The organism is Rahnella sp. CG8 (genome assembly GCF_023701875.1).
In the GTDB taxonomy this organism is placed as follows: Bacteria; Pseudomonadota; Gammaproteobacteria; order Enterobacterales; family Enterobacteriaceae; genus Rahnella; species Rahnella aceris.
In genome coordinates this window covers 1-90,207 of the sequence record NZ_JABAED010000022.1, presented here as the reverse complement: position 1 = coordinate 90,207, position 90,207 = coordinate 1, and the positions used below count along the sequence as shown (strand labels likewise).

65 protein-coding genes are annotated in these 90,207 nt (G+C 53.0%); 36 read left to right on the top strand and 29 right to left on the bottom strand.

What is annotated here, in order from left to right; genetic code table 11:
* The first annotated feature begins 27 nt into the window (after positions 1 to 27).
* Positions 28 to 627, top strand: a complete 600-nt coding sequence (gene wrbA / locus HGO41_RS19115) for an NAD(P)H:quinone oxidoreductase (RefSeq protein ID WP_165497931.1) — start codon at positions 28 to 30, stop codon at positions 625 to 627.
* Between the two features lie 55 nt (positions 628 to 682).
* Here wrbA and HGO41_RS19110 read toward each other — a convergent pair whose 3' ends face one another.
* Both HGO41_RS19110 and fusA read right to left on the bottom strand, forming a co-directional pair.
* Positions 683 to 871 (bottom strand): type II toxin-antitoxin system CcdA family antitoxin, encoded by a 189-nt coding sequence (locus HGO41_RS19110; protein WP_013575291.1) that lies wholly within the window; start codon positions 869 to 871, stop codon positions 683 to 685.
* Between the two features lie 98 nt (positions 872 to 969).
* The gene (fusA, locus tag HGO41_RS19105) at positions 970 to 3,075 is read right to left on the bottom strand and encodes an elongation factor G (protein WP_250981315.1); all 2,106 of its coding nucleotides are present in this window, start codon (positions 3,073 to 3,075) and stop codon (positions 970 to 972) included.
* Between the two features lie 237 nt (positions 3,076 to 3,312).
* On the opposite strand from fusA, the gene HGO41_RS19100 reads away from it, so the two are divergent.
* Positions 3,313 to 3,666 (top strand): ArsR/SmtB family transcription factor, encoded by a 354-nt coding sequence (locus HGO41_RS19100; protein ID WP_013575288.1) that lies wholly within the window; start codon positions 3,313 to 3,315, stop codon positions 3,664 to 3,666.
* Here the strand turns inward: HGO41_RS19100 and HGO41_RS19095 are convergent.
* Positions 3,663 to 4,580 carry a LysR family transcriptional regulator gene (locus HGO41_RS19095; RefSeq protein WP_198670086.1) on the bottom strand — a complete coding sequence of 306 codons (918 nt, stop codon included), beginning with the start codon at positions 4,578 to 4,580 and terminating at the stop codon, positions 3,663 to 3,665. The two genes, HGO41_RS19100 and HGO41_RS19095, sit on opposite strands and share 4 nt — an antisense overlap.
* 150 nt (positions 4,581 to 4,730) lie before the next feature.
* Here HGO41_RS19095 and HGO41_RS19090 point away from each other — a divergent pair, with 150 nt between their 5' ends.
* The 3 genes from HGO41_RS19090 (at position 4,731) to HGO41_RS19080 (ending at position 7,862) form a co-directional block, all read left to right on the top strand.
* Positions 4,731 to 5,288, top strand: a complete 558-nt coding sequence (locus HGO41_RS19090; protein WP_173362069.1) for a chromate transporter — start codon at positions 4,731 to 4,733, stop codon at positions 5,286 to 5,288.
* Positions 5,288 to 5,806 carry a chromate transporter gene (locus tag HGO41_RS19085; protein WP_126124835.1) on the top strand — a complete coding sequence of 173 codons (519 nt, stop codon included), beginning with the start codon at positions 5,288 to 5,290 and terminating at the stop codon, positions 5,804 to 5,806. The genes HGO41_RS19090 and HGO41_RS19085 overlap by 1 nt, the downstream gene beginning before the upstream one ends.
* A 94-nt stretch (positions 5,807 to 5,900) precedes the next feature.
* Positions 5,901 to 7,862 (top strand): glycoside hydrolase family 3 protein, encoded by a 1,962-nt coding sequence (locus tag HGO41_RS19080; protein WP_121019394.1) that lies wholly within the window; start codon positions 5,901 to 5,903, stop codon positions 7,860 to 7,862.
* 6 nt (positions 7,863 to 7,868) lie between these two features.
* Here the strand turns inward: HGO41_RS19080 and HGO41_RS19075 are convergent, their stop codons facing one another.
* Complete coding sequence (locus HGO41_RS19075; protein ID WP_250981314.1) at positions 7,869 to 8,552, bottom strand: O-methyltransferase; 684 nt, start codon at positions 8,550 to 8,552, stop codon at positions 7,869 to 7,871.
* A gap of 351 nt (positions 8,553 to 8,903) precedes the next feature.
* Here HGO41_RS19075 and HGO41_RS19070 point away from each other — a divergent pair, with 351 nt between their 5' ends.
* A complete protein-coding gene (locus tag HGO41_RS19070; protein WP_119262236.1) occupies positions 8,904 to 11,015 on the top strand; it encodes a TonB-dependent siderophore receptor in 2,112 nt (703 codons plus the stop codon).
* Between the two features lie 59 nt (positions 11,016 to 11,074).
* Here the strand turns inward: HGO41_RS19070 and HGO41_RS19065 are convergent, their stop codons facing one another.
* Together HGO41_RS19065 and HGO41_RS19060 are read right to left on the bottom strand one after the other, a co-directional pair.
* Positions 11,075 to 11,665 (bottom strand): TetR/AcrR family transcriptional regulator, encoded by a 591-nt coding sequence (locus HGO41_RS19065; protein ID WP_250981313.1) that lies wholly within the window; start codon positions 11,663 to 11,665, stop codon positions 11,075 to 11,077.
* Between the two features lie 37 nt (positions 11,666 to 11,702).
* On the bottom strand, positions 11,703 to 12,827 hold the full coding sequence (locus HGO41_RS19060; protein WP_250981312.1) for an HlyD family secretion protein: 1,125 nt from the start codon (positions 12,825 to 12,827) through the stop codon (positions 11,703 to 11,705).
* Between the two features lie 81 nt (positions 12,828 to 12,908).
* Here HGO41_RS19060 and HGO41_RS19055 point away from each other — a divergent pair, with 81 nt between their 5' ends.
* The 3 genes from HGO41_RS19055 (at position 12,909) to phoA (ending at position 17,865) form a co-directional block, all read left to right on the top strand.
* Positions 12,909 to 14,462 carry a DHA2 family efflux MFS transporter permease subunit gene (locus HGO41_RS19055; RefSeq protein WP_013575279.1) on the top strand — a complete coding sequence of 518 codons (1,554 nt, stop codon included), beginning with the start codon at positions 12,909 to 12,911 and terminating at the stop codon, positions 14,460 to 14,462.
* A 261-nt stretch (positions 14,463 to 14,723) separates the two neighbouring features.
* The gene (locus HGO41_RS19050; protein ID WP_015689872.1) at positions 14,724 to 15,644 is read left to right on the top strand and encodes a L,D-transpeptidase family protein; all 921 of its coding nucleotides are present in this window, start codon (positions 14,724 to 14,726) and stop codon (positions 15,642 to 15,644) included.
* A 790-nt stretch (positions 15,645 to 16,434) separates the two neighbouring features.
* Positions 16,435 to 17,865 (top strand): alkaline phosphatase, encoded by a 1,431-nt coding sequence (gene phoA / locus HGO41_RS19045; RefSeq protein ID WP_015689871.1) that lies wholly within the window; start codon positions 16,435 to 16,437, stop codon positions 17,863 to 17,865.
* Between the two features lie 170 nt (positions 17,866 to 18,035).
* Here phoA and HGO41_RS19040 read toward each other — a convergent pair whose 3' ends face one another.
* On the bottom strand, positions 18,036 to 18,947 hold the full coding sequence (locus tag HGO41_RS19040; RefSeq protein WP_013575276.1) for a cation diffusion facilitator family transporter: 912 nt from the start codon (positions 18,945 to 18,947) through the stop codon (positions 18,036 to 18,038).
* Between the two features lie 279 nt (positions 18,948 to 19,226).
* Here HGO41_RS19040 and HGO41_RS19035 point away from each other — a divergent pair, with 279 nt between their 5' ends.
* The 3 genes from HGO41_RS19035 to HGO41_RS19025 are packed head-to-tail and all read left to right on the top strand — an operon-like array spanning position 19,227 to position 23,648.
* Positions 19,227 to 20,417: an HlyD family secretion protein gene (locus tag HGO41_RS19035; protein WP_013575275.1), complete on the top strand. Its 1,191-nt coding sequence runs from the start codon at positions 19,227 to 19,229 to the stop codon at positions 20,415 to 20,417.
* Positions 20,414 to 21,982, top strand: a complete 1,569-nt coding sequence (locus HGO41_RS19030; RefSeq protein ID WP_013575274.1) for a DHA2 family efflux MFS transporter permease subunit — start codon at positions 20,414 to 20,416, stop codon at positions 21,980 to 21,982. Before HGO41_RS19035 ends, HGO41_RS19030 begins: the two co-directional genes overlap by 4 nt.
* A complete protein-coding gene (locus HGO41_RS19025; RefSeq protein WP_250981311.1) occupies positions 21,966 to 23,648 on the top strand; it encodes an efflux transporter outer membrane subunit in 1,683 nt (560 codons plus the stop codon). Before HGO41_RS19030 ends, HGO41_RS19025 begins: the two co-directional genes overlap by 17 nt.
* A gap of 7 nt (positions 23,649 to 23,655) precedes the next feature.
* On the opposite strand, the gene HGO41_RS19020 is transcribed toward HGO41_RS19025, so the two are convergent.
* Positions 23,656 to 24,597, bottom strand: a complete 942-nt coding sequence (locus HGO41_RS19020) for an AraC family transcriptional regulator (protein WP_119261567.1) — start codon at positions 24,595 to 24,597, stop codon at positions 23,656 to 23,658.
* 163 nt (positions 24,598 to 24,760) lie between these two features.
* Here HGO41_RS19020 and HGO41_RS19015 point away from each other — a divergent pair, with 163 nt between their 5' ends.
* The 7 genes from HGO41_RS19015 (at position 24,761) to HGO41_RS18985 (ending at position 33,395) form a co-directional block, all read left to right on the top strand.
* Positions 24,761 to 25,594, top strand: coding sequence for an oxidoreductase (locus HGO41_RS19015; RefSeq protein WP_013575271.1), 834 nt, complete (start codon positions 24,761 to 24,763; stop codon positions 25,592 to 25,594).
* 118 nt (positions 25,595 to 25,712) lie between these two features.
* Positions 25,713 to 26,720, top strand: coding sequence for a magnesium/cobalt transporter CorA (corA, locus tag HGO41_RS19010; RefSeq protein ID WP_013575270.1), 1,008 nt, complete (start codon positions 25,713 to 25,715; stop codon positions 26,718 to 26,720).
* A 177-nt stretch (positions 26,721 to 26,897) separates the two neighbouring features.
* Complete coding sequence (locus HGO41_RS19005) at positions 26,898 to 27,317, top strand: hypothetical protein (protein WP_015689866.1); 420 nt, start codon at positions 26,898 to 26,900, stop codon at positions 27,315 to 27,317.
* 102 nt (positions 27,318 to 27,419) lie between these two features.
* Positions 27,420 to 27,755: a copper-binding protein gene (locus HGO41_RS19000; protein ID WP_112151882.1), complete on the top strand. Its 336-nt coding sequence runs from the start codon at positions 27,420 to 27,422 to the stop codon at positions 27,753 to 27,755.
* A gap of 14 nt (positions 27,756 to 27,769) precedes the next feature.
* The gene (locus tag HGO41_RS18995) at positions 27,770 to 29,023 is read left to right on the top strand and encodes a TolC family protein (RefSeq protein ID WP_119261566.1); all 1,254 of its coding nucleotides are present in this window, start codon (positions 27,770 to 27,772) and stop codon (positions 29,021 to 29,023) included.
* Positions 29,023 to 30,267, top strand: coding sequence for an efflux RND transporter periplasmic adaptor subunit (locus HGO41_RS18990; RefSeq protein ID WP_250981310.1), 1,245 nt, complete (start codon positions 29,023 to 29,025; stop codon positions 30,265 to 30,267). Before HGO41_RS18995 ends, HGO41_RS18990 begins: the two co-directional genes overlap by 1 nt.
* The gene (locus tag HGO41_RS18985; protein WP_134707037.1) at positions 30,264 to 33,395 is read left to right on the top strand and encodes an efflux RND transporter permease subunit; all 3,132 of its coding nucleotides are present in this window, start codon (positions 30,264 to 30,266) and stop codon (positions 33,393 to 33,395) included. The genes HGO41_RS18990 and HGO41_RS18985 overlap by 4 nt, the downstream gene beginning before the upstream one ends.
* A 212-nt stretch (positions 33,396 to 33,607) precedes the next feature.
* Here the strand turns inward: HGO41_RS18985 and HGO41_RS18980 are convergent, their stop codons facing one another.
* The 4 genes from HGO41_RS18980 to HGO41_RS18965 all read right to left on the bottom strand — a co-directional run bounded on the left by HGO41_RS18980 (position 33,608) and on the right by HGO41_RS18965 (position 39,128).
* Positions 33,608 to 36,034: a DUF3772 domain-containing protein gene (locus tag HGO41_RS18980; RefSeq protein ID WP_013575264.1), complete on the bottom strand. Its 2,427-nt coding sequence runs from the start codon at positions 36,032 to 36,034 to the stop codon at positions 33,608 to 33,610.
* A gap of 222 nt (positions 36,035 to 36,256) precedes the next feature.
* On the bottom strand, positions 36,257 to 37,072 hold the full coding sequence (locus HGO41_RS18975; RefSeq protein WP_037034743.1) for a hypothetical protein: 816 nt from the start codon (positions 37,070 to 37,072) through the stop codon (positions 36,257 to 36,259).
* Positions 37,073 to 37,096: 24 nt separating this feature from the next.
* On the bottom strand, positions 37,097 to 38,758 hold the full coding sequence (locus HGO41_RS18970) for a multidrug ABC transporter permease/ATP-binding protein (RefSeq protein WP_250981309.1): 1,662 nt from the start codon (positions 38,756 to 38,758) through the stop codon (positions 37,097 to 37,099).
* A gap of 79 nt (positions 38,759 to 38,837) precedes the next feature.
* Positions 38,838 to 39,128, bottom strand: a complete 291-nt coding sequence (locus HGO41_RS18965; RefSeq protein WP_112151879.1) for an MFS transporter — start codon at positions 39,126 to 39,128, stop codon at positions 38,838 to 38,840.
* A gap of 2 nt (positions 39,129 to 39,130) precedes the next feature.
* Here HGO41_RS18965 and HGO41_RS18960 point away from each other — a divergent pair, with 2 nt between their 5' ends.
* Positions 39,131 to 39,673 (top strand): LysR substrate-binding domain-containing protein, encoded by a 543-nt coding sequence (locus HGO41_RS18960; RefSeq protein WP_250981308.1) that lies wholly within the window; start codon positions 39,131 to 39,133, stop codon positions 39,671 to 39,673.
* Entirely contained in the window at positions 39,673 to 40,959 is a 1,287-nt protein-coding gene (locus tag HGO41_RS18955; protein ID WP_112197693.1) for a DUF445 domain-containing protein, read from the top strand. The genes HGO41_RS18960 and HGO41_RS18955 overlap by 1 nt, the downstream gene beginning before the upstream one ends.
* Before the next feature lie 226 nt (positions 40,960 to 41,185).
* Here HGO41_RS18955 and HGO41_RS18950 read toward each other — a convergent pair whose 3' ends face one another.
* The gene (locus tag HGO41_RS18950; RefSeq protein WP_250981307.1) at positions 41,186 to 42,283 is read right to left on the bottom strand and encodes a glycerol dehydrogenase; all 1,098 of its coding nucleotides are present in this window, start codon (positions 42,281 to 42,283) and stop codon (positions 41,186 to 41,188) included.
* A 390-nt stretch (positions 42,284 to 42,673) separates the two neighbouring features.
* Here HGO41_RS18950 and HGO41_RS18945 point away from each other — a divergent pair, with 390 nt between their 5' ends.
* On the top strand, positions 42,674 to 42,856 hold the full coding sequence (locus tag HGO41_RS18945; protein WP_013575257.1) for a hypothetical protein: 183 nt from the start codon (positions 42,674 to 42,676) through the stop codon (positions 42,854 to 42,856).
* A gap of 283 nt (positions 42,857 to 43,139) precedes the next feature.
* Here the strand turns inward: HGO41_RS18945 and HGO41_RS18940 are convergent, their stop codons facing one another.
* Positions 43,140 to 44,798 carry a glucan biosynthesis protein D gene (locus HGO41_RS18940; protein WP_013575256.1) on the bottom strand — a complete coding sequence of 553 codons (1,659 nt, stop codon included), beginning with the start codon at positions 44,796 to 44,798 and terminating at the stop codon, positions 43,140 to 43,142.
* Between the two features lie 418 nt (positions 44,799 to 45,216).
* Between HGO41_RS18940 and HGO41_RS18935 the strand changes: the two genes are divergently transcribed.
* Complete coding sequence (locus HGO41_RS18935; protein WP_126124823.1) at positions 45,217 to 46,599, top strand: CoA transferase; 1,383 nt, start codon at positions 45,217 to 45,219, stop codon at positions 46,597 to 46,599.
* Here HGO41_RS18935 and HGO41_RS18930 read toward each other — a convergent pair.
* Complete coding sequence (locus tag HGO41_RS18930) at positions 46,596 to 47,447, bottom strand: AraC family transcriptional regulator (RefSeq protein WP_112151875.1); 852 nt, start codon at positions 47,445 to 47,447, stop codon at positions 46,596 to 46,598. The two genes, HGO41_RS18935 and HGO41_RS18930, sit on opposite strands and share 4 nt — an antisense overlap.
* A gap of 260 nt (positions 47,448 to 47,707) precedes the next feature.
* On the opposite strand from HGO41_RS18930, the gene HGO41_RS18925 reads away from it, so the two are divergent.
* The 5 genes from HGO41_RS18925 (at position 47,708) to HGO41_RS18905 (ending at position 55,004) form a co-directional block, all read left to right on the top strand.
* Entirely contained in the window at positions 47,708 to 49,546 is a 1,839-nt protein-coding gene (locus tag HGO41_RS18925) for a DUF2264 domain-containing protein (RefSeq protein ID WP_250981306.1), read from the top strand.
* 27 nt (positions 49,547 to 49,573) lie between these two features.
* Complete coding sequence (locus HGO41_RS18920; RefSeq protein WP_013575252.1) at positions 49,574 to 50,863, top strand: oligosaccharide MFS transporter; 1,290 nt, start codon at positions 49,574 to 49,576, stop codon at positions 50,861 to 50,863.
* A complete protein-coding gene (locus HGO41_RS18915) occupies positions 50,860 to 52,050 on the top strand; it encodes a glycoside hydrolase family 88 protein (protein ID WP_015689857.1) in 1,191 nt (396 codons plus the stop codon). The genes HGO41_RS18920 and HGO41_RS18915 overlap by 4 nt, the downstream gene beginning before the upstream one ends.
* A gap of 389 nt (positions 52,051 to 52,439) precedes the next feature.
* The gene (gene rcsA, locus HGO41_RS18910) at positions 52,440 to 53,054 is read left to right on the top strand and encodes a transcriptional regulator RcsA (RefSeq protein ID WP_015689856.1); all 615 of its coding nucleotides are present in this window, start codon (positions 52,440 to 52,442) and stop codon (positions 53,052 to 53,054) included.
* A 249-nt stretch (positions 53,055 to 53,303) separates the two neighbouring features.
* Entirely contained in the window at positions 53,304 to 55,004 is a 1,701-nt protein-coding gene (locus HGO41_RS18905) for a methyl-accepting chemotaxis protein (protein ID WP_112151872.1), read from the top strand.
* A gap of 103 nt (positions 55,005 to 55,107) precedes the next feature.
* On the opposite strand, the gene dsrB is transcribed toward HGO41_RS18905, so the two are convergent.
* The 6 genes from dsrB to HGO41_RS18875 all read right to left on the bottom strand — a co-directional run bounded on the left by dsrB (position 55,108) and on the right by HGO41_RS18875 (position 60,076).
* Positions 55,108 to 55,305 carry a protein DsrB gene (dsrB, locus tag HGO41_RS18900; protein WP_013575248.1) on the bottom strand — a complete coding sequence of 66 codons (198 nt, stop codon included), beginning with the start codon at positions 55,303 to 55,305 and terminating at the stop codon, positions 55,108 to 55,110.
* Positions 55,306 to 55,730: 425 nt separating this feature from the next.
* Entirely contained in the window at positions 55,731 to 55,940 is a 210-nt protein-coding gene (gene cspE, locus HGO41_RS18895; protein WP_013575246.1) for a transcription antiterminator/RNA stability regulator CspE, read from the bottom strand.
* Between the two features lie 298 nt (positions 55,941 to 56,238).
* Positions 56,239 to 57,162: a potassium channel family protein gene (locus tag HGO41_RS18890; protein ID WP_013575245.1), complete on the bottom strand. Its 924-nt coding sequence runs from the start codon at positions 57,160 to 57,162 to the stop codon at positions 56,239 to 56,241.
* 99 nt (positions 57,163 to 57,261) lie between these two features.
* On the bottom strand, positions 57,262 to 57,600 hold the full coding sequence (locus HGO41_RS18885; protein ID WP_013575244.1) for a hypothetical protein: 339 nt from the start codon (positions 57,598 to 57,600) through the stop codon (positions 57,262 to 57,264).
* A gap of 200 nt (positions 57,601 to 57,800) precedes the next feature.
* Entirely contained in the window at positions 57,801 to 58,859 is a 1,059-nt protein-coding gene (locus HGO41_RS18880; RefSeq protein WP_131638896.1) for an NAD(P)-dependent alcohol dehydrogenase, read from the bottom strand.
* 206 nt (positions 58,860 to 59,065) lie between these two features.
* Positions 59,066 to 60,076: an AI-2E family transporter gene (locus HGO41_RS18875; RefSeq protein WP_013575242.1), complete on the bottom strand. Its 1,011-nt coding sequence runs from the start codon at positions 60,074 to 60,076 to the stop codon at positions 59,066 to 59,068.
* A 183-nt stretch (positions 60,077 to 60,259) separates the two neighbouring features.
* Here HGO41_RS18875 and HGO41_RS18870 point away from each other — a divergent pair, with 183 nt between their 5' ends.
* From HGO41_RS18870 to HGO41_RS18855, 4 genes are all read left to right on the top strand, one after another.
* The gene (locus tag HGO41_RS18870) at positions 60,260 to 60,919 is read left to right on the top strand and encodes an epoxyqueuosine reductase QueH (protein ID WP_112197698.1); all 660 of its coding nucleotides are present in this window, start codon (positions 60,260 to 60,262) and stop codon (positions 60,917 to 60,919) included.
* A gap of 335 nt (positions 60,920 to 61,254) precedes the next feature.
* Positions 61,255 to 61,944 carry a DUF969 domain-containing protein gene (locus tag HGO41_RS18865; protein ID WP_013575240.1) on the top strand — a complete coding sequence of 230 codons (690 nt, stop codon included), beginning with the start codon at positions 61,255 to 61,257 and terminating at the stop codon, positions 61,942 to 61,944.
* Positions 61,944 to 62,891, top strand: a complete 948-nt coding sequence (locus tag HGO41_RS18860) for a DUF979 domain-containing protein (RefSeq protein WP_373689693.1) — start codon at positions 61,944 to 61,946, stop codon at positions 62,889 to 62,891. The genes HGO41_RS18865 and HGO41_RS18860 overlap by 1 nt, the downstream gene beginning before the upstream one ends.
* A 12-nt stretch (positions 62,892 to 62,903) precedes the next feature.
* Positions 62,904 to 63,926: a DUF2891 domain-containing protein gene (locus HGO41_RS18855; RefSeq protein WP_131638894.1), complete on the top strand. Its 1,023-nt coding sequence runs from the start codon at positions 62,904 to 62,906 to the stop codon at positions 63,924 to 63,926.
* Between the two features lie 43 nt (positions 63,927 to 63,969).
* On the opposite strand, the gene lpxA is transcribed toward HGO41_RS18855, so the two are convergent.
* Complete coding sequence (gene lpxA, locus HGO41_RS18850) at positions 63,970 to 64,758, bottom strand: acyl-ACP--UDP-N-acetylglucosamine O-acyltransferase (RefSeq protein ID WP_041673215.1); 789 nt, start codon at positions 64,756 to 64,758, stop codon at positions 63,970 to 63,972.
* A 361-nt stretch (positions 64,759 to 65,119) separates the two neighbouring features.
* Here lpxA and HGO41_RS18845 point away from each other — a divergent pair, with 361 nt between their 5' ends.
* Positions 65,120 to 66,754 (top strand): phosphoethanolamine transferase, encoded by a 1,635-nt coding sequence (locus HGO41_RS18845; protein WP_121019404.1) that lies wholly within the window; start codon positions 65,120 to 65,122, stop codon positions 66,752 to 66,754.
* A 35-nt stretch (positions 66,755 to 66,789) separates the two neighbouring features.
* Here HGO41_RS18845 and HGO41_RS18840 read toward each other — a convergent pair whose 3' ends face one another.
* A complete protein-coding gene (locus HGO41_RS18840; RefSeq protein ID WP_013575235.1) occupies positions 66,790 to 67,686 on the bottom strand; it encodes a LysR family transcriptional regulator in 897 nt (298 codons plus the stop codon).
* Positions 67,687 to 67,832: 146 nt separating this feature from the next.
* Between HGO41_RS18840 and HGO41_RS18835 the strand changes: the two genes are divergently transcribed.
* Positions 67,833 to 68,339: a phenolic acid decarboxylase gene (locus HGO41_RS18835; RefSeq protein ID WP_013575234.1), complete on the top strand. Its 507-nt coding sequence runs from the start codon at positions 67,833 to 67,835 to the stop codon at positions 68,337 to 68,339.
* An 84-nt stretch (positions 68,340 to 68,423) separates the two neighbouring features.
* Here the strand turns inward: HGO41_RS18835 and HGO41_RS18830 are convergent, their stop codons facing one another.
* The 6 genes from HGO41_RS18830 to HGO41_RS18805 all read right to left on the bottom strand — a co-directional run bounded on the left by HGO41_RS18830 (position 68,424) and on the right by HGO41_RS18805 (position 87,052).
* Positions 68,424 to 69,437 carry an alpha/beta fold hydrolase gene (locus HGO41_RS18830; RefSeq protein WP_153375860.1) on the bottom strand — a complete coding sequence of 338 codons (1,014 nt, stop codon included), beginning with the start codon at positions 69,435 to 69,437 and terminating at the stop codon, positions 68,424 to 68,426.
* Between the two features lie 93 nt (positions 69,438 to 69,530).
* The gene (gene aqpZ / locus HGO41_RS18825) at positions 69,531 to 70,226 is read right to left on the bottom strand and encodes an aquaporin Z (protein WP_112151867.1); all 696 of its coding nucleotides are present in this window, start codon (positions 70,224 to 70,226) and stop codon (positions 69,531 to 69,533) included.
* A gap of 183 nt (positions 70,227 to 70,409) precedes the next feature.
* Positions 70,410 to 73,415: an RHS repeat-associated core domain-containing protein gene (locus tag HGO41_RS18820; RefSeq protein WP_250981305.1), complete on the bottom strand. Its 3,006-nt coding sequence runs from the start codon at positions 73,413 to 73,415 to the stop codon at positions 70,410 to 70,412.
* Positions 73,416 to 73,834: 419 nt separating this feature from the next.
* A complete protein-coding gene (locus HGO41_RS18815) occupies positions 73,835 to 78,229 on the bottom strand; it encodes a SpvB/TcaC N-terminal domain-containing protein (RefSeq protein ID WP_250981304.1) in 4,395 nt (1,464 codons plus the stop codon).
* Positions 78,230 to 78,278: 49 nt separating this feature from the next.
* Complete coding sequence (locus tag HGO41_RS18810; RefSeq protein ID WP_250981303.1) at positions 78,279 to 82,736, bottom strand: Tc toxin subunit A-related protein; 4,458 nt, start codon at positions 82,734 to 82,736, stop codon at positions 78,279 to 78,281.
* 41 nt (positions 82,737 to 82,777) lie between these two features.
* Positions 82,778 to 87,052 carry a Tc toxin subunit A gene (locus HGO41_RS18805; RefSeq protein WP_250981302.1) on the bottom strand — a complete coding sequence of 1,425 codons (4,275 nt, stop codon included), beginning with the start codon at positions 87,050 to 87,052 and terminating at the stop codon, positions 82,778 to 82,780.
* Positions 87,053 to 87,456: 404 nt separating this feature from the next.
* Between HGO41_RS18805 and HGO41_RS18800 the strand changes: the two genes are divergently transcribed.
* Both HGO41_RS18800 and mtfA read left to right on the top strand, forming a co-directional pair.
* Entirely contained in the window at positions 87,457 to 88,980 is a 1,524-nt protein-coding gene (locus tag HGO41_RS18800; protein WP_112151862.1) for an EAL domain-containing protein, read from the top strand.
* A gap of 247 nt (positions 88,981 to 89,227) precedes the next feature.
* The gene (gene mtfA / locus HGO41_RS18795) at positions 89,228 to 90,004 is read left to right on the top strand and encodes a DgsA anti-repressor MtfA (RefSeq protein ID WP_013575231.1); all 777 of its coding nucleotides are present in this window, start codon (positions 89,228 to 89,230) and stop codon (positions 90,002 to 90,004) included.
* Positions 90,005 to 90,207: the final 203 nt, after the last annotated feature.

Below are 90,207 nucleotides of genomic sequence, written 5' to 3'. Positions count from 1 at the left end.
AAAACATCACCTCAACAGGAGTTAAAGATGGCAAAAGTACTGGTTCTCTATCATTCCATGTATGGTCATATTGAAACGATGGCGCAAAGTGTTGCAGAAGGCGCACGCAGCGTTCCAGGTGTTGAAGTCACAATAAAACGCGTCCCTGAAACCATGCCTGAAGAAGCCTTTAAGGCTGCCGGTGGTAAAACCGGTCAGACGGCAGAAGTCGCTTCCCCCGCAGAACTCGCTGATTACGATGCCATCATCTTCGGCACACCGACCCGATTCGGTAACATGACTGGCCAGATGCGCACTTTCCTTGATCAGACCGGCGGCCTGTGGGCCAAAGGCGCACTGGCAGGCAAAGTCGCCAGTGTATTCAGCTCGACCGGCACCGGCGGCGGTCAGGAAATGACCATTACGTCAACCTGGACCACCCTCGCCCACCACGGCATGATTATCGTTCCAATCGGTTACACCACACCTGAACTGTTCGATATTTCTCAGGTTCGCGGCGGTACACCTTATGGTGCCACCACCATCGCCGGTGGCGACGGCTCGCGCCAGCCGAGCGCAGAAGAACTACGGATTGCCGTACATCAGGGCAAACATGTGGCGACCATCGTCAGTAAACTGGTCAGCTAAATAACCGCGTAAAATAAGGCGCAGAATTCTGCGCCTTAAATTCCTTACAGGCCTGTTAAAGCACGCCACGCCCCTCTGAAAACAGCCCTGCTCTACTTGTAAATTCATTACATGTATCAATAGCTTCTGCGTTTTCTGATTGTTCCCAGGAATCAGTTTGGAGACTTTGGTTTGTTTCTAAACTGTTAGCGTCTTTTACAAAAATCGCCGGGTTTTCTTTAATTCCTTTTACTAAGCACGTCATCACAAGTTCCTTTAGTAATTTCAGCTGTCTTTTCTACGACTAAAAAAAACGGCCCTTGCGGACCGTTTTGTCTCTGACGGAGATTACGCCGGTTTTGCTTATTTACCACGCGACGCAATAATGTTTTCGGCCACATTGCGCGGTGCCTCGGCATAGTGATTGAACTCCATGCTGTAGGTTGCACGACCTTGCGACATCGACCGCAAAACGGTGGAATAACCGAACATTTCAGACAGCGGCACTTCGGCTTTGATAATTTTACCGCCACCGCCCGCGATTTCTTCCATGCCCTGCACCGTACCGCGACGCGACGATAAATCGCCCATCACGCCACCGGCATACTCTTCCGGCGTTTCCACTTCCACTTTCATCATCGGTTCCAGAATCACCGGATCGGCACGTTTCGCCGCTTCTTTGAAACCAAAGATCGCCGCCATTTTGAACGCCATTTCCGAGGAATCGACCTCGTGATAGGAACCAAAGGTCAGCGTCACTTTCACATCGACCACCGGATAACCGGCCAGAATGCCGTTGTTCAGCGCTTCCGTGACCCCTTTTTCAACCGCAGGGATATAGTCGCGCGGCACCACGCCACCTTTGGTCGCATCCACAAACTCAAAACCTGTGCCTGCCGGCAATGGTTCGAGCGTGAAGACCACGTGGCCGTACTGACCTTTACCACCGGACTGACGCACAAACTTCCCTTCGACATCTTTCACCGTTTTGCGCACCGTTTCACGGTACGTTACCTGCGGTTTGCCGATGTTGGCTTCCACGCCGAACTCCCGTTTCATACGGTCGACGATGATTTCCAGATGCAATTCGCCCATACCGGAAATGATCGTCTGGCCGGATTCCTCATCGGTGCGGATACGGAACGACGGGTCTTCTGACGCCAGCCGTGACAGCGCGATGCCCATTTTCTCCTGATCGGCTTTAGTCTTCGGCTCGATGGCCTGCGAAATCACCGGATCCGGGAACTCCATGCGCACCAGCGTAATGATGTCCGAAGGATCACACAGTGTTTCACCCGTCGTCACATCTTTCAGCCCCACACAGGCGGCGATATCACCAGCACGAATTTCGTCAATCTCGATACGGTCATTGGCATGCATCTGCACGATACGGCCAATACGTTCCTTCTTGCCGCGCACCGGGTTATACACGCTGTCGCCTTTTTTCAGCACGCCGGAATAAACACGGACAAACGTCAGCTGGCCGACATACGGGTCAGTCATCAGTTTGAATGCCAGCGCCGAAAACTTCTCGTTGTCATCAGAGTGACGGAAAACGTCGTTACCGTCTTCGTCTGTACCCGCCACCGGTGGAATATCCAGCGGAGAAGGCATCAGTTCGATCACGGCATCGAGCATGCGCTGCACGCCTTTATTCTTGAACGCACTGCCGCACAGCATCGGCTGGATTTCACCGGCGATAGTGCGCAGACGCAGCCCTTCGGTAATTTCATCCTCAGTCAGCGTGCCTTCTTCGAGATATTTATCCATCAGCGCGTCATTAGCTTCAGCGGCTGCCGACACCATTTTCTCGCGCCATTCTTCTGCCAGAGCCTGCAATTCTGCCGGGATCGCTTCATAGGTAAAGGTCATACCTTGTGTCGCGTCATCCCATAAAATGGCGCGCATTTTGCGCAAATCCACCACGCCGGTGAAATGCTCTTCTATACCGATCGGAATGACAATCGGCACCGGATTGGCTTTCAGCCGGTCCACCATCATCTGGCGGACACGGAAGAAATCTGCGCCCTGACGGTCCATTTTGTTGACGAACGCCAGACGCGGCACTTTGTATTTATTGGCCTGACGCCAGACGGTTTCAGACTGTGGCTGCACGCCGCCCACGGCGTCGTACACCATCACCGCACCGTCGAGAACGCGCATGGAACGCTCCACCTCAATGGTGAAATCCACGTGCCCCGGGGTGTCGATAATGTTAATGCGGTGCTCATCGAAGGAGTGATCCATCCCGCGCCAGAAACAGGTCACGGCGGCTGACGTAATGGTAATGCCGCGTTCCTGTTCCTGAGCCATCCAGTCTGTGGTCGCACCGCCGTCATGCACTTCTCCCAGCTTATGATTCATGCCGGTATAGAAAAGAATACGCTCGGTGGTGGTGGTTTTACCTGCGTCGATGTGTGCTGAGATACCGATATTGCGGTAGCGCTCGATTGGCGTTTTGCGAGCCATATAACGTCCTTACTGGTTGATGGCTAAGTTGGCGGAGAGTGGTTTTCACGTCCCGTCACAAAGTAATGAGTACTAAACTTCTTAATGCGGAGAGTATACTACAATTGTACGTGTATATTCGTACAATAAATTTATTCTATCGATGAAATTGGTCAGAGGCCGTCGCGTTGTACAGCAGCAGAGGGATAGGCTATATTGCGCGGCCGCCGATGAGCGTCGTTAAAGTAAAGGAACAATATGATAGCCAACCATCCTGAGCGCGAGCAGATCCGCCTCGAAAATGTTCTGACTGCGCTGGGTAATCCGTTACGTCTGGCCGTGGTGCGCACCCTGGCAAAAGGTGGCGAGCATCCTTGCGGAACCTTATTACAGGGCCTGTCAAAATCGACGCTGACGCACCACTGGCGCGTATTGCGTGACAGCGGCGTTATCTGGCAGCGCCCTGACGGTCGTGCCAATTTGCTTTCGCTGCGCCGCGAAGATCTGGATGCCCGCTTCCCCGGCCTGCTCGATTCCCTGCTCAGCGCCATCGAATCCGACGGCATTACACTGGAATCCACCCAGAAACACATTTCCGAGCAGCACCTTTAATGAGCCGTCAGTTGCGATTTTACAAGATCGCAAAACGTATTGATTATAGCCGATGAATGGCTGTCTTCGCGCCGCGCGAGATATAACGGTGCGCTGAGTTGTGTCGCGGCGTCCAGCGGCAAAAATATCACCCCGTCCCCGCCCAGCCGGGTCATGGATTCCGGCACAATAGAAATCCCCAGTCCGGCGCCGACCAGGCTCAGACAAGAGGTTAAACGTGGCGCTTCCTGCACGATATGCGGACTGAAACCGGCACGCACATACGCCGCCAGTATGGCATCGTACAATCCCTGACCGGCGCGACGGCGGTATAATACAAAAGGCTCGTTACTCAGATCTTCGAGTCTGAGTGGCTGACTGGCTGGTTGCGACGCCAGTTTGTGTCCGGCCGGAACCGCCACCCACATCGGTTCCTCCAGTACCTTTTCCATCTCTAACTCCGGCATATCTTTGACCCGCATGCGCACAAAAGCGACATCCAGCTCGCCCGCCACCACGGCGGCCAGCAATTCGCCACTGCCACTTTCCTCAAGCTGAGTGCTGACGGCCGGATAAATTTCCCGATAACGGCGCAACAGCGCGGGCACAAAAGTATGCAGCGCGGCCGAGCTGGTGAAACCGATGCGGATCCGACCCTGTTCGCCCTGCGCGGCACGGTGCATGGCAGCGCTGAGCTGAGCGGCACGTGCCAGCACGGCACGGGCTTCCTGCACTAACACTTCACCCGCTTCGGTCGGGATCACCCCACGCGGCAAGCGTTGTAATAAAGGGATGCCAAATTCCTGCTCCAGTCCCTGTAACAGGCGCGTCAGCGGCGGCTGTTGAATAAACAGCAATTCTGCGGCGCGGGTAATGCTGCCCGCTTCCACCACGGTAACAAACGCATTCAGACGTTTCAGTTCAATCATAACCATACCTTCAGGGTATCTTTAGCCATTAATAAATGCATTAGACATCATGGCACATCCACGCGCATGATCCTTAACAGAATTTACGCCTCTGGCGGCTTTGGATTACTTTTGAGGGAGAGTGTGAAAATGTCAGCGCAAACGCAGGAAAAATTAATGCCTGAGACAGAAGAAAATACCGCGCCACAACCCGATTGCAGGCAACTGTTTATGGGCTTTTTCGTCCTTGGCCTGACCGGTTTCGGTGGCGTGCTGCCGATGGCGCGACACATGCTGGTGGATAAACGCCACTGGCTGACCGCCGCTCAGTTCACCGAGTTGCTCGGGTTGTGCCAGTTTTTACCCGGCGGCAACATCATTAACCTGTCGGTCGCGCTGGGGATGGAGTTCCGCGGATTACGCGGCGCATTATCGGCGCTACTCGGGCTTATTCTCGCGCCGACGATTTGTGTGGTGCTGCTCGGCCTTGTGTATGCACGTTATCAGAATGAACCGCTGGTGGAACATCTGTTCGCCGGGATGGCGGCGGCGGCGGCCGGTTTACTGCTCTCGACCGGCATCAAAATGCTCGCTCCTTTGCGGGGGAAATGGCTGCAACTTTTGCTGGTTGCCGTCGGCGTAATGGCAATTGCCGTGTTCCGGATCCCGATGCTGCCGGTCATGCTGGTGCTGGCCCCGGTCAGTATTTTCATCTGTGCGAGGAGTAAATTCTGATGCCAGTTTTACTTTCTCTTGCCCTGTTATTTACCGAACTTTCCGTGCTGGCATTTGGTGGCGGAAATACCGTTCTGCCCGAGATGCAACGTGCAGTGGTGCAGGTGCATCACTGGATGAGTGCGCAGGAGTTCAGTGCGCTGTTCGCCCTGGCACAGGCCGCTCCCGGCCCGAATATGATGATCGTGCCGCTGATTGGCTGGCAGGTTGCCGGATGGTCAGGATTGCTGGTGTCTTCTCTGGCAAAATTTGGTCCGTCGTCAATCATTACACTTGTCGTGATGGGCGGCTGGAAACGTTACAAAGACCGTCCGTGGCGGCAGATAGTGCAACGCGGGCTGGTGCCGGTGACTGTCGGGCTGGTGGTGTCGAGCGGATTACTGATCGCCAAAGCCTCAGCCACCACGCTGACGCTTGCGGGGGTGATCGCCTTGTGTACCCTGCTGGCGCTCAGTAAGCGTATCCACCCGTTATGGGTACTGGCCGTTGGCGCGGTGCTCGGACTGGCATTCGGCTGACATCATTGCGAAGCAGATCGCAACATTCAGCTGGCAAATAGGTTATTGATTGGGAATTGAGTTCTTCTATAGTTATCAACCATTAAGGACGATGATGAAAATCAAACCTCTGAGCCTTGCTGTCGCTGCCCTGCTGCTTTCCTCACCTTCTGTTTTTGCCGCCGATAATCAACCGGAACTTAGCCAGCGCGAAGTGACGCTGCTGACTGTCGACGGCTTACAGTTCAAAGATCTCGATCATTCCGGGAAACTGGAACCTTATGAAGACTGGCGACTGACGCCGGAAGAACGAGCAGCGGATCTGGTGAAACGCATGACGCTGGAGGAAAAAGCCGGGGTGATGATGCATGGCTCGGCACCGACGGCCAACAGCCCGATCGGCGCAGGCACGCATTATGACATGGCAGCGGCGGAAAAGATGATTGCCGGCGCGAAGGTCAACAGCCTGATCACCCGGCTTTCGGCGAACGACCCCGCCATGATGGCGGAAGAAAACAATAAACTGCAGCAGATTGCCGAAAAGACGCGCCTGGGTATTCCGGTCACCGTCAGCAGCGACCCGCGTAACTCATTCGAGTATCTGGTCGGTGCGAGTACCTCTTCCGGTAAATTCACCCAGTGGCCGGAAACCTTAGGACTGGCGGCGATTGGCAATGAGAAACTCACCCGCCGTTACGCCGATATCGTCCGTCAGGAATATCTGGCCGTCGGTATCCGTGAGGCACTTTCACCGCAAGCCGATCTGGCAACAGAGCCGCGCTGGGCGCGTATCAGTGGCACCTTCGGCGAAGATCCGACACGGGTGCATAACATGGTGCGGGGTTATATCGAAGGGATGCAAAACGGTCCTGACGGACTAAATCAGGGCAGCGTGATTTCCGTGGTCAAACACTGGGTCGGCTATGGCGCGGCTGAGAACGGTTTTGACAGCCATAACGTCTACGGCAAAAACGCCGTCTTCCCCGGCAATAATCTCAAAGAACACATCTATCCGTTTACCGGCGCGTTTGAAGCCAAGGTCGCCAGCGTCATGCCGACATATTCAATCCTGAAAAATGTTTCCGTGGACGGCAAACCGCTCGAACAGGTCGGTGCCGGATTCAGTCATCAGTTGCTGACCGACATTCTGCGCGGACAATACGGTTTCAAAGGCGTCATTCTCAGCGACTGGCTGATCACCAGCAATTGCGAAAACGAATGCCTGAACGGTTCGCCGGAAGGTAAAGAACCGGTGCCCGGTGGCATGTCGTGGGGTGTCGAGAATCTGACGCCGCAGCAGCGTTTCGTGAAGGCGGTGCTGGCGGGTGTCGATCAGTTTGGCGGCGTGACCGACTCACAGTTGCTGGTCAGCGCAGTGCATGAAAAGCAACTGACTGAACAGCGCCTGGATGAATCTGTTGTGCGTATTCTTGAGCAAAAATTCCAGACCGGACTGTTTGAAAATCCGTATGTCGATGTGCAGAAAGCCACCCAAACCGTCGGGCGCGCTGACTGGCAAAAAGAAGCCAATTCGGCGCAGGGACATTCACTGGTATTGCTGCAAAACACCGATGATGTGTTACCGCTGAAAAAAGGCAAAAAGATCTGGCTGTACGGCATAGCACCGCAGGCCGCGACGGCAGCCGGTTTTACCGTGGTGGATGCGCCGGAGAAAGCCGATATTGCGCTGATCCGCGCCCATGCCCCGTACGAGCAACCGCATAAAGCCTGGTTCTTTGGCAAGCGCCATCACGAAGGCTCGCTGGCCTTTACCGGTGACAACGCGGATTATCAGGCGATCGTGAAAGCCAGCAAAGCAGTGCCGACAATCGTCACCGTTTATCTCGACCGTCCGGCGATCCTGACCAACGTGAAGGACAAAGCGAAAGTGATTATCGGCAATTTCGGTGTCAGCGATACCGTTTTGTTTACGCGCCTGACCAGCACCGAAGCCTATACCGGTAAGCTGCCGTTTGAACTGCCATCGTCTGAAGAAGCCGTGCTCAGACAACAGTCCGATATGCCACATGACAGCGAAAATCCGCTGTTTGATATTGGCTTTGGTCTGGCGCGTTAAGCCCTGTTAACCGGTGACCCGCGCCAGCACAAAACCGTCCCAGCCTTTGCTGCCGACGGTTTGCAGCGCGGTCGCTGATAAACGCGGTTCCTGTTCAATCATCTCAATAAAGCGACGCACACCCTGCACCCGGGCGTCGTCGCTGTGCGGATCCACCACCGCGCCGTCCCGCACCACATTATCGCCAATAATTAATGTCCCCGGTTTCGACAATTTCAGTGCCCATTCCAGATAAAGCGGATTGCTGGGTTTATCGGCATCAATAAAAATCAGGTCAAACGGCGCTTCCGCCGCGAGCGTGGGCAAGGTTTCTGACGCAGGCCCGGTGTGTAAGGTAATTTTATCCTGCAAACCGGCCAGCTCAATGTTGGTTTGTGCGATGCGCGCATGATGCGGATCGGCTTCCAGCGTCACGACTTTTCCGAGCGCCGGTAACGCCCGCGCCAGCCAGATAGTGCTGTAAGCGCCGAGCGTGCCGATTTCTAAGACTTTCTGTGCGCTGATGATTTGGGCGAACAGCGCCAGTAATTTTCCCTGATTGGGTGCTACATCGTGTGCGGGTAAACCGGCCTGATGATTGTTTTTCAGTACCTGATCCAGAACCGGATCGCCGTCCACTAAATGACTCACCAGATAGTTGTCAACCGCTGCCCATTTCCTGCTGTATTCCTCCGGACTCCCCTGACCCATTTTCGCCTCCCGGCCGTGAATTTTACATAGAGAACATGATTAAAAAACTCACTATTAACCCTAATCACTTCCGGCCATTTTGCTCAGATTTTTATTACTGTGATTAAAAAACCCTCGTTTTCATCAGGTTAAAAATGCGTCACTTCACATTTTTGGCGTAAAGTTCCCTTGAATTTGTAAAATAATAATGATAACAATTATCATTAAGTTTAACATCCGTCACGTTTCGGTTAAGTGACTGCCCTTCGCACGTCACGCTTTTGTGCGGAACACATGTTGGCTTTTGGGTTTATTACACACGCATCAATTAATCACTCAATCATTATTGAGTTATTTATAGGGATTATGAATATGTTGTTGGCTTTCCCCCTCAAACGCTCGGTGCTTATGTGCGCGCTGGCAATGCCGGTTGCCTCAATGGCTGCTGAAGACACCGTCATTGTCAAAGCCGCGCCTGCGGATACCGCCGATGCTCCGACGCAGGGTTACAGCGCGAAAACCAGTAAAAGTGCGACCAAAACGGATCAGCCGCTGATCACCACCGGTCAGGCCGTTTCTGTTGTGACCCGTCAGCAAATGACTGACCAGAACGCCACCACGGTTAACGCTGCACTGAACTACACGCCAGGCGTATTCACCAACTTTGCCGGCGGCGCAACGCGTTATGACACCATTTCCCTGCGCGGTTTCCACGGCGGTGACGTCAACAACACCTTCCTCGATGGCCTGCGGATCCTGAGCGATGGCTCGACCTATAACTCCATTCAGGTTGATCCGTGGTTCCTGGAACGTATTGATGTGGTGAAAGGACCGTCTTCTGCGCTTTACGGCCAGAGCATTCCCGGCGGTGTGGTGGTGGAATCCACCAAGCGCCCGCAGTTTGCTGAAGAAGGTCACTTCCAGCTTTCCGGTGGCACGCAAAACACCAAAGGCGGCGCGTTCGATTACACCAACGCCATCAACGATCAGCTGGCATTCCGTCTGACCGGGATGACCCGCAGCAGCGATACGCAATACGATCACCAGCGTGAAGAGCGTTACGCGATTTCGCCACAGTTGCTGTGGACGCCGGATGAAAATACCTCGCTTTTACTGCGCGCATATCTGCAAAAAGATCCGTCCGGTGGCTACCACGCCGCGGTTCCGGCTGACGGCAGCCTCTACGGGCAGAAACTGAGCCGGGGTTTCTTCGATGGCGAAAGCACCCGCAACCAGTTCAAACGCTGGGAGCAAATCTACAGCTACGAATTCCAGCACGCGTTTAACGACGTCTGGTCATTCCGCCAGAATGCCAACTACACCCATTCCAACACCGAACTGGATCAGGTGTATCAGGCGGGCTGGAATGCAGATCGTACTGAGATGAGTCGTTATTATTCCGGTGAGAAGTCCTCGCTGGATACTTTTGCGATTGATAACCAGCTCGAAGCGGATTTCGCGACCGGCGAACTGGCACATAAAGTGGTGATCGGTTTCGATTACTCCCACTTTATCAATGATGTGAAATCTGACGCTGCTTACGCTGAAAACCTCAACCCGTACACTGGCGTTGGCGGTGATGCACTGGATTATTACAGTCATAAACGCGGTAAAAACCGTTATGAGCAGATGGGTACCTATCTGCAAGATGAGATGAACTGGAACAAATGGTATCTGACCCTGTCAGGCCGTTACGACACGCTAAAAACCTCCAGCCGCAGTTACGAAAGCATCTACGGCACCACCAGCAACAGCGAACGTAAAGACAGTCATTTCAACAGCCGCGCTTCCCTGCTGTACGCCTTTGACAGCGGCATTTCACCGTACGTCAGCTACAGCCAGGCGATGACGCCATCTGCCCTGCCAGGCGCTGACGGCACGCTGCTGAAACCGATGCAGAGTGAGCAATACGAAGCCGGGATCAAATACCAGCCGGTCGGCACTTCCGATATGTACACCGCGGCGCTGTATGATCTGACGCAAAAAGACGTGGGTAACCGCGTGGTAGTCGGCAGCTACTACGAGCCGGCAGGTAAAATCCGCTCACAGGGTCTGGAGCTGGAAGCTAAGAAACAGGTTACCGAACGCTTTAACGTGATGGCCGGTTACACCTACAACAAAGTGCGTATCCGTGATGCGGCTGAGAACAACGGCAACACGCCGTATGTGACGCCAAAACAAATGGCTTCCATCTGGGGTCAGTACAACACGCCGATTGGTGTGGATATGGGTGCAGGTGTGCGTTACATCGGCACACAATGGGCGGATAACGAAAACACCCGCCACATGCCTTCTGCCACGCTGGTTGATGCGTCACTGCGTATGAATCTGGTGCAGTTCAATCCGCAACTGAAAGGCGCGTATGTGCAGCTGAATGCTAACAACCTGTTCGACAAGAAATATGTCGCAGCCTGTTACGGCACCAGCTACTGCTACTGGGGTCAGGAACGTACCGTGGTTGCTACGGTAGGGTATGATTTCTGATAGATTTTTCAGCGCCTCCCCCTGCGAAGGGGGAGGTCTGTGAATCGCCCGGATACGGTTTATTCTTCTGCAAGATTCAGCCGCGCCTTCAGCGCTTTCTTCGCACTTTCCAGCAACGCATCTGAAACCTCACGATCAGGCTCACAACGTGCCAGCGACAAACTGCCCATCAGTTCCGCACTGACCGATATCGCCTGCGTTTGCGGGTCGTCCACGCCCATCTCTGTCAGCTGGCGGATAATCATCCCACGGATACGTTCGATGCCGCGCGCGAACTCTGCCTGACAGGGCGCGGACAAGCGTGGCGTTTCAGAGGCCAGCGCCGACACCGGACAGCCCTGCGCCCGGTTATCGCGGTGCCCGGGCGACAGGTAGAAATCGATATACCCTGCCAGTTGCTGCTGCGCCGTCAGCCCCTGATTTTCTTTATCCCAGCGGACCATAACCTGATTAAACATCTGCCCGATGGCGGCCTCAATCAGTGCCTCTTTTGAGGCAAAGTGCGCATAAAACCCACCGTGCGTCAGGCCAGCTTTGCTCATTACACCTGCCACGCTGACCTGCAACGGCCCTTTGGTACGGATGTCTTTCGCCGCCTCCTTCAGGATCCGCTCGCGGATTTTAGGTTTATGTTCACTCTCATAGCGCATAATAACACCCTGATAATCAGAAAATTGCTGTCATAGCTTACCTGACCGCATCGGTTAACGAAACGCGCGCATCCACGGATAATCCGGGGCGCAGCGCCGCTAAATCTGGCTGACCAGCGTCAAGCCGGATCCGCACCGGCACCCGCTGAACAATTTTGGTGAAATTACCCGTGCCCGGCTCAAATGGCAGCAATGCAAACGTCGAACCTGATCCCGGCGCAAGGCTGTCGACTTCACCGCGAAACGTCACGCCCGGCAGCGCATCCACATGCACGTCCGCACGTTGTCCCGGCTGCATTCTGCCGGTCTGCGTCTCTTTGAAGTTGGCCGTCACATAAATGCCCTGTTCGGGTACCAGCGTCATCAGCCGCTGACCGGGTGTAACGTAATCGCCAACCTGTACCTGCCGGTTTCCCGCTATGCCATCGATGGCAGCAACAATAGTGGTGTGATTGAGATCCTGCTGTGCCAGCGCTTGTGCCGCCTGCGCTTTCACCACAGCGGCCTTCGCCAGTGCCAGCGCCGCCTGAATTTCTGCCCGCCGGGCGTGTGTCACCGCCGCCTGATTTTGGGCAACATCCAGCATCGCCGCGGCGTGCGCCGAGGTTTGTTCTGCCGTCACCGCCACCGTTTTATACCGGTCGGCATCATTACGTGATGTGGCACCGCTGACCGCCAGCGACTGATAACGCTGCTGCTCGGCTTCAGCATGTTGCTGTTCCGCACGCGACGAACGGATCGCCGTGCGCGCGGCTTCGATTTGGGTGAGTGCCAGTTGTTCCTGCGCCTGCTGGCTCAGCAACGCCGCTTCCTGTTGCGCCACCTGCGCGCGGGCATCTTCAAGTTCTCCCTGCGCAGACGCCAGACGAGCCGTAAACTCTTCGCTGTCGATCAGCACCAGTTTATCGCCGGCATGTACCCGCTGGTTATGACGCACCAGCACCGTCGAAACGAAGCCTTTTACTTTTGGCGCAACGCTGGTGGTGTCTGCCGTCAGATAGGCATCATCCGTGGATTCCGACGCGGGCGCAGCCAGTAACCATGCCGCGCCACTCAGGGCTACCATCAGCGCAATACCGCTGACCACAAAGATCCGCTTTGACCGTTTAGCGGCTTTTACTGCCGGGGACGGGCTCCCTTCATCTGCTGTTACTTCGCTCATTTTTAATTTCACTCATTGTATGATGGTCATCATATTAATATGATGACCATCATATAAACAAGTCCCCGGGATCTCATAGCCATGTCTGTCACCCTGACTCCAGCCGCGACGCTTTCGCCTGCGGATTATCCGACATCACGTAAGTTTTTGATTTTCAGCATTATGGCGTTCGGTATGTTTCTGGCGCTGATCGATATTCAGATTGTCGCCGCCTCGTTAAACGATGTGCAGGCCGGGCTTTCCGCCGGACCGGATGAAATCAGCTGGGTGCAAACCTCGTATCTGATCGCCGAACTGGTGATGATCCCGTTCTCGGCTTTTCTGACGCAGGCACTTTCCACCCGCTGGCTGTTCAGCGCATCGGCGGCGCTGTTCACCCTCAGCAGCATCGGGTGCGGATTGTCGTGGAATATCGAGTCGATGATCTTCTTTCGCGCGTTGCAGGGTTTTACCGGCGGCGCGATGGTACCGACAGTATTCGCGACCGGCTTCGCCATGTTTCAGGGCAAACAGCAGGCGCTGATCCCGGCGATCCTCGGCATGGTCAGCGTGCTGGCCCCCACACTTGGGCCGACTGTGGGTGGCATAGTCACGCAGTTACTCGACTGGCGCTGGATTTTCTTCATCAACATTCTGCCCGGCGCTCTGGTTGCCACCGGTGCCGTGCTGTTTATTCATGTGGATAAAGCGGATTATCCGATGCTTAAACGTATCGACTGGATACATTTATTGTCGATGGCGATAGCGCTCGGTTGTCTGGAATATGTGCTGGAAGAAGGCCCGCGCAAGAACTGGTTCAGCGATCCGCAAATCCAGATTTCGGCGTGGTTCTCACTGGTGGCCTTTGTGCTGTTTCTCGAACGATCCTTTTATTCGAAAAACCCGATCGTACGCCTGACGCCCTTCCGTGACCCGACATTCACCTTCGCCTGCCTGTTCAATCTGGTGGTTGGATTTGGTCTTTATGCCTCTACATATCTGACGCCGGTTTTCCTCGGCCGCATCCGCGATTTCAACAGCCTGCAAATCGGTACAACGGTGTTTGTGGTGGGTGTCGGGCAATTCTTCAGCACGATTATTGCCGCCAGATTAATCAGCCGCGTTGACCGGCGGATACTGATCACCGTGGGTTTATCCGGTTTCGCACTGAGTTTATGGCTGACGACCGCCGTGACCCCTTACTGGGGAGCAGAACAGTTTTTCTGGCCGCAGGTGGTGCGCGGCCTGTTCATTATGTTGTGCATCGTGCCGAGTGTGAACATGGCGCTGACCGCGTTTCAGGGGCCGGAACTGCGCTACGCCTCCGGGCTGTTTAACCTGATGCGTAATCTCGGCGGCGCGATTGGCATTGCCACGGTGAATACCTGGTTGCAGGACTGGACCCGCGTTCATGCGGCACGTTTCGGCGAATCGCTGGGGCAATACGGGGATCATGCGCAGGAGGTGATGGGATCGCTGGCACAAAAAATCGGCCATCTGACACCTGATACCGCTCAGGCATTGCTGATGGCGAAAGGCGTGTTTGGGGCGAAAGTCGCCGCGCAATCGCTGACGCTGGCGTTCAACGACATCTTTCAGGTCATGGCCTGGATGTTTATTGCCGCACTGGTTATGGTGCCGTTTTGCCGTAAATAAGGTCAGGAATGTGAAGGAAATGTGCAGGCTGCCGCAAAAAATGCGGTTGTGGCAGGGAACTTTTCTAACAAGGTGAGAAAGCTTTGGCCTGTTTGAAATAAATCCTTATAATTAGCGGCCCTGAAATGCGATTCGTTACACATACCGGATCCCTTTCAAGTGCTATGTGCAAGTACACTATTCCTCCGGCCGGTTTCTATCGGATCGGGGGGAATCAACATCCTGACAACTGCCAGTGTGGCATTAACGACCAACGAAAATATGAAAATGAGCATTCGCGCAATCCTTACCCTGGTTTTGGCAGTTGCTGCATATAGCCAGGCGTCTTTTGCTGTGGTCTACCCTCTTCCGGCCAATAATGGTCGTCTGGTCGGTGAAAACATCACAGTTACTGTTCCGCAGGGCAGCAGCCTGCCACTGGAACATTTTGCAGCGCAATACCAGATGGGTTTGAGCAACATGCTCGAAGCTAACCCTGGCGTTGACCCGTACCTGCCAACCCCGGGCACCGTGCTGACCATTCCTCAGCAGTTGATCCTGCCGGAAACCCCGCACGAAGGCATCGTGATCAACAGCGCTGAAATGCGTCTGTATTACTACCCGAAAGGCACCAATACTGTGGTCGTGCTGCCGATCGGTATCGGTGAGCTGGGCAAAGACACCCCGATGAACTGGGTCACTACCGTTCAGCGTAAAAAAGCCGGTCCGACCTGGACCCCGACGGCGAAAATGCATGAAGAATATGCTTCTCGTGGCGAATTCCTGCCAGCCGTCTTCCCTGCGGGTCCGGACAACCCGATGGGGCTGTACGCGCTGTATGTCGGGCGTCTGTATGCAGTCCACGGCACCAACGCCAATTTCGGTATCGGTTTGCGTGTGAGCCACGGTTGTGTGCGTCTGCGTGATGCTGACATCAAATGGTTGTTCGACAACGTCCCGCAAGGCACCCGCGTTCAGTTCATCAACGAGCCGGTGAAAGCCACCGTGGAACCAGACGGCAAACGTTATATTGAGATCCACAACCCGCTGTCCTCTAACCAGGAAGAGTTTGATTCTCAGCAGCCACTGCCAATCACTCTGGCAGGCAGCGCAAGCAGCGTATCGATGGATCCGGCGGTCAACCAGACTGTTGTTCAGCGCGCTATCGAGATGCGTTCCGGTATGCCGGTACAGATCAACTAATTACGTCTTTGACGTTGTTGTGAAAAAGCCCCGTTCATCGGGGCTTTTTTTTGCATAGTGCCGATGCAAAGGCGGCTTCTCAGTTGCACTGAAAAGCTGACCGAGAAAGTTTCGGTTTCTCAATTGTGGTGATCACTTATCGGGCAGCGCCGAAACCGCCCAAGAGGGAAACGTGCTTTTTCCCTCTTGGATCTCCCTTCGCTTTTTCAACAAGCGCTTCCGCTCGCTGGCTATGTTTCATCAGCCGCAGTGATAGCCGCAAAATCCCGCCGCTGCACGGTTCCCTTCGTTCGGGTTACAACCCGCGCAAAAAGACGCGCGGTTTTCCACCTCTCCTCAGGCGATATTTTGGAACCGGCCTCAGGCTTTTACTTCACAACCTCACTTACTTCATTCTTTAAAAAGTCGCGGGCGATTCAGAAAGCTTGCTGAACGGAGCGGCCTGGAGACCAAAGGCTCTAGGACCGAGTGAAGGAACCGCAAAGCGGCAAGATTTCCAGCCTGTCGCCGTGCTACCTGAAACATAGCCAGCGAGCGGAGCGCGCAGTAAAAGAGCCGGAGATTCTTAAGAGGCGCGGCGATAGGCGCCTCTTAAGGCCAGTTTGGGTGGCAACCCAAGGTCTTGACCTTGAAGTTGAAGTTGAAGTTAAAGTTAAAGTTAAACCCCAGTCTCACGGCCAGTCCGGCGCCTGTCATTAAAATGTCACAAGTCTCCCTTAACCTTCCGGTAACAAAAAATATCGATATGTATATTTTTATTTCCAATGGTTTATAAAAAGGAGTTTTGATAATGCAACAATCCGTATCTCTGGTCGCCCGCGCAGTCACTGCCGCCCTGCTGCTTTCCGCTTCTGCCTCCACCCTCGCCGCTGACACCGACACGCTGACCGACCGGGCGGCAAAAGGCGTGCTGACGGAACCGGGCGGTGCCCGCCGTCTGAGCGGTGATCAGACAGCAGCGCTGAAAGCCTCGTTGTCAGACAAAACGGTGAAAAACGTGATTTTGCTGATTGGCGACGGCATGGGTGATTCTGAAATCACGTCTGCACGTAACTATGCAGAAGGCGCAGGCGGCTATTTCAAAGGCATTGATGCCCTGCCGCTGACCGGCCAGTACACGCATTATTCTCTGGATAAGAAAACGCAAAAACCAAGTTACGTGACCGATTCCGCCGCATCAGCCACCGCCTGGGCGACCGGTGTTAAAAGCTATAATGGCGCGATTGGCGTGGATGTAAACGGCAAAGATCACCAGACCATTCTTGAGATCGCCAAAGCCGCAGGCAAGGCCACCGGCAACGTCTCCACCGCAGAATTGCAGGATGCAACGCCGGCCGCACAGATTGCCCATGTGACCTCACGCAAGTGCTACGGCCCGCAAGAAACCGCAGAGAAATGCGCCAGCAACGCGCTGGAAAATGGCGGACGCGGTTCGATCACAGAACAGTTGTTGCAGGCTCGCGCTGATGTCACGCTGGGCGGCGGCAGAAAATCGTTCAGCCAGCTGGCGAAAGCCGGTGAATTTAAGGATAAATCCCTCAAAGAACAGGCGCTGACACAGGGTTATGTCTGGGTGGAAAACGCAGAACAGCTCAGTGCCATCACGCAGGCAGACCAGAAGAAACCGGTTCTTGGCCTGTTCTCCGAAGGCAACATGCCGGTGCGCTGGCAGGGTCCGAAAGCCACTTATCACGGCAACATTGATAAACCGGCTGTCACCTGTGAAGCCAATCCGCAGCGCACCGCTGACATCCCGACGCTTGCCGCCATGACTGAAAAAGCCATCGACTTGCTGAAAGCTAATCAGAACGGTTTCTTCCTGCAGGTTGAAGGCGCATCGATTGATAAACAGGATCACGCCGCTAATCCGTGCGGACAATTCGGTGAAACGGTGGATCTGGATGAGGCCGTGCAAAAAGCGCTGGAGTTCGCCCGTCAGGACGGCAACACGCTGGTTATCGTCACCGCCGACCACGCCCATTCCAGCCAGATTATCGAATCCGATGCCAAAGCCCCCGGTCTGACCCAGACGCTGACCACCAGGGACGGTGCACCGATGACCATCAGCTACGGCAACTCAGAAGATGATTCACAGGGACACACCGGGACGCAACTGCGTATTGCCGCGTTTGGCCCGCATGCGGCGAATGTGGTGGGTCTGACGGATCAGACGGATTTGTTCTATACCATGCGGGATGCCATGGCGATTAAAGCGCAATAGTTTTGAAAATGAGGGTTTCGCTTTGCTCCTCCCCCGGCGAAGGGGGAGGACGGGAGGGAGTTTTAAGGGTAAATACTGACACTAAAAAAATTTAACTCTTTGATTTTTATTTAATACCCCACCCCAACCCTCCCCTTCGCAGAGGAGGGAGCAAACCCACAACCTTGACCTTAGTGCAATAAATTATCCAGTCTGTCGTCATCAATCCCGTCCGGCTCCAGATGAGCCGTCACATCCGCAGACTTAAACAACTTGCTCACCGCCATTTCAGCCGCATCACCGATATCGTGCCCGACATCCACCGTCAGATTGCCATCAACCTCGACGTGAAACTCGACAAATACGCGGTCGCCGCCGTTGCGGGTGCGAATGTCATGTACACCGCGCACGCCTTCAACACTTAATACTGCCGCTTTCACGCGCTTGCGGTCATCTGCACTCAGTTCGCGATCAAGCAACTGGGTCAGTGCATCTGCCGCCATACCGCGCGCATTCCAGATCATATAGAAGGAAATCAACAGCGCGCCGATGGAGTCGGAACGCGTCCAGCCGAAGTAACGCTCGAAAATCAGCGCCAGCAGTACGGCAATATTCACCGCGACGTCCGTAATGTAGTGCGCGCGGTCAGCCGCGATGGCCGTTGATCCGGTACGTTTCACCACATAGGTTTGCATCAGCACCAGCCCGGTGGCGGCCAGCGAACTGCCGATGATCACCCAGATACCAAGACCGAGCTGCGCCAGGGGTTCCGGATTAATGATGCGCCCGATGGATTCACCGCCGAGCACCAGCCCCGCGCCGCCCAGTAACAGCGCCTGTACAAACGCGGCCACAGCTTCGGCTTTGCCGTGGCCGTAACGGTGGCCTTTGTCTGCCGGACGGATGGCATAACGCACGCCGATCAGCGTCACCATCGAGGCCAGCACATCGACCAGACCGTCGGCAGCAGAGGTCAGCAGCGCAATCGAACCGGTGGCGGTCCATGCCCAGACTTTGACGCAAACCAGGATCAGCGCGACGCACAGCGACACCAGCGAGGCAATACGTGTCAGGCCTTTATAGGAAGGCGCGGGACGGGTCATGGGTTGACCCACAAGAATGGTTGTTGTTGGGAATGTTTCACAAAAATGTCCTGAAGCAGAGAATCAACTTTATTTGAAAAATACAAATACCAGCCCGGCATTATAACCCATTTCCAACTTTTAAGACGTTCCCTATGGTTTGGATCTTTGTGCTTTCCCTAAGGTTAATTGACATGGATTTACTTGCATTTACATCAATACGTTCTAGCTTAAAACAAGATTTCTTTGTTCCGGCGCGTGGCGGCCGATAATCAGAAGAGCACTATTCAGAAGAGCATTATGACAAACGATAACAAGACACAGCCCTCCGCGTCCGGCGACGCCAATACTGAACTCGATTCCAGCCAGGTAAAATCAGGAGGAGGTCACACTCAGGATCCCAAAGACCAGAAAAATCCCGACGACAGTAAGCAGGATAACGATGAAAAGCGTAAAGGCCCCGGCAAGAAACCCCTGATCATCCTCGGGATTGTGGTAGTGGTGATGGTGGTCGTGGCACTGGTCTGGTGGCTGATGACCAAAGATCAGGTCAGCACCGATGACGCCTTTACCGAAGGTGATGCCGTCACCATCGCGCCGAAAATTGCCGGTTATGTCACTCATCTTGCGGTGAAAGATAACCAGTTCGTGAAGAAAGGCGACTTACTGGTGGAAATCGATCCGCGTGACGCGACCGCGCAGCGCGATCAGGCACAGGCTCAGCTCGGTCTGGCGGTCGCGCAGTTGCATCAGGCGCAGGCGCAATACGATCTGGCGAAAGTACAATATCCGGCGCAGCTTGCTCAGGCGAAAGCCCAGCAGACGCGGGCGGAAGCCAATTTGCTGAATGCCACTGCCGATTTCCGTCGTCAGCGCGGCGTAGACCCGCGTGCCACCACGCAACAAAATATTGATACGTCCAACGCGCAGGTGCGTTCTGCAGCCGCTGATCTGGAAAATGCCAAAGCGCAGGTGCAGGTTGCCGCGCAGGTACAGCTGAATATCCGTCAGGCTGAAACCAACGTCGAAGCTCGTCAGCAACAGGTTGAACAGGCGAAAGCTCAGCTGGAAACGGCGACGCTCAACCTCTCCTATGCGCAGGTGCGCGCACCGTTCGACGGCTACGTCACCAAGCGTAATGTGCAGCTCGGTACGCTGGTTCAGGCTGGCACCTCGCTGTTCTCAGTGGTTTCGAAAGATATCTGGATCGCCGCAAACTACAAAGAATCGCAGCTCGAACGCATGCGCCCCGGCAACAAGGTAGAAATTACCGTCGATGCCTTCCCGGACATCAAACTTCACGGCCACGTTGACAGTATTCAACAAGGTACCGGTTCGCGCTTCTCGGCCTTCCCGGCTGAAAACGCCACCGGCAACTACGTGAAAATCGTTCAGCGCGTGCCGGTGAAAATCGTCATCGACAGCGGTCTTGATGAGAATCACCCTCTGCCGCTGGGTCTGTCTGTCGAACCGACGGTGACCGTCGAATGAATGAAGATCGCAGCTACTGGAAACCCAAGGCCAATCCGTGGGCAGTTGCCGCCGTCGTGACCATTGCGGTGTTCATGGAAATCCTGGACACCACTATCGTTAACGTGGCGCTGCCGCACGTCGCCGGTTCATTATCTTCCAGTTATGACGAATCGACCTGGGTGCTGACGTCCTATCTGGTGGCGAACGGTATCGTGCTGCCGATTTCGGCGTTTCTCAGCCGCGTGATGGGCCGCAAAACTTACTTCCTGATCTGTATCGGCATGTTCACCGTTTGCTCCTTCCTGTGCGGCATCGCCACCGAACTGTGGCAGATGATCTTATTCCGCATCCTGCAGGGCTTTTTCGGCGGCGGTTTGCAGCCGATCCAGCAATCGGTTTTGCTGGATTACTTTAAACCGGAAGATCGCGGCAAAGCGTTTGGCCTTTCATCGATTGCCATTATTGTCGCGCCGGTCGTCGGCCCGACACTTGGCGGTTACATCACGGATAACTTCAGCTGGCGCTGGGTATTCCTGATCAATATTCCGGTCGGGATTATTGCCCTGCTGGCGATTTATCAGCTGCTGGAAGATCCGCCGTGGGAGCGCAAGGCCAAAGGCAAACTCAGTATTGATTACATCGGTATCGGGCTGATTGCACTGGGTCTGGGCTGCTTACAGGTGATGATGGATCGCGGCGAAGACGATGACTGGTTCCAGTCCGGCTTTATTGTCACCTTTGCTGTGCTGGCGGCCACCGGGATTGTCGGCGCGGTTTACTGGTTGCTGTACGCCAAAAAACCGGTGGTCGATCTGCGCTGTCTGAAGGATAAAAACTTTGCTGTCGCCGGTTTACTGATGGCCGGTATGGCGATGATTCTGTATGGCAGTTCGGTGGTCATTCCGCAACTGGCGCAGCAGCAACTGGGTTACACCGCCACACTCTCGGGGCTGGTGATGTCGCCGGGCGCGGTGCTGATCGTGCTGTCGATCCCGCTGGTGCTGAAGCTGATGCCCGTTGTACAAACGCGTTACATCATTGCCTTCGGTTTCTTCCTGCTGGCGGCCTCGTTTATCTATTCGGCAACGCTGACACCTGATGTCGATTTTGAAACGCTGGTGCTGTACCGCAGCGCGCAGTCTATAGGGCTCGGTTTCCTGTTTGTGCCGCTGACCACTATCGCATTTATTACCATCCCGCAAAAAATGAACGCCGACGCTGCCGCGCTGTTTACCATGTTCCGTAACGTCGCGGGGTCGATTGGTATTTCGCTGGCGACAGCCGGTGTCACCGAGCGAACGCAGGCACACAGTGCGCATATGGCGCACAACATGTCGCCGCTCAATGAACAGTTTAATCAGGCGGTGAGCAAAAGCGCTGAGGCGATCCGTGATTTTGCCCACGTGGTCGGCGACCCGATGCAACTGGCGACCGTGCGCATGTATCAGGAGATGATTTCGCAATCGCGCATTCTGGCCTACATCGACGTATTCGGTTATTGCGCCATCGTCGCCGTTATTTTGATCCCGTTTTGTTTCCTGCTTTCGCCAGTTAAGAGCGAAGGTAATGCCGGAGCACATTAAGTTGAACAAGAAAAGCTCTACTCTGAGAAATCAGCCATCCGTGATGCCGTCCTGCTCCACCCTCTGCGAAGGCCGGGGCCGGAAGGGGGTTTTACATTCAGGCACCCGTTTTCTGACTCTCTCGACATTAACGCTGGTATTAGCAGCGTGCTCCGTTGGCCCGGATTATCAGAAGCCGAATCCGGTGACACCCTCGGCCTATAACGATATGACCCAGCCGAAAGACAAAGACGGCGCATCGATTGCCCTGCCCTCGGAGCCAAATCCGCTGTGGTGGAAAGCCTTTAATGACCCGCAACTCGACAGCCTGATCACCCGTGCGATTGCCGGGAATATTTCCCTGCAACAGGCAGTACTGCGTATCGCCGGTGCCCGCGAGCAGGTGAAACAGGCCGAAGGCGCCTGGCTGCCATCGGTGCAGGGCAGCGCGAAAATGACCCGTCAGCAGCTCGGTCTGAAAGGTATTCTCGATTCCAGCGGCGCCTCGCAACAACTTGACGATCTCGGACCGGAAGCCTCCGGCGCGATCAACACGGCTACGCGGCCGGTGAATTTGTATCAGGGCAATTTCGATGCCAGCTGGGAGCTGGATTTGTTCGGCGGCACACGACGTCAGGTCGAAGCCGCCAATGCCCAGACGCAATCGTCCATAGAACAACGCAACGATGCATTAGTTTCGCTGGAAGCTGAGGTCGCCCGTGCCTATCTGCAACTGCGTGGCGCGCAAAGCGTAACGGCGGCGATACAGACGCAAATCGATGTCGCGCAGCAAACCTTAGATCTGACACAAAACCGTCAGCAAAACGGGCTGTCACCGCAGCTTGATGTCGAAAATGCCCGCGCACAGTTGGGTTCCCTGCGCGCCCAGTTGCCGCAATATCAGGCGCAGGAACGTCAGGCGATGAACGGACTGGCCGTGTTGCTCGGTCAGACGCCTGGCTCGCTGGATGCTGAACTTTCTGCCCCTAAACCGATGCCTGCCCTGCCCGCTGCCGTGCCGGTCGGTGTGCCTTCACAGCTGGCACGCCGTCGTCCGGACGTACGCAAAGCCGAGGCTGATCTCCACGCGGCAACCGCCAATATTGGCGTATCCGTCGCGCAGATGTTCCCGAGTATTTCGCTCACCGGCCAGTTCGGTATGCGTAACACAGACGTCAGTTATCTCGATAACTGGAGCAGCCATTTCTACTCCTTTGGCCCGCAGATTTCCCTGCCGATTTTTCAGGGCGGACGTCTGGTCTCCAGCGTGCATCTTTCCCGTGCGCAACAGGCGAATGCGGCGCTGAATTATCGCCAGACCGTGCTGACTGCGTTGCAGGATGTCGATAATGCGCTGGTGAATTACCGCACCGATCAGGATCAGGTCAGCGGTTTAGACCAGACGACCGAAGCGCTACAGACCGCGTTTGATCTGGCGAGCGACAGCTACCGCCAGGGGCTTTCTACCTTTATCAACGTGCTTGATGCCCAGCGCCAGCTGGCACAGGCGCATCAGCAATCCGCTGAAGCGAAAGTGAAAACCAGCACCGATCTGGTCTCGCTGTATAAAGCGTTAGGCGGCGGCTGGGAGCCGTATCAGAACGTCGATTTGCCGACCTACACCGTCTTTGGTCCGGCAGCCACGCCGGATGTGAAGGTACAAACCACGTCTGGCGTGACACCGTAACGCCTTATTAATGTGAAGAGATAAAATCCGACGGCGTGGACGGGGCAGGCAATGAAAAATTCTGCCTCATCCGCGCCACTTCTCTCACCGGCGTCAGCCCGAATAAGCGTTTAAATTCGCGGCTGAACTGCGACACACTTTCATAGCCCACCTGCGCGCTGGCCGCCGAGGCGGTCAGGTTATTGCGCAACATCAGTAATCTGGCCTGATGCAAACGGGTGGACTTGAGATACTGCATCGGCGACGTATCAGTGACGGTTTTAAAGTGACTGTGAAACGTCGGCAGGCTCATCCCCGCTTCTTTTGCCAGCGCATTCACATCCAGATGCGAGTGGTATTCTGCGTGCAGTTTTCGCAGGGCTTTTACCACTTTGCCAAATTGCCCTTGCAGGGTCAGTGCGCTGCGCAGCGTGCCGCCCTGAGCACCGGTCAGAACGCGGTAATACAACTCACGCATCATCGCCCTGCCCAGAATTTTTGCATCCAGCGGAGATGCCATCACCTGCAAAAAACGTAATACGCAAGCCCGCATCGCGTCATCCATCAGGCTCGACACCATACTTTTCGGCGATTCCGGCTGCGGGGCGTCATAAGCATCGAGCTGCAACATCAGTTCAGCCGCCAGACTGAAATCGAGCCGCAGGTAAATTGCCAGCATCGGTTCACTGGCGGTGGCGTCAGTTTCCATGGTGAAAGGCACCGGCACCGATACGGTCAGATAATGCTGTGCATCATACAAATAGACATCATTACCTAAGAATCCGCGTTTTCTCCCCTGCACCACAATCACGATCCCCGGCTCATACAAAACCGGCGTGCGCAGCAGCGGACGGTTTGAACGTAAAAAACGCACATCTGCCAGCGTCGTCAGGTTGTAGCCTTCATGGGGCGTAAGCTGGTCCAAAAGCACGATCATTTGCTCAGTCACTGTCAAAGATGGAAACGTCATATGAACCTGAAAATATGCAGCGGAAAGTGAATGAAGTGTCGCACCGGGAATCAGTCGCGTCCAGACGCCTCAGAGGAACAGGCAAACATCAGAGAGGATCGGGGCTACGGATTTGCTGTTGTCCCCCCTATTCTGCAAGTCCGCTTTTTACTGAGGAGTTTGTATGAGTCAGTCAAAATTACTATTCATCACCGGCGTCAGCAGCGGATTTGGCCGTGCGCTGGCAGAAGAAGCCCTGAAAGCAGGACATCGCGTGGTCGGCACGCTGCGTAATGCACAAGCCTGCGCAGAATTTGACGCGCTGGTCCCCGGCCGAAGTTTTGGTCGCATGCTGGATGTCACTGATTTCGAGGCCATCGCCCCGCTTGCGGCTGCCGTGGAACAGGAAATCGGCGCCGTTGACGTGCTGGTCAACAATGCCGGTTACGGGCATGAAGGTATTATGGAAGAGTCGCCGTTAAGCGAGGCGCTGCATCAGTTTGACGTCAATGTTTTTGGCGCGGTTGCGGTCATCAAAGCCTTCCTGCCGTATTTTCGTCAGCGCCGCGGTGGACATATTCTTAACATCACGTCGATGGGAGGCTTTATTACAATGCCGGGCATCAGCTATTACTGCGGCAGTAAATTCGCCTTGCAGGGGATCTCTGAAACACTGACCAAAGAACTCAAACCGTTCAATATTGCCGTCACGGCCATTCAGCCCGGGTCTTTTCGTACCGACTGGGCGGGACGTTCGATGGTGCGCTCACCGCGTGCCATCAGTGATTACGATGCCAGTTTCGACCCCGTGCGGGAAACGCGGGAAAAACGCAGCGGTCATCAGCCGGGCGACCCGCTAAAAGCCGCACAAGCGATGTTGCAGTTGCTCGATGCGCCTGAGCCGCCAGCCTCGCTGTTACTCGGCAGTGACGCCGTTAAATTTGTCAGGGAAAAGATGCAACAAATGCGTGAGGATATCGATATCTGGGAAACGGTCAGCCGGTCTGCCGATGGCTGAAACATTCTTTTAAAGATCCCGTCAGCGCATTTCCCGGAGACTGCGCTATTCTGTTCAGACACTGAAATCGTCCTGCCTGCGGGCAGGATTTTCGTCTGAATAACAATCGGGTAAAACAATGAATTCCATTTCCAACGAAGATAAAAAACCCAGCTGTGATTCAGTGATTAACAGCGTGGCTTACCGCGACGGTAAACGATTGCAGGATGTGACGGTCGAAGACATCAGCGAAGTCCTGAAAGAGCCCGATACCTTTGTCTGGCTCGGACTGTGGCAGCCGGAAGATGCCTATATGCGCAGCATTCAGGAAGAATTCGGTCTGCATGACCTGGCGATTGAAGATGCACTGACCGCCCATCAGCGACCGAAAATTGAGCAGTACGGCGAATCGCTGTTTATCGTTACGCACACTGCGCAGAAAGTGAATGAAACCATCGAGTACGGCGAAACACACCTGTTTCTCGGCAAAAACTTTCTGATCACCGTGCGTCACGGTGCGTCATCCAGCTATAAAGAAATCCGTAAACACGCCGAAGAACGCCCGGAAATGTTGAGTAAAGGGCCAGCTTATGCACTGTATTGCGTACTCGATTCCATCGTGGATAACTATCTGGAAATCCTGCATCAGTACACCGAACAGTTTGATGCCATCGAAAAACTGATGTTCCGCAACACCTTTAATCAGCAGGCGGTGCAGCAGGTTTATAGTCTGCGGCGGGATCTGCTCTCGCTGCGCAACGCCGCGGTACCGATGGAAGATATCTGTAATCAGCTCAGCCATCACTACGAAGAACTGATGCCTAAGAGCCTGCGGGCTTATGTGCGTGATGTGCAGGACCACGCTAATCAGGTGATCCGCACGACGGACGATGTGCGCGAAATGCTGTCGAACGCCATGCATGTGAATCTGGCGCTGGTGTCGGTGCATCAGAACGAAGTGGTACAGCGACTGGCGGGCTGGGGCGCGATTCTGGCGATCCCGACAGTGATTTTCAGTCTGTACGGCATGAACTTCAAAAACATGCCGGAGCTGGATGACTGGTGGGGATATCCGGTAACGCTGGGCGTCACTGTCGCCGGTTGTGTGTGGTTATACTGGAAGCTTAAAAAATCAGGCTGGCTGTAAGTTAATTATCACCTGAAAACACACGTTAATTAACATGCGAATAACAGAAACCGCTGTTATTCGCGTTCTTTAATTATCCTGACAATTTTAATCCTGACTTATTCTGTTTGTCCTTTCCTCTTCGCCTTATTTCCTTATATACTCGGTCGCATCTTCCTTACGGAAATAATATTCATCATGTCAGTTCGTTTCGCGATTTCACAGTTCATGCATTCGCTGCGCTTGCCCGGCAAGCGGGTCAGTGTGTTGCTGTTCGCGTTATGCTGGCTTGTCCTGAATGCCCAACTGGCGCTCGCCAGCCATCAGTGCGATATGCGCCCGCCGGTGGAAAACACCGCCATGGCACATAACATCACCATGCAAATGCCTGATTCTCCAGAGCACATGCAGAGTCAGTCGCTGTTGTGTGAGAAGCACTGTGCCCCTGAAAGAACCCAGTCTGACAGTGGTTCCGTGCCACTGGTGGCATTGCCCGTCGCTCCGGCATTAGCCATGCTCACCGTCGATGCCAGCACAGCGGTCACCACCGCGGACTGGATTGCGCCAACCGTCACTCCGCCTCCCGCTGAAGTTCAGTTCTGCCGATACAGAGAATAGCCCCTGCTGTCCTGAGTGTTTTTCCGCACTCAATATTAAATGAAATTGTTTTGCCAGATTAATGGCCAGTTTTTATCTAATGACAGTATTGGAGTATTTCCCATGCGTGCAATTTTAAATGTATTTACCGCAAGTCTTTTCTTTATTTCAGCTTATTCTTTTGCCGATGCTATGCCAATGAATCACGATGCTATGGCGATGCAGCATAATATGCAGGCCTATGAATCCGAAGGCGTGATCACTCAGTGGCAGTCTGATCGCGTGGGGATTTCCCATCACGCCATTCCTGCGCTGAAATGGCCGGCCATGACCATGAATTTCCGTCTGCCGCCGGAGATCGCCGCCAACTCCCTGCCCGCCGGTACGCCGGTCACCTTTAGCTTTGTCAAAACTGAGTCCGCTTATCAGTTACAGACACTGACACCGCTGAAACGCTGACCGGGAGATTCACCATGTTGACTTTACCGCGCCATCACCGGATGACGTGGCAATGGCTGCTGGCTTTTGTGCCAGTCAGCGCGTTTGCCACACCCGTTACCCTGCCGCAGGCGCTGGTCGCTGCACAGGATTATTCCGCCGAGCTTTCTGCCAGTCGTCACCAGATCAATGCGCTGGATAACCGTGCCGATTCGGCCATGCAACTGCCGGATCCGAAGCTGAAATTCGGTATCGAAAACCTGCCGGTCAGCGGCGGCAACACCGACCGGTTTACCCGTGAAGGGATGACGATGGAACGTATCGGCATCATGCAGGATTACATCAGCAGCGATAAGCGCCAGCGCAAAGCCGACACGCTGCGTGCAGAATCCCGGGAAGTGGCGGCTACCCGCCAGAGTATCCGGGCACGTTTGCAACGCGATGCGGCGCTGGCCTGGATGGAACTGGCCATCGGCGGGCAAACCGTCTCGCAATTACAAAAACTGGTGGACGAAAGTCAGCGCCAGATTGGGGTTCAGCGGGGCGGTGTCAGCAGCGGCAGTTCGCTGCCCGCCTCGGTGCTGGACGCGCACCTGACGCTCATCAGCATGCAAGACAAACTGACCGAAGCCGAACGGGATGTTCAACTGGCGCGCACCCGCTTAAGCCAGCTGACCGGCATCGATCAGCCTGAAATTAACGGTGCCATTCCGCCTTTCACCGAACTTCCTCCACAGGCATTACAGGCGACAAGTGTCGAACAACATCCTGAAATTATTCAGGCTCGGCGTGAAGCCGATGTGGCGCAGGCGAAATCTTCCCAGTCGGCCATTGCGGCGCTGCCGGATGTCGGCGTGGAAGTCTATTACGCCCATCGTGCCGACAGTTATGAAGATCTGGCAGGGGTGATGTTTACCGTCGATCTGCCGCTGTTTACCGCTTCGCGTCAGGATAAAGATCACGCCGCCGATCAGTCGATGGCAATGGAAAGCAATGACCGGCTGGCGCAACTGATGCGCGACCATCAGGCGCAACTGACCAGTTTGCTGGCGCAATATCAGGCCGCCACCACGTTATGGCAGCGGCAAAAAAACAACGTTATTCCCCTGCAACAGCAACGCATCAGCGTGATTCAGGCACAGTATCGCGCCGGAAAAAGCAGCCTGAATGACGTTCTCGACGCCCGCCGCAACCTGATCGACAGCCAGATTTCCGAACGCAATGCCGGGCTGGAAGTGGCCCGCTATTGGGTCGCCCTGCGCTATCTGGCCCCCCAGGAGATTCATTAATGACTTCCGCTAAAACTTACAGCCTGCTGGCCGTCGCCATCATGGCCGCACTCGCCGCCGGTTACGTGGCTGGCCGTCACAGCCCTGCGGCGCAAACGCAGGCTTCTGCTGCTCCGGCCGAACGCAAAGTGCTGTACTGGTATGACCCGATGACGCCCGGCCAGCGTTTCGATAAACCGGGCAAATCGCCCTTTATGGATATGGATCTGATGCCGCGTTACGCCGATGAAGCCACGGATGACGGCGGTGTGACGGTCAGCGCCCGTCAGCAGCAAAATCTCGGTATGCGCAGTGAAAAGGTACAGCGACGGATGATTTCCGCACCGCTTAATGTGTATGGCACGGTCAGCGCCGATGAACGCAGCCTGCGCACGGTCGCCGCGCGTGCGAATGGTTTAGTCGAAAAACTTTACGTCGCTGCCAGCCAGCAGTCTGTGAAAAAAGGTCAGAAACTGGCCACACTGTGGATCCCCGACTGGACCGCCGCGCAGCAGGAATATCTGGCCGTGCGTCAGCTTGGCGACCGCAGCCTGACTGCCGCCGCCCGTCAGCGGCTGGCTTTGCAGTTTATGCCGGAAGACATTCTGCGCCGCGTCGATAAAACCGGTCAGCCGCAAACCCGCATCGACGTGGTCGCGCCGGAAGACGGTTATATCAGCCTGCTTTCCGTGCGTGAAGGGGCGCAGGTCAGCGCCACACAGCCGCTGTTCGAACTGACCAGTCTGAAACAGGTTTGGATTGTGATGGATTATCCGCCTTCTGCCGCCAGTCAGATCCAGATCGGCGGCAAAATTACGGCCAGTGCCGACAGTCAGCCGGGCGAGGTATTTCACGGTACGGTCAGCGAATTGCTGCCGGATGTGGATGCCGTCAGCCGTACGCTGAAAGCCCGCGTGGTGATTGATAATCCGCAGGAAAAACTGCGTCCCGGCATGTACCTGAATTTATCGCCAGATGTCAGTGCGCAGACGGCGGTTCTGGCCATTGCGCAGGAAGCGCTGATCCAGACCGGCAGCCGCAATACCGTGCTGCTCGACGACGGCAACGGACATTTCACCCCGCAGAAGGTCACCATCGGCGTAACGCGTGATGGCTGGACGCAGGTACTTTCAGGCCTGGAAGAAGGTCAGTCGGTTGTCACCTCCGGACAATTCCTGATCGACTCCGAAGCCAGCCTGCGCAGCGCACTGCCTGCCACCGACGCCCCCGCGCCGGACGCGCACCAGCACGGAGGTGATTTATGATTGCCGCTGTGATCCGCTGGTCGCTGAAGAACCGGCTGCTGGTGTTACTCGCCGCGCTGATGATGGCGGGCTGGGGCATCTGGTCATTGCAGAAAGCGCCGCTCGACGCCCTGCCGGATCTCTCCGATGTGCAGGTGATCGTGCGCGTGAGTTATCCGGGCAAGGCACCGCAAATCATCGAAGATCAGGTGACCTATCCGCTGACCACCACCCTGCTGTCAGTGCCCGGCGCGAAAACCGTGCGCGGCTTTTCGATGTTCGGTGATGCCTATGTTTATGTGTTGTTCGATGATGGTACCGATCCTTACTGGGCGCGCTCCCGCGTGCTGGAATACCTGAGTCAGGTTCAATCCTCACTGCCCGCCGGAGCCAAAGCCTCGCTGGGACCGGATGCCACCGGCGTCGGCTGGATCTATGAATACGCGCTGATCGACAAAACCGGCAAACACAGCCTCGAACAACTCCGTGCCCTGCAGGACTGGACGCTGCGTTATGACCTGAAAACCGTACCGAATGTCTCTGAGGTCGCCAGCATCGGCGGCATGGTGCGTCAGTATCAGGTGGTGGCCGATCCGCAACGGATGCGCGCCCGGGGCGTGACACATCAGCAACTGGTGACCGCGCTGCAAAACGCTAATCAGGAAAGCAGTGGCTCGCTGCTGGAAATGGGCGAGGCCGAATACATGGTGCGCACCTCCGGCTATCTGAAAAGTCTGGATGATTTCAACAATGTGGTCGTGACAGTCAACAGCGGTATTCCGGTGCTGCTGGCGGATGTCGCCACCGTCCGCACCGGCCCTGAACTGCGGCGCGGCGTGGCGGAACTTAACGGTGAAGGCGAAGTGGCGGGCGGCGTGATTGTTATGCGCTCGGGTAAAAATGCACTGGAAACCCTGAAGGCGGTGAAAGAGCGGCTACATGCCCTCGCCCGCACGCTGCCTGCGGGGGTTGAAATCGTGCCGGTCTACGATCGCCAGCCGCTGATTGAAAACGCCGTCGAAACGCTGTCGCATAAACTGCTGGAGGAATTCGCGGTAGTCGCGGTGGTCTGCGCGCTGTTTCTGTTCCATTTCCGCTCGGCGCTGGTGGCGATCATCACCCTGCCGCTCGGTATTCTCGGCGCGTTTATCGTCATGCATTATCAGGGGGTCAGCGCCAATATTATGTCGCTCGGCGGTATCGCGATTGCCATCGGCGCCATGGTCGATGCGGCGATTGTGATGATCGAGAATATGCATAAGGTGCTGGAGCAATGGCGGCACGATCATCCCGGCCAGCAGCCTGCGTCGGCGGATTACTGGAAGGTGTCTGAGCGTGCCGCCACGGAAGTGGGTCCGGCGCTGTTTTGCAGTTTGCTGATCATCACCCTGTCGTTTATTCCGGTGTTTTCGCTGGAAGCACAGGAAGGCCGGATGTTCTCCCCGCTGGCATTCACCAAAACCTACGCGATGGCGGTGTCTGCCGGGCTGGGCATCACCCTGGTGCCGGTGCTGATGGGCTATTTTATTCGTGGCAAAATTCCTGATGAAAACGCCAGCCCGATCAACCGCTGGTTGATTGCCGCCTACCAGCCGGTGCTTTCTGCCGTGCTGAAACGTCCGAAAACCACGCTGTTATTCAGCGGCCTGTTCCTGCTGGTGTCTCTGTATCCGCTGGCAAAACTGGGCAGTGAATTTATGCCGCCGCTCGATGAAGGCGACCTGCTGTATATGCCGTCGACGCTGCCGGGGATTTCAGCCCGCGAAGCCGCACGGTTGTTGCAGCAGACGGATCGGTTAATCAAAACTGTGCCCGAAGTCGCCAGTGTATTTGGCAAGGCCGGACGCGCCGACAGCGCCACTGACCCGGCGCCGCTGACCATGATCGAAACGACCATCCGCTTTAAACCGAGGGACCAGTGGCGACCGGGCATGACGCCGGACAAACTGGTGACAGAACTCGACAACGCGGTGAAATTGCCCGGCATCGCCAACGTCTGGGTGCCGCCTATCCGCAACCGTCTCGACATGCTGGCCACCGGCATCAAAAGCCCGGTGGGCATCAAGGTGAACGGCAATAACGTTGCACAAATCGAGCAGATCGCCCAGCAGATCGAGCATATCGTGAAACAGGTGCCGGGCGTGACCTCGGCACTGGCCGAAAGGCTGGAAGGTGGTCGTTACGTCGATATTGATATTAACCGGCGTGAAGCGGCACGTTACGGTGTCACGGTGGCTGAATTACAGTCGCTGGTCTCAACGCTGGTCGGCGGGGAAAATATCGGCGAAACGCTGGAAGGCCGCGAGCGTTATCCCATCAACCTGCGTTATCCGCGTGAGCTGCGCGACAACGTGCAGGCGCTGCGGGATTTACCGGTGCTGACCGCCTCCGGCGCACAGGTGCCGCTGTCGGCGCTGGCATCCGTCAACGTCACCGATGGCCCGCCGATGCTGAAAAGTGAGAATGCCCGTCTTTCAGACTGGATCTATGTGGATTTGCGCGGACGAGATTTGAAATCTGCCGTCGAAGACATGCAACAGGCGGTCAGCCAGCAGGTAAAATTGCCGGAAGGGGTGACGGTCAGTTGGTCGGGGCAATTCGAGTATCTTGAACGCGCCACGGCAAAACTGAAAATCGTGCTACCGGTGACACTTTTGATCATCTTCGTCCTGTTATACGTGACGTTCAGCAGCGTGCGCGACGCCCTGCTGATCATGGCGACACTGCCGTTTGCCCTGACCGGTGGCGTCTGGCTGTTGTACCTGCTGAGTTTCAATCTGTCGGTCGCCGCCGCCGTCGGGTTTATCGCCCTGGCCGGGGTTGCCGCCGAGTTCGGGGTGATCATGGTGCTGTATCTGAATCAGGCGGTGCAACGTCAGCAAAAAGCCGGCGGGGATATGAGTGAGGCAGAACTGTGCGACGCCATTCACCACGGTGCGGTGTTGCGCGTCCGGCCAAAAGCCATGACTGTTGCCACCATCATGGCGGGTTTACTGCCGATCATGTGGGGCGGAGGAACCGGTTCAGAAGTGATGCAGCGTATTGCAGCGCCGATGATCGGCGGCATGGTGAGTGCCCCGTTGTTGTCGATGCTGGTGATTCCGGCGGTGTATTTGCTGATGCATCGGAGAAGGAATAAAAAAGTTTAAGGGAAAGCCCCTCCTCTTCGCAGCGGGGAGCCGAACGGATCATTCTTAGGGTTTTGTCCTGGCTCCTCCCCCTGCGAAGGGGGAGGTCGGGAGGGGGTTTTAAGGGCTAACATCTTGTCAAGGTATACTTCAACTTATTGATTTTTCTTTAATACCCCACCCCAACCCTCCCCTTCGCAGGGGAGGGAGTCGACCGGATCATGCTTTGGATTTTACTCCTCAACCGGAACGATCCTCTCTGCCGGTTTCTCCAGAATCATCGTCTGCGTCTGACTCAGACTGATCCCCGCGGCCCGCAGCATCTTCAGGATTTCGTAAAGCAAATCACTGCGCGTACCGCTGACCATGCGCGGGCTGTTCACAAAACCTGTCACACTCAGCACAATCCCGGTCGGTCCCAGTTCTTTAAAGCTGACCGAGGCCGGTGGGTTTTCCAGAATGGATTCGTGCAAGTTGTAGGCTTCCAGCAGTAATGTCTTAACCTGTTCCGGGTCGATATCCAGCGGGAAGGTCAACGTGATAGTCGCCACGCCCTGCGCGTTACCCATGGTGGCGTTACGCACGTTCTGTGAAATCAATTGTGAGTTCGGCACAATCACGGTGGATTTATCGCTTAGCTGAATTTCAGTTGCACGGACATTGATACGGCGGATATCCCCTTCCACACCGCTGATACTGATCAAATCCCCCACTTTCACCGGACGTTCGGTCAGCAGGATCAGACCGGAGATGAAGTTCTTCACAATCTCCTGCAAACCAAAACCGATACCGACCGACAAGGCACTGACGATCCACGCCAGTTTGTTCCATTCGATGCCCAGCGAAGACAGCGTCAGCAGGATGATCAGCACGTAGCCGACGTTGGTGAACAGCGTCACCAGCGAGGCACGCATACCGCGATCCATCATGGTTTTTGGCAGGAAATCGTTATCCAGCCACCTGCGTGCGGAACGCAAAATATACCAGCCGACCACCAGACACAGCACCGCGTTGACCGCGTGCGCCGGAATGATGTTCATGCTTTCGAGACCTTTACCGCCCCAGATATCGACGATTTTTGCCAGCAGCTCCAGCGGCGTCGTCGTGCCGAAAGTACCGTTAAGCAGCGCGACGGCGGCCATCAGCAGCAGTCCGGTTTTACCGATTGCCGAGAATAACGTGGCAGCCAGTGACAGGTGACGGTCATTGACGCTCAGCGTACTTTTGAGGATTTTGCCGCTGTGCGTGGTCGGCGCAAACAGACTCTCACACAGGTCCACGACAAAGTGGATCAGCAGATACAGGCAACTGACTACCAGCCCGATCCACAGCAGTTCGAAGGTCACAAAACGCGCCAGCGGAATATAACCAATCAGCAGCGCCATCAGGATGACAAACGCCGTCAGGCTTATCACCAGATGGATAAGCCCGGCCAGCGTGGAACGTGCTTCGGTCTGTTCCCCTTCGGCCTTCATCTTGCGACGCATACGGTTGATACGCACTGGCGCGATCAGGCAGTTGAGCGCCACGAGTAACGCCGCCAGTCCGTTGCCAAATAACGTTGCTGAGACGCTGGCACCGACCAGGTTATTCAGCTGTTCGATGATACCGAACAGGAAAATAAAGCCCGCCAGCAGAACCGGGAATGATGCCAGTGTTTTTGCCAGCGGATCGGCAATGCCCGGCAGACGCCACGACGGATGGTTATTGGAAAGTAATGCAATCCCCAGACCGGCGATCACGGCGGAGAAATAGGTCAGTTCAACCAGTTGTCCGGCAAATTCCGTCACCCACGGCGAGGTATCCGGCAGACGGGTGAAAATATACCCGAGCAACTGAACGCTGATGCCAAGCGTCAGGGTGGTGCTCAGCGTAGTAAAACAGGCCAGAAAACTGCGACGGAAACGCCCCTGCGGCAACCAGCGCGGCAGGATCCAGTTCATCGGTCTGTCCAGCACGCGGCGACCGGCCAGGCCAATCACCAGCGCCAGTAACAGATAAATTGCGGTGCCGATGCGCCATTCCTCGCTCCACGCCTGCATCCACGCGTCTTTAACCTGCGAACCGAAGTCATCAAAACGCGCCGCATCATCATCGTTTGGCGTAATAAGCGGTGCCCAGAAATTCCCTCCGAGAATGCTGCCGGTATTGAGCGCAATCTGGGTTTTCAGTGCATCACGACGTAATCCGGCGATTTGCGAAGACAGGTTTTGCGCACCAAGGGAGATGGCTTTGGTCTGCTCGATTTGCGTGGTCAGCAGCGTTTTGCTGTTGTTGAGCTTATTACGCTGGCTGATCACTTGCGGCGTTTCCGTGATCGTGCCCGGTGCAGGCGCCGGACCCAGCACGTCGAGCTGTGCCTGCACCTGCGCCAGATCCGGCGTCAGCGCACCCGTCAGCTTGTCGGCATCTTCGGCCAGTTTCTGCGCAGCATCAGTCAGGCCGGTAAATTTCTTGTCGGTTTTCGCCGAAGAGACCTGCTGTTTCAGCTGATCCAGACGCTTTTGTAATGCCGGTAACGCGGTCGTGACGTTCACTTTAACCGGTTGTTCCGCCGTGGCAGGCTGGCCTGTACTTTCGTCAGCCTGACTCAGCACCGGCGTTATCAGCAGACATGACAACAATGCCAGCAACAACGGCACTCTTAACATTTTTTGCATAGAAGGATGATTCCGGGAGTTCGGGAAATTATTGTTTGAAAAATCCGGCTAAGGATACGCTTTCTCGTGCCAAAAGGAGTAGGGATTTTCTGCTTCTCAGGCTGCGGTGCATAACCCTAAATCATTCGGGGTGCATCAGTGCAGCGACTGAGCAAATCCCCGGCAGCATATGACCGGGGTTTGCGAACGAAGCTAACGCAGAGGCAGCCTGAGGGATGACGGTTAGTGCTGACCGAGCATCTGGCGAAGTATAGCCGCAGACTCCGCAGGCTGGAGCGCCAGAATGCCGGAGTACAGGCTGATGGAAATTTCGCACACTTTTTCGCGATCGACATCCGGTTTGGTCAGGTCATTAAACATCTGCAACTGTTCTCCGTACATACTGGCCAGGGCTTCACGCACCGGCACCATCATCTGCACCACTTTTTCCGTGCTCACAGGGGCAGGCATAACCGTTTGCCCGCTGCCGGTCGCCAGCAGTAAATCATTCATGGTGTCGAGATCTTTTCGGAACAGTTCCGGTGGCAGCACCTGTGCGGTATTCACGCCGCCGCTGACCTGCGGATAAAGGAATTTAAAGCAACTGCCGTCTTTGCGTGCCTGCAGCGTCTGCATTTCTTCCAGATTTACCTGCATCGCCTGGTTCACATTGGCGTCCGGTGCGTGGCTGATGCGTTGCGAGAGTAACAATGACACCATCGGTTTGACGGTATCAATGGCTTCCTGCTGCGGTTTACCCTCTTTCTTCATATTCAGGATATTGCTGCGGATCTGCGCATACAGTGCCGGTTCCTGCATTCTGATGGTGTTGTACAGCGGCAATTCGGCCAGCGCCTGATCGATTTTCTGCTCTTCACTGTTACCGGCAAGACGCGGTTTGATGACGCCCCCCCACAGCAGGTTACCGCCGATGATCAACACCAGAAATAAGATCACCGCAGGTACCCGGCCAATTTTGCCTTTTTTGTGTAATGCCCCGATCAGCGAGCCAATGACCGCACCGCTGATGCCCCACACCATCACTTCATTCCAGTTCATTTTCCTTTGCCTTCAGTAAACAATTTAGTGACTTCCAATCTGTGCGACCGCATCGCGGCTGGCGTCAATACGCGCCTGCCCGTGCAGTTCGTGCAATTTGCCCTGTCGCATTTCCAGCAGACGATCGGCGTGTTCAAAATAGTGATCATCATGGCTGATTGCCAGCACGGTTTTACCCATATCACGCAATTGTGGCAACAGCTCGCGGTAGAAGGTACGGCGGAACTGGGGATCCTGATCGGCCGCCCATTCGTCAAGCAGCAGGAAATCACGCCCTTCAGCAGCGGCCAGCAACAGCGCCACCCGTTTACGCTGTCCGGCAGACAGTTGCAGATTGGTCACTTCATTGCCGTTGAACTGGAGTTTGTCTTTCATTTTCAGGCGTTGCAGCCAGTCTTCCACCAGCAGCGGGTCCGGTATCTCGCCTTGCGGACCCATGAGCTGACCGAACAGGTGGAAGTCAGTGAACACCGCCGAGAAAATCTGCCGGTATTGTTCGGCGTTTTCGGCGGTGACCGGCACGCCGTCGAGCAGGATTTGCCCGGAACGCGGCTGATACAGGCCGGTCAGCAACATCGCCATTGTCGATTTTCCGCTGCCGTTGCCGCCAATCAAAAATACCAGCTCGCCACGGGTGATCGTCAGGTTCAGCGGACCGACGCCAAAACCAGCGCCCTCTTCTTTGCCTGCGTAACTGAAGGTCAGGTCGCGCAGTTCAAGGGTTTGCCACTTTTTCGCGACAATGGCGGGGGTAAAGGCTGCGTTATATTCCGCCAGTTTCAATGCTTTCAGTTTGCCAAAAGCCACCTGTGCGCTGAGCAGCGTCGGCAGCGCACCCACAGCCTGTAACATGGGTGTCCGCAGGAACAACAGCGTCAGGGAATAAGTAGCGGCAACATCGGTATCCGACCAGCCAAGCGTATTCGCCATGAAGAACACCAGGCCAATCGCGCCCAGCATCATGATATTCGACCAGTTCACGGCGCTCAGGTGGAAGGTGTCGGCGCGGATGATGTGATGACGATATTCTTCGGCATCTTTACGGTATACATCATCAAACAGATGGCGCGCACGCTCGCGGTTCAGCGCCAGCTCTTTGCGCCCCTCGATCACTTTCTGATAATCGGTTTGCAGTTTGTCTTCCGCATCACGCACTTTCGCCAGATGACGGTAAACATGCGACACCAGTTTGAAACCGCCGAAAATAGTGATCAACAGCCAGATGACCGTCACCAGCAGCATTTCCGGTGACAGCCAGGCCAGATATCCCGCACAACCCAGGGTCAGGATAATCCCCTGCACCAGCTCCGGCAGGCGCACAAACGCCAGTGTGATGTTACGGATGTCGCTGCCCAGGCTGGCAAGCAGTTGCGCATTACCGATTTGCTCGATGCGTTCGATATCGGTATCGAGAATACGTTTAATGAACTGGCCACGCAGACGGTAAATGAAGTGATGACCGAGCACGGTCAGCGCCAGCTGAGAGCCTAACGTGACCGCCATCAGCAACAGAAGTAATCCGAGGAATTGCGGAAGAACCATCAGCGAGCCTTGGGTGGTTTCAATCAGTTTCAGATTGATAAACGCGATCAGCCCGATGCCCAGAACGGCGCTGAGCAGGCTCAGCGCCATCACCCCTAAAAACGGCCAGCGGTATTGCTTAAAGACAACACGTAACAACTCCATGAATTTTTCTCATTCTGAATGCAGGTAAATGATGCTGCACGCAGTTTAATGACACGCATTGTCATATCAAGAACAATTCTCATTTTACCCGCGTATCCTGGCGGATCACCATGCGCTCGAACTTACCGGCGACCACCAGATAGCCAAACATGCCGAGCAAACCGTGTGCGCCGACAAACCACAGCGCGAGGTTAAAGGAGCCGGTTGCCGCGACGATATAACCGATCACTACGGGCGTAATAATCCCCGCAACGTTACCCAGGCAGTTAAACACCCCGCCGCTCAGGCCGATCATTTTCTCCGGCGCGGTATCTGACATCACTGCCCAGCCGATGGCCGATAAACCTTTGCCAAAAAATGCCAGCGTCATCAGTGCAATCACCGCCGCATCAGTGGAAACAAAGTTACTGGCAAATCCCGCAGATTATCGCACTGGCGGCTCAGGAATTGCCGGAAATCACGCTGGTAATGAAGGAAATGGTGTCGTCAGCCCAGCTTCAGGCACTGGCGGCGCGCACGCTGGATATCGGCTTTGTGCGCCAGCCGGTGACGTTATTTCCGCTGGCCTATCACTGCGTACTGCGTGAGCCTTTATGCGTTGCGTTGCCTGCTTCATCCGCGCTGACTGCCAAACCCCGCCTCCGTCTGCGGGACTTTGCCGGACAACCTTTCATCATGTATTCCGCAAGCGAAGGAAAATACTTTTACGACTGTATCGCCGGGCTGTTTGCACAGGCCAACGTCGTGCCGCATTACGTGCAACATTGCAGCCAGACTCACACTATTCTCGGGCTGGTGCGCGCCGGTGTCGGGCTGGCGGCATTCCGGCAACTGGTTATCGCGCACTGCACGGCAAGTGGCGCAATCGCAAGAAAAAAGCTGACAGTCCGCCGCTCGCTTCCTAAACTGAGGTAATGGATAAAGAACAAGAACTTCGCCGAAGTAAACGTAACGCGCTGGGGTTGCTGCTGGTTGCCGCCGCCCTGTTTGTCATCACCCTTTTCCTGCCGCCCAACTTCTGGGTGTCCGGTCTGAAAGCCATTTCCGAGGCCGCGATGGTCGGGGCAATGGCTGACTGGTTTGCCGTCGTGGCACTGTTCCGCCGCGTGCCGGTGCCGTTTGTCGCCTCGCATACGGCGATCATCCCTAAAAACAAAGACAAGATTGCCGATAATCTGGCGGTGTTCGTGCAGGAGAAATTCCTCGCGCCCGCCACACTTATCACACTGATCCGCCAGCATGACCCGGCGCGGATGCTGACAGACTGGCTGAACGCGCCCGACAACGCACAACGGTTTGCCAAATATGCCGTGAAGATGATCCGCGGTTTTCTGGACGTCACTGACGATCAGCGCATCGCCCAGCTTATCCGCCGTGCGCTGTACCGGGTGATCGACAAAATCGACCTGTCGGCGTCGATTGCCACCTTGCTGGAAAGCCTGACCAAAAACGGCCGCCATCAGGAACTGCTGGATCAGGCGATGGATCAGCTGGAAATCCTGCTGGCAAAAGACAGCACGCGGCAGTTTATCTCCGCGCAGATTGTCGGCTGGATGAAACGCGAACATCCGCTGACCGCCAAATTACTGCCCACCGGCTGGCTGGGGCGCAACGGCGCGGATATGGTCTCCAATGCCGTGAATTCCGTGCTCGACGATATGGGCAACGATAAAACCCACGCTTTCCGCAAAGGCTTCGATCGCTCGGTACAAAGCTTTATCTGGAAGCTGCAAAATGACCCGGCGACCGCGCAGAAAGCTGAAGAGATCAAACAGTATCTGAAAGATGACGAAAAGCTGAATACGTATGTTTTGCAGTTGTGGGGCGATATGCGTAACTGGCTGAAAGAAGATTTAGAAAGCGAGGATTCGCGGGTGTTCGCCAAAGTCACCGAATCCGGGCAATGGCTGGGTAATGCGCTGGCGCAGGACGAAAAGCTGCGCCTCTCGCTGAATCAGCAGATGGAAAGTATTGCAGAGAAAGTCGCACCGGAATTCGCCGAATTCCTGACCCGCCACATCAGCGACACAGTGAAAGGCTGGGACGCGCGCGATATGTCGCGGCAAATAGAACTGAATATCGGTAAGGATTTGCAGTTTATCCGCATCAACGGCACGCTGGTCGGTGCCTTTATCGGCCTGGTGCTTTACCTGCTGTCACAACTGCCGGTGGCGATTCCCTGGGTGATGGCGCGGATTTAAGGCGCCTGAACAACCTGTATTTTACCCCGGTTCTGGTCCTTAAAACCTCTTCTCAGACTCCCCCTTTGCAGGGGGAGTAGCAAAAAGCCAGGCCGGAAATAGCTCGACCGGCGCCCTCTCCTGCGAAGGGGAGGGTTGGGGGTATTAAAGACAAATGAATGAGTTAACGTGTGCATTCGCCTTACCACCCGCATGCCTCACTTTTTCCGAAGGCACAAGCCGATAATTACTTCACAGTTTTACTGAACGCATCCACCGCCAGAATGGCATTCGCCACATCTTCGGCAGACAGGTTGTGGTTCAGATTGCCCAGCGTATCGCCCTCGCCGCCTGCCAGCGCACCCACTTTCACCAGATTGGCGAAAGATTCGTTTTCCAGATGCATTCCTTTCAGCGTGGTTGGCATTTTGATGGCGCGGTAGAAGCGCACGTATTTCGCGATTTCTTCGTCCGGACGTTGTTCCAGCACCATCTGCGTCAATGTACCGTATGCCACTTTTTCACCGTGCGTCAGGTGGTGAATATCACCAGAGATCGCAGTAAAACCATTATGGATGGCATGCGCCCCCGCCAGACCGGCATTTTCAAAGCCCAGACCGGACAGCAATGTGTTGGCTTCCACCACGGCTTCAACCGCTGGCGTCACCAGTTTCTGCTCAACTGCGGTGTAAGCACTGTAGCCGTAAGTCAGCAGCGTTTTTTCGCAGGCTTCGGCAATGGCCATCCCGGCGATAGTCGGGTCGCCGCCTACCATAGACTGGGAATGGGAACGCAATACCGCCTGCGCTTCAACAAAGGTCGCCAGGCCGTCAGCGATACCGGAGGCGAACAGGCGTACCGGTGCCTGTGCGCAAACATGGGTATCCACCAGCACCAGATCCGGGTTTTTATTGTAGAAACGGTAGGATTCGAAAACGCCTTCATCGGTGTAGATAACCGACAGCGCGCTGCACGGCGCATCGGTAGAGGCCACGGTCGGCACAATCACTACGTTTTGTTTCAGTTCATCTGCAATGGCTTTAACCGTGTCGAGCGTCTTACCGCCACCGAGCCCAACCACTACCTGTGTTCCCGCATCACGGGCGATACCTGCCAGACGGGTGATTTCGCTGGCAGAGGCTTCACCGTTAAAGCGCTCGTAGTGGAATTCTACGCCCGCTTTTTTCAATGATTTCTGTACGCGGTCACCGATAATTCCCCAAACAACATCATCAGCAATCAGGAATGATTTTCCCCCCAGGTCGGGCAGATAATCCCCTAACTCATCCAGTACACCGCTGCCCTGAACGTATTTTCTTGGCGAAGAGAAGATAAATTTACTCATGATAAAAACCTCTTTTCGTTGATAATGTGAAAGTGAATAACTCTCCGAGGGTAACGCAGCATGACAGGAAGCCCAACCCTTTTAATTCACATTAACAGCATGACTCGCAAAGAATTTCTTCAATTAATGCGGAAGTTTAAAATAATAAGACAATTCATATTTGAACGATTTAATACCTCTTAATGATTATTAAAATCCGCATGATTCATCGCTGATAGATAAAGCGCAGTCTGTTAGCTTTTAACTATTGAATGCATCAATAAAAGCGACTTTCCCTTATCAGTAAACCCCGTAGAATTCATCTCATTGGCAGCACGTCGTAAGCAGTGGTCATTAGCCAGCTCGCTGTTAGCCATTCCATTAATATTTCTGAGATTAATAAGGAACAGCATGTACAACTTTCAGCGCTATAACGCCAAAGAACTGGCGCTTGCCTATATGAGCAGCAAACCACACGACTTTTCGCCGAACGAATTTTTACAACAGTTGAAAGAGATCGAGAAATCTTTCGACATGGCGCTGCGAAATCCGCAGCAGCAGCCACAGAACGGAATGTTGGTGAAGGCGTTTTGATTGCCATCTTGCCCTTCATCAGTTAAGTGTCGTGCGTTACCCTTGCTTTACCCGTGGAAGTATTTTGCACGTGCCTGTATTGGGTTCATCTGCAAAAATAAAATAGAAAAAAAGCAAAAGCCCCGAATAGTCGGGGCTTTTTGTATTTATTAATGACAACTCCCCTAAATCATTCAAGTTGCAGGAAGGCGGCAAACGGACGAATCCCGATGAGCTGACTAAAGTCAGTGATTCGGGTGAGCGAATGCAGCCAACGCACCTGCGGTTTGAAGGATGACGGGGACTACTTCGTCATCTGACGGTCATCAATGTACTTGCGTTTATCCGGCGCTGGCGGGAAATACTGATACAGCCAGGTTTCAGACAGCGCAGTCTGGCCGTTGCGCAGGAACATACGCAGCTCGACCGGCGCGACTGAATCGCTGTCAGGATACCAGTCAAACAGGATGCGGTAACCGTCGAACGGCTGCACATACAAAATTTCGATGTTTTTGATTTTACCCGCCGAGACGTTGATCACCGGCTCGATCCCTTTATCAGCAAAGGCTTTCAGCTCGCCACCAATGAAATCGATAGCAAAACGACGCGCCCAGACTTGCGGATAGTTCTCACCCGGCGCCCACCCTTCCGGGAAACCGCCCATACCGGTACGGGTCGCCAGCACATTCGCCAGCGGGCTGCGGTGAGGAGGTACGGAACTCCAGTACAGCTTATAGCTGAAACTAAATTCAGCACCGGATTTCACCGGTGTTTCCGGTTGCCAGAAGCACACCACGTTATCCAGGGTTTCACCCGTAGTCGGGATTTCCATCAGATTGACGGCGCCCTTCCCCCAGTCCCCGACCGGTTCTACCCACAGGCTCGGACGCTTGTTGTACCAGCCAATCACGTCCTGATAATTATTGAATTCATGGTCAAGTTGCAACAGACCAAAACCTTTCGGGCTGTTGTCGCTGAAGGCGTTGAACTGCAATCGCTGCGGGTTGTTCAACGGGCGACAAATCCACTCACCGGTACCGGTCCACATTTCCAGGCGATCAGAATCGTGGATTTGCGGGTGGATGGTGTCGCAACGGCCACGTTCACTGGTGCCACAACTGAACATGCTGGTCATCGGAGAAATGCCCAGTTGTTTGATATCTTCGCGGGCATGCAGATGGTTTTCAATTTCCATCACCACACGGGTCGGTTCGCAGTGGATCACGAATTTATACGCGCCGGTAATGCTCATGCCGTCCAGCAAGGCGTAAACCGTAAAAGTCGTGTCGCCAGGTTTTGGCGTATCAAACCAGAATGCGGTGAAATCAGGGAATTCTTCCGGCTGATCGGTAAAGGTATCGACCGCCACACCACGGGCTGACAGGCCATATTGGTAGGTATCATCTACTGCACGAAAATAGCTGGCACCGAGGAAGGAAACCACGTCGCGGCGCGTCAGTTCAGGGGCTTTATTGACTTTAAAACCGGCGAAACCAAGATTTGAGAAGCCTTCCAGTTGTTTGGTATCCACACCGGCATCGTGATAGTTAAACAATTCAGGGCGGAAATGGATTTCGCGCGCCATGTGTTTCACCGGATCTACAGAATACATGCGCACGCGGCGTTTGAAGCCCATGCCGACGTGAAACAGTTCCACATCAAGCTGACGGTCAGGCAGACCATTCCACAGCGAATGTGCATGATCATACTGAATCGCGTTGTAGGCCTGTGGCGTGAGTTCAGCCAGCGTCTTCGGCAACGGCTGCGGCGCGCCACCGTAGGGCTTGTCCGCCAAATCTTTCGCCATTTTTTTCAGCGCGTTGAAATCAAACGGCAATTCGCCGCCGTCTGCCACATTCGCCTCTGCCGCTTCTGCGGAACGGGTGAACAGTGTGGACATAGCCGGCACACCACACCAGGCGGCGAATGCCATAGATGCTTTAATAAATGCTCTTCGTTCCATGCCAGAATCGTTTCCTGTACTGGGCAAAAAAATCCGGGGGCTTCGTCACAAAAACGCAGTCCCCGCGTATTCAGAATTTTCGACCCTAAGGCTAACGTAAAATTCACAAGCCGAGTACAAGAAATTGAATGCATTCAGCTAATATTTCACTTGAAAAAGTTAGCGCTTATGACAGTGCTCATCCCCCGTATGACAGGGGATGAGCCGGTTTTCAGAAACGCCGGTTTTAGCCGTAATTCCTGCCCTGTTGAGGTGCGTAATCCCCCGGTGACTTTAGGAACATTCTGTTACCGGAAGGTTACTATCACTCATGATTCAGCGTGTTATCCGCGCCGGGTTAGCACGCCTTTGTGTCCGCCCTGCTATGCTGAAATCTCATCGCTTTGTGATTTTTTGTTTTACTGCAAGAGGTTTCAGCATGTCCGATGAACTGATTCAGGAGAAAGCCCGTGCGCTATACGCGCAGTTAACCGGCAAAATTTCACTCCCCTGCACGCTCCATGTCAGCGGTGCCGGAAATCTTCCCTCTTATTATCCGGTAACCCCGCTGATTGCCGCCTCTGTTGCGCTGGCAGGAATCGCAGTGTCGCAACTGGTCGCCCTCAGAAACGGCAAACACGATGCCGTAACCGTGGATCGCCGTCTGGCCTCGCTGTGGTGTAAAACCAGTATCCGGCCTGACGGCTGGGAAATACCGCCAGCCTGGGACAGTCTGGCGGGTGATTACGCCACGGCAGACGGCTGGATCCGTTTGCATACCAATGCCCCCGCGCACCGTAAGGTAGTTGAAACACTGCTCGGCAAAGCGGAAAACCGCGAGGCGCTGGCGCTGCGGGTGGTGATGTGGAAAAAAGCAGCACTGGAACACGCCGTGGTGCGGGCGGGTGGATGTGCCGCGCAGATGCTCAGCCCGGAAGAATGGCAGCAGCATGTTCAGGGAAAATCGCTGATTGCGGAACCTCTTTTTCAGCATGCGTTGTCCGTTAAAGTGGCACCGCCGCATTGGGAATTATCCCCGCAACAGCCGCTGGCGGGCGTGAAAGTACTCGATCTGACACGGATTATCGCCGGGCCGGTGGCGACGCGTTTTCTCGCAGGACTGGGCGCGGATGTATTACGCATTGATCCCTTTGGCTGGGATGAACCCAGTCAGGAAGCGGATGTCACGCTGGGTAAACACTGTGCGCGGCTGAACCTGCATAACCCGCAGGACCGGCACCGTTTCGAAGAATTACTGCGGGACGCGGATGTGATTGTGCATGGCTATCGCGCAGGCGCGCTGCACAAACTGGGTTACGGCAGTGAACAGCGTCGCGCGATTGCGCCAGGGCTGGTGGATGTGTGCCTGAATGCCTATGGCTGGAGCGGGCCGTGGCGCGAACGGCGCGGGTTTGACAGTCTGGTGCAAATGAGCTGCGGGATCGCTGAACAGGGAATGCAGCGTTCCGGTCGTCACAAGCCTGTTCCGCTGCCGGTTCAGGCGCTGGATCACACTACCGGCTATCTGATGGCTGCGGCAGTGCTGCAGGGTTTGGCGCAACGTATGGAAACCAGTCAGGGCAGCGAATGCCGCCTTTCACTGGCACGTACCGCCCGCGAACTGATGGAAAATGGCACCTTAGCAGAAAGCGGCGAACCACTGATTGAATCCGCGGATCCGGCCGACTTTTTGCCCGAACAGGAACGTACGGTCTGGGGCAATGCCCGGCGTTTGCTTCCTCCTGTTCGTCTGGAAAATACGACATTACACTGGCGCTTCCCGGCTTCACCGCTCGGCTCTGCCCCCGCCAGCTGGCGTTAAGTCGTCAGAGAAAATGCCGCCTTGCGATACTGCAACGGCGTTTTGCCGATCATCTTTTTAAAACGGGTAATAAAATACGGCGCGTCAGTAAATCCGCATTGCAGTCCGATTTCTTCGACCGAACGGTCGGTGGAACGCAGTAATTCACATGCCCTTTTAACCCGCCGGGTGGCAAGGTAATCCTGAATGGAGCCCCCGGTTTCCTGCCCGAAAACCCGCGAGATATAACTTTCTGACAACCCGATGGCCGCTGAGAGCTGCGCCAGAGAAAACTTCTGCACGTAATTTTCTTCAATCCACTGCATCACTTTAGAGGCCGTTGTCCGGCTGATGGTTTTCGGCATTGCGTCCTCTGCGGGCATAAAGGCCATCAGTTGCAAAATCAGTAGGGTAATTTCTTCCCACTGATCGGCCTGCGCTTCAGACAACTGATTGAACTGCTCGAGAATGACTTCTATATGGCTGGCATGTTCGCTGAGATCATAAATGTGTGCCGCGCGGTCGGCATCCCACAAACTTGCGAACCGTGCCCGGCGTTGCGGGAACGATTGCAGGCAGCCATCCAGCAACTGGTGGTCCAGATGAATGGTAGTGCGCAAATACAGGTTCTTTTCACCGGATTCGACAAACACTTTGTGCAGTTTAAAAGGCGGAAAGACAAACAACCGTCCCGGGCGCAACGTGTATTGCTGATTATCCACAATGACAATGCCGTAACCCTGACTGACGAAAAGTAACTCCAGACACTGATGCCAGTGGAAATAATTAGCACTCCCACGGTTCATCCGGTTAAAAGAAACCTGACGTTCATTAAGGGCAATGCGTTCCAGATAATCAGATACCGGCATTCCTGTTTTCCTCAGTTCATTTTTACGTCATTAACGGCAAGGACAACAAAACACAATTTTCAGTCAGCTTTTTATAATTTAAGCCGTTTTAATCGTGGTTTGATAATCACAATTTCAAAATTCACGCCATTCTGTGAAGCACGTAACAATCAGCGATTTTCAGTTCTCTATATTTCACTCGCAGCACAGAGAATTGAAATAATATTTCAAATTAATAAACCCTTATTTTCTGCTTCCCTCACGTCACCGGGAGAGTTTTTATGACGCCGAAAAAAGTGAACATCAATAATCCGTTACAGACCCGCGATGATGTGCAGCATCTGCTGAAAGAATTGCTCGCGGCGGTGTCGCCTTATACGGAAGAAGGCAAAAGCGGAATCAGTCTGGGCAATTCCACCACCCATTACGGCAAAGAGATTGCCAAAATGGAAGCGCTGTCACGCATGTTGTGGGGAATATTCCCGCTGCTGGCGGGTGGCGGTGAATGTGAAGATTTGCCTTTTTATCTGAATGCCATTCGTTTCGGCACCGATCCGCAGCATCCGCAATACTGGGGAAAAATCCGTGATTTTGATCAGCGCTGTGTGGAAATGGCGGCGTTTGGCGTCGGGCTGACGCTGCTGAACAAGCAATTGTTGCAGCATTTCAGCGCGCAGGAGCAACAGAATCTGGCTGACTGGCTGAATCAGGGACGCGATGCCACCATCCCGAATAATAACTGGAATTTCTTCCCGGTCATGGTGCAGATGGGTTTTAAAGTCTCCGGATTACCCTGGGATCAGGAAGCCGTGGCGGCCCGATTTGCGCTGATGGAAGAATATTATCTGGGCGATGGCTGGTATTCCGACGGTCCCGGCAGGCCGCGTGATTACTACATTTCGATGGCGTTTCATTATTACGGGCTGCTGTATGCACAGAATATGGCCGATGTGGATGCGCCGCGTGCGGCCATGTTACGTGAACGCGCACAACGTTTCGCACAGGATTTCATTACGATGTTTTCAGCAGGCGGCGCGGCGGTGCCTTTCGGACGTAGCCTGGCTTATCGTTTTGCCGAAGCGGCGTTCTGGAGTGCGGCGGCGTACAGCAAACTGGAGGTGTTCAGCCCGGGTATTATCAAGGGGCTGATTTTGCGTCATTTGCGTCACTGGCTAAAAGAGCCGATTTTCGACCGCGACGGCGTGCTCAGCATTGGTTACCACACACCGAATCTGGTGATGGCTGAAGACTATAACGCGCCGGGTTCACCTTACTGGGCATGCAAACTGTTCCTGGTGCTGGCATTGCCGCCGGACGATACCTTCTGGCAGGCAGAAGAAGCCCCGCTTCCCGCACTGCCCGCGGCTTACTGTATTCCTCATGCCAGTCAGATCCTGACCCGCGATGCCGAAGGCCAGCATGTCGTGATGCTGACATCCGGGCAGCTTGAGCTGAATAACTTTGTGAATACCGAAGCCAAATACACCAAATTCGCCTATTCCAGCCAGTTCGGATTCACTTTAGATCGTGGCAGGTACGGGCTGAATCATGCCGGTTGCGATTCAATGCTGATGTTCTCGGAAAGTGACGGTTATTTCCGCGGACGTCGGGACTGTGCAGAGACACGGATCACCGGCGAGATGATTTACTCCCGCTGGCTGCCGTGGCACGACGTTGCCGTGCGTACCTGGCTGATCCCCTGCGGCGACTGGCATCTGCGCGTTCATCACATCGAGAATCAGCGTCCGCTGGAGACGGCCGAAGGCGGTTTCGCGGTAATGCAGGAACCTTCAACGCAAACACAGCTGTCAGCAGAAAAACGTGGGGTGACAGTCACGGCACGCAACGGCGTCAGCCGGATTGTCGCACTTGAAGAAAGCGAACCACGCGAAGCCTCCGCCGTTATCACCCCGCCCAACAGCAGCATTATGTTCGCCGAAACCGCCGCCATTCCGGTGCTGAAATCGTCACTGCCTGCCGGTTCTCACTGGCTGATATGCGCCGTATGTGCGTCTGCTACCCGTGATATCAACGCGCTGGCCGGGCCGGAAGTCAGTCGTCAGGGGCAACAATTGCGCTGGCAATATCAGGGTAACAGCGGGCACATCACGTTAGGTTAATCCTCAGGATCCGTTTCAGGAGTCACTATGAAAGCCATAAAAACAGCCAGTAAAACGGCTTACTACAAAATGAGCAGCTTTATATTCCTGTATTTCTTCACCTGGTCTTCAAGCTTCGGGCTATATGCCTTATGGCTGGGGCAAAAAGCCGGACTCGACAGTGTCAGTATCGGTACCGTGTTTGCCGTTAACGGCGTGTTCGCGGTGATCATGAAGCCGGTTTACGGCTATATCATGGACAAAATCGGCATGAGCAAATCTCTGCTGTACTTTGTCGTGCTGGTTTCCGCCCTCATGGCACCGTTCTTTATTTTCGTTTATCAGCCCCTGCTGGACAGCCATCTGATGCTCGGGATTATCGTCGGTGCGCTGTATCTGAGCCTCGGCTGGTACGCCGGTGTCGCAGCATCCGAATCTTACGCCGACCGCTTCAGCCGCCTGTATCACATGGAGTTCGGGCAGGTCCGCATGTGGGGTTCGCTGGGCTGGGCGCTGGCCGCGTCGTTCTCCGGCGTGCTGTTTAATCTCTCCCCGGCCTGGAACTTCGGGCTGAGCAGCGCCACCTCGCTGGTCATGCTGGCGGTGCTGTTGTCGCTGAAAATCGGTGATGAAGAACTCAAAGATAACGACGTGATTTCACAACAAAAGATCGTGTTCAGCGATGTGATTTTACTGCTCAAAAACCGCAAGTTCTGGATGTTCTCGCTCTATGTCGCCGGTGTGGCGTGGATGATGTTTGTCGCCGAACAGCAATTTTCACGTTATTTCGTCACCTTCTTCGACACTAAAGAGCAAGGCAACGCCTGGTACGGTTATCTGAGCACCGTGCAGTCCGGCCTCGAATTCCTGATGATGATGGTGATCCCTTTCCTGGTGAATTATTTCGGCGCCAAGAAAAGCCTGCTGCTGGTCGGTGCACTGGTGGGATTACGCCTGATTGCCTCCGGGCTGACCAACGATCCGCTGCTGATTTCCATTATCAAGCCGTTCTACGGGCTGGAAATCGCGCTGCTGCTGGTGTCAGTGTTTAAGTACATCGCCGAGCATTTCAGCAAACGCGTCAACGCCACCATGTATCTGCTGGGCTATCAGGCCATGATTTATGTCGGCTCGATTGTGGTCGCTCCCCCTGCTGGTTACTTCTACGACCGCATCGGTTTTGAACACACTTATCTGATTATGGGCGGTATCGCACTGTGCTTTACGCTGATTTCCGCCTTCACGTTATCCGCCTGCCACAGCCTGCGCTCAGGCACACCCGTACCGGCTGAACAGGTTGAAGTTGAAACTATTGGAATGGAAAGGGAGAAGGTATGACTATCACCATCGCGAAAGAGACGTTGTTACCCGTGGAACTGAATCAGCTGGATAAGATCGCCTTTGCACAAAAAATGCAGCGCGCGCGCCAGACGGTGCTCAGCAAAATTTCCCGCAATCTGGAGAAGTTCGGCAATAAGTTCCCGGCGGAAACCTGCGAAAACGGCCATTACCCGCTGACAGAGAATGTGGAGTGGACCACCAGTTTCTGGACCGGTCAGCTATGGCTGGCATGGGAAATGACCGGCGATGATCGTTACCGGCTGGCGGCAGAAAAACAGGTCACGTCGTTTGGTAACCGTATCGCCAACCGCATTGATACCGCGACGCATGACCTCGGTTTTCTCTACAGCCTCTCATGCGTCAGCGCGTATAAACTGACCGGCAACCGGCAGGCGCGCGGTTTTGCACTCCTCGCAGCTGAAGCGCTGATGGAGCGTTTTAATACCCAGGCGAAAATCATTCAGGCGTGGGGCGATTTAAATGACCCGGAACAGGCTGGCCGCATGATTATCGACTGCAATATGAATCTGCCTTTATTGTACTGGGCGAGTGAGCAAACCGGTGAACCGCGTTTCGCCGAGGCTGCCCGCGCCCATGCAGAACAGGCGGCGAAATATATTGTCCGCCCGGACGCCTCGACCTATCACACCTATTACATGGATACCGTGACCGGCGAGCCGCGTTTTGGTAATACGCATCAGGGATATGCTGATGACTCCTGCTGGTCACGGGGTCAGGCCTGGGGCATCTACGGTTTTCTGCTCAGCTATCGTTATACCGGCGATGCAGATCAGGTTGAGCTGTCACGGCGTCTTGCGCATTATTTCCTTAACCGCTTACCGGAAGACGATGTCTGCCACTGGGATCTTGCACTGCTTGGCACCAATGCCGTTCGCGACAGTTCGGCTGCGGCTATTGCGGTCTGCGGCCTGCTGAGTCTGGCCACCGCGCTGCCAGCCACCGATGATAAACGTGCGTGCTATGAAGAAATGGCGCTGCGCATGATGGACTCACTGACTGAGAATTATCTTACCGGTGATCAGGAGGATTGTGACGGTTTGCTTAAGCATTCTGTCTATCACATGGCGAGCGGTAAAGGCGTAGATGAGTGTTGCAGCTGGGGGGACTATTTTTATGTCGAAGCGCTGACACGCGTGACGCAATGCTGGCAGTCCTACTGGTAATCTCTGTGACGCAGTGTTTACGCACTGCGTCCGCTTTTCCTGCCATTTTCATTCGTGAATTGTTTTTAAGCATACGCAGGGTTATCAGCATATTGTTATGTCTTCAAGAGTGTTACTGTAACATCATAATCAATTAGCTTTTCTTCTATGTCCTTACATCCATTAAGAATAGTCTTAATTCGAGTCATTTTTTTGTTCAGTCACAAAATAAATTGTGACATAAACCAAATTTACCAAACCCCTTCCTACCTCTTACGGGGTAAAAAAATCACTTCCAACCGGACAGATTTCATGCAAAAAGTAGAGTCAGCATGCAGTTTGTGCCTTTTGTGCTGACACCAAAGAATCCAATCATTATGCAGAACAGGGATGTCCTATGGGGACTTACTATGCAAACGATAATCTTGGATCCATGCCGGTATACGCGTCTCGGATTGCAACAATTTCTCGCCAGTGAACAAGACATCAGTTACGTCAGCCATTTTGAGCAGCTTCTCAATGGTTGCAGCAAACTGAATCCTTCCCTTGTTTTTATTAACGAGGATTGCATATCGCCTCATTCAGGTAATAAAGAGCGTCTGGGAGAACTGATCACCGAATACCCTGATACGCTGTTTTTTATTTTTATGTCCCGTACGCGTATTCATTTTGAAGAGTATATTTTTGTGCGTAAGAACGTGATTATCACGTCGAAATCCATTAAGGCCGATACCCTTAAGCAGTTAATCAATCATCCGTTATTGCCGCAGTCGCAGGATCCTGCCAGCAGCGGAATGCTCGATACCCGGCCCGTGATGCTCAGCCGTTCTGAATCAGCGATGCTCAAGATGTGGATGTCCGGCAACGGTACCATTGAAATATCCGATAAATTACAAATTAAAACCAAAACGGTGTCTTCCTATAAGGGAAATATTAAAAGGAAAATAAAATCACCGAATAAACATATTATTTATCACGTCGTCCGTTTATGTGATCAGCTTACCAACGGCATCTACGTCAATTAACCTCCGCCCTTCTTTTTCGGCCTCCTGCTACAGGCTACGCAACGGTGTGGCCTGTAGAAATCGTCGTTAATCTCTGAAAATGAGATCTCCGCCACAAATATAAACTGAATCCCTGCGCCGGAATGCCGATGACACCCTATGGCGTTTTTTTCGTCAAGGCCGGACTTGCCCGCTGGCAATGCCTTTATCGCTGTCACTGACCGCCCGGAACAGGCGGTATACAGGATCAATTGAGCGGAACAAAATAAAATGGATACTCCTACACAGTTAACGACCAGAACCTCCTTTATCAGCAATATTCGCCTTGTTACCCTGATTAGCCTGATTCTTACCGGGATCCTTTTCCTTTTTGCTGTGTCCATCGGCACCTCCGGTTTCTTTCTGAAGCAAAGTAATGCCGCGCTGGCAAACGCCACCCAGGAGCTGCAAATCCGTCTGGCGCTTTCCAACAGTTCAAACCATCTGCGTACCGCACGTTTGCTGTTGATTCAGGCCGCTGCAGCCGCGCGTATTGGCGATCAGGATGTGTTTAGCCAAAACCTGAAGGACGCTGCCAGCCGCATTAAACAGTCACAAACCTCGTTTGATATGTATATCAACCGGCCAAATAAAACCGATAAAGATCGGGCGCTCGATGAACCGCTGAAAAAAGCCTACGACGCCTATCTGACTCAGGGCATGGCGCCGATGCTGGAATCGGCCAAACAGGCACATTTCGAAGAAGTGATTTCTCAGGAAGCAGAAACAGTACGTGGCCTGGATCTCGCCAATAACGTCCCGCTGCTGGCGGCGATTGCCTATCGCACCCAAACCGCTAACACCATCAATGATAAAGCGCAGCGCAATGCCGTGCTCGGTTATACCCTGATGGGCGGCGGGTTCCTGCTGGCGCTGGTCCTGACCTTCATCACTTATCTGGTCATGCGCAAAGTGATTATTCATCCGCTGAACCGGATGGTGATGCGCATTCAGAAAATTGCCGAGGGAGATCTGACGCAGCCCACCCGGGCACATGGCCGGAATGAAATCGGCGTACTGAGTAACAACGTAGATCAAATGCAACGCTCGCTGGCGTCAACGGTGCTGACCGTACGTGAAGGCGCGGTGTCTATTTATCAGGGGTCGACAGAAATTGCTTCGGGCAATACCGATTTATCATCGCGAACTGAACAACAGGCGGCGGCACTGGAAGAAACGGCTGCCAGCATGGAACAGCTGACGGCGACGGTGAAACAGAACTCCGAAAACGCCCACCACGCCAGCAAACTGGCCGCCGACGCCTCCAATAAAGCGCAAAAAGGCGGGAATATTGTGGCGGAGGTTGTCAGTACCATGGATAAAATTTCCCGCAGTTCGACCAAAATTGCTGAAATCACCAATGTGATCAACAGCATCGCTTTCCAGACAAACATTCTGGCGCTCAATGCCGCCGTGGAAGCGGCACGCGCCGGTGAACAGGGGCGCGGATTTGCGGTGGTGGCCAGCGAAGTGCGCAGCCTGGCACAACGAAGTGCACAGGCAGCGAAAGAAATCGAAGCGCTGATTGAAGAATCCGTCGATTACGTCGGCGAAGGCAGCATTCTGGTGGGCGATGCAGGTGACACGATGTCAGAAATTGTCACCGCGGTCAGCCATGTGACGGACATCATGGGCGAAATCGCTTCCGCATCGGATGAACAAAGTCGTGGGATCAGTCAGGTCAGCCAGGCGGTGTCGGAAATGGATGGTGTCACACAGCAAAACGCCTCACTGGTGCAGGAAGCCTCAGCGGCGGCCGCGTCACTGGAAGAACAGGCCGCGCGCCTGACACAGGCTGTCGCGGTGTTCCGTCTGGATGGCAACACACGCAGTGCGCAGCCACAGTCCCCGGCATCATCCCGCGCCCTGCCCGGCCCGGCTTCCCGTTCGTCAAAAGGGGTGAACGATGAGCCGAACTGGGAAACGTTCTGATAGTCGCGTCAGCGTTATTCCTGACGGGCAATAAATAAAAAAATACCGGTGGCAAACCTTCTGCCCCGGTATTTTTTTATTCGTAGCGGATGTAGCGTAAACGTTATTCAGAACCTTCACGTGGTTCGACAAACGTGCCGTCTTTGGTGTCGCCTTCATTGAAGAACCAGATGCCCGCCGGATATTCCTCCAGCGAAACCAGATACATGACGCCTTCGTAAAATTCCTCTACGGCTAATACTTTACCTTCGCGGCGCGGCCCGCCGTCGGTTTTCACTGTCACAAGATCATTAACTTTCATCAGGTTATCCCATGGTTTTCAATTATGATTATTGTAGTACAGACCACCGCACAAAGGCATGGCATGAAAGGAAAGATAATGCGAAACGGTAAAATACCCCTGCGGGACTCCTTTTCATTTTCTTAACGAATTGAAGCAAGAATCCTGACTTTCATTTTCTCTATACTGGCGGTGTGCTTACCCCCCGAGGAAGTACATAATGAATGTCATAAGAAATATTTTGCCCGCCGTTATGCGGGCTTTTTTTTATCTTTTTGCCAGAGACCGCCGGATAAAACAGCAGACGCTCGCAGAAATGACAAACGGCGTATCAACGATACGGTTAACTGACAAGGGGTTAATGACAAACAACAGACGTAAAAAAACCCGCGCATGCGGGTTTTTGTCATCTGTACTTTTATCGCTGAAACAGCGGTAAAGTAAGATTAGATAGCGGTAACGTTAGCCGCAGACGGACCTTTAGCACCGTTCTCGATAGTGAACTGTACGTTCTGGCCTTCAGCCAGGGTCTTGAAACCTTGATCCTGGATAGCGGAGAAGTGTACGAACACATCTTTGCTGCCGTCAGCAGGAGTGATGAAGCCAAAGCCTTTAGACTCGTTAAACCACTTAACCTGACCTTTCATCATTGACATAAGAATTACCTTTTAAAAATAAATTTCGCCACCATGGGCATGTTATAGCCGGATTTCAGTCGTTACTTATGGAGGCACTAAGAAGGAAATTCGTCAGAGCAGGGTTATCATGGATAACGCTTTAAATTGGAACAACTTTACTCAGGATGTCGTGCATAAATAGGTCTGTACCACAGGCCGGTATGTATTTACTCATGACTGCCCTTTAATAGCAACTCTTTTTAATGCAATGCTGCGGTAAAGCGCGAAATTAGTCTAATTTTGTACCGAACAGTTCAATAGATGTACAGTTATCAGGCTATTTTTCAACAGGTTGTGGTTTATCGGCCGCTAAGACCGCTCCGCAATGTGCGCAAAATTTTGCATCTATTTCATGGCCAGAATGCAGACAAGTCTGACAAGAACGGGCAGCACGCCCTTTTTCCAATTCCTGCGACATATAAGCCGTTAAAATCCCGGTCGGCACGGCGATGATCGAATACCCCAGCAGGATCAGCACCGACGCAAGCATTCTTCCCAGTGCAGTATGCGGTGTAATGTCCCCGTATCCGACCGTCGTCAGCGTCACCACGGCCCAGTAAACAGACGCGCCCAGCGACGTAAATCCGCCGTTGCCGCCTTCGGCAGCAAACATCAGCCCGCCGAAAAGACAAAGAATAATGGCGACAAAGCCAAAGAAGATGCAGAGCTTACGTTTCGCACGCATCAGGCTGCGCCATAAAACCCCGGCGTCGCTCATGTAGCGCAACAATTTCAGTACCCGCAGCACACGTAAAATTCTCAGCAGGCGGATGAGGATCTCCAGATTCCCCGCCCCCGCGAAGGAAGGCAGCATCCACAGGATGTACATGGGCAGAATGGTGCAGAGATCGATAATGCCGAAAAAACTCACCGGATAACGGGTTTTGCGCGGCGAACAGACCACCCGTAAGACGTATTCCACCGTAAAAAGCGCGGTAAACCCCATTTCGACCAGGCCGAACAACGGGATGATATTGGGTGTCGCCGGAAACAAGTCATATGCACTGGATTCGATAAACAGCAGCAGAACGCTGAGCAGTGACGCCAGGATCCAGAATATTTCCATCCGGCGGCCGCTGCGGGTGCGGTGTTCAAATAAAAGGGCATAACAGCGGCGTCGGGCTGACGCAAAAAAGCGGTAATCCTGAGACATAACCGGCACCAGCAAAAAGGAATTATGGCAAGAATAGACGCTTTTCATCGCCCTCGCCTGCGGACAAAAAGTCCAAAAAAAACGCCGGTCGCACAAGGTATTGGTGAAATACACTGTGCGACCGGCGTTGACTGACGGCACGGAGAATTAATCCATTAATTCAGACACCGCGTGACGAACATATGCCGTGATTTGCGCGACGTCGTCTGCGTCTGCACTGCCGCCGCCAATCGACCGCACGGTATTCTCCAGATGGCCGATATCCTGTTCAACTTTCTTGGCAATCTGCACTTTAACAATAGTGTCGACTGAAGAGATAAAAGCCCGCATGACAGCTTTCAGCGCGAAAATCTCACCGAAAGAATCGTACGCAGGTTTGTCAGAGGCCGCTGGTTGAGCAACCCGTGGTGGCAAGTTTTTCAGCCTGTCCACATGTTCAATCATCAGATCCATGTCTCTGATGAGTTCGTCAAAACTCTTAGCCACTGGTTTTCCTTCGCCCGGCGAAAGGCAGCAGGATACCACCGCGCTTTCAAGCCGAGAAGTCACAGAAACGTGTAAAGAGTAAATTTCGCCACAATGCGCCCGCCCTGCCGGGTTCTTCTACACAGAGAGTCGTAAGCCGGACAGGCGCATCAGGTCGCTATTTAGCTGCTTATTTAATCAACGCAGCGCAATACGGCCTTTCAGGCGTTTTTCAATGACGCCATATCAACAACAAAGCGGTATTTCACGTCGCTTTTCAGCATGCGTTCGTACGCGCCGTTGATGTCCTGCATGTCGATCATTTCCACATCACAGGAAATGTCATGCTCAGCACAGAAATCCAGCATTTCCTGGGTTTCAGCGATACCACCGATCAGGGAACCGGCGACGGTTTTGCGGCCCATAACCAGTTTGCCGCTGTGCAGCGCAGGCTCGACTGGCTCAATCAAGCCGACCAGAATATGGGTACCGTCACGTTTGAGCGTGTCCAGATACGGGTTCAGATCATGTGGATTAGGCACGGTGTCCAGGATGAAATCGAAGTGGCTTTTTACCGCGGCCATTTGTTTTTCATCAGTAGACAGCACCACGTGGTCCGCGCCCAGACGGTAAGCCTCCTGCTCTTTGCCTTTGGAACGGGTGAACAGCGTCACGTCTGCGCCCAGTGCTTTGGCAAATTTCAGGCCCATGTGACCCAGACCGCCCAGGCCCACCACAGCCACTTTGTGACCTTTACCGATTTTCCAGTGTTTCAGCGGAGAATACGTGGTGATACCGGCACACAGCAGCGGTGCAGCAGATTTGATGTCCAGTTTTTCAGAAACACGCAGAACGAATTTTTCTGAAACCACGATTTGTTCGGAATAACCGCCGTAGGTCATCATCTTGTCATGACGATCATGGCTGTTATAGGTCATGGTAGCGCCTTCTTCACAGTACTGTTCCAGGCTTTCCGCGCAGGATTCACAATGCTGACAAGAATCGACCATACAACCGACACCGACGGTGTCGCCCACTTTGAAGCCAGAGACTTTCGCGCCAACCTGTTTCACGCGTCCGATAATTTCATGCCCCGGAACCATCGGATAAATGCTTTGATGCCATTCATTACGCGCCTGGTGGATGTCAGAGTGGCAAACACCGCAGTACAGAATGTCGATCACAACGTCGGTATCACGCGGGTCACGGCGAACAAAATTATGAGGCGCAAGAGGCGCATCCGCTGAAAGTGCAGCGAAACCACGAACGTTAAGCGTCATTTTTATCTCCTGATTGGATTACGGAATACTTCATGCCCGCAGAAAAGGCAGGCACCGCAAAATTATGACGGTTTAAGATGACTTACTGATATAACGATCCTCGCCATTACTTGCCTGAATCTGTTTTTTTCAGGATTTTCAGGCGGGATTGTGCAGAGACTAAACAGTGGCACTTTGCCCGCAAAGCGCCACGTTTTCAGAAAGGATTAAATCAGACCCGCTTCTTTCAGTTCGCTTTTCAGATAAGCGTAATAGATAGGTGCAGCGACCACACCGGGTATGCCAAACGCCGCCTCGAAGATCAGCATCGCCAGTAAAACCTCCCAGGATTTCGCCTTGATGCGGCTGCCAACAATGCGGGCATTCAGGAAGTATTCCACTTTGTGGATGATGATCAGATACGCCAGCACCAGCGCGCCGACCCACAGCGACAGCGACAGGCCGACGATGAAAATCAGCGTATTCGAAATCAGATTACCGATAACCGGCAGCAACCCGCAGACGAAGGTCACGACAACCAGCGTTTTTGCCAGCGGCAGATGAATGCCGAACAGCGGTAAAATGCCAAACAGGAAAATACCTGACAGCACGGTATTGATCAGGGAAATCTGGAACTGCGCAAAGACCACGTTACGGAAGGCTTCGCCCAGCAAATGCATCCGCTGCAACAGCTCCTTTTTCAGCGGGGCGTTCAGCTCGCCCTTGCGCGGCTGCTGAAGCGAGATAATCGCACCGAGGATCATACCGATAATCATGGTCAGGAAAACGTGGGCAGCATTCTTGCCAACGGCCTGAATCATCACGATATGTTCACGCAGCCATTGCAGGAAACTGCGCTGCAACTCTTCAATATTCGCCGGTAAATAATGCAGTAATACCGGCGATAAACGGCTTTGTGCGTCTGTCAGCAGATGCGAGACCATGGCGTTAAACGCCACCGGATTACGCATATCCTCCATCAGAAAATCCGCAATGCCCGCAATCGCCAGCGTCAGACAACTGATCACCAGGGTCGCGATAATGGCCACCACCACCCAGCGGGCACGTTCGCCACTGATGATTTTTTGAAAGTACGGGGTAAGCGCATTGATGAGTTCAAACACTAAAAAACCGGCAATAAAACATGCCAGTAAATGAAGAGGAAGAATCAGTAACAGCCCGCCCATCACAATCAACACACTGAGCCAGCGAATTTGATTCGATCTCATAATCTGCATTGCCTGTATCCTTAAATCTCTGTTCACCGGGCTTTGCCCTGACGTGGTCACATCATAGCACTGAACGCCGGCGCACAATCCTCCGGTAAGTTAAACAGTTAAGAAAATTTTGACTGGCGGGGAGGTTCTTTTATTATCCCCCTGAAAAAGTCGTAAAGAAAATCTGAGAGTCTGGAGAAAAGTATGTCTGAATTAATCCGCGATAAACTGAGCCTGCCTGCAGGGCACGATAAATTATTACTGCATTCCTGCTGCGCACCCTGCTCGGGCGAAGTGATGGAAGCCATTCAGGCATCGGGGATCGACTATACAATTTTCTTCTACAACCCGAATATTCACCCGCAGAAAGAATATCTTCTGCGCAAAGAAGAAAACATGCGATTTGCCGAACAGCATGGCATTCCTTTTATTGATGCAGATTACGACACCGATAATTGGTTTGCGCGGGCGAAGGGCATGGAAAATGAACCTGAGCGCGGCGTGCGCTGCACCATGTGTTTTGACATGCGTTTTGAACGTACGGCGTTATACGCCTTTGAACATGGTTTCAGCGCCATCACCAGTTGTCTGGGGATTTCCCGCTGGAAAGACATGAAGCAAATTACCGGCAGTGGCGAACGCGCGGCGGCGCCTTATCCGGGCATGGTTTACTGGGATTATAACTGGCGTAAAAAAGGCGGCTCTGCGCGCATGATTGAAATCAGCAAACGCGAACGCTTTTACCAGCAGGAATATTGCGGCTGTGTTTATTCCCTGCGCGACAGCAACTTACACCGTAAATCTCAGGGCCGGGACTTAATCAAACTCGGTGTGAAATATTACGGCGACGAAGACGGCGAATAACCCCGCCCCAGCCCCTCTCTTTTTGTTATACCCGTCCATCAGGCCGGGTTATTTATTCTGTTATTTCGCCCGCGCCCTGTCAGATACGCCAGTCACTATTTCCATACCAGTTATTTATTTCGTCAGAATGCTAAACATCAGATTCATAGAATAATTTCCTATGACCTCTCCGGCCTTTGCATCTTGCGTTCACCGTTAACGCTTGTTACTTTCCGCCTCACGCTTTTTATATACGCATTAATTCTAAGTAATAACACGCAGTTATTACCCGCGTATAGCGCTGTTCAGATCCATTAAAAATATAAAACAAACACAACATTATTGAGGGACAAAATATGTGGGTTTTAATTGGTATTCCGATCGTCGTGCTGGGTTTTGCACTGCGGTTTAATCCTTTATTAGTGGTGACCGTGGCCGGTATTTCTACCGGTCTGGCGGGCGGCATGCATACCATCGACATCATCAGCGCCTTCGGCAAAGCGTTCACCGATAACCGCTATATGGGATTGATCTGGCTGACACTGCCGGTGATCGCGATCCTCGAACGCAGCGGCCTGAAAGAACAGGCCCGTCATCTGATTTCCAAAGTGCATGCCGCCACTACCGGCCGTGTGCTGATGCTGTACTTCTTCCTGCGTCAGATGACCGCCGCACTGGGGCTTAACTCGCTGGGCGGTCATGCACAGATGGTACGTCCGCTGATAGCGCCGATGGCTGAAGCTGCGGCCACCACCAAATACGGCGATTTGCCTAATGATGTGCGACAGAAAATCCGTGCTCACGCGGCAGCCGCCGATAACGTGGCGGTGTTCTTCGGTGAAGACATTTTCATTGCCGTGCAATCTATCCTGCTGATCAAAGGTTTTCTGGAACAGTACGGCATTAACGTTGAACCGCTGCACCTGTCTGTCTGGGCGATCCCCACCGCCATTGCTGCGCTGATTATCCACTTTATACGGTTATGGCTGCTTGACCGCTCGCTGGCTAAACGCTTCGACGTTCATCACGGGAGTGCAGCGAAATGATTAACCTGCAGACTGTTTATATTCTTGCGGGCCTGATGTTCTGCGCCTATGCGTTCTTCAACGTGCGCGATAAAAGCCATTCCCGCCGTTATGTCAACGCGCTGTTCTGGGGCATTTACGGTGTCACTTTCCTGTTTGGCGCTGAATTGCCGCACTTCGTGACCGGCTGTATGGCGATTTTACTGGCGGTCATCGCCGGTAGCGGGAAACTGGGTAAAGGCAAATCAGACAGTGAGCAGCCCGGACAGGTCGAAAAACGCGAAGCGGGCGCCAAACGTTTTGGCAACAAACTGTTTATTCCCGCCCTGCTGATCCCGATTGTGACCCTGATCGGCACCCTGACGCTGAAATACACGCCGCTGGTGGAAGCCAAAAACGTGACGCTGATTTCGCTGGTACTCGGTACGCTGGTGGCCTTTATTGTGGCGCTGGTTATGCTGCGTGATTCGCCGGTCAAAGCCGTGAAAGCGGGCGGACAGACGATGGATACCGTCGGCTGGGCGGCTATTCTGCCGCAGATGCTGGCCGCACTCGGCGCGCTGTTTGCGCTGGCGGGGGTCGGTGGCGTGGTATCTGAACTGGTCAAAAACATCATTCCGCTCGGCTCACCGCTGGCGATTGTGATTGCCTATACCTTCGGCATGGCACTTTTCACCATGATCATGGGCAACGGTTTTGCCGCCTTCCCGGTGATGACCGCGGGGATCGGGCTGCCACTCATCGTCAACCAGTTGGGTGGAAATCCGGCGATTATGGGCGCGATCGGCATGTTGTCCGGTTTCTGCGGCACCTTAATGACGCCGATGGCGGCCAATTTCAATATCGTGCCTGCGGCGTTGCTCGAATTGCAGGACAAGAATGGCGTGATTAAAGCGCAGTGGAAAACCGGTGTATTGCTGTTGCTGGTGAATACCGCGTTTATGTATTTCTTTGTGTTCCGTTTCTGATAAGGAAAGACGATGACGACGCAACAAAGTACCGCCCTGACGCCAGAGATGGCGTCCCGTTTTGCCTCACTGGCGCTGAATCATTTAACCCGTGAATTCCCGAACAAACTCATGCATGCCATGAGCAGCGCGGCAGATGCGCAAACGCCACGCCAGTTACATCCGGTCTTTTACGGCAGCTATGACTGGCATTCCTGCGTGCACGGATACTGGTTATTGCTGCGCCTGCTGGATCGTTTTCCGCAATTACCGGAAGCTGAAAAAATCATTGCGGTGATCGGCCAGCATTTCACGCCAGAAAACGTCGCCGGTGAAATGGCCTATCTGCAACAACCGCAACATGCCGGATTTGAAAGACCGTATGGCTGGGCGTGGTTTCTGGCGCTGAGCCAGCAATTGCATGAGATGGCATTGCCGCAGGCTGCTGAATGGGCAAAAACGCTGGCGCCGATGAGCCGGTTCTTCGAAAAGAGTTTTAGTGAGTTTTTGCCCAAAGCCACCTATCCCCTGCGGGTCGGCAGCCATTTTAACACCGCGTTTGCACTGGCATTAACGCTTGATTATGCGCGCTGCGTTAAGCATCACAAACTGGCAGAACTGATCGAAGAAACGGCGCTGCGCTGGCATCTGGAAGATGTGCATTGTCAGGCGTGGGAACCGGGCGGTGATGAATTCCTGTCACCCTCCCTGATGGAGGCTGAACTGATGCGGCGCGTTCTGCCGGGCGAAGCATTTGTGACCTGGTTTGGCCGTTTCCTGCCGGATCTGGCTCACAGTCAGCCTGCCACGCTTTTCACCCCCGCCACGGTCACTGACCGCAGTGACGGTAAAATTGGCCATCTGGACGGACTGAATCTCAGCCGCGCCTGGTGTCAGCGTTCGCTGGCCTCTGCGCTGCCAGCGGGCGATGCGCGTGCGGCCTTGCTGCGCCAGACGGCAGAAGCCCATCTGCACAGCGCGCTGAACCATCTTGACAGCACCTACATGGGCGAACACTGGCTGGCGACCTTTGCCCTGTTGGCACTCGAAGCCTGACAGTCCTCTTCCTCTGTTCAGCCGCAGGGTTACCGTGAAATCGTTAGCGAATAATCCCGCGCGCTGAATCAAGGAAAAATGCATTGAAGTGGCACAGTAACGGATATTCCGCGCTGAGCTGCTCAATTTCCCCCTTCACCCGTTCCACCGATTCCGGCTGGTGATAAAGCAAATCGTACAGATAGCGGATGACATTTTGCTGCGCTTTTCCGGCCCGGCAAAATTCCGTTGCCTGCTCGTTTATCCCTTTCGGCACCGCGCGATTTCCCCCCGCTATCACAAAAGGCGGCACGTCCTGCACCACACAGGTATTAGCAAGGAGATGGACGCCCGTGCCAATAATACAAAACTGATGCACCGCGCTCAGGGCATCAATCCGGGCATCACTGCCTAATGAAACATGCCCCGCCAGAGCACTGTGTTCGCCGATAAACGTGGCATTTCCTATCTGACAGTCATGGCCGACATGCACGCCCCCTTCAAACACATTCAGGTGCCCGATCCGGGTCATACCACCGCCCTGCACGGTGCCGCGATGCAGTGTCACGTGGCGGCCAATGCGGTTTCCATTGCCGATTTCCAGCCCGGTGGGTTCTCCGGCGTATTTCAAATCCTGGCTGATCTCGCCAATGGATGAGCCCATGCCAATCTGGTTATCCGTGCCAATTTTGGTATTGCCGTTGATAACGACATGAGAAGAAATGTGTGTTCCTTCGCCGATTTGCACGCCGGCGGAAATAAAGCAGAAAGGCCCGATAACCACTCGCGGACCGATAATGACACCTGGCTCTATGATACTGCTGGCCGCAATTGTGGCCGAAGATGAAATCAACACGAACATCCTTCTGACAGCCAGCAGGCAGTCAGTAGTGAATTAAACCGGACAGGCATAATCAGGGAAAGATCAAAATGAGCGGAGGGAAACGCACTCAGAGAGGTTTAAACAAGGGGAGTGTTTCGTTGAACATCCGCATCGCTACACGGCACAGCATAAGGCTTGAGGATCGAAAAGGCGGTCTCTTATATTTTTTTTATTTTCTGAACCTTTTCGGAAACGCTGCATAATGAAAATTTTATGACAGGTAGATTAAGGCTTTCTTAAGCTTGGATGAATATCCTATTGGATATTCGTTTCTATACGTTATGTTTCCTTCACATCAACGCTGCTACCACCACCCTGTTGGGAGTTTTCATTGCGCTCTATATTTCCGAAGATTAGCTACTTTACGCTGACTTTACTGCTGACCCTGTATTTTACCTTTATCGTTAATCTGCCGATTTTGCTGCATTTTTATCACATCTTACATGCACTGCCCGCGTACAACCTGGCTTTTGCCCTGAGCATTCCGGTTGCGCTGTTTGCCGCACTGAACTTTGTGTTCACCCCTTTCAGCTTTCGTCCATTGCTTAAGCCGTTCTTTATTATCGTGCTGCCGGTCAGTGCCCTCGCCAGTTTTGCGATGATGACCTTCCAGGTCGTATTTGATCGCGGCATGATCGAAAATATTCTCGAGACGCAATCGGCTGAAGCGTCGTCTTACCTGAATCTGAAAGTGATACTGTGGTTTGTCTTCACCGGCGTTTTGCCCGCTATTTTGCTTTTCCTGACACCGGTCAGCTATGAAAAAACGCCGTTACGCCGTCTCGGTGTCCGTCTGGTGTCGATGGTGATTTCATTGCTGGTGGTTGCCTCCATTGCCGGGATTTTTTACAAAGATTACGCCTCTGTAGGCCGTAACAACCGCACCCTGAATCTGGAAATTGTGCCGACAAACTACCTCTACAGCGCGTTCCAGTACATCAATCACCGTTACTTCACGCCGAAAATGCCGTTCCAGACTATTGGCAACGATGCAAAACTGGTGCAGCAACCGGGGCAGAAACCAAATCTGGTGTTCCTGGTGATTGGGGAAACCGCGCGGGCGCAAAATCAGTCATCTGAGGGTTACGCCAAACCGACTAATCAGTACACACAGGCTATTCCTGACGTGGTGTTCTTTAATAAAATGACGTCATGCGGCACGGCAACGGCGATTTCTGTGCCGTGCATGTTCTCGAATATGAAGCGCACCCGCTACGACGCCAACCGCGCCCGTAACAGTGAAGGCTTGCTGGATATCCTGCATAAAGCCGGTGTTTCGGTGTTCTGGAAAGACAATGATGAAGGCTGTAAAGGCGTATGCGACCGTGTGCCGAATATCACCATCGATACAAAAAAAGACGGTAAATACTGTGATGGCGATACCTGCTACGACATGGCGCTGATGCAGAATATCGATGACGACATCAAACCTGACGGCAAAAATACGCTGATTGGCTTACATCTGATCGGCAGCCACGGCCCGACGTACTACAAACGCTATCCGCAGGAATTCCGTAAGTTTATGCCTGACTGCCCGCGCAGCGATATTGAAAACTGTTCTCAGGAACAACTGGTGAATACCTACGATAATACCCTGCTTTACACGGATTACACGGTGTCGCAGGTGATTGAGAAGGCGAAGCAGTATCAGGATAAGTACAACGTGGCCGTGATTTATCTTTCTGACCATGGCGAATCGCTGGGTGAAAATGGCCTGTATTTGCACGGCACGCCTTACAGCGTGGCACCGGCGCAACAGACACACGTGCCGATGCTGTTCTGGTTATCCAGCGGTTATGTGAAAGCGCAGGGAATTGATCTGCAATGCCTGAAATCGTATGCCGTGAACAAAGACGTTTCACAGGATAACCTGTTCCACACCGTGCTGAGCGCGATGGACGTGCAAACCTCGGAACGTGATCCGCAACTGGATATTCTGGCAGCCTGTCGTACATCACAAAGGTAATCACGCCCCTGTTGAAACGGTTTGCTGCCAGAACGTTATGGCAGCAAACCGCACTCCGTCAGAATGCTTTTTGCCAGCGTGCTGACCGTTTTATCAAACCGCTCAGATTCATTATCCATCACCATATACAAAGCCGTTTGCCGCACCGTTCTGGCTGATAATTCCAGTCGGCGGAGCAAACCGCTCTCCAGCGCTTTTTCCACACTTTCCAGCGGCAGCCAGCCGTACCCCACGCCCACCGCAATGGCTTCCATCGCGGCCCCGACGGTGGTGAATGTCCAGCTGGCAACAGGGCCGGATGACACATTTTCTGCACGCGGCGTGTGCCGGTCGGCCACGCTAATCAGCGGAAAACGCGCCAGATCCTGCGCAGTCAGCGGAACGGTGAGGCTCATCAGCGGATGATCGCTTTTGGCCACCGGCACAAAATCCACGTCGAGCAGGAAGCGCCCCTGTATCGCATTTTCCGGTGCCAGTGTGGTGATGTATAAATCCGCAGATCGTTCATTTAATTGCTTAAGGCTTTCGCCGCGCAGAATTTCTGTCAGATGAACACGGGTATCGGGAAACTGCTGCTGAAAATTTTTGAGTGCGCGAAACAGACGGTATTTGGGAAAGACACTGTCGACAACCAGGCTCAGTTCGGTGCGCGTCCCGTCTTTCAGCCCGGCGGCACGGTGCTCAAGTTGCAAAAAGGCGGAAATCAGCGGCGTGGCCTGCATCAGCAACGCCCGCCCCTGTTCCGTCAGCGTCGCTTTACGTCCATGAATCTCCAGCAATGGCAGACCGAGACGTTCCTGTAACCCACTCAGGGCATAACTGACGGAAGACTGACTGCGGTTCAGTACCTCTGCGGCCTGCGCGTAACTTCCTTGTTCAATCACCGTTTGTAATACCACCCACTGCTCAAGTGTGGTGCGTGGAAGTGCCATACTGTTCCTTCCTTCAGATAAAAACACATCTAAATTTTAGATTATTTCCATCTGAAATCAGCGTTTTTTTATCAATTTTTTAGCGCGTAATATTCTCCTCATCGAAACAAAACATTTCACCTGTTACTGCATTAAGGAGAATTACCATGAGCAACTTTGATAAACATGACCTGAGCAATTTCATCGGCAAACACGTTGTTTACACTTACGACAACGGCTGGAATTATGAAATCTATGTGAAAAATGCCGAAACGCTGGATTACCGCATCCATAGCGGGCTGGTCGGTAACCGCTGGGTGAAAGACCAGAAAGCCTATATCGTGCGTGTGGCTTCTGATGTGTACAAAATTTCCTGGACAGAACCGACCGGTACAGATGTCAGCCTGATTGTAAATCTGGGGGACAACGTGTTCCACGGCACCATTTTCTTCCCACGCTGGATCATGAACAATCCGGAAAAAACCGTGTGCTTCCAGAACGAACATATTCCATTGATGAATGCTTACCGCGATGCCGGACCCGCTTATCCGACTGAAGTCATCGACGAATTCGCCACCATTACCTTCGTCCGTGACTGCGGCGCTGACAATGACACTGTGATCGACTGCGCTGCCAGCGAGTTACCGGCTAACTTCCCGGACAATCTGCGTTAATCGTTAACCCGCAGACATAAAAAAACCGCAGTCCGTCATGACTGCGGTTTTTTTCATGAATACCGTTTCAGGGGGACAGGAACATCAGCGCGCCAGCGTTTTCAGCAGCGTCGCATTGAATCTTTCCGGTTCTTCCATCTGCGGTGCGTGGCCCAGACCTTTAAACTCAATCAGTTTCGCGTGCGGAATAAGCTTCGCAACCTGTTTACCCAGCACGTTGTAATGACCGATTTTTGCTTTTACCGCAGGCGGCGCAATATCGCTGCCGATGGCTGTGGTGTCAGCCGTGCCGATCATCAGCGTGGTCGGTACACGCAGGTTTTTGAATTCGTAAAAGACCGGCTGCGTGAAAATCATGTCGTATATCAGTGCCGAGTTCCAGGCCACCAGTTTATGCCCCGGCCCGTTGTTCAGCCCTGCCAGCATATCGACCCAGCGGTCGTATTCCGGTTTCCACTTATTCACGTAATAGGTTTTGAGTTCGTACTGCCTGATGCTGTCCGCCGAGGTTTTCAGCTCACGGTCGTACCACTGATCGACGGTACGATACGGCACGCCCTTAGCTTTCCAGTCTTCCAGACCAATCGGGTTCACCAGCACCAGTTTCGACACTTCCGGCGCATACATCAGGCTGTAGCGCGTCGCCAGCATACCGCCGGTCGAATGCCCGACAATCACCGCTTTGGTAATCTTCAGACTTCTAAGCAAATCATGCGTGTTGGTTGCCAGTTGCTGGAAACTGTACTGGTAATGCGAAGGTTTGGTCGACGAACAGAACCCGACCTGATCGGGCGCGATAACCCGGTAGCCTTTACTGACCAGCGCCGAAATAGTGTCACCCCAGGTCGCGGCACAGAAATTCTTGCCATGCATCAGCACCACGGTCTGACCATTTTTATGCCCGGTGGGCGGCACATCCAGATACCCCATTTGCAGCGGGGCACCCTGAGAATTAAAAGAGAATTGTTTCAGCGGGAACGGATAATCAAATCCCTGCAATTGCGGACCGTAAGAAGGCGCATCGGCAGCCATTGACGCGCCGGAGAAGGAGAACGATAAAACAGCAGCACAAAAGAGCAGTTTAAAACGGGGAAGCATGGGGTTGTCCTGGTGGTGTTCACGGAACAGACGGCGTAAAGCCTTATGCTACAAACTTTACGCCGTCAGGAAAACCACTTAACGCAGGCTGATTCAGTCTTTCGATTGCAGAATGTAACGGTAAATCAAACCGCCCACCACGCCACCGACCAGCGGCATCAGCCAGAACATCCACAGTTGCTGAACCGCCCAGGTGCCCTGGAATAACGCCACCGCCGTGCTGCGCGCCGGGTTAACCGAGGTGTTGGTCACCGGAATACTGATGAGATGGATAAGGGTGAGTGCCAGACCAATCGCAACCGGAGCAAACCCCGCAGGCGCACGTTTGTCGGTTGCGCCGTGAATAACAATCAGGAACACGGCGGTCAGCACACCTTCACACACCATCGCTGCGGCCAGGCTGTAGCCGCCCGGTGAGTGCTCACCATAGCCGTTAGAGGCAAAACCACTGCCTGTTGCATCAAAGCCCGCATGGCCGCTGGCAATGACATACAACACAGCCGCTGCGGCGATCCCGCCAAGAACCTGTGAAATGATATAAGGCACGACATCCGTAGCGGGAATACGGCCACCCGCGAATAAACCTAATGTCACCGCCGGATTAAAATGACCGCCAGAAATATGGCCGACCGCAAAGGCCATCGTTAATACGGTCAGACCAAATGCCAGTGCGACACCGGCAAACCCGATACCCAGACCAGGAAAGCCCGCAGCGATAACCGCGCTGCCACAGCCTCCGAAGACCAGAACGAAAGTGCCGATAAACTCGGCAGATAATCTCCTGAACATAACAGCCCCTTGCATTATCAACTTAGAATTTAACTTTCAACCACTTTAAATGGCCACTATAAAAATAAAAACAGGATAATACACCGACTACTTTTGATTAAAACTAGAAATAGTTAATCACTGAAATATTCATAATGCGAATCAAAAGTACATTAATCTGCGATGTGTATTTGGCGTCACAGGTTAACCCACATGACCTGCCGACCGGCTCATCGCACGCTGATGTTGTGGCGTTAATACAAATCCAGGCCTTGTATTTCTCAGGCCCGTATTAAGATCTGGGACATTTTCCGGGAAAGCGCTCCAGTGTTGCGGTTGCGACGTTTTTCGTGAACGAAAATAGTCACGCCACTCTGCTTCTGTATCTGCGACAGTCCAGTCACCCCCGTCAACGATGGCAACCGGGAAAGGACCGGGTCTGGCAACAACGCCTAAGTAACCCTGACTTTTTTCAACGTGTTGTCGCTCTTCCTGCCACATATAAGGCACAAAATTATTTTGTGCGCCGTGCCGGACAGCATTCATATGAGTTGCTTCGGCAGGACGGGAAGGATCTATTGCTGCAATATTTTTATTGATTGCATGACGAATGCCAATTTCATCCTCGCTGCCTACTGCCGGAGCCACGCCGCTGTTTTTTAATACAATATCGTGCATGTCATAATCCCCGGTATAAGGAACAATACGTTTTGCTTTAATATTATCCCTGAACCGAGTCAGATCTTCCTGGCGGGATAAGTCCAACGTAAATACCTCATCTCTTGCTTTTTCAAGATTATGAACCCAAATCCCCGAGACCGTACCTGCTGCGCCTCCCCAATGCCCGACCAGACCTATCAGCCCTGCATTTTTTGCATTTTCCAGCATTTGGGCCGAATCCTCTCCGTAAACTGCATTTACAGACTTATCTTTTATCGTTTTCTCGAGGATATTATGCCCCTTAGCCGCCGCACCGTTATTCAGGGCATCTATGGTATAGGTACCGGATTCCCTGAAACTCAATATCGCATTGTTCTCCCGGGCGGCTGATTCTATCGGTGCCATATGCGCCTCGGTGACAAACTCACGCATAACACGTTGCCGTGCCTCTGCGCCGGTGGTTATCAGACCACCGGTATCGCATTGAGTAATGGGATTGTTTTGCACCATTCTGAAAAGGTTGAGTCCGTCGATTTCCCTGGCCGGATCCGATGCCGTCCAGCGGCATAGCCACGGCGCATAATAACGGTGTCCGTAGTAATACAACCCCGTGCTGTCACGCTCTTTACCGGAATAACGCACCGTTTTATAAGCCGCTTCAGTCTCATTGCGGGTCGCCCATACCGCCGTGCCACCGAACGGATAATATTCCTCCCGGCTGATGATCTGGCCGGTTTCATCTAATTCCAGCTGTAAGGAACCGATGTTGTCATCCACGCTGTAGCGAACCCGGTTGTTTCCGAGCCCCGTCGGCAGCCCCTTCACCCAATGCAGCGCTTGTATCTGGCTGCGCCCTGCCTGAGTGATCACCACCTCGAGTTGCTCACGGTATGCTGGCTGACTGCTGACACCGTTAATCAGCGTCTCCTGCCAGATGTTGCGCAACTCCAACCCCGGCAGGTAGCGCACCTCACTGACTGTCCATAACCCGCTGCCCGCATTCGTCAGAGTGCGGGTCTGTTTACGTACCCTTATCCCGTCGCGGTACTGGTATATCTCGCGGTCATTCTGTTCGATATCCGTGCTGCTGCGGCTTAACAGCGTCACCGTCTGCAACTGATTATTCGCGTCCCACATCAGCGGGTCGATAGCGTTGGTGTAACCGCTGGCGGGCTTCCCCCCCTCCGTTTGCAATGTTTTCAGTTGCCCGCCTGGCATAAACCAGTTATCCCAGTTTATTGTCGCTGGCGTCAGGGTATTGCTACTGTCCTGGCGGATGCTGCGGTTTGATGTCAGACCGGTGACCATATTCATCGTGCTGTTCACCGCCCCGGCGTGTTTCAGGGTGTTCAGGTTTCCGCTGTCGTCATACGTGTAGTTGCGCGTGTAAGACACATGCTGGTCATCAACCGCAGGCAGATGACTGTCCTGCGCACCGTGCGAAGCGTTTTCACGCCCGGTTGCACTGACAAGCTGATACAAGGCGTCATAGGCAAATTCCCGGACTCCGTCTGTGCTCTGGTTACTGAACCAGGCTGTACTGACGGTGGAATCATTCACTTGAGTAATGTTTCCTGCCGGGTCGTAAATGTACTTCAGCGACTGTAAGCGAGAGGCATCACTGTCCCGTGTGGTGGTGATTTCACTCAGGCGCAAGGTCGCCGCATCATAACTGCAGGTGGTCGTCACCCCGTTACCGGTATGGCTGGTCAACACCTGTCCTGCAGCGCTTATTGTCATCCCTGTCAGCAGCGGTACGGGGGACTGTCCTTTCAGTTGCAAAGTCTGTGTCAGTATTGCACCACTGACATCACAGGTGACACTGACGGCATGTCCGCAGGCGTCGGTCTGTTTGACAGACACTCCCAGCGCATCCGCTTGCAGCGTGGTGGTATAGACCGTTTCTTCCAGCAGAGCCAGCCGTCCGGCATTATCGTCCGGCCAGTCCGGCAAAACGTCAGCCTCCCTGAGTAAAGTCTGAGAAGATGAAAGGGTCGCGCCGCTGAGTGCGATGCTGCTGCGGGTGAGCAGACCGCCTGCATCGAACCGCCTGACACACACACCGCGCAGGTTTCTGCTCTGCGGATCCGGCGTTTGCGGATCACTGTCGCCATACACCATTACGGCGGAGGTGGTGATCGCCGTGGAACCACTGCGTTGCTGTTTAACCAACTGCGTCCGACCCGATTCATCATATGCCCACTGCAGGGTGTTACCTGCCGCATCACGGGACCAAACCGGGCGACCTTCAGCATCAAACATCATGGCATTCTGGCCACTGTCAGCACTGTCGCGTCGCAAAGGCTGGCCATTTAGCGAAATGAAGGTGGTAAGATTCGGCGCAGCAGCAGACTCAGCCTGCCAGGCAATAAACAGACGCGGGTCCCGCGCACAGGCGGTGAGTGAATCATTTGCCACCAGACAGTGGGTAACCAGCAGACTGGCAGCATCGCCCGTGCGCGAGCGGTTCCAGTTGAGGGTTCGTATCGTGATGCCACGGTTATCATTAATATTGATGACCGGTGTTTCGGAAAAAATACTATCAGCCATGAAATTACTCCTTAGAAATTTAAGGCAGAAATCCTCAGTTGGTTCCCCTAAACATTATTTCAAAAACTGCCCCTCTGTTCCGGGAAATTTTCTTTACAAAAAACATTAACAAAATTCAAATAACATGATTTTTATAAAACTTATTTCCCGGTGCTTACACGACCCTATTTTTAATGACTAATAAAACTGAATAACCTTCTAAAAACACCGCTAACAAAAGAAGTAAAACGATTCCACAAACCTTTATTATTCGGAGCTGGAGCTGACCATGGTATGAATGGCGCAAATCCTGCAGTATTTTTGCCCCTGATGCGTGTCCGGTCGGTCGCACAGTAGCAATGCCTGTCAGCGCCACACTATCTAAACGTATTATTTGATCCAGGCATTAGCAGCCTCCTTTGACGTGTCACTAAACTTGCTCATAGTGTATCCAGCGTATCGTTCTCATCCTCACTCACGGTAAACCACGGAAAATATTGCTGGCGGATCTGGTAACCCGATCCCGCTCTGACCACTTTAATTTCACGTCCCGGTGCGTCATAAAAATGAGTATCCGCATAACCCGCAGTACGCATGGCGGAATCGACAACGTATTGCCAGTCGTTAATAAAATAGGGCTGATATGCCCGCACCGGCAGTCCTTTATTGTTGTATTCCACCCGCCCACTGACCGCCCAGCGCGGATTGGCAGGCACTGTCACCGGCTCCCCTCCCGCACTGATCACCAGTTCCCCCTCGGTATCCCGCACCCACGCCTCGCCAGGCGCAACTTTGCCGCTTTGTTGCAATGTCCGGCCAAAACCATCAAAGAAGGCCACGCTGATCCGGACCTGCTGTTGATCATCATCGGGATAGCGGTCTGCTGTCAGGGTGGCAAGGTGGACAGGTGTCGTCATCGCGTCAGCAAGAAGCCGGCGCACAGAGGCGTCAAGGCCGCTAATTACCGTCGCCGAGTGTGCCCAGCGTCGCCCGGCAGCACGAATATAGCCCGCAAACGTAATAAATTGCTGTTCCAGAAGAATATTCCAGGCGCTGCCACACTGTTGTTTCGTCACCTTGCCCATCCAGCTGAAGGGATCTTCAACAATGAGGGTCGCCAGATGCTGCGGGCTGGTTCCCGCCTGACTAATGGCCTGTTCGACCGTCAGTGTCACCGGAACAGGGTATTCCGTCACCGAATCAAATCCGGTCATCACCCCCTGTTCCGTTCCGTAAAAGGTGGTCGCTATCTGCCTGCCGAGTGAATCCAGCTGAACTTCAGCAGTATTGTCATTAATATCAATGATTTTGGTGGGTTTCAGGAAGCGATAGTCATACGTGGCAGAGGTGGTATTACCGGCCGGATCCCGCGAGCTGATGAGACAACATCCGTAGACGTCGTAAGTGAGTGTGGTCACACCGGTTAACAGCGTTTGCCGCTGTGTCTCAGGCAAATAAAAACGGCTGGCAGGTAAGTAAGTCGTATAAGCACTGGCAATACAATAGACCGCCGCATCACTGGCACCGGCTACTGGCAACAACGCAGGCACATGCACATAACCGGCCTCTGCCAGGAGCGGAATAAGTTCGTCGCGGCTGAGTATGCCGTCATACGCCGCCAGACTGACCTCATCCAGCTCTGCCGTTTCGACATGGTCAACCCTCGCCCCCAAATCCGGCACCGCAGGTTGATAAAATATCTGGCTTTGGCCGGCATAAATACGCGGGCGACTGTTGCCCAGTAACCCGTCAGGTTCGCTTAACATTTCAAACGTAATGCCGTTCGCCGGTAACGTATAGTTCTCATAAGTCAGGACATTGGTACGCTGACAATCACTGATCCCCGGACGCCACGCCTGCGGGTCAGTCAAATCAATATAAGATGCCCGGCCCTCGGTTATTCTCAGCACCTGCTGCTGACTGTCATACGAGCTTGCCCATGCCGTATCCGGCAAGGTGGCCGGATACGGATCGACAGCGGGTTTGGTCAGACGAGGATAATTTATATTCACCTGCCACACCGTGGCCCCGTAGCGGTCTTTTTGCATGATGACCTGTTGGCCGATCACCGGGTCAGTCGCAATCTGCTCCCAGTTATAGCTGACCGACTCAAGCAGGCCCGGCATCGCCACGGCGGCAATTTTACCTCTGGCGGGTTGTACCAGACGCACCTGATAACGTTGGGTGGTCTGGGTATAAGGAATCGGGTTATTCACCCCATACACTTCACTGCAAAGTAGTGATCCTTTCAGCGCGCGATAGAGCCAGGCGCGGCTCTCACGACTCACATCCGACAGCACAATGTCTTTGCCGTTTATGGCATCAAACTCACTTAACCGGGTAGGGTTTACCACCACCGAAAAACGTCCTGTATAGGGTGCCCCGTAAAGGTTATTTTCATCCTCTTCGTGCCCGGTATGAAACCAGCTTTTACTGATCAGCGGTTCAGTATCCTCACTGGTTTGCCCGCCACCGATAGCATCGGTTTGCTCCAGATAACCAAAACCATAGAATTCACGCATAATGCCGTCATACACACCCTTACGGTAACGGCAGCGTTTTGTCAGTACACTGCCGCTGATCTCGTCGGTATTGACCGTTTGCGAAACGATATGGATCGGGAAAGGTAGTGCCGAAACAGCGCCGGGAAACAACTGTTTTTCATCAAGCCACTCTTGCGCCGAACTGCGGTAAATGATCTGGTTGTGGCGGCCCTGATTGGTGTTCACCGACTCCAGCAGATAGGGCTTTATGCTGGTTAAATCACAATGCCAGTGTTGTGGCGTCATATAGGGCACCGACAGGATCAGACTTGCTACGCCCAGCCCCTGCGAATCGGCAACGTTTAACTGACATAAATTGTCGTAACGGATTCCGGCAGGCAACGGAATCTGTACCGGTGCTGCCAGCCCGTTACCCGACAGGTTGGCGAAAATTTCAATGTAATCACTGTGCATATACAACAAATCGGCGCCCCCTGCCCCGTCGAGATCGGCCAGAATGATGCGGCTGGGATCAAAGCTCTGGCGATCAAAACTCAGCGAACTGAGAACAAAAGGTTCACCAAATTTACCCTGCCCCAGATTTGGCCAGACAGTGATGCCGTCATGACGAATGCGGATCAAGTGTTGCTGGCCCGATCCCAGCATATCGCTGAACGCCACCAGCTCACTGGCATCCCGGGCAAAGACCGGGAGAGTATATTGCTGCTCAATCTCTGCCGGAGGGGTAAAGCCCATCCGGTTATTGGCATAAAGACGCACACTTTTCGGTCCGATTAACGCGATATCCGTTAGCCCCGAGCCGGTCAGGTCAGCCCATTGTGCAGAAGGATGGCTGAATTCCGTCGGAAAAGCGGAAAACGGCGTAAAGGATGACCATTCACCCGACGGGTTTAGCGTGAAGAAACCATTGATGCCTGGCGCGGTCACCAGCCAGTCGAGACGCCCGTCCCCATTGACGTCCATCAACGCCATGGAGGAAGGCTGCATGGCAGGCACCTGAGGTAAAAGCTGCCAGTCACCATAGGTGACGCTGTTCTCACCGTCACTGCCTCTTACCGGCGCACGATAGAACCAGCCAGTGGACTGACGAAACAGCACGCCGGGAATGCCTTCGCCGTATAAATCCACCAACTGATACTGTTGCCCGTCATCCAGTCCCGCCAGAGCAGGAAAAGGCTGCCACAGGTCTGGTGATGCCGTGACAGAGAACGGGCTGTAACTCAAATCAAGCGGCGGACGACTCTGCACCGTGCCATCGGTTTCATAAGCCAGTATCTGCGCACCGCTTATCTGACTAAGAATGGCGGAACTCTGATACTCAAGCAGCAACCGATGGGTCAGTGTCTCCGGTGTATGAAGTTCAGACGGAAAACGATGAAACATCAGCACCTGGTGACAGAGCCGGTGACAGCGAACCTCAAAACCAACGTCATAGCTGGAAAAAGGATCGGGTCTCACCAGCCAGTCATTGACGGGGGCATAAGCTACCGGTACGGCCGGATCCAGACTCCGCTGACCATAATCGAACACCAGGCTGAACAACCATTGGCTGTCATCCGGGATCGCCCCCGTCCAGGCATAAAGCGCGTCCTGTGCCGTTCGGTTGCCATAATCAACCTGCATCAGATAGATAAATGCACGATGCTCCCGTTGCTGTTCATTCCCGCTCAGGCTGACACCGGCGGCATCTTCTTTTTTATAGCGATAGCAAATATGTTCGCCAGCAGGATTGACCGACTCTTGCAGCATCCAGGCGGCAATGCGGCCGGGGTCATCGGGATCAGTCAGTTGTGCCGCAGGTGATTTCCCCAGGCAATGAAGCTGGCCGTCGGCGGTATGAACCAGCCAGAAATCGCCGCTTTGCACGCCCTGCCAGCGCTCAATAAGGTCACTCCCGGCAGTGATTTGCGCAAAATAAGATGTGACACGCCAGGTTTGATCCAGCGTCACCTTTGCGTAGCGTGATACGTTACGGCTGACGATCTGTCCGTCATCGCTGTATTGCGGGATAAGCACCTCTCCGCCCGGCCCGATAAACACGTCTTCGCCCGTATAAAGTGGCACCCCCTTGCTGGTCCGCCTCCTGATGCTGGCGGTCCCGCATCCCCACCCCATACCAAATTCACTGTTTCCCGCGCCACTGCTGTAACTCAGTGTCAGGGCTGGCACATAACCCCGTCCGGGTGAAATGGGCAGGGGCAGAGACAGAGTGGCCATGCCGTTCGGCCCAATGTTTCCGAGCGACTCGCCCATGCCCTGGATGGCGCCTCCGCCCTTTGGCAGAGTGAGACCGTTAACCGGCAACGTTGAAGATTTTTCTGTTTGCTGCATACCGCCTCCTGAGAATGAATGTCACGACTTTTACTGACTTCCTGTTCAATCACACCAGTGTGGCTTGCACATCCTCTTCAAAAGCGGTGCCGCCGTACAGCGCGGTGTAATTCACCTGAATAATCACGTCATTCAACGCATCCAGCAGGGCTTTTTGCCCGGTATGAGCAGGGTTCGGGAACGTAAGTTGCCAGCCCGATATTGCACCGGTGCCTTCAAACGGCAGGTAGCGTTCGTCACCAAATGAGAGTTCAAACAGACCGCTGTCGGTCAGGCCCCGTGAAATCGCCACTTGCTGACTGGCGCGCAGATTCGCAATAACATTGCTGTTATTTCCCGTGGTGGGATCCTGCAAATATTGCACGCCAAGAATATCTGGCTTCAGTAAGGTACTGCTGCCAGTCTGTGTCAGTAAGGCGCGGACGTCCTGCCATGGGCCAATCAGGGTAGGCAGCGAAACAGAAACATATTTTATCTGGCGTAAATACTGGCCGGGATAATCGTTATCGAACAGGGTTTCGTTGAGCGTAAAGCTGAATGCGCCCGTTTGACGCTGCACATCAAACTGACTGCCCAGCAACTGACGCAGCGAGATCGTTTTGGTCATCTCCAAACGGCGGGTATTACGGCTCAGCCAGGCAGCTTCCATCTGCTGAACGTTAAGTTGCAGATTTTCACCGACCAGCAGACCGCGATAACTATTATTCCAGGCCGAGGTATTGATGAATATCGTGGTGAAATCACCAATTTCGTATTGCCAGGCCGATTGCGCATTCAGCGCCTGTGAAATCACAGCGTCATAGGCCTGGTAATACAGAGCCGCCATTTGCCCCGCCAGCCAGTTATACAGAGAAGACTGACTAAAGCGTGCGTTAAGGAACGTCAGTGTCGATTGCAGGTTTTGTTGCTGCTTTTTAGCCTGTTCAAGGGATGTTTGCGCAGACTGCTGGCGGATACTCAGGGTGTCGAGCTGCTTATCGATAGCCTTCAGTTCGCCCTCCGCTTGCTGATACTGAATTTTCCATTCAGCGCGACGGCGGCGCCATTCTTCTGATATTTGGATCCGCTGCGAGGCGGTTTGCGTCACCATCGCAACAGTGTGAAGCGAGTCGAAACTGGCATTGAGCAATCCACCCCATTTGGCACCCCCGACGGCAAGACCAAAGATATTCGGCACCATATCGAGTGCAGCCCCGGCAACGGACATCGCCGGAGCGACCGCCATCAGCGCTGCGGAGGCTGACAAACTGTTCAGTACGGACTCTTCCTGATCGGTTAAATTATCCTCATATAACGTGCGGTAGTGCGAGAATCGCTGCGCGGTGACTTCACGGCTGGCGAACATGGCATCACGCTCCGCCTGCAGTTCGTTAATCGCCTCCTCCTGTAAGGCGATAGCAAATTCGGAGAGATCTACCGCCTGTTGTTGGTCCAGCTCCTGCAACGCGGCACTTTCCCCACGCTCATAGAAACTCAGCAAGCTGCTACCAAACTGCGTCAGCGTTGAAATCGCGTTATACAAGCCGGGTAATAACACCCGGAAACGATAAGCCGGAATATTGATCGCCGCTCCTCCCGCCACCTGCAATAAGCTTCCACCCTGCGCCCGCTGCTGCATCAGTTGGGTCGGGTTCGCCGGTGGCGCATAGAGGGAAAGGCTCATCGGTTGCCCGTTAATGCTCAGATAATGACGCAGATTAAACAGCCGGGCGTTGAGCGTTTCCCAGAACGCCAGTAGCTGCACATTAAGAGGGGCAATAAAGTTCTCGTTATCCTGCACGGCCAGGGCCTGATTAAGTCCCCCGCTTAACAGCGGCAACGCCGTGGTGCGGGTGAATTGCTGCTCAAAATTACGCAATACAAGATTAGGGCTGGCGCTCACCTCTGCCAGCGTCTTAGGCTGCCACTGATTGACAATCTTTAATGCGGGATCCGGTCCGAGTAAATTGCTGACCTGCGCATAACCCAGCCTTGCGCAGCCCAGCGCATCCGGCGTCAGCTGGCGATAAAAGTTATCCGCCTGATCAAGGATATTACGCACATACACCATGAACAGATTTTTACGGTAATGAACCGGCTCGCTCATCGCCACACTGTCTGGATCCAGGGGGTTGATCAGCGAATCCGCCAGCAAATCGGTGACATCCGGTGTGATAATCGGCCGGGAATTCCAGTAATCAGGCTGCGGATATAGCGGATTGCTGCTGACCCGCCCTCGCGCAGAGGGATCAAAAAGATAGTGGTACCAGTTACGCGCTTGTGCATACTGCTGCTCCTGGTTCAGCCGCCAGGCAACCAGATACGGCATATAAAAGAACAGCTCCCAGAAATAGATGCCGTTGGCCCCGTTAAAATCCATGGGTAACGCAGTGCCACCGGAAGTTAATGCAGGCTCTTGCGTGAGCTGAGTATCCCAGGCAAGCAGCGCATCAATGCTGATATTGGCCTTCGCGACCAGTTCTTTCGCGAAAAGCGTGTTGAGGCGGATGGGTGAAATAGACGATGTGAATCGGCTGAAATCAAGAAACTGGGCTGTTCCCAGAGAGTTATCCGTGATTGAACCTAACGTCGGGGAGTCAGCCAGCCCTTCTTTCACTTTAAAACTGATTTGAATGACCGAATCACCATAACTTACGCCATTCAGGGTTTGGCTGATGCCATAAGAAATCGTTATCACCTGGTTCACTGCAGGAATCGTGTAAGGAATATTAAGTGAATATCTTTTCAGGCTGTTTTCCGAAGCGTATTCATGTGTTGCCAGCCGCGTACTACTTTTCCAGTTTCCCAAATAGCCACTCAATACCGTCTTGGTATGCGTAAAATCAAAACTACCAGAGGGAGAAGATATATAATCCCATGCACCCTTTTGAATAGGGGGAACTTGCAATTGTAACGAGGCCGACGCGGCGGAAATTAGAATATTTAATTTCAGATCATTCACAGAATTTGAAACTGAAAATGATAACATATTGCTTGAATCGAAATCTGCCCGCCCAATGTATGGAGAATAACCGACAGAGGTTACAGGGTCATAATATTGGAGGCTAATGTTTGCGAAATTGCCAACATAATTTTTTTCGGGATCATAATTCCCTTGCACATAGACATCCTTCCCTGCCATCTGAATCGACGCAGTCATTATCCCTTTATCATTACCCGACGTAATACCATTAATATCCGTCTTAGCATAATGATAATTGTTAAATTCAGCCAGCACATCAAAGTTTATTGAAATAACATCAGAGGGGCTTTTTGTTATTTTTATGTCGCCTGCATCAATCTGTTGAACACTATTCAAAATATGGACGCCATCAGATATGGTTTTTTTTGTAAAGGCAGCAATGTAATACTGGAATGATCCGGCTGTTTTTGGTTGGATTCGGTATTGGTATGCATCAGTGCAAAGGTAAGGGAAATAAGTTGAGATATCATAACTACTGTCATTAATAATAGGATTGAACCATTCATCAATGCGAAATTGCAGATAGTCCGTAAGATTTACTGACACCAGGCTAACGCTCAGGCTTTTCTTTTTTCCACTGGCAGAAGGATCATCCTGTACCGATACGGTATAGAGATCGGCTTTATCGGACGTATAAAGCCAGGAACTTTCCCCTCCTGACTGGCGGCCAACAATCTGTGGTGCACTCCAGCTATTATCATATTTTCTATAGGCTACATATGCAGTGATGGTGGCACTGTATTTGATTTGCTCATTACTGCTGGTTGCCTGATCGCCTGTAATACTCCGCTCCCACCAGCTAAGATATAGACGGTTATTGAACATTACCGGACGAACGGTGCTAATCAACGTTTCATCTGCAAGATTAACATCCACTTTTAACCATTCTGACCAGGCACTGGCGGGGAGAATGCCATTTTCGCGCATACCCATATTTAGCGAACGCCAGTACCATACTGCGGGAGTATCTTTACTGCGGCCAATAAAATAATAAATATCCTGTTCTTCATCAAAGCCATCCAGATAACCGCTGACCACATCCAGATTAGCGATCTGTTCAAATTCATTAAGATAATTCAACACTGCTGCCTGAGCATTATCACTGTTAATTTGATTCTGGTTTAGGGTGGTTTCGAGATTTTTGAAAAAAGTCGTTTTTGAATTGCGTAGTGACGGGTCAATATAATTTTCCGGATAGGTATCCAGCTCCATTGCACCTGCCCAGATACTGTATTGATTCGCCCCTTGCTTCCAGGCGCTAAGTGTATCGGGGTCAATAATATCGCTGTCAAAACCCGGCTCCATATTCAGCGCCAGACTGTTCAGGTATTGCTGAATACTGGTCATGGCTGCCGAGGCTTTGGATGTCGTCACCTGTTCGGTGACTAACGGGTCAATCAACAAATACTCATAAACATCATTCGTATCGCGGATATATTCCTGTAGCGTTCCGGCCTGATAATTTGGCAGGTACTGCCCCATATAATAGGCCAGTAATGCATCACGATAACCTTCATTCAATTTTGCTACGGCTGACGTTGTCATAATAATGATTCCTGTATTTTGCCGATGGGATTATCGCGGACTTATTCTGTCAGCATCGTGGAAATTAAGGATTCCCCGGCCTGCAGCCATTGTTCGTAGGCGCTGCCGGTGTTCAGCATGGCGGTAGACAGTAAAAACGTCACTGACAGCCCGGTTTGCCGACTTAAGCGTTGTAAGTCCATCACCCTTGCTATCTCACTCAGATTGACAGCCCGCCTTGGCGTTGACGCGCTGCAAACATAATCGACGGCGCCCGTCGTTTCACTTGTTTCCCAGCCGAGTAATGCCGCCAGCGCCTGATTTGCGGCTTCCGGTAGTATGGCTTTACCACTGTTCACCCAATTGAGATAAGCAAGGATCTCATCTTCACTGAGGGGAGTTTGCAGACTCAGGCTGTCATAGCGACTAAACGCATAAAGCTGCGGTAACGTCAGGCTGCTATCCGGTGTACCAAACCAGTCAGGATGGCTGAGATAAGTGCTCACTGCCGCAGCAGATAAATGAAAAATCCGCGTCAGTGCTGCCCGGCGGCCAACATCAAACAGCAGTGCCGTCCACGACGTCACCCCGTTATCATGCGCATCCGTGACATCACGTAATCCCCAACACTGGCTGAGGAAGTCATGACTGCCGGAATTCGCCCATGTCAGCAGGAAAGGAGAGAGAGACTGGTCGATACTTAGCGCTTTGGCAATGGCACTGTTAGCAATACCGTCCTGGGTTAGTTTCGTCTGGTAAATAAGATTAGCGAGTTGTGCGATAATTTGTTGACGGGTCAATGTCCCCTCAATGTCAAGAGTCGCAATATCAACCGTCACCATACGGGTTATGGCATCAAGCTCACTCTCATCTTGCTGGCAAATAACAGGTAAAATAATGCCGTTGCCATCAATTAAATCATTCAGAAAATAGAGATATGAGGAATAACTTTCAGGATAAATCTTATATTTTGCATCAGTGGCCGGTAGATTCTCCTGTACAATAGTTCTGATTTCCTCAAGAGAAAGCACACGGTCCCATACTGCAATATCACTGTAACCACAATGACTCACGGAAGAAGCAGCAAAAGGAGTTAAGTTTCCATATCGTCCCATTACCACATGATTGCCAGGCGTAAACAGCCCCCCGCTGAGTGTTTCACCATGACTCATATTTAGTGCATCGGCAAAGCTACAGTAAAGTTGTAATTTTTTGGTATTCGCATTGAAAGCATAATTTATATATAACCACTCATCCTCAACATAACCGTTAAAACCAGATGATTGTCTATTTGAAGCACCATCCCTATAGAACAAACTGAAGTTCATCAATTCACTTGAAATAAACTCAATAGTGAACCCCGGACTTAGTTGTGAAGAGCAATTCGTCATTACAACAGTAGTATTAACACCACTATCGCCTGAGGGAATATATAGCCAGAAACCAATACTATAATCTTTCTCGCCGTTAAGTCCGGCCATCACTTCATCTGTAAAATAAATATACTCTTTGTCTTCGGTATTTATTAAATAACTGGGCTCGAACTTACTGTCATCCTGGCTCATATAGGTGAATACTGAACTTTTCCCTATAGTTGCGGGCAATAAAAATTCAGACTCTGGCACGCCACTCATTTGTATTACGGCATCCGTCAGCAATGCGGTGCTTAAATGCTGATTAGTATCACTGATTAAGTTCATCTGCCCGGTGGTCGCACTCTCCTGAGGTTGTGCAGCGCCTTCAATATCCAGTAAAACCAGTGAGGTAGCGGCAGAAAGACCCGATGTTTTCAGCCACTGAACCGCAGAAGAGAGCGCCATCAGCACATCCAGAATATCTTCACTGCTGGCATTGACTGCTTTAATCGCAGGAACACCCGCCAGTTTTTCAATCACCCGTTGACCGCCCATTAACTGCATCAGCGACAGCCCTTCGGGCAGGCTCAGGCCAAAGAGCTTCGGCAGGGTCACCAGCCGGTACAATGCAGAGACCACCGGGAGTGAACACGGTAATGTACGATTTACCAGGCTTCCCTGCTGCGCCGCGACAAGCTCAGCCAGAACCGAAAACTGTACTTCGCTGATGCCTAACCCGGCACAAAGCTGCTTAATAATACGGCCACTTTGTTCGCTAAAATAGTCATAGGAAAAATTGGCATTTGTCAGTGTGAACGGTGTTTCAAACAGTGAAGGGGAATTAAATATTTGGTCAAAAAATGGCACTTCAGGGGAAATCGCATAAGGGGTTATTTCGTCGATCAGCGCAGAAAATTGCCAGGCATTGACAGCATAATATTGCTGATAGTGGCGGAACACGCCCAGCATACGCAGCGTATTGTTATTCATGGTAAGCGCAGTGTTGTTTTCGGCATGCATGGTGGCACTTACCAATAAATCCACACGGTCGTAAGGCAATGACAGCCAGCGTTGCAGACGGATTTGGCGATTGATTCGCTCCAGACGATCATGGTTGATATTAAAAATATCAGTTAAAATAAGCTGATCTAAAGGATAATAATGCGCCATATCCGTTCTGCCACCCGCGGGTAAACCCGTAGCAAGCATATGATCAAGATCGCTCCATCCAATAAATTTATTCCAAAGAGCAATATCATCATATTCAATGACCGACCGTCTGGCTGAATAAGAGTTATAATAACGTTCATCTTTGTTACCATTAAAGCCTAAATAACCCGTCCCCCGTATTGTGTCGTTCAGACTATTATAAAGCACCTCATTTGAATATACACACACATTACCGGTGCTAAAACGCAATAATAGTTTCTTACTTTCTGGTTGATATCTGACGACAATATTAGTCCAGTTACCCATTTCCGTAAAAGGAGCCGTTAAAAGCACAGGAGTATTGAAACCATCAGATATACCCAACTCCAGCGCATAAGCGCCATTGGTAATCCGCAAAAATAAAGTAATACCCGCTGCGGAACCTGCATAATTCGATGTTTTATTGGTAAATATCAAAGCATCATCATGCGCATCAAGATGAATTTTACACCAAAAACTAAGCGTGAAATCAGTAGGTACTCCTCCCGGACTGCCGATTTCAACAGGTGCATAAAAATATTCATTCGCAACTGCATTAATAATGACACCACCGTCAAAAGGGGCATCACTCGTGTATTCCGGTGATCCATTGAAAACTAAATTTGCGGTTCCGGATTGATCTTCCGAGGGGTCAAGGATTGTCCCTTTACTCACCAGATCAATTACTATAGGTTCACCCTGTCCGCCATTAATAAACTTCGCGCCATAGTGTATCGGACTGGCAGAAAGACCTGGCACATTAGCAGAAGCGACCACCGTCGTTCCCCCTGCATTCCCGGCAATCAGCGACTCCAGATGCGTCTCATCCAGCGAGGTCTTGTGCAAAAAGGTGTCTATAACACTCATATCCTTCACAGCATTGGCAGCACTGGCAATGCCGTAATTCGCCTGATACCAGGCATCACTGCTGGCATTAACGGCTTCAGAAACTATTTGTTGCTGTTCAGGTGCCAGGTTACTGCCCAGTGATTTTGCGGTATCGGCGGCAGCACTGCTAAAAGTGTCGTTGGTGAAAAGCGGCCATGATTGATCTGCCTGCTGAAGGATATCCTGCAAAGAGAGCGGCTTATCTTCTAACGCGGTCAGAACCTGTTGATGCGGATAATGGTAGGGCAATGTATTGGGGTAGCGGGTGGTGGATAATGTTTTATCAACCGTTGTCGTCTGCGGAACGGACGGCGCGATGGCGGCTTCCAGCACATCATTGACAATATCCAGTGTCGGTATGACCTGATTAATCGCGTCCTCATCCAGTAAAAGATCCGGTAAATCAGGACGTCTCTGGCTTAAATGAAAGATGTTGTTAACGGCTGAGCCAGCAGCGCTTTCCCAGTCCATCGCCTGCTGATAAAGGAAGTTGAGGTAGGATACCGGTGAATCCAGCGCTTCGGGGGCGTTAGTCAGGCAGTATTGCGTCCAGGTCTCGTTAAATAGCGCAGCATAAGTAGGAATATTTTGCTCCAGGGCACCCAACTGTGTTGTCTGTAAACCCTGTGTATTTTGCGTGCCTCTTAACAAAGCGGGTGAAGCAGCGGCTTCTGTGGTGTTTGCGAAAGTATTTTTTTTAAACAGGCGGCTGAGTTGCGTCGCATAACCAACAGCCAGATCATAGACTTTTTCCGTATTCTGGCCAAAATCCAATTGATGACGGGTAATAAAAACATTACGTGGCACACGTATAATATCAAATACGGAATGATAGCCATTTTCTTCAAGTTGGTTATTCATATCCAATATTCCGGACAATTGTGATATGGCGTTATTCTCAGACATATTTCACACCTTATGATTGACCCATCACTTAACGTTAATAAAGGTCTTTCGTCAGTGTGAAGCAAAGATATTTTTTCATTTCTGACTTAAGACACCTGTTGAGATAATTATTCATAAGGACAGGGAATATTCCATCTTTCTTAACATAATAAATATCACATATCCCCCGGCGGGATATAAACACAAACATAATGATATAAAAAACCCATCATTAAATTAAAAAACTATTTTTATATATTGTCAGGGTAGAAATATCGGTTCAGATAGGTATTTTTGAGCAAAACGTCACCTTTAAATCAGTGCCATACCGAATCTTCTTCGCAAAGCTCCACACCGCAGAGCGGGATTATGAGGTATATTAACGGGACAAAATGCCGCTCTCTGACTCTCACTGGGGGATACCCTTGGCCCTAAACTGGTTAACCCGACGCTCTGTCCGAATATGCCTTTCACTACTCGCATTCCTTGTTGTTGCTGCTCTCGGCATACTGGCGATCTCGTGGCAAACTTCTCAGGGATTACGCCGTGATACCAGTGCAAACCTGCAACAGTCGGTGAGGCTGGTGGATATGACGCTGGATAATGCCGCCATTGCCACCAGCGCCGTTGAGAATCTGATTGGCGTCCCCTGCGATGCCAACACCGTGCAGGCGCTACGCTGGCAGGTAGCCAAAGTGCCCAATGTCCGCACGGTCAACCTCTACCGCCAGAATACGATTTACTGCGCCTCCTTATTCGGCCCGCGTGCTGACAATATCTCGACCGACAAATATATCGACGGACGGTTAATGCTGATGCGTGGCAACAGCATCACGCCCGATCATCCTCTTATTGCCTATCGTCATGACGTTAACGGCAGCGGCGTGCTGGTTGGTGTGGATGGCTATTTTCTGCACAACATCCTGTCGTTGCTCAGCACTCACGCTTATCTGGTATTGCAGGTAGGCGACCAGTGGATGGACAGCAATGGCAGCATTCACACCGGTGAAGGCTGGCCGGACGGTGAACGTATGGAGCTTGCTTCTCAGAACTACCCCTACGCGATTCGCTTAGTGATCCGGCCCAGTGACCACTGGGGTTATGTTTTTGATTACGCCACCGTCAGCCTGATATTGTTCCCGCTGCTCAGCTTATTTATCGCTTTCATGACCTACAGCCTGCTCGGTCGTGTCGGCAGCCCGACGGCGGCGCTGAGAGAAGCGCTGGAGAAAAAACAGTTCATTCCTTATTTACAGCCGGTGGTGGATGGCACCACGCATGAGGTGACCGGCGCTGAAGTGCTGATGCGCTGGCAGCATCCGCAATCAGGGCTGATCCCGCCTTATCAGTTTATCCCGCTGGCAGAAGAGAGCGGCCTGATTGTGCCCATGACGCGCCTCATCATGACGCAGGTACGTGAACAGTTCGGTCCGCTGGCAGCACAGTTGCCTAAAAATTTCCATTTCGGTTTCAATATCTGCGCCAGCCATTTCAAAGACCTCTCACTGGCTGAAGACTGCAAAGCGTTTATTGATGCCTTCAGGGAGAACCCGATCAATCTGGTGCTTGAGCTGACTGAACGTGAATTAATCGAGCCGGGTGAAATCACCTCCAGCCTGTTTCACACACTTCGCCAGATGGGCGTGCTGATCGCACTGGACGACTTTGGCACCGGGCATTCCAGCCTGGCGTACCTGCAAAAATTCCACATTGATATTCTGAAGATTGACCAGAGTTTCATAGGCCGGATTGGTACAGACGCGCTGGCTGGGCACATTGTTGATAACGTGATTGACCTGGCTAAACGTCTGCAAATGATCATCGTGGCCGAAGGCATTGAAACCCAGACACAGGTAAATTATCTTGCCCCGTACCGGCTGGAATTCCTGCAAGGTTACTTTTTCGGAAAGCCTGTACCGCCCGCCGATTTTATCCGGAAATGGCTCTGATTTTCATGCAGCCTGTGGCGGGCGCTATCTCTTCATACTGCGGGCACATTCGTGACTCAGTGACTAGACTAATAACGTGAGCTGCGTCTTATAAGATGTCTGTGCTTTTTGCTAAAAAACTGCCGGTGTGTAACATCCATACAGGATGAGCCCGATAACTAAGCTAACTTGTTGAAGTTACTTGTATTGGAGTACTCTGGCGGAGAACCCTGCTGACAATCAGAATGATCACTTTGCGAGCAAGATGATGATTAAGTGGCCGTGGAAAGCGAATGAACTGAAAATTGAGAAATCAGACGCCTGGAATGACGCGCTGAATATCCCACTTTTATCTTGCCTCAACGAAGATGAGAAACTGCGTCTGATTCAGGTCGCCAGCCAGTTGCTGCAACAAAAAAGGCTGGTTCCTCTGCAAGGCGTTGAGCTGACTGAACTGATGCAGGCCCGTATCGCGCTGCTTTTTGCGCTGCCGGTGATGGAACTGGGCGCTTCCTGGCTCGATGGCTTTCACGAAATCCTGCTCTACCCTTCCCCGTTCGTGGTTGATGCTCCCTGGCAGGATGAAAACGGGCTGGTGCATGCCGGTTCACAAATTCATGCCGGACAAAGCTGGGATCAGGGCCCGATTGTACTCAACTGGCAGGACATCGAGGACTCATTCGACAATTCTGGTTTTAACCTGATCATCCACGAAGCGGCGCATAAACTGGATATGCGCAACGGCGGCGAAGTCACGGGTATTCCGCCTATTCCGCTGCGTGAGGTGGTGTCATGGGAACACGATTTACACGCCGCGATGCAAAATCTGCAGGATGAAATCGACACTGTCGGCGAAGAGGCTGCCAGCATGGACGCCTACGCGGCGACCGATGCGGCCGAATGTTTTGCGGTACTGTCAGAGTATTTCTTTAGTGCACCAGAATTACTTTCAGAGCGTTTTCCGCTGGTATACGGCCATTTCAGCCGTTTTTATCAACAGGACCCGCTGGCAAGGCAACTTCGCGGTCAGCGCTGCGATTGTTAAATTCCGTTTTGACGGACATTTTTCCGCAGTAAAGTGCCCTTTTATGACGACATTGATTAGTTGCTGAGCAGTCGGACGTTTTTGACGAATTTAGCGTTGACACTCCGCAGCCCTCTGGATATTATGCGCCCCGTTCCAACGATTCCTCTGTAGTTCAGTCGGTAGAACGGCGGACTGTTAATCCGTATGTCACTGGTTCGAGT

What these genes read in the sequence shown, in the direction of transcription:
- wrbA (WP_165497931.1), top strand. Translation starts at nt 28, where the DNA reads ATGGCAAAAGTACTGGTTCTCTATCATTCCATGTATGGTCATATTGAA.
- HGO41_RS19110 (WP_013575291.1), bottom strand. Translation starts at nt 871, where the DNA reads ATGACGTGCTTAGTAAAAGGAATTAAAGAAAACCCGGCGATTTTTGTA.
- fusA (WP_250981315.1), bottom strand. Translation starts at nt 3,075, where the DNA reads ATGGCTCGCAAAACGCCAATCGAGCGCTACCGCAATATCGGTATCTCA.
- HGO41_RS19100 (WP_013575288.1), top strand. Translation starts at nt 3,313, where the DNA reads ATGATAGCCAACCATCCTGAGCGCGAGCAGATCCGCCTCGAAAATGTT.
- HGO41_RS19095 (WP_198670086.1), bottom strand. Translation starts at nt 4,580, where the DNA reads ATGGTTATGATTGAACTGAAACGTCTGAATGCGTTTGTTACCGTGGTG.
- HGO41_RS19090 (WP_173362069.1), top strand. Translation starts at nt 4,731, where the DNA reads ATGCCTGAGACAGAAGAAAATACCGCGCCACAACCCGATTGCAGGCAA.
- HGO41_RS19085 (WP_126124835.1), top strand. Translation starts at nt 5,288, where the DNA reads ATGCCAGTTTTACTTTCTCTTGCCCTGTTATTTACCGAACTTTCCGTG.
- HGO41_RS19080 (WP_121019394.1), top strand. Translation starts at nt 5,901, where the DNA reads ATGAAAATCAAACCTCTGAGCCTTGCTGTCGCTGCCCTGCTGCTTTCC.
- HGO41_RS19075 (WP_250981314.1), bottom strand. Translation starts at nt 8,552, where the DNA reads ATGGGTCAGGGGAGTCCGGAGGAATACAGCAGGAAATGGGCAGCGGTT.
- HGO41_RS19070 (WP_119262236.1), top strand. Translation starts at nt 8,904, where the DNA reads ATGTTGTTGGCTTTCCCCCTCAAACGCTCGGTGCTTATGTGCGCGCTG.
- HGO41_RS19065 (WP_250981313.1), bottom strand. Translation starts at nt 11,665, where the DNA reads ATGCGCTATGAGAGTGAACATAAACCTAAAATCCGCGAGCGGATCCTG.
- HGO41_RS19060 (WP_250981312.1), bottom strand. Translation starts at nt 12,827, where the DNA reads ATGAGCGAAGTAACAGCAGATGAAGGGAGCCCGTCCCCGGCAGTAAAA.
- HGO41_RS19055 (WP_013575279.1), top strand. Translation starts at nt 12,909, where the DNA reads ATGTCTGTCACCCTGACTCCAGCCGCGACGCTTTCGCCTGCGGATTAT.
- HGO41_RS19050 (WP_015689872.1), top strand. Translation starts at nt 14,724, where the DNA reads ATGAAAATGAGCATTCGCGCAATCCTTACCCTGGTTTTGGCAGTTGCT.
- phoA (WP_015689871.1), top strand. Translation starts at nt 16,435, where the DNA reads ATGCAACAATCCGTATCTCTGGTCGCCCGCGCAGTCACTGCCGCCCTG.
- HGO41_RS19040 (WP_013575276.1), bottom strand. Translation starts at nt 18,947, where the DNA reads ATGACCCGTCCCGCGCCTTCCTATAAAGGCCTGACACGTATTGCCTCG.
- HGO41_RS19035 (WP_013575275.1), top strand. Translation starts at nt 19,227, where the DNA reads ATGACAAACGATAACAAGACACAGCCCTCCGCGTCCGGCGACGCCAAT.
- HGO41_RS19030 (WP_013575274.1), top strand. Translation starts at nt 20,414, where the DNA reads ATGAATGAAGATCGCAGCTACTGGAAACCCAAGGCCAATCCGTGGGCA.
- HGO41_RS19025 (WP_250981311.1), top strand. Translation starts at nt 21,966, where the DNA reads ATGCCGGAGCACATTAAGTTGAACAAGAAAAGCTCTACTCTGAGAAAT.
- HGO41_RS19020 (WP_119261567.1), bottom strand. Translation starts at nt 24,597, where the DNA reads ATGACGTTTCCATCTTTGACAGTGACTGAGCAAATGATCGTGCTTTTG.
- HGO41_RS19015 (WP_013575271.1), top strand. Translation starts at nt 24,761, where the DNA reads ATGAGTCAGTCAAAATTACTATTCATCACCGGCGTCAGCAGCGGATTT.
- corA (WP_013575270.1), top strand. Translation starts at nt 25,713, where the DNA reads ATGAATTCCATTTCCAACGAAGATAAAAAACCCAGCTGTGATTCAGTG.
- HGO41_RS19005 (WP_015689866.1), top strand. Translation starts at nt 26,898, where the DNA reads ATGTCAGTTCGTTTCGCGATTTCACAGTTCATGCATTCGCTGCGCTTG.
- HGO41_RS19000 (WP_112151882.1), top strand. Translation starts at nt 27,420, where the DNA reads ATGCGTGCAATTTTAAATGTATTTACCGCAAGTCTTTTCTTTATTTCA.
- HGO41_RS18995 (WP_119261566.1), top strand. Translation starts at nt 27,770, where the DNA reads ATGTTGACTTTACCGCGCCATCACCGGATGACGTGGCAATGGCTGCTG.
- HGO41_RS18990 (WP_250981310.1), top strand. Translation starts at nt 29,023, where the DNA reads ATGACTTCCGCTAAAACTTACAGCCTGCTGGCCGTCGCCATCATGGCC.
- HGO41_RS18985 (WP_134707037.1), top strand. Translation starts at nt 30,264, where the DNA reads ATGATTGCCGCTGTGATCCGCTGGTCGCTGAAGAACCGGCTGCTGGTG.
- HGO41_RS18980 (WP_013575264.1), bottom strand. Translation starts at nt 36,034, where the DNA reads ATGCAAAAAATGTTAAGAGTGCCGTTGTTGCTGGCATTGTTGTCATGT.
- HGO41_RS18975 (WP_037034743.1), bottom strand. Translation starts at nt 37,072, where the DNA reads ATGAACTGGAATGAAGTGATGGTGTGGGGCATCAGCGGTGCGGTCATT.
- HGO41_RS18970 (WP_250981309.1), bottom strand. Translation starts at nt 38,758, where the DNA reads ATGGAGTTGTTACGTGTTGTCTTTAAGCAATACCGCTGGCCGTTTTTA.
- HGO41_RS18965 (WP_112151879.1), bottom strand. Translation starts at nt 39,128, where the DNA reads ATGACGCTGGCATTTTTTGGCAAAGGTTTATCGGCCATCGGCTGGGCA.
- HGO41_RS18955 (WP_112197693.1), top strand. Translation starts at nt 39,673, where the DNA reads ATGGATAAAGAACAAGAACTTCGCCGAAGTAAACGTAACGCGCTGGGG.
- HGO41_RS18950 (WP_250981307.1), bottom strand. Translation starts at nt 42,283, where the DNA reads ATGAGTAAATTTATCTTCTCTTCGCCAAGAAAATACGTTCAGGGCAGC.
- HGO41_RS18945 (WP_013575257.1), top strand. Translation starts at nt 42,674, where the DNA reads ATGTACAACTTTCAGCGCTATAACGCCAAAGAACTGGCGCTTGCCTAT.
- HGO41_RS18940 (WP_013575256.1), bottom strand. Translation starts at nt 44,798, where the DNA reads ATGGAACGAAGAGCATTTATTAAAGCATCTATGGCATTCGCCGCCTGG.
- HGO41_RS18935 (WP_126124823.1), top strand. Translation starts at nt 45,217, where the DNA reads ATGTCCGATGAACTGATTCAGGAGAAAGCCCGTGCGCTATACGCGCAG.
- HGO41_RS18930 (WP_112151875.1), bottom strand. Translation starts at nt 47,447, where the DNA reads ATGCCGGTATCTGATTATCTGGAACGCATTGCCCTTAATGAACGTCAG.
- HGO41_RS18925 (WP_250981306.1), top strand. Translation starts at nt 47,708, where the DNA reads ATGACGCCGAAAAAAGTGAACATCAATAATCCGTTACAGACCCGCGAT.
- HGO41_RS18920 (WP_013575252.1), top strand. Translation starts at nt 49,574, where the DNA reads ATGAAAGCCATAAAAACAGCCAGTAAAACGGCTTACTACAAAATGAGC.
- HGO41_RS18915 (WP_015689857.1), top strand. Translation starts at nt 50,860, where the DNA reads ATGACTATCACCATCGCGAAAGAGACGTTGTTACCCGTGGAACTGAAT.
- rcsA (WP_015689856.1), top strand. Translation starts at nt 52,440, where the DNA reads ATGCAAACGATAATCTTGGATCCATGCCGGTATACGCGTCTCGGATTG.
- HGO41_RS18905 (WP_112151872.1), top strand. Translation starts at nt 53,304, where the DNA reads ATGGATACTCCTACACAGTTAACGACCAGAACCTCCTTTATCAGCAAT.
- dsrB (WP_013575248.1), bottom strand. Translation starts at nt 55,305, where the DNA reads ATGAAAGTTAATGATCTTGTGACAGTGAAAACCGACGGCGGGCCGCGC.
- cspE (WP_013575246.1), bottom strand. Translation starts at nt 55,940, where the DNA reads ATGTCAATGATGAAAGGTCAGGTTAAGTGGTTTAACGAGTCTAAAGGC.
- HGO41_RS18890 (WP_013575245.1), bottom strand. Translation starts at nt 57,162, where the DNA reads ATGAAAAGCGTCTATTCTTGCCATAATTCCTTTTTGCTGGTGCCGGTT.
- HGO41_RS18880 (WP_131638896.1), bottom strand. Translation starts at nt 58,859, where the DNA reads ATGACGCTTAACGTTCGTGGTTTCGCTGCACTTTCAGCGGATGCGCCT.
- HGO41_RS18875 (WP_013575242.1), bottom strand. Translation starts at nt 60,076, where the DNA reads ATGCAGATTATGAGATCGAATCAAATTCGCTGGCTCAGTGTGTTGATT.
- HGO41_RS18870 (WP_112197698.1), top strand. Translation starts at nt 60,260, where the DNA reads ATGTCTGAATTAATCCGCGATAAACTGAGCCTGCCTGCAGGGCACGAT.
- HGO41_RS18865 (WP_013575240.1), top strand. Translation starts at nt 61,255, where the DNA reads ATGTGGGTTTTAATTGGTATTCCGATCGTCGTGCTGGGTTTTGCACTG.
- HGO41_RS18855 (WP_131638894.1), top strand. Translation starts at nt 62,904, where the DNA reads ATGACGACGCAACAAAGTACCGCCCTGACGCCAGAGATGGCGTCCCGT.
- HGO41_RS18840 (WP_013575235.1), bottom strand. Translation starts at nt 67,686, where the DNA reads ATGGCACTTCCACGCACCACACTTGAGCAGTGGGTGGTATTACAAACG.
- HGO41_RS18835 (WP_013575234.1), top strand. Translation starts at nt 67,833, where the DNA reads ATGAGCAACTTTGATAAACATGACCTGAGCAATTTCATCGGCAAACAC.
- HGO41_RS18830 (WP_153375860.1), bottom strand. Translation starts at nt 69,437, where the DNA reads ATGCTTCCCCGTTTTAAACTGCTCTTTTGTGCTGCTGTTTTATCGTTC.
- aqpZ (WP_112151867.1), bottom strand. Translation starts at nt 70,226, where the DNA reads ATGTTCAGGAGATTATCTGCCGAGTTTATCGGCACTTTCGTTCTGGTC.
- HGO41_RS18820 (WP_250981305.1), bottom strand. Translation starts at nt 73,415, where the DNA reads ATGGCTGATAGTATTTTTTCCGAAACACCGGTCATCAATATTAATGAT.
- HGO41_RS18815 (WP_250981304.1), bottom strand. Translation starts at nt 78,229, where the DNA reads ATGCAGCAAACAGAAAAATCTTCAACGTTGCCGGTTAACGGTCTCACT.
- HGO41_RS18810 (WP_250981303.1), bottom strand. Translation starts at nt 82,736, where the DNA reads ATGACAACGTCAGCCGTAGCAAAATTGAATGAAGGTTATCGTGATGCA.
- HGO41_RS18805 (WP_250981302.1), bottom strand. Translation starts at nt 87,052, where the DNA reads ATGTCTGAGAATAACGCCATATCACAATTGTCCGGAATATTGGATATG.
- mtfA (WP_013575231.1), top strand. Translation starts at nt 89,228, where the DNA reads ATGATTAAGTGGCCGTGGAAAGCGAATGAACTGAAAATTGAGAAATCA.